Source organism: Halobaculum sp. EA56 (assembly GCF_051195075.1).
Lineage (GTDB): Archaea > Halobacteriota > Halobacteria > Halobacteriales > Haloferacaceae > Halobaculum.
Window position 1 is genome coordinate 271,753 of sequence record NZ_JBNTJX010000001.1, and the last position, 107,593, is coordinate 379,345.

The 107,593-nt window shown below is 72.2% G+C and carries 120 protein-coding genes, 1 tRNA gene and 1 pseudogene (2 of these 122 running past the window's edge); 73 read left to right on the forward strand and 49 right to left on the reverse strand.

Annotation, left to right across the window (positions count from 1 at the left end; genetic code table 11):
- The 6 genes from ACQUQ1_RS01415 to ACQUQ1_RS01440 all read left to right on the forward strand — a co-directional run.
- Positions 1–604, forward strand: partial view of a DUF7124 domain-containing protein gene (locus tag ACQUQ1_RS01415; protein WP_435062466.1) — the 3' portion only. Its footprint begins 389 nt before the window's first position; 604 of the gene's 993 nt are visible here — the last part of the coding sequence; its start codon lies beyond the left edge, outside the window; its stop codon occupies positions 602–604.
- 63 nt (positions 605–667) lie between these two features.
- Positions 668–934, forward strand: a complete 267-nt coding sequence (locus tag ACQUQ1_RS01420) for a hypothetical protein (RefSeq protein WP_435062467.1) — start codon at positions 668–670, stop codon at positions 932–934.
- A 162-nt stretch (positions 935–1,096) separates the two neighbouring features.
- Positions 1,097–1,234: a hypothetical protein gene (locus ACQUQ1_RS01425; protein WP_435062468.1), complete on the forward strand. Its 138-nt coding sequence runs from the start codon at positions 1,097–1,099 to the stop codon at positions 1,232–1,234.
- A complete protein-coding gene (locus ACQUQ1_RS01430; protein WP_435062469.1) occupies positions 1,234–1,581 on the forward strand; it encodes a hypothetical protein in 348 nt (115 codons plus the stop codon). The genes ACQUQ1_RS01425 and ACQUQ1_RS01430 overlap by 1 nt, the downstream gene beginning before the upstream one ends.
- 126 nt (positions 1,582–1,707) lie before the next feature.
- Positions 1,708–1,875, forward strand: coding sequence for a hypothetical protein (locus ACQUQ1_RS01435; protein ID WP_435062470.1), 168 nt, complete (start codon positions 1,708–1,710; stop codon positions 1,873–1,875).
- 118 nt (positions 1,876–1,993) lie between these two features.
- Complete coding sequence (locus tag ACQUQ1_RS01440) at positions 1,994–2,152, forward strand: hypothetical protein (RefSeq protein ID WP_435062471.1); 159 nt, start codon at positions 1,994–1,996, stop codon at positions 2,150–2,152.
- Positions 2,153–2,195: 43 nt separating this feature from the next.
- Here ACQUQ1_RS01440 and ACQUQ1_RS01445 read toward each other — a convergent pair whose 3' ends face one another.
- Positions 2,196–3,389: a DUF7405 family protein gene (locus ACQUQ1_RS01445; RefSeq protein ID WP_435062472.1), complete on the reverse strand. Its 1,194-nt coding sequence runs from the start codon at positions 3,387–3,389 to the stop codon at positions 2,196–2,198.
- Positions 3,390–3,500: 111 nt separating this feature from the next.
- Between ACQUQ1_RS01445 and ACQUQ1_RS01450 the strand changes: the two genes are divergently transcribed.
- Genes ACQUQ1_RS01450 through ACQUQ1_RS01460 form a run of 3 tightly spaced genes read left to right on the forward strand, consistent with a single transcriptional unit; the run spans position 3,501 to position 4,225 of the window.
- Entirely contained in the window at positions 3,501–3,641 is a 141-nt protein-coding gene (locus ACQUQ1_RS01450) for a hypothetical protein (protein WP_435062473.1), read from the forward strand.
- Complete coding sequence (locus tag ACQUQ1_RS01455; RefSeq protein ID WP_435062474.1) at positions 3,634–3,951, forward strand: hypothetical protein; 318 nt, start codon at positions 3,634–3,636, stop codon at positions 3,949–3,951. Before ACQUQ1_RS01450 ends, ACQUQ1_RS01455 begins: the two co-directional genes overlap by 8 nt.
- On the forward strand, positions 3,944–4,225 hold the full coding sequence (locus ACQUQ1_RS01460) for a hypothetical protein (RefSeq protein ID WP_435062475.1): 282 nt from the start codon (positions 3,944–3,946) through the stop codon (positions 4,223–4,225). The genes ACQUQ1_RS01455 and ACQUQ1_RS01460 overlap by 8 nt, the downstream gene beginning before the upstream one ends.
- A 49-nt stretch (positions 4,226–4,274) precedes the next feature.
- Here the strand turns inward: ACQUQ1_RS01460 and ACQUQ1_RS01465 are convergent, their stop codons facing one another.
- Both ACQUQ1_RS01465 and ACQUQ1_RS01470 read right to left on the reverse strand, forming a co-directional pair.
- Positions 4,275–4,907, reverse strand: a complete 633-nt coding sequence (locus ACQUQ1_RS01465) for a TorD/DmsD family molecular chaperone (protein WP_435062476.1) — start codon at positions 4,905–4,907, stop codon at positions 4,275–4,277.
- 27 nt (positions 4,908–4,934) lie between these two features.
- The gene (locus tag ACQUQ1_RS01470) at positions 4,935–7,085 is read right to left on the reverse strand and encodes a hydrogenase iron-sulfur subunit (protein WP_435062477.1); all 2,151 of its coding nucleotides are present in this window, start codon (positions 7,083–7,085) and stop codon (positions 4,935–4,937) included.
- Positions 7,086–7,282: 197 nt separating this feature from the next.
- Between ACQUQ1_RS01470 and ACQUQ1_RS01475 the strand changes: the two genes are divergently transcribed.
- The 4 genes from ACQUQ1_RS01475 to ACQUQ1_RS01490 are packed head-to-tail and all read left to right on the forward strand — an operon-like array spanning position 7,283 to position 12,689.
- Positions 7,283–10,549, forward strand: a complete 3,267-nt coding sequence (locus ACQUQ1_RS01475; protein ID WP_435062478.1) for a molybdopterin-dependent oxidoreductase — start codon at positions 7,283–7,285, stop codon at positions 10,547–10,549.
- Between the two features lie 6 nt (positions 10,550–10,555).
- A complete protein-coding gene (locus ACQUQ1_RS01480; protein WP_435062479.1) occupies positions 10,556–11,248 on the forward strand; it encodes a 4Fe-4S dicluster domain-containing protein in 693 nt (230 codons plus the stop codon).
- Positions 11,245–11,685 carry a hypothetical protein gene (locus ACQUQ1_RS01485; RefSeq protein WP_435062480.1) on the forward strand — a complete coding sequence of 147 codons (441 nt, stop codon included), beginning with the start codon at positions 11,245–11,247 and terminating at the stop codon, positions 11,683–11,685. The genes ACQUQ1_RS01480 and ACQUQ1_RS01485 overlap by 4 nt, the downstream gene beginning before the upstream one ends.
- Positions 11,682–12,689: a cytochrome b/b6 domain-containing protein gene (locus ACQUQ1_RS01490; protein ID WP_435062481.1), complete on the forward strand. Its 1,008-nt coding sequence runs from the start codon at positions 11,682–11,684 to the stop codon at positions 12,687–12,689. Before ACQUQ1_RS01485 ends, ACQUQ1_RS01490 begins: the two co-directional genes overlap by 4 nt.
- A gap of 430 nt (positions 12,690–13,119) precedes the next feature.
- On the opposite strand, the gene ACQUQ1_RS01495 is transcribed toward ACQUQ1_RS01490, so the two are convergent.
- Positions 13,120–13,524, reverse strand: coding sequence for a hypothetical protein (locus tag ACQUQ1_RS01495; protein WP_435062482.1), 405 nt, complete (start codon positions 13,522–13,524; stop codon positions 13,120–13,122).
- 95 nt (positions 13,525–13,619) lie between these two features.
- Between ACQUQ1_RS01495 and ACQUQ1_RS01500 the strand changes: the two genes are divergently transcribed.
- The 3 genes from ACQUQ1_RS01500 (at position 13,620) to ACQUQ1_RS01510 (ending at position 14,501) form a co-directional block, all read left to right on the forward strand.
- Positions 13,620–13,805: a hypothetical protein gene (locus tag ACQUQ1_RS01500; RefSeq protein ID WP_435062483.1), complete on the forward strand. Its 186-nt coding sequence runs from the start codon at positions 13,620–13,622 to the stop codon at positions 13,803–13,805.
- A gap of 37 nt (positions 13,806–13,842) precedes the next feature.
- Entirely contained in the window at positions 13,843–14,001 is a 159-nt protein-coding gene (locus ACQUQ1_RS01505) for a hypothetical protein (protein WP_435062484.1), read from the forward strand.
- 110 nt (positions 14,002–14,111) lie between these two features.
- On the forward strand, positions 14,112–14,501 hold the full coding sequence (locus ACQUQ1_RS01510) for a hypothetical protein (RefSeq protein ID WP_435062485.1): 390 nt from the start codon (positions 14,112–14,114) through the stop codon (positions 14,499–14,501).
- Positions 14,502–14,854: 353 nt separating this feature from the next.
- On the opposite strand, the gene cofH is transcribed toward ACQUQ1_RS01510, so the two are convergent.
- Positions 14,855–16,261, reverse strand: a complete 1,407-nt coding sequence (gene cofH / locus ACQUQ1_RS01515; protein ID WP_435062486.1) for a 7,8-didemethyl-8-hydroxy-5-deazariboflavin synthase subunit CofH — start codon at positions 16,259–16,261, stop codon at positions 14,855–14,857.
- Positions 16,262–16,495: 234 nt separating this feature from the next.
- On the opposite strand from cofH, the gene ACQUQ1_RS01520 reads away from it, so the two are divergent.
- Positions 16,496–17,926: an FAD-binding oxidoreductase gene (locus ACQUQ1_RS01520; protein WP_435062487.1), complete on the forward strand. Its 1,431-nt coding sequence runs from the start codon at positions 16,496–16,498 to the stop codon at positions 17,924–17,926.
- 53 nt (positions 17,927–17,979) lie between these two features.
- Positions 17,980–18,249: a hypothetical protein gene (locus ACQUQ1_RS01525; RefSeq protein ID WP_435062488.1), complete on the forward strand. Its 270-nt coding sequence runs from the start codon at positions 17,980–17,982 to the stop codon at positions 18,247–18,249.
- A 118-nt stretch (positions 18,250–18,367) separates the two neighbouring features.
- Here ACQUQ1_RS01525 and ACQUQ1_RS01530 read toward each other — a convergent pair whose 3' ends face one another.
- Entirely contained in the window at positions 18,368–20,071 is a 1,704-nt protein-coding gene (locus ACQUQ1_RS01530; protein WP_435062489.1) for a thiamine pyrophosphate-binding protein, read from the reverse strand.
- A gap of 216 nt (positions 20,072–20,287) precedes the next feature.
- Here ACQUQ1_RS01530 and ACQUQ1_RS01535 point away from each other — a divergent pair, with 216 nt between their 5' ends.
- Positions 20,288–21,307 carry a phosphoribosylaminoimidazolesuccinocarboxamide synthase gene (locus ACQUQ1_RS01535; protein WP_435062490.1) on the forward strand — a complete coding sequence of 340 codons (1,020 nt, stop codon included), beginning with the start codon at positions 20,288–20,290 and terminating at the stop codon, positions 21,305–21,307.
- Positions 21,308–21,315: 8 nt separating this feature from the next.
- Here the strand turns inward: ACQUQ1_RS01535 and ACQUQ1_RS01540 are convergent, their stop codons facing one another.
- The gene (locus ACQUQ1_RS01540) at positions 21,316–22,242 is read right to left on the reverse strand and encodes a formyltetrahydrofolate deformylase (protein WP_435062491.1); all 927 of its coding nucleotides are present in this window, start codon (positions 22,240–22,242) and stop codon (positions 21,316–21,318) included.
- 121 nt (positions 22,243–22,363) lie between these two features.
- Between ACQUQ1_RS01540 and purS the strand changes: the two genes are divergently transcribed.
- Both purS and purQ read left to right on the forward strand, forming a co-directional pair.
- Complete coding sequence (purS, locus tag ACQUQ1_RS01545) at positions 22,364–22,618, forward strand: phosphoribosylformylglycinamidine synthase subunit PurS (protein ID WP_435062492.1); 255 nt, start codon at positions 22,364–22,366, stop codon at positions 22,616–22,618.
- Positions 22,615–23,292, forward strand: coding sequence for a phosphoribosylformylglycinamidine synthase I (gene purQ / locus ACQUQ1_RS01550; protein ID WP_435062493.1), 678 nt, complete (start codon positions 22,615–22,617; stop codon positions 23,290–23,292). The genes purS and purQ overlap by 4 nt, the downstream gene beginning before the upstream one ends.
- Positions 23,293–23,355: 63 nt before the next feature.
- Here purQ and ACQUQ1_RS01555 read toward each other — a convergent pair whose 3' ends face one another.
- From ACQUQ1_RS01555 to ACQUQ1_RS01565, 3 genes are all read right to left on the reverse strand, one after another.
- Positions 23,356–23,739, reverse strand: a complete 384-nt coding sequence (locus tag ACQUQ1_RS01555; RefSeq protein WP_435062494.1) for a VOC family protein — start codon at positions 23,737–23,739, stop codon at positions 23,356–23,358.
- Between the two features lie 113 nt (positions 23,740–23,852).
- Positions 23,853–24,929 carry an archaeosine biosynthesis radical SAM protein RaSEA gene (locus tag ACQUQ1_RS01560; protein ID WP_435062495.1) on the reverse strand — a complete coding sequence of 359 codons (1,077 nt, stop codon included), beginning with the start codon at positions 24,927–24,929 and terminating at the stop codon, positions 23,853–23,855.
- A gap of 49 nt (positions 24,930–24,978) precedes the next feature.
- Positions 24,979–25,413, reverse strand: a complete 435-nt coding sequence (locus ACQUQ1_RS01565; protein ID WP_435062496.1) for a hypothetical protein — start codon at positions 25,411–25,413, stop codon at positions 24,979–24,981.
- A 139-nt stretch (positions 25,414–25,552) separates the two neighbouring features.
- Between ACQUQ1_RS01565 and ACQUQ1_RS01570 the strand changes: the two genes are divergently transcribed.
- Together ACQUQ1_RS01570 and ACQUQ1_RS01575 are read left to right on the forward strand one after the other, a co-directional pair.
- Entirely contained in the window at positions 25,553–27,481 is a 1,929-nt protein-coding gene (locus ACQUQ1_RS01570; RefSeq protein ID WP_435062497.1) for an aldehyde ferredoxin oxidoreductase family protein, read from the forward strand.
- Positions 27,482–27,721: 240 nt separating this feature from the next.
- A complete protein-coding gene (locus ACQUQ1_RS01575; RefSeq protein ID WP_435062498.1) occupies positions 27,722–28,057 on the forward strand; it encodes a hypothetical protein in 336 nt (111 codons plus the stop codon).
- Here ACQUQ1_RS01575 and ACQUQ1_RS01580 read toward each other — a convergent pair.
- The 6 genes and pseudogenes from ACQUQ1_RS01580 to ACQUQ1_RS01605 all read right to left on the reverse strand — a co-directional run.
- Entirely contained in the window at positions 28,004–29,302 is a 1,299-nt protein-coding gene (locus tag ACQUQ1_RS01580; protein ID WP_435062499.1) for an MFS transporter, read from the reverse strand. The two genes, ACQUQ1_RS01575 and ACQUQ1_RS01580, sit on opposite strands and share 54 nt — an antisense overlap.
- A gap of 121 nt (positions 29,303–29,423) precedes the next feature.
- A complete protein-coding gene (locus ACQUQ1_RS01585) occupies positions 29,424–29,759 on the reverse strand; it encodes an AzlD domain-containing protein (RefSeq protein ID WP_435062500.1) in 336 nt (111 codons plus the stop codon).
- Positions 29,756–30,493 (reverse strand): AzlC family ABC transporter permease, encoded by a 738-nt coding sequence (locus ACQUQ1_RS01590; protein WP_435062501.1) that lies wholly within the window; start codon positions 30,491–30,493, stop codon positions 29,756–29,758. Before ACQUQ1_RS01590 ends, ACQUQ1_RS01585 begins: the two co-directional genes overlap by 4 nt.
- Positions 30,494–30,550: 57 nt before the next feature.
- A complete protein-coding gene (locus ACQUQ1_RS01595; protein WP_435062502.1) occupies positions 30,551–30,946 on the reverse strand; it encodes a response regulator in 396 nt (131 codons plus the stop codon).
- Between the two features lie 73 nt (positions 30,947–31,019).
- Complete coding sequence (locus ACQUQ1_RS01600; protein ID WP_435062503.1) at positions 31,020–31,553, reverse strand: hypothetical protein; 534 nt, start codon at positions 31,551–31,553, stop codon at positions 31,020–31,022.
- A gap of 338 nt (positions 31,554–31,891) precedes the next feature.
- Positions 31,892–32,170, reverse strand: a pseudogene (locus ACQUQ1_RS01605) (ubiquitin-like small modifier protein 1); the annotation flags it as partial.
- 257 nt (positions 32,171–32,427) lie between these two features.
- Between ACQUQ1_RS01605 and ACQUQ1_RS01610 the strand changes: the two are divergent.
- The 8 genes from ACQUQ1_RS01610 (at position 32,428) to ACQUQ1_RS01645 (ending at position 38,953) form a co-directional block, all read left to right on the forward strand.
- Positions 32,428–32,826 (forward strand): DUF5778 family protein, encoded by a 399-nt coding sequence (locus tag ACQUQ1_RS01610; RefSeq protein ID WP_435062504.1) that lies wholly within the window; start codon positions 32,428–32,430, stop codon positions 32,824–32,826.
- A gap of 154 nt (positions 32,827–32,980) precedes the next feature.
- Positions 32,981–34,081 (forward strand): siroheme decarboxylase subunit beta, encoded by a 1,101-nt coding sequence (ahbB, locus tag ACQUQ1_RS01615; protein ID WP_435062505.1) that lies wholly within the window; start codon positions 32,981–32,983, stop codon positions 34,079–34,081.
- A gap of 127 nt (positions 34,082–34,208) precedes the next feature.
- Positions 34,209–34,847, forward strand: a complete 639-nt coding sequence (locus ACQUQ1_RS01620; protein ID WP_435062506.1) for a precorrin-2 dehydrogenase/sirohydrochlorin ferrochelatase family protein — start codon at positions 34,209–34,211, stop codon at positions 34,845–34,847.
- Complete coding sequence (gene hemA / locus ACQUQ1_RS01625; RefSeq protein ID WP_435062507.1) at positions 34,840–36,171, forward strand: glutamyl-tRNA reductase; 1,332 nt, start codon at positions 34,840–34,842, stop codon at positions 36,169–36,171. Before ACQUQ1_RS01620 ends, hemA begins: the two co-directional genes overlap by 8 nt.
- A gap of 96 nt (positions 36,172–36,267) precedes the next feature.
- Positions 36,268–37,188: a DUF7260 family protein gene (locus ACQUQ1_RS01630; protein WP_435062508.1), complete on the forward strand. Its 921-nt coding sequence runs from the start codon at positions 36,268–36,270 to the stop codon at positions 37,186–37,188.
- Positions 37,189–37,239: 51 nt separating this feature from the next.
- The gene (locus ACQUQ1_RS01635; RefSeq protein WP_435062509.1) at positions 37,240–37,524 is read left to right on the forward strand and encodes a 4a-hydroxytetrahydrobiopterin dehydratase; all 285 of its coding nucleotides are present in this window, start codon (positions 37,240–37,242) and stop codon (positions 37,522–37,524) included.
- A gap of 4 nt (positions 37,525–37,528) precedes the next feature.
- Positions 37,529–37,909 carry an LWR-salt protein gene (lwrS, locus tag ACQUQ1_RS01640; RefSeq protein ID WP_435062510.1) on the forward strand — a complete coding sequence of 127 codons (381 nt, stop codon included), beginning with the start codon at positions 37,529–37,531 and terminating at the stop codon, positions 37,907–37,909.
- A gap of 324 nt (positions 37,910–38,233) precedes the next feature.
- On the forward strand, positions 38,234–38,953 hold the full coding sequence (locus tag ACQUQ1_RS01645) for an HAD family hydrolase (RefSeq protein ID WP_435062511.1): 720 nt from the start codon (positions 38,234–38,236) through the stop codon (positions 38,951–38,953).
- Between the two features lie 80 nt (positions 38,954–39,033).
- Here ACQUQ1_RS01645 and ACQUQ1_RS01650 read toward each other — a convergent pair whose 3' ends face one another.
- On the reverse strand, positions 39,034–40,827 hold the full coding sequence (locus ACQUQ1_RS01650; RefSeq protein ID WP_435062512.1) for a Rieske (2Fe-2S) protein: 1,794 nt from the start codon (positions 40,825–40,827) through the stop codon (positions 39,034–39,036).
- Positions 40,828–40,966: 139 nt separating this feature from the next.
- Complete coding sequence (gene carA, locus ACQUQ1_RS01655) at positions 40,967–42,034, reverse strand: glutamine-hydrolyzing carbamoyl-phosphate synthase small subunit (RefSeq protein WP_435062513.1); 1,068 nt, start codon at positions 42,032–42,034, stop codon at positions 40,967–40,969.
- A 97-nt stretch (positions 42,035–42,131) separates the two neighbouring features.
- Here carA and ACQUQ1_RS01660 point away from each other — a divergent pair, with 97 nt between their 5' ends.
- From ACQUQ1_RS01660 to ACQUQ1_RS01680, 5 genes are all read left to right on the forward strand, one after another.
- On the forward strand, positions 42,132–42,545 hold the full coding sequence (locus ACQUQ1_RS01660; protein WP_222608684.1) for an Lrp/AsnC family transcriptional regulator: 414 nt from the start codon (positions 42,132–42,134) through the stop codon (positions 42,543–42,545).
- A 71-nt stretch (positions 42,546–42,616) separates the two neighbouring features.
- On the forward strand, positions 42,617–43,204 hold the full coding sequence (locus tag ACQUQ1_RS01665) for an NUDIX hydrolase (RefSeq protein ID WP_435062514.1): 588 nt from the start codon (positions 42,617–42,619) through the stop codon (positions 43,202–43,204).
- 60 nt (positions 43,205–43,264) lie between these two features.
- Complete coding sequence (locus tag ACQUQ1_RS01670; protein ID WP_435062515.1) at positions 43,265–43,987, forward strand: SDR family NAD(P)-dependent oxidoreductase; 723 nt, start codon at positions 43,265–43,267, stop codon at positions 43,985–43,987.
- Between the two features lie 104 nt (positions 43,988–44,091).
- Positions 44,092–44,511, forward strand: a complete 420-nt coding sequence (locus ACQUQ1_RS01675; RefSeq protein ID WP_435062516.1) for a hypothetical protein — start codon at positions 44,092–44,094, stop codon at positions 44,509–44,511.
- Between the two features lie 60 nt (positions 44,512–44,571).
- Complete coding sequence (locus ACQUQ1_RS01680) at positions 44,572–45,276, forward strand: bacterio-opsin activator domain-containing protein (protein WP_435062517.1); 705 nt, start codon at positions 44,572–44,574, stop codon at positions 45,274–45,276.
- An 18-nt stretch (positions 45,277–45,294) separates the two neighbouring features.
- Here ACQUQ1_RS01680 and ACQUQ1_RS01685 read toward each other — a convergent pair whose 3' ends face one another.
- Positions 45,295–45,717 carry a hypothetical protein gene (locus ACQUQ1_RS01685; RefSeq protein ID WP_435062518.1) on the reverse strand — a complete coding sequence of 141 codons (423 nt, stop codon included), beginning with the start codon at positions 45,715–45,717 and terminating at the stop codon, positions 45,295–45,297.
- 205 nt (positions 45,718–45,922) lie between these two features.
- Between ACQUQ1_RS01685 and ACQUQ1_RS01690 the strand changes: the two genes are divergently transcribed.
- The 7 genes from ACQUQ1_RS01690 to ACQUQ1_RS01720 all read left to right on the forward strand — a co-directional run bounded on the left by ACQUQ1_RS01690 (position 45,923) and on the right by ACQUQ1_RS01720 (position 52,726).
- Positions 45,923–46,300: a translation initiation factor IF-5A gene (locus ACQUQ1_RS01690; RefSeq protein ID WP_435062519.1), complete on the forward strand. Its 378-nt coding sequence runs from the start codon at positions 45,923–45,925 to the stop codon at positions 46,298–46,300.
- Between the two features lie 4 nt (positions 46,301–46,304).
- Complete coding sequence (locus ACQUQ1_RS01695; RefSeq protein WP_435062520.1) at positions 46,305–47,192, forward strand: arginase family protein; 888 nt, start codon at positions 46,305–46,307, stop codon at positions 47,190–47,192.
- Positions 47,193–47,279: 87 nt separating this feature from the next.
- Positions 47,280–48,047 carry a Nif3-like dinuclear metal center hexameric protein gene (locus tag ACQUQ1_RS01700; RefSeq protein ID WP_435062521.1) on the forward strand — a complete coding sequence of 256 codons (768 nt, stop codon included), beginning with the start codon at positions 47,280–47,282 and terminating at the stop codon, positions 48,045–48,047.
- 82 nt (positions 48,048–48,129) lie between these two features.
- The gene (locus ACQUQ1_RS01705) at positions 48,130–49,254 is read left to right on the forward strand and encodes a deoxyhypusine synthase (RefSeq protein ID WP_435062522.1); all 1,125 of its coding nucleotides are present in this window, start codon (positions 48,130–48,132) and stop codon (positions 49,252–49,254) included.
- Positions 49,255–49,765: 511 nt separating this feature from the next.
- Entirely contained in the window at positions 49,766–51,109 is a 1,344-nt protein-coding gene (locus tag ACQUQ1_RS01710) for an FAD-dependent oxidoreductase (protein WP_435062523.1), read from the forward strand.
- Between the two features lie 255 nt (positions 51,110–51,364).
- Positions 51,365–51,559 carry a cold-shock protein gene (locus ACQUQ1_RS01715; protein WP_224449686.1) on the forward strand — a complete coding sequence of 65 codons (195 nt, stop codon included), beginning with the start codon at positions 51,365–51,367 and terminating at the stop codon, positions 51,557–51,559.
- A 210-nt stretch (positions 51,560–51,769) separates the two neighbouring features.
- A complete protein-coding gene (locus ACQUQ1_RS01720; RefSeq protein ID WP_435062524.1) occupies positions 51,770–52,726 on the forward strand; it encodes a hypothetical protein in 957 nt (318 codons plus the stop codon).
- A 9-nt stretch (positions 52,727–52,735) separates the two neighbouring features.
- Here ACQUQ1_RS01720 and ACQUQ1_RS01725 read toward each other — a convergent pair whose 3' ends face one another.
- From ACQUQ1_RS01725 to ACQUQ1_RS01740, 4 genes are all read right to left on the reverse strand, one after another.
- On the reverse strand, positions 52,736–53,935 hold the full coding sequence (locus ACQUQ1_RS01725; protein ID WP_435062525.1) for a redox-regulated ATPase YchF: 1,200 nt from the start codon (positions 53,933–53,935) through the stop codon (positions 52,736–52,738).
- Between the two features lie 157 nt (positions 53,936–54,092).
- Positions 54,093–54,377, reverse strand: coding sequence for a HalOD1 output domain-containing protein (locus ACQUQ1_RS01730; protein WP_435062526.1), 285 nt, complete (start codon positions 54,375–54,377; stop codon positions 54,093–54,095).
- Positions 54,378–54,446: 69 nt separating this feature from the next.
- On the reverse strand, positions 54,447–57,005 hold the full coding sequence (locus tag ACQUQ1_RS01735; protein ID WP_435062527.1) for a bacterio-opsin activator domain-containing protein: 2,559 nt from the start codon (positions 57,003–57,005) through the stop codon (positions 54,447–54,449).
- A gap of 239 nt (positions 57,006–57,244) precedes the next feature.
- Positions 57,245–58,258, reverse strand: a complete 1,014-nt coding sequence (locus ACQUQ1_RS01740; RefSeq protein WP_435062528.1) for a hypothetical protein — start codon at positions 58,256–58,258, stop codon at positions 57,245–57,247.
- A gap of 489 nt (positions 58,259–58,747) precedes the next feature.
- Here ACQUQ1_RS01740 and ACQUQ1_RS01745 point away from each other — a divergent pair, with 489 nt between their 5' ends.
- The gene (locus tag ACQUQ1_RS01745) at positions 58,748–59,362 is read left to right on the forward strand and encodes a translation initiation factor IF-2 subunit beta (protein WP_435062529.1); all 615 of its coding nucleotides are present in this window, start codon (positions 58,748–58,750) and stop codon (positions 59,360–59,362) included.
- Positions 59,363–59,533: 171 nt separating this feature from the next.
- Complete coding sequence (locus ACQUQ1_RS01750) at positions 59,534–59,779, forward strand: DUF7385 family protein (RefSeq protein WP_435062530.1); 246 nt, start codon at positions 59,534–59,536, stop codon at positions 59,777–59,779.
- Between the two features lie 49 nt (positions 59,780–59,828).
- On the opposite strand, the gene ACQUQ1_RS01755 is transcribed toward ACQUQ1_RS01750, so the two are convergent.
- From ACQUQ1_RS01755 to ACQUQ1_RS01775, 5 genes are all read right to left on the reverse strand, one after another.
- On the reverse strand, positions 59,829–60,788 hold the full coding sequence (locus tag ACQUQ1_RS01755) for a D-2-hydroxyacid dehydrogenase (RefSeq protein WP_435062531.1): 960 nt from the start codon (positions 60,786–60,788) through the stop codon (positions 59,829–59,831).
- A 158-nt stretch (positions 60,789–60,946) separates the two neighbouring features.
- A complete protein-coding gene (locus ACQUQ1_RS01760) occupies positions 60,947–61,309 on the reverse strand; it encodes a hypothetical protein (RefSeq protein WP_435062532.1) in 363 nt (120 codons plus the stop codon).
- 89 nt (positions 61,310–61,398) lie between these two features.
- Positions 61,399–61,821, reverse strand: a complete 423-nt coding sequence (gene msrB / locus ACQUQ1_RS01765; RefSeq protein ID WP_435062533.1) for a peptide-methionine (R)-S-oxide reductase MsrB — start codon at positions 61,819–61,821, stop codon at positions 61,399–61,401.
- A gap of 86 nt (positions 61,822–61,907) precedes the next feature.
- Positions 61,908–62,726, reverse strand: coding sequence for an aldo/keto reductase (locus tag ACQUQ1_RS01770; RefSeq protein WP_435062534.1), 819 nt, complete (start codon positions 62,724–62,726; stop codon positions 61,908–61,910).
- Complete coding sequence (locus ACQUQ1_RS01775; protein WP_435062535.1) at positions 62,726–63,379, reverse strand: HAD family hydrolase; 654 nt, start codon at positions 63,377–63,379, stop codon at positions 62,726–62,728. Before ACQUQ1_RS01775 ends, ACQUQ1_RS01770 begins: the two co-directional genes overlap by 1 nt.
- Before the next feature lie 139 nt (positions 63,380–63,518).
- Here ACQUQ1_RS01775 and ACQUQ1_RS01780 point away from each other — a divergent pair, with 139 nt between their 5' ends.
- From ACQUQ1_RS01780 to ACQUQ1_RS01810, 7 genes are all read left to right on the forward strand, one after another.
- Positions 63,519–64,565 carry an NAD(P)/FAD-dependent oxidoreductase gene (locus ACQUQ1_RS01780; RefSeq protein WP_435062536.1) on the forward strand — a complete coding sequence of 349 codons (1,047 nt, stop codon included), beginning with the start codon at positions 63,519–63,521 and terminating at the stop codon, positions 64,563–64,565.
- A 139-nt stretch (positions 64,566–64,704) separates the two neighbouring features.
- Positions 64,705–65,718 (forward strand): beta-ribofuranosylaminobenzene 5'-phosphate synthase family protein, encoded by a 1,014-nt coding sequence (locus tag ACQUQ1_RS01785; RefSeq protein WP_435062537.1) that lies wholly within the window; start codon positions 64,705–64,707, stop codon positions 65,716–65,718.
- A gap of 325 nt (positions 65,719–66,043) precedes the next feature.
- Positions 66,044–66,880 carry an RAD55 family ATPase gene (locus ACQUQ1_RS01790; protein ID WP_435062538.1) on the forward strand — a complete coding sequence of 279 codons (837 nt, stop codon included), beginning with the start codon at positions 66,044–66,046 and terminating at the stop codon, positions 66,878–66,880.
- Between the two features lie 114 nt (positions 66,881–66,994).
- Positions 66,995–67,834, forward strand: coding sequence for a CopG family transcriptional regulator (locus ACQUQ1_RS01795; protein WP_435062539.1), 840 nt, complete (start codon positions 66,995–66,997; stop codon positions 67,832–67,834).
- Complete coding sequence (locus ACQUQ1_RS01800; protein WP_435062540.1) at positions 67,827–68,519, forward strand: hypothetical protein; 693 nt, start codon at positions 67,827–67,829, stop codon at positions 68,517–68,519. The genes ACQUQ1_RS01795 and ACQUQ1_RS01800 overlap by 8 nt, the downstream gene beginning before the upstream one ends.
- Before the next feature lie 33 nt (positions 68,520–68,552).
- Positions 68,553–68,876 (forward strand): transcription factor S, encoded by a 324-nt coding sequence (locus ACQUQ1_RS01805; RefSeq protein ID WP_435062541.1) that lies wholly within the window; start codon positions 68,553–68,555, stop codon positions 68,874–68,876.
- Between the two features lie 173 nt (positions 68,877–69,049).
- Positions 69,050–70,003, forward strand: coding sequence for a DUF7282 domain-containing protein (locus ACQUQ1_RS01810; RefSeq protein WP_435062542.1), 954 nt, complete (start codon positions 69,050–69,052; stop codon positions 70,001–70,003).
- A gap of 12 nt (positions 70,004–70,015) precedes the next feature.
- On the opposite strand, the gene ACQUQ1_RS01815 is transcribed toward ACQUQ1_RS01810, so the two are convergent.
- Complete coding sequence (locus ACQUQ1_RS01815) at positions 70,016–70,645, reverse strand: dienelactone hydrolase family protein (protein WP_435062543.1); 630 nt, start codon at positions 70,643–70,645, stop codon at positions 70,016–70,018.
- A gap of 91 nt (positions 70,646–70,736) precedes the next feature.
- On the opposite strand from ACQUQ1_RS01815, the gene ACQUQ1_RS01820 reads away from it, so the two are divergent.
- A complete protein-coding gene (locus ACQUQ1_RS01820; RefSeq protein WP_435062544.1) occupies positions 70,737–71,561 on the forward strand; it encodes a PspA/IM30 family protein in 825 nt (274 codons plus the stop codon).
- A 1-nt stretch (position 71,562) separates the two neighbouring features.
- Here the strand turns inward: ACQUQ1_RS01820 and ACQUQ1_RS01825 are convergent, their stop codons facing one another.
- Positions 71,563–71,697, reverse strand: coding sequence for a hypothetical protein (locus ACQUQ1_RS01825; RefSeq protein WP_435062545.1), 135 nt, complete (start codon positions 71,695–71,697; stop codon positions 71,563–71,565).
- A gap of 41 nt (positions 71,698–71,738) precedes the next feature.
- Between ACQUQ1_RS01825 and ACQUQ1_RS01830 the strand changes: the two genes are divergently transcribed.
- The 4 genes from ACQUQ1_RS01830 to ACQUQ1_RS01845 all read left to right on the forward strand — a co-directional run bounded on the left by ACQUQ1_RS01830 (position 71,739) and on the right by ACQUQ1_RS01845 (position 75,100).
- Entirely contained in the window at positions 71,739–72,791 is a 1,053-nt protein-coding gene (locus tag ACQUQ1_RS01830) for a hypothetical protein (protein ID WP_435062546.1), read from the forward strand.
- Between the two features lie 102 nt (positions 72,792–72,893).
- Positions 72,894–74,510, forward strand: a complete 1,617-nt coding sequence (locus ACQUQ1_RS01835) for a hypothetical protein (RefSeq protein ID WP_435062547.1) — start codon at positions 72,894–72,896, stop codon at positions 74,508–74,510.
- A gap of 122 nt (positions 74,511–74,632) precedes the next feature.
- Positions 74,633–74,974: a ferredoxin gene (locus ACQUQ1_RS01840; RefSeq protein ID WP_435062548.1), complete on the forward strand. Its 342-nt coding sequence runs from the start codon at positions 74,633–74,635 to the stop codon at positions 74,972–74,974.
- A 41-nt stretch (positions 74,975–75,015) separates the two neighbouring features.
- Positions 75,016–75,100: transfer RNA gene (locus tag ACQUQ1_RS01845), tRNA-Leu, on the forward strand.
- A 60-nt stretch (positions 75,101–75,160) separates the two neighbouring features.
- Here the strand turns inward: ACQUQ1_RS01845 and ACQUQ1_RS01850 are convergent.
- On the reverse strand, positions 75,161–75,661 hold the full coding sequence (locus tag ACQUQ1_RS01850) for a cytochrome b N-terminal domain-containing protein (RefSeq protein ID WP_435062549.1): 501 nt from the start codon (positions 75,659–75,661) through the stop codon (positions 75,161–75,163).
- Between the two features lie 216 nt (positions 75,662–75,877).
- On the opposite strand from ACQUQ1_RS01850, the gene ACQUQ1_RS01855 reads away from it, so the two are divergent.
- Positions 75,878–76,066 carry a hypothetical protein gene (locus ACQUQ1_RS01855; RefSeq protein WP_435062550.1) on the forward strand — a complete coding sequence of 63 codons (189 nt, stop codon included), beginning with the start codon at positions 75,878–75,880 and terminating at the stop codon, positions 76,064–76,066.
- A 335-nt stretch (positions 76,067–76,401) separates the two neighbouring features.
- On the opposite strand, the gene ACQUQ1_RS01860 is transcribed toward ACQUQ1_RS01855, so the two are convergent.
- Positions 76,402–77,754, reverse strand: a complete 1,353-nt coding sequence (locus ACQUQ1_RS01860; RefSeq protein WP_435062551.1) for an LLM class flavin-dependent oxidoreductase — start codon at positions 77,752–77,754, stop codon at positions 76,402–76,404.
- Between the two features lie 140 nt (positions 77,755–77,894).
- Here ACQUQ1_RS01860 and ACQUQ1_RS01865 point away from each other — a divergent pair, with 140 nt between their 5' ends.
- The 4 genes from ACQUQ1_RS01865 to ACQUQ1_RS01880 all read left to right on the forward strand — a co-directional run bounded on the left by ACQUQ1_RS01865 (position 77,895) and on the right by ACQUQ1_RS01880 (position 80,948).
- Positions 77,895–78,113, forward strand: coding sequence for a hypothetical protein (locus ACQUQ1_RS01865; RefSeq protein ID WP_435062552.1), 219 nt, complete (start codon positions 77,895–77,897; stop codon positions 78,111–78,113).
- On the forward strand, positions 78,110–78,313 hold the full coding sequence (locus tag ACQUQ1_RS01870) for a hypothetical protein (RefSeq protein ID WP_435062553.1): 204 nt from the start codon (positions 78,110–78,112) through the stop codon (positions 78,311–78,313). The genes ACQUQ1_RS01865 and ACQUQ1_RS01870 overlap by 4 nt, the downstream gene beginning before the upstream one ends.
- Before the next feature lie 539 nt (positions 78,314–78,852).
- Positions 78,853–79,875: a DUF1611 domain-containing protein gene (locus tag ACQUQ1_RS01875; RefSeq protein ID WP_435062554.1), complete on the forward strand. Its 1,023-nt coding sequence runs from the start codon at positions 78,853–78,855 to the stop codon at positions 79,873–79,875.
- On the forward strand, positions 79,875–80,948 hold the full coding sequence (locus tag ACQUQ1_RS01880; RefSeq protein WP_435062555.1) for a dipeptide epimerase: 1,074 nt from the start codon (positions 79,875–79,877) through the stop codon (positions 80,946–80,948). Before ACQUQ1_RS01875 ends, ACQUQ1_RS01880 begins: the two co-directional genes overlap by 1 nt.
- 213 nt (positions 80,949–81,161) lie before the next feature.
- On the opposite strand, the gene ahbB (ACQUQ1_RS01885) is transcribed toward ACQUQ1_RS01880, so the two are convergent.
- The gene (gene ahbB / locus ACQUQ1_RS01885; protein ID WP_435062556.1) at positions 81,162–82,244 is read right to left on the reverse strand and encodes a siroheme decarboxylase subunit beta; all 1,083 of its coding nucleotides are present in this window, start codon (positions 82,242–82,244) and stop codon (positions 81,162–81,164) included.
- A gap of 86 nt (positions 82,245–82,330) precedes the next feature.
- Between ahbB (ACQUQ1_RS01885) and ACQUQ1_RS01890 the strand changes: the two genes are divergently transcribed.
- The 4 genes from ACQUQ1_RS01890 (at position 82,331) to ACQUQ1_RS01905 (ending at position 86,718) form a co-directional block, all read left to right on the forward strand.
- Positions 82,331–83,314 (forward strand): S49 family peptidase, encoded by a 984-nt coding sequence (locus ACQUQ1_RS01890; protein ID WP_435062557.1) that lies wholly within the window; start codon positions 82,331–82,333, stop codon positions 83,312–83,314.
- The gene (locus ACQUQ1_RS01895) at positions 83,301–84,422 is read left to right on the forward strand and encodes a DUF4350 domain-containing protein (protein WP_435062558.1); all 1,122 of its coding nucleotides are present in this window, start codon (positions 83,301–83,303) and stop codon (positions 84,420–84,422) included. The genes ACQUQ1_RS01890 and ACQUQ1_RS01895 overlap by 14 nt, the downstream gene beginning before the upstream one ends.
- 210 nt (positions 84,423–84,632) lie before the next feature.
- The gene (locus ACQUQ1_RS01900; RefSeq protein ID WP_435062559.1) at positions 84,633–85,727 is read left to right on the forward strand and encodes an anthranilate phosphoribosyltransferase; all 1,095 of its coding nucleotides are present in this window, start codon (positions 84,633–84,635) and stop codon (positions 85,725–85,727) included.
- A 466-nt stretch (positions 85,728–86,193) separates the two neighbouring features.
- Positions 86,194–86,718 carry a hypothetical protein gene (locus tag ACQUQ1_RS01905; RefSeq protein WP_435062560.1) on the forward strand — a complete coding sequence of 175 codons (525 nt, stop codon included), beginning with the start codon at positions 86,194–86,196 and terminating at the stop codon, positions 86,716–86,718.
- A gap of 15 nt (positions 86,719–86,733) precedes the next feature.
- Here ACQUQ1_RS01905 and ACQUQ1_RS01910 read toward each other — a convergent pair whose 3' ends face one another.
- On the reverse strand, positions 86,734–87,852 hold the full coding sequence (locus ACQUQ1_RS01910; protein WP_435062561.1) for a succinylglutamate desuccinylase/aspartoacylase family protein: 1,119 nt from the start codon (positions 87,850–87,852) through the stop codon (positions 86,734–86,736).
- Between the two features lie 90 nt (positions 87,853–87,942).
- Between ACQUQ1_RS01910 and ACQUQ1_RS01915 the strand changes: the two genes are divergently transcribed.
- Positions 87,943–88,494: a peptidylprolyl isomerase gene (locus ACQUQ1_RS01915; protein ID WP_435062562.1), complete on the forward strand. Its 552-nt coding sequence runs from the start codon at positions 87,943–87,945 to the stop codon at positions 88,492–88,494.
- A 175-nt stretch (positions 88,495–88,669) separates the two neighbouring features.
- Here ACQUQ1_RS01915 and trpG read toward each other — a convergent pair whose 3' ends face one another.
- The 6 genes from trpG to ACQUQ1_RS01945 form a co-directional block, all read right to left on the reverse strand.
- A complete protein-coding gene (gene trpG / locus ACQUQ1_RS01920; protein ID WP_435062563.1) occupies positions 88,670–89,263 on the reverse strand; it encodes an anthranilate synthase component II in 594 nt (197 codons plus the stop codon).
- The gene (gene trpE / locus ACQUQ1_RS01925; RefSeq protein WP_435062564.1) at positions 89,260–90,933 is read right to left on the reverse strand and encodes an anthranilate synthase component I; all 1,674 of its coding nucleotides are present in this window, start codon (positions 90,931–90,933) and stop codon (positions 89,260–89,262) included. Before trpE ends, trpG begins: the two co-directional genes overlap by 4 nt.
- Complete coding sequence (locus ACQUQ1_RS01930; RefSeq protein WP_435062565.1) at positions 90,930–91,589, reverse strand: phosphoribosylanthranilate isomerase; 660 nt, start codon at positions 91,587–91,589, stop codon at positions 90,930–90,932. Before ACQUQ1_RS01930 ends, trpE begins: the two co-directional genes overlap by 4 nt.
- Complete coding sequence (gene trpD, locus ACQUQ1_RS01935; protein WP_435062805.1) at positions 91,589–92,581, reverse strand: anthranilate phosphoribosyltransferase; 993 nt, start codon at positions 92,579–92,581, stop codon at positions 91,589–91,591. Before trpD ends, ACQUQ1_RS01930 begins: the two co-directional genes overlap by 1 nt.
- Before the next feature lie 206 nt (positions 92,582–92,787).
- Positions 92,788–93,162 (reverse strand): hypothetical protein, encoded by a 375-nt coding sequence (locus ACQUQ1_RS01940; RefSeq protein ID WP_435062566.1) that lies wholly within the window; start codon positions 93,160–93,162, stop codon positions 92,788–92,790.
- A gap of 73 nt (positions 93,163–93,235) precedes the next feature.
- Positions 93,236–94,126 carry a ubiquinol-cytochrome c reductase iron-sulfur subunit gene (locus ACQUQ1_RS01945; protein WP_435062567.1) on the reverse strand — a complete coding sequence of 297 codons (891 nt, stop codon included), beginning with the start codon at positions 94,124–94,126 and terminating at the stop codon, positions 93,236–93,238.
- A 482-nt stretch (positions 94,127–94,608) separates the two neighbouring features.
- Here ACQUQ1_RS01945 and ppc point away from each other — a divergent pair, with 482 nt between their 5' ends.
- Positions 94,609–97,305, forward strand: coding sequence for a phosphoenolpyruvate carboxylase (gene ppc / locus ACQUQ1_RS01950; RefSeq protein WP_435062568.1), 2,697 nt, complete (start codon positions 94,609–94,611; stop codon positions 97,303–97,305).
- Positions 97,306–97,353: 48 nt separating this feature from the next.
- Here the strand turns inward: ppc and ACQUQ1_RS01955 are convergent, their stop codons facing one another.
- Positions 97,354–97,593: a hypothetical protein gene (locus tag ACQUQ1_RS01955; RefSeq protein ID WP_435062569.1), complete on the reverse strand. Its 240-nt coding sequence runs from the start codon at positions 97,591–97,593 to the stop codon at positions 97,354–97,356.
- A gap of 76 nt (positions 97,594–97,669) precedes the next feature.
- On the reverse strand, positions 97,670–98,476 hold the full coding sequence (locus tag ACQUQ1_RS01960; protein ID WP_435062570.1) for an aldo/keto reductase: 807 nt from the start codon (positions 98,474–98,476) through the stop codon (positions 97,670–97,672).
- 207 nt (positions 98,477–98,683) lie between these two features.
- Between ACQUQ1_RS01960 and ACQUQ1_RS01965 the strand changes: the two genes are divergently transcribed.
- The gene (locus tag ACQUQ1_RS01965; protein WP_435062571.1) at positions 98,684–99,055 is read left to right on the forward strand and encodes a DUF5802 family protein; all 372 of its coding nucleotides are present in this window, start codon (positions 98,684–98,686) and stop codon (positions 99,053–99,055) included.
- Positions 99,056–99,133: 78 nt separating this feature from the next.
- Complete coding sequence (locus ACQUQ1_RS01970; protein ID WP_435062572.1) at positions 99,134–100,036, forward strand: Vms1/Ankzf1 family peptidyl-tRNA hydrolase; 903 nt, start codon at positions 99,134–99,136, stop codon at positions 100,034–100,036.
- Positions 100,037–100,497: 461 nt separating this feature from the next.
- Here ACQUQ1_RS01970 and ACQUQ1_RS01975 read toward each other — a convergent pair whose 3' ends face one another.
- Positions 100,498–101,751, reverse strand: coding sequence for a carboxylate--amine ligase (locus ACQUQ1_RS01975; RefSeq protein WP_435062573.1), 1,254 nt, complete (start codon positions 101,749–101,751; stop codon positions 100,498–100,500).
- Positions 101,752–101,950: 199 nt separating this feature from the next.
- Between ACQUQ1_RS01975 and ACQUQ1_RS01980 the strand changes: the two genes are divergently transcribed.
- A complete protein-coding gene (locus ACQUQ1_RS01980; protein WP_435062574.1) occupies positions 101,951–102,559 on the forward strand; it encodes a DUF5813 family protein in 609 nt (202 codons plus the stop codon).
- Positions 102,560–102,705: 146 nt separating this feature from the next.
- Here the strand turns inward: ACQUQ1_RS01980 and ACQUQ1_RS01985 are convergent, their stop codons facing one another.
- Together ACQUQ1_RS01985 and ACQUQ1_RS01990 are read right to left on the reverse strand one after the other, a co-directional pair.
- The gene (locus tag ACQUQ1_RS01985) at positions 102,706–102,936 is read right to left on the reverse strand and encodes an Lrp/AsnC family transcriptional regulator (protein WP_435062575.1); all 231 of its coding nucleotides are present in this window, start codon (positions 102,934–102,936) and stop codon (positions 102,706–102,708) included.
- On the reverse strand, positions 102,937–103,641 hold the full coding sequence (locus ACQUQ1_RS01990) for a potassium channel family protein (protein ID WP_435062576.1): 705 nt from the start codon (positions 103,639–103,641) through the stop codon (positions 102,937–102,939).
- An 82-nt stretch (positions 103,642–103,723) separates the two neighbouring features.
- Here ACQUQ1_RS01990 and ACQUQ1_RS01995 point away from each other — a divergent pair, with 82 nt between their 5' ends.
- Positions 103,724–103,960, forward strand: a complete 237-nt coding sequence (locus ACQUQ1_RS01995) for an Lrp/AsnC family transcriptional regulator (protein ID WP_435062577.1) — start codon at positions 103,724–103,726, stop codon at positions 103,958–103,960.
- Between the two features lie 60 nt (positions 103,961–104,020).
- Here the strand turns inward: ACQUQ1_RS01995 and ACQUQ1_RS02000 are convergent, their stop codons facing one another.
- Positions 104,021–105,073 (reverse strand): thiamine pyrophosphate-dependent enzyme, encoded by a 1,053-nt coding sequence (locus ACQUQ1_RS02000; protein WP_435062806.1) that lies wholly within the window; start codon positions 105,071–105,073, stop codon positions 104,021–104,023.
- 149 nt (positions 105,074–105,222) lie between these two features.
- On the opposite strand from ACQUQ1_RS02000, the gene ACQUQ1_RS02005 reads away from it, so the two are divergent.
- The gene (locus ACQUQ1_RS02005; protein WP_435062578.1) at positions 105,223–105,540 is read left to right on the forward strand and encodes a hypothetical protein; all 318 of its coding nucleotides are present in this window, start codon (positions 105,223–105,225) and stop codon (positions 105,538–105,540) included.
- A gap of 14 nt (positions 105,541–105,554) precedes the next feature.
- Here ACQUQ1_RS02005 and ACQUQ1_RS02010 read toward each other — a convergent pair whose 3' ends face one another.
- The 3 genes from ACQUQ1_RS02010 to tmk form a co-directional block, all read right to left on the reverse strand.
- Complete coding sequence (locus ACQUQ1_RS02010) at positions 105,555–106,433, reverse strand: DUF7537 family lipoprotein (RefSeq protein ID WP_435062579.1); 879 nt, start codon at positions 106,431–106,433, stop codon at positions 105,555–105,557.
- Positions 106,430–107,437, reverse strand: coding sequence for a hypothetical protein (locus ACQUQ1_RS02015; RefSeq protein WP_435062580.1), 1,008 nt, complete (start codon positions 107,435–107,437; stop codon positions 106,430–106,432). The genes ACQUQ1_RS02010 and ACQUQ1_RS02015 overlap by 4 nt, the downstream gene beginning before the upstream one ends.
- Before the next feature lie 84 nt (positions 107,438–107,521).
- Positions 107,522–107,593, reverse strand: partial view of a dTMP kinase gene (tmk, locus tag ACQUQ1_RS02020; RefSeq protein WP_435062581.1) — the end only. Its footprint extends 528 nt past the window's final position; 72 of the gene's 600 nt are visible here — the last part of the coding sequence; its start codon lies beyond the right edge, outside the window; it ends in the stop codon at positions 107,522–107,524.

Sequence of the window (107,593 nt, forward strand, 5' to 3'; positions counted from 1 at the left end):
GGACGACGACAAGCCCGTCGGGATCCCGCGCGAGGGAGGGGGCGGCGGGGGTGTTCCCGCGGACGCCCGCGAGGAGGAGACGCGGCAGCAGCCCGAGGCGTCCGGCCCTCACGGCGAGGGGGCCAGCGACATGACGATGGCGCTGTCGTACCGGGCGGTCCGGTCGCTTTCGAACCTCCACGCCGCGCTCGCGGACGCCGAGACCTGGACCGACTACGTCGGCATCGTCGGCGACGTGGACGCGCACGTGATCAACAAGTTCCAGCGCGACAACCGGCTCGACCTGGACTTCTTCAACGGGACCGGAACCGGCCCGGGCGAGCGGCTGGAGGAGGTCGGCCCCACCTCGATGTTCTACGCCGACCGGATGGTCCTCGTCGGCGTCGAGGCCGCCGGCGAGCGCGCGTGGGCCGAGGCCGCCGACTGGGAGTTCGTCCCCCTGCGGGAGGCGGCGGAGGCGTCCGGCTGGAGCCTCGACGACGACGCGCTCGACTCGGTCGAGTCGGTCGCGGAGGGGGACGACGCCGACGCGGCCGCGGGGGACCGCGGGGAAGACGGGGCCGACGGCGCCGACGACGAGACGCCCCACGACGCCGACGCGTGAGCGCGGCCGGGCGCGGGGGCGACGGAGGTAGGTTTTTGAGACTGCCCGTGTGAACGTGTGTCCATGGGACTCCGAAACGCCGTCTCGCAAAGCTGGGTGCTGACCGCGATGGCGACCGCCATCGGCCTGTGGTGCGCGTACGTCGCGGTACAGACGTTCGCCGCCAGCGAGAACATCTGGGCCTTCGACGGATCGTACGTCGGGACGAACGCCGTCGGCGGCCTCGCGGGCGTCGCGGTGCTCGCCGGCATCGTCGCGCTGCTGCTCGTCTACCTCGGCGAACTCGGCGAGTCCGACCCCGCGCCGGAGGCGTGGCCGCCCGAGGAGTAGCGGAGGAGTACCGGGCCCGGAGCGACCGCCGCGGTCCGATCGGCACCCTTCTCGCCGCGTCCGTCCGCTCCGGAGCCGCGGGGCCGCGGGGTCGCGACCCCGGCGACGGCACGGACCGCCGGCGGGGACAACGCTAACACGCCGGATCCCGTGGACCCGCCCATGCAGTACGAGTGCGTCGAGTGCGGGACCATGACCCGCGTCGGATCCCCGGAGGGCGAGGTGCGCCGGGAGTGTCCGGTGTGCGAGACCGTGACGAGCTGGGAACCGGCGTTCGAGGGCGAGGGGGTGTCGTTCTGATGGCGATCACCTTCGAGCCGAGCGACCGCCTCCGCGAGGCGGCCGACGAGTGGGCCGACCAGCGCATGATGGAGGAGGAGCGGGCGCTGGAGGTGAAGGTCGAACAGGCGCTCCTGGAGATCGAGCACCTCGTCTCCGGCGGGACGCAGGTCACCTTCGAGGTGGAGGACGGGGGCGAGCGCGTCCGCTTCTCCCCCAGCGACGACCTCGCGACGTTCCTCGACCGGCAGGCCGAGGAGTCGGGCCTGTCGGCCGAGCGCCTGCTCCGCCTCCACGTCGACCTCTTCGCGAACGTCTTCCTCGAGGGCGACGACGAGCGGCCGCCGAACGCGCCGCCGACCGAGTAGCGCGGCGTCGGGTCCCGGGCCGAGGGTTTCGCCGCTTCCCGCCGCCCGGGAACGACTCCGCGCGGCCGGGAACCGCCCCGCCCGAATAGGGGTGTCCGGGCCCTCCCTCCGGGTGGGTACCATCCCATGCCCGCCACCGCAACCGAACACGCGACAGTCGCACGGGAGGACCGCACCGAACCGCTCGCCGAGGCGCTCGCGGCGGTCGTCGCGCTGACGGGCGCCGCCGGCCACGTCGCGCTCGGGGTCGCCGCCCTCACGTTCCTCGCCGGGGTACTCGCGCCGCTGCTGTGAGCGGCGGTCGGGTCGTGTCCGCGGGTCCGGGCGAGGCGCGACGGCGGCTCCGAACCCGTCCCGCCCGCGGCCTCCGATCGGGACAACAGCTAAGTTCACGGATCCGGAACCAGGGGGTATGGCAACCGAGGACACGGGCTGGCGGCCCGAGGGCGGACTGGAGCAGTACAAGGGCTACGAGGTCTGGGAGTACGAGAGCGGCCCCCACGAGGAGAACCGCCGCGAGAGCGAGGGCGAGGTCGACCTCGGCGGCGTCACGGCCGACGACGGGGAGTAACCCGACCCGACCGGCCGCGACCGCGGTCGCGGCCGGTCGGCGATCAGGTGATCGTCAGCGGGAACGCCCGTTTCTCCCGCGGCGGCACGACGAAGTTGGCCCGGGACCGCGTGCTGATGAAGTTGAGGATGCCGTTGTTCTCGCGGTCGGTGATGTCCGGGTGGTCGTCGCGGAGGTACCAGCCGTTCATCGACTTGCGCGTCCGCCGGAAGTGCGCGAGCTTGCGCTGGTAGCTGAGGAAGTGGACGCCGGTGCGGCCGTGGTCGACGGTGTTGAAGTCACGTCTGAGTATCAGCGGCTCGCCGTCCCGGCGGACGCGCGCGACCTTCTCGTGGTGGCCGACGCTCCCGTGCTCGCGGGCGTGCTCGCGCACCGCGTCGGCGAACGGCACGTCCGTCCCGAGGTCCGCCACGTCCTCGGGTGTGAACTCCGGGGAGAACATCTTCCCGATCCGGCTCGCCTCGTCGAAGGAGAACCACTCGGGGAGGTCGAAGGCGATGTGCGAGAGGTGGGCGGTAGTCCCCCCCGCCAGCGGGCCGTCGTCGATGGCGACGCGGTCCTCGCTCGCCTGCGATCCCTCGCGGCCGGAGAAGAACCCCGAGAACATCGGCGCGTCGTCCTCCAGTCCCTCCACGTCGACGTGCGCGGCGGGAAGCCCCTCGCCGAGGAAGCCCGTCCGGCGGTCGCGGCGGCGGAACACGCCGTCGAGGTGGTGGCCGACGGGCTCGCCGTTCAGCTCGTCGCGCGCGCCGAACAGGGCGCTCTCGGCGGCCGGGAGGTGCGACTGCACGTCCGACTCCAGCACGAGCATCGCGTCGAAGCGCTGGAGCTCCTCGTCGTCGGTGCGCGTGAGCACCTGCGGGTGCTCGATCGGGACGCGCCCGAGCGCGCCGTTGTCGTCGAAGTACGCCGAGCCCCACGCGAGCGCGTGGAACAGCCCGTCGGGCGCCCAGTCGTAGGCGGCCTCGACCGCGCGGAGCGCCCGCTCGACGGTCTCGGCGGCCTCCCGCGACGGCTCGCGCTTCAGGTCCAACAGGAGGATCCGCCGGTGGCGCGTCTGGAGCACGTTGCCGTCGGCGTCCCGCCGGAGCACGTCGTTCTGGGCGAACTGTCTGCTCGGGACCGGGTGCGGGTTCGCGTCGAGCTGGAGGCCGGGCGGCGCGCCGGTCGAACAGCCGGCGACGCCGACCCCGGCGGCGGCGGCGAGCCTCCCCAGCATGCTCCGTCGGGACGGCATTCTAACACGTGTCACGGCTCACGCGGGCAAAAGGGTTCGGTCGCGTTCCACGGGCGGTTCGACGGCCCCGTCACAAACGCTTTGAGTCCTCGGACCGAGCTATCCCGTATCATGGGCGGAACACACGCGAACCTCCCGCTCGCGCTCGGTCCCGCGCTCGCGGTGCTCGGCCTCGGCGTCGTCGTCCTCGCGCTGGCGACGTACGACGCCTACCGCTCGTACGACGCGGCCGGGGGAGGGATCGATGAGTAGCCCGACCGCGCCCGCCGGGGGGACGGCCGAGTCGGACGCGACGGAGCCGGCCGACGACGACGGCCCCCGGTTCGCCGAGGCGCTGTACTGGGTACGCGTGGGGACGTACCTCCTGTCGTCGCTGCTGGCGCTCTCGCTGCTCGTCGTCGGTACCGTGGCCGTCATCGCGGAGGTCAAGGGCACCTGGCACTGGGCGATCCACCTCGAATCGACGATCAGCTACATGGGGATCCTCATGGGCGGCCTGCTCGTCCTGCTGGTGCCGCTGTTGCTCGTCTCGCTGACCGCCCGGGTGGTGTACGATGTCTGACCGGCTCTCGGCGCCGTGGCTCGCGCGGGCGTTCGCGGGGCTGTCGGTGCTCGGGCTCCTGCTCACGGTCGCGGGGGTCGCGACGATGGCCATCGCGGCCGAGTCGATCGGTCGGAAGGCGTGGGGTGCGTACTTCGCGATGGAGCAGGCGATGGCGGTCGGGACGCCCGTCGCCGTCACGTTCGCGGGGCTGTCCGTGCTGGGCGGCTTCGCGGTGGTGTTCACGACGGGCGGGACGGACGCCGCGCGTCGGACGCGGCCGTCGGACGACTGAGCGCCGACGCGCGGGAGGCGGCCGCGGTCGCCGCACCGTCGATCGGACCTCAGACCATCTGTGCGACGAGTTCGTCCTCGAACTCGACGAGGCCCGCGAGGATCTCCGCCCCCGCGAGGAACAGGTCGTTGTCCGTCTCCTCGCGGACGTCCTCGGCGGCCTCGTCGGCCCACGTCATGAGGTGGTTGTCGAGGAAGACGCGCTCGTAGCCGAACGCCTCCTCCATCCCCTCGCGCTGTTTCGTGACGAGCCACCGCAGGAACGCCAGCTCGACGGCGACGAAGTCGTTCTCCTCGGGGTACTCCTCGGGCGGGGTCCAGCCGGCGGCGCCGTAGCTCGCCTCCACCTCCGCGAGCCCCTCGCCGATGAACTCGGTGTCCTCCCGGTAGTTCGTCTCGTGGAGCAGGACGGGCGGGCGCGGGCCGACGAACACCTCGGTGTACTCGCGGCGCAGTTCGGTGTGTAGCTCCTCCACGTCGTCGCCCTCGTGGGCGTCGACGAACGCCCGGACGTGCTCGAAGCCGGCGTCGAGGCGCTCGTTCACCTCGTCCTCGGGGGTGCGCATCTCGCCCGCGAGCAGGTGCGAGAGGAACTCCTCGGTCGGGGCGTCGTGGAACACCTCGATGCAGAAGTCGATCAGTTCGATCCGGGCGTCGTAGACGGCGAGTTCGTCCGTGCTCATTGGTCTCTGTGTGGGTGGGGAGGGCGCTTATCGGTTGTCGAACAGCAGTTGCGCGCGGCAGTCGCCGCAGTACTCGAAGACGCTGTGTTCGGAGTTCGGCGCGATCCCCTCGACGAGGTCGCCGACCTCCGACTGGATGTGCTCGGCGGAGGCGGCGGAGGTGAACGGGTCGCCGCAGCGGACGCACTCCAGCATCTCGCCGTCGTGGACGGTCTCCCAGCGCGGGTCGTCGGCGGCGACGGGCCCCTCGCCGGCCGTCCGGTTCTCGGGCAGGCGCGCGAGGTCGAGCCCCCGCTCCATCGTGATGGCCGTCTCGGGACAGCCCTCCTCGCAGAGGCCGCAGTTGACGCAGTCCTCGTGGTTGAACTGAAGGTTCCCGTCCTCGGTCCGGCGGATCGCGTCCGTCGGGCACAGCGTCGAACACGTCGGCGTGAGGTTGCAGGCGTCCGAGACCGACATCACGCCGAAGTCCTTCAGCCCGCGGATCGTCTCGCGCTCGGGGTCGGCGAACTCGAGGATCCGACGCACCGATTCCAGCGTCCAGTCGTGACTGTTGTACTCGGGGTTGGGCTTGCCCGCGCGGACGACGCCCGTCGAGCGGTGCTCGCCCTCGGGGACGGGCGTCGGCTCCAGCGTCAGCTCCGTGAAGCGGGACAGCTCCTCGGCGAACGCGCCGGGCTCGTTCGGGTCGGGCGCGAAGAAGCCGACGCGCTCGCCCAGCCCGAGGTCACTCGTCGCCCGGTTGAGTCGGTCGACGAGGTCGGCCTTCGGGTCCGGGCCGGAGTGGAGACACGAGCCACCGCAGCCGACGACGGCGACCCCGGCGGCCCCGCACGCGAGCGCGTGCATGACGTGTCCCTCGCCGACGGTGTCCGTGCAGTTCACCTCGACCGGGAGCACCGGCGGGTAGGTCACGTCCTCGCCGGCGGCGGCGCGGCGGCCGTACTCGTCGAGCGCCTCGGCGGCGCGCTCGTCGCAGGTGAACGCGATCACGGGCGTCTCGATGCCGCCGTCGCCGCCGGTGAACGGCCAGATGCCGTCCTCGTCGACCTCGCGGCTGAGCAGCGCCTCCACCTCGCGGGCGATCCGCTCGTTCGAGGGCTCCCGGAGCGACACCGCGCCCGTGGGACACGAGGAGGTACACGCGCCGCAGTTCTGGCAGGCGGTCAGGTCGAACTCCACCTCGTCGACGGCCGGCCGGTCGACGGCCTCGTGGGGGCAGGCGTCGACGCAGGCGGTACACCCCCGCTTTCCGGAGTCGCCCGCGGCGCACACGTCCATGTCGAGGTCCAGATATTTCGGCTTCGAGACACCTCCGAGGAGGGACTCGACCGAGGCGATGGTGCCGGCGTCGACCGGGCCGGTGTAGTAGCCGATCCGGCCGCCGCGGGCGGTCGAGGTGCCCGCGGGGTAGACGACCTGGTCGGCCTCGACGGTGCGCGTGACCCCCGAGAGGTCGATGGCGTCCGTGGGACAGCACTCCGTCCATTCGCCCTCGGGGGCGTCCGGGTGGATGTCGACCGGTCGGCGGGTGACCATCCCGTCGGGCCCCTCCTTCACGCACTTCATGCAGGAGACGCAGTCCTCGGTGACGCGCGCCTCCACCTCCGCCTCGAACTCGCCGAAGCGCCCCTCGACGGCGACGAGGCGCCCGCGCTCGACGTCGACGTCCGAGAGGTCGACGTCCGCGTCGGCGTACTCCGCCCCGTCCGCCAGCAGCGTCACCTCGGCGGAGTCGGCCAGCGCGGCCGCGGTCTCGGCGTCGCCGACGACGAGGACGTGCTCGCCCGCCTCCCTGGAGACGGTGCGCGTGGCGGCCTCGTACTCCAGGCCGGTGCGGCGGGCGTTGATCAGGCGTGCGGTCTTGTCGGTGGCGTCGTCGCGTTCGTGGACCCACCCCGCCCGCTCGCGGTGGTCGACGTAGGCGGCGGCGTCCGGGTGGAGCCCCTTGCGCTCGACGAGGTCGTCGAACGTCGACTTACACCCGTCGTCGCAGGCGCCCACGATCAGCTGGTCGAGGTCGTACTCGTCGATCAGTCCGTCGACGGCGGGGAGCGCGTCCCGGCACAGCAGCTCCGAGGACGCGACCACGTCCACGTCCCGGACCCCGTCGCGGACCGACTCCAGGTCCACGTCGCAGGTCCCGCCGCACGAACAGACGAATGCCCCGACGTTCATCGTCGGAGCCAACGCGGTCACGGGTATATACCTTGCGTCGGGGGAAACCGCCGGAAGGCGCCTTCCAGGATTATCTTTCCGGTAGGTTTAGGCCGCCCCAAAAATTCCAGACACGTTCGTACCGAAGATTAAAGGAACTTGATTACATTCGGGTGTACGATAGTCCACGAACCAGTGGTGAATGTCAACATGAAACAATGAGCACGGAACCGGTCTCACTGGACCTAGACAGACGGTCGTTCCTGAAGGCGAGCGCGTTGGCCGGCGCGGTCGCCCTCGGGGGCGGCGGCGCGGGGCAAGCCCTCGCCCAGAGCGAGGGCGAGGAGGACGGCACGGACACAGATCACACGGAGCTGACGAAGACGATCTGCAACTACTGCTCGGTCGGGTGCGGCTTCCACGGCGAGCGGAAGGGCAACGCGTTCGTCGGCCAGGAGCCCTGGGAGGACCACCCGGTCAACAACGGGTCGCTCTGCTCGAAGGGCGCCGGCATCTACGAGACGGAGCACTCCGAGAAGCGACTGAAGTCGCCGATGCGGAAGGTGGAGGGCGGCTGGGAGAAGCTCTCGTGGGACGAGGCGTACTCCACGGTCGCCGACGAGCTGACCCGGATCAAGGAGGAGTACGGCGCCGACAGCACGATGTGGCTCGGGAGCGCCCACCACTCCAACGAGGAGTCGTACGCGTTCCGGAAGCTCGCGTCGCTGTGGGGGACGAACAACGTCGACCACCAGGCGCGCATCTGCCACTCGACGACGGTCGCCGGCCTCGCGAACACGTGGGGCTACGGGGCGATGACGAACTCGATCAACGATTATCGGAACTTCGATATGAACCTGATAATCGGGCAGAACCCCGCCGAGGCCCACCCGATCGCGATGCAGCACATCCTGGAGGGCCAGAAGCGCGGCGGGAAGATCGTCGTCGTCGAGCCGCGGTTCACGAAGACCGCGGCCCACGCCGACCACTTCTTCCGCCTGCGTCCGGGGACGGACGTGGCGCTGATGATGGGCGTCATCAAACAGCTCCGCGACCGCGGGGAGCTGGACGACGAGATGCTCGAGGAGCGCGTGCAGGCGTGGCCCGACGTCGAGGACGACCTCGACGACTACGACATCGAGACGGTGTCGGACATCACGTGGCTCTCGACCGACGAGATCGAGGAGCTGACCGATCTGATCGTCGAGAACAAGCCGAAGATGCAGATCGAGTGGGCGATGGGCGGGACCCAGCACAACAACGGGACCCAGAACATCCGCTCGTACGCGATGCTCTCGCTGGGCGCCGGCGCGGCGGCCCAGTCGGGCGGCGGCCTGCAGGTCATGCGCGGGCACGCGAACGTCCAGGGCGCGACGGACCTGGCGGTCGCGAGCCACATCCTGCCGGGCTACTACTCGGTCGGCTCGCCCGGTTCGTGGCAGTGGTGGTGTGACGTCTGGTCGCGCACACCCCAGACCTCCGGCACCATCGAGTTCGAGGAGCTGTACCAGGAGTACGACACGATGCCGCCGGAGAAGTACGTCCGGCAGTCGCCGAACACCGAGAACGCCGACGACATCGACGAGTCGTTCCCGGCGGAGAACTCGATGATGTTCCAGAAGGGCCTGACGGTGGCCCGCTGGTTCGAGGCGGCGCTCCCCCAGGAGGAGCGGCTCAACGAGACGCCGATCTACCAGCCCAACGAGCTGAAGGCGGCGATCGTGTGGGGCCACTCGCTGAACTCCATCTCCGAGATGGAGAAACAGCGGAAGGCCATCGAGAACCTCGACCTGCTGGTCGTGGTGGACGTGTTCCCGTCGGTGGCGTCGGTGCTCGCCGACGTGGACCAGTCCGACACGGAGGTCGTCCTGCTGGCGGCCTCCAGCCAGTACGAGCACTACCGCTCGCTGACGAACTCCCACCGCGCGACCCAGTGGTCCGAGCCGGTCCGGTCGCCGGGGCACAACTCCCGCCCCGACCTGCAGATCATGCAGGAGCTGGCGGGCTACCTCGGCATGGGCGAGCACTTCGACTGGGGGTCGGGTCCCGACCTGTACAACGGGAAGTCGACCTACGAGGCCGTCATCCGGGAGTTCAACCTCGGGATGCGTACCATCGGCTACTGCCAGGACCCGGCACGGCTCCAGCAGCACCTGGAGTACGACTACGCCTTCTCCACCGAGGACACGAAGGCGGACGCGCCCGGCACGCCCGTCGACGGCGAGTACTGGATGCTCCCGTGGCCGTGCTGGGGCGAGGGCCACCCGGGGACGCCGATCCTCTGGAACGACGACATGGACCCCCGCGACGGGGGCCAGGACTTCCGCACCCGGTGGGGCGTGCAGGCGCCCACGCCCGAGGAGTGGGAGGAGATGGCGACCGACGAGCCGTACCCGATGCAGACGACCTACGAGCAGCAGGGCGAGGAGGGGCTCAGCCTGCTGCGCGACTCCTACCAGCCCGAGTGGTGGGACGGCACGATCGAGGGCGTCCCGCAGTACCCCGGCTTCGCGACGACGATGCCGGACGACCCCTCGAACGCGGACGCGCTGACGATCCCGTACGAGTACGCGCTCCGGGAGGACACCTCGGTCGCCGACGCCGCGGAGGCGATGAACCGGAAGTACGACTGGGCCGACTACGACATGGACTTCTACGGCCAGTTCGACAACCCGCAGCCGGACGCGCCGACGGGGCGCGGTCGCGCACGCGGGGTCGTCTGGAGCTTCCTTGACACGACGCCCGTCCACCGCGAGCCCATCGAGAGCCCGCGGCCGGACTTGGTCGAGCAGTGGCCGGCGAACGGCCAGCAGCGGAACTTCTACCGCCTCGACCAGAACAACAGCGTCACCCAGGAGGACGCCATGCAGCGGCTCACCGACAGCGGCGCCTTCGAGGAGCAGTCGGGCGACGCCGAGTGGACCATCCTCACGAGCGGCCGCCAGGTCGAACACCAGGGCGGCGGCTCCGAGACGCGCTCGAACAAGCACACCGCCGACCTCCAGCCGCACATGTACGTGGAGATCAACCCGGACATGGCCGAGCGGCTGAACATCGACGGCGGCGACCTCGTGGTCGCGTCGACGACCGACCGCGGGTCGATCCTGCTGAAGGCGCGCGTCACCAACCGCCCGAACGACAGCGAGACGTTCTTCCCGTTCCACTGGGGCGGGATGTTCAAGGGCGAGTCGCTGGAGGAGCGCTACCCCGAGGGGACGGTCCCGTACGCGATCGGTGAGCCCGTGAACGCGATCACCTCGCGCGGGTACGACGTGGAGACCCAGATGCAGGAGACGAAGGCGTCGATGGTCCGCATCCAGAAGGCCACGCCCCAGGTGGTCGAGGAGCTCTCGATGCGGCCCGTCACCGAGGACGGCCTCTCGGAGAACGTGGTCGACATCGAGTCCTACGAGTTCCCGCAGGACCGCGACGGCTTCGGCCGGCAGAAGGACTTCGACGTCCGCGACAACAGCACGGTTCAGTGATTCCCCATGGCAACTAACGAAACCAGCAAGCAGGTGATGGGTCAGGGGGTGATGAGCACCGGCGACGGTACTCGGATCTTCCCGGACGTCGAAGCCTGCATCGACTGCGGCGGGTGCGTCGTCGCGTGCAAGCGCACGTGGGACGTGCCCAGGGACGAACAGCGCATCAGCATCGCGACGATGCTGGAGGGACAGCCGGCCGAGCCGATGGAACGGTACAACACCAACAGCGGCGGCGCGCTCGGCCAGCAGGGCGCCTCGCCCGGCGAGACGGCGATCCCGATGCAGTGTTACCACTGCGAGGAGGCGCCGTGCGTGTCGGTGTGCCCGACGGACTCGCTGATCAAGAAGGACAACGGGTTCGTCGACGTGCGCGACAACCTCTGTGTCGGCTGTCAGTACTGCCTGTCCGCGTGTCCGTTCGGCGCGCCGCAGTTCCCCGGCTCCGACGAGGGCGCCGCGCGGCTGTTCGGCAACGGCGGCACGATGGACAAGTGTACGATGTGCGAGGAGCGCCAGGACGTCGGCAAGGGGCCCGCCTGCGCCGAGGAGTGCGCGACGGACGCGCTGCTGGTCGGCGACGCCTCCGAGATCTCCGCGGAACTGGAGAAGCGCGGCTCCGACTCGTTCTTCAACGACGTCGCGATGAACATCATCTTCGGCGAGGACGCCGAGGAGTTCGAGGGGAGTAACGCATGAGCTACCGCGACCACCTGCCGGAGACGGAGGGCTACCCGCGAACGTGGATCGCGGTCAACGCCGTGATCGCCGTCGCGGTGACGGCGCTGATCCTGTGGTGGGCTGCGGACTTCGCGGTCTTCTACGAGGAGCTGTTCAGGATCCAGCCCGTCGCCGAGGGCGCCAACGCCGGCGTCGGCTCCGACTGGACGTCGGGCAACCAGATCGCCTGGCTCGACTTCCTCATCGCGGTCACGCACGCGGCCGACGTGATCATGGGCGTGTTCATCCTGTTCATGGTGTTCCTCCACTGGGGGGCGTTCCGCCGGCTCGCCGGCCGGATGCGCCAGCCCGGCGAGTCCGGATCGAGCACGGTCGCCGCCGACGGCGGCCGCGTGAGCGGGGCGGGGGACGCGCCCGACGACGACGCCGCGACCGACGGGGGTGAGAACGCGTGACGCAGCTCGATCACGGGAAGTTCAGCAGGATGACGACCACGTTCCACACGCTGCTGGCGCTGGACGTGTTCGTGCTGTTCTTCTCGGGCTACAGCCTCATGTTCAACGACGAGCTGTGGTGGATGGTGAGCCTCATGGGCGGCGCCCAGGGCGTCTCGGCCGTCCACCGCATCGCGGGCGCCGGGCTGCTCGCGCTCATCGTCTTCTGGATGCTGATGATGGTGACGACCGACACCGGCCGCGGGAACTTCCGGGAGATCCTCCCGTCGAAGGACGACTTCGACGCGTTCGTCCAGGACGTGAAGTTCCTGCTCGGGAGCGCCGAGGAGCGCCACCCGAACGCCCGCCAGTTCGCCGGCGGCACGGCCGACGAGATCCCGCTGCTCACCTACATCGGGAAGGGCGTCGTGTTCATCTTCGCCGCCGAGCTGACGCTGCTGTCGATCTCGGGGGTCCTCATCTGGTCGAAGACCGGCGTGATGGAGCTGTTCGCGACGAAGACCGCGGCCGCGGCGTTCGTCACGTTCCACGGCCTGCTGGGCGTCATCATGCTGATGGGGGTCATGTTCCACATCTTCGAGCACGGCTTCCACCCGGCGCTGTACCCGGTGGAGGTGAAGGCGTTCATTCCGCGCTCGATGATCCCCGAGCAGCACGACGACGACACGGAGGGGACGGGCATCGAGCGGCTCGACCTCTCCCCGTCCTGGAACATGGCGTCGACGGTCGTCGGCGCGATGACGGTGATCGGCATCGTGTCGGTCCTGCTCGGCAGCCTGTTCGACGAGGGTTACCCCGTCCCGCGCGAGCTCGCGATCGGCGGGGGCCCGACGGACGTCCTGCTGACCGTCGGCATCAACATGGGCGTGTTCGTGCTGCTGCTCGGGCTCGTCCTGCAGATGTACGGGAACCTCCTGCGCGTCCGCTGGCAGAAGCAGCTGGAGCAGGAGGAGTCGGAGCCGACGGCCGCCGCCGACGGCGGGCACGTCGAGTCCGACGACTGAGGCGAGGAACGCGAGGTCGACCGCGGGGAGACCTCGGGTTCGAGTGACGGCGGCGGACTCCTCGGGGTCCGCCGCCCGTTCTTTTCACGAGACGCGAGCGACGCGAGCGTCTCGGAGTAACGGCGGCGCGCTTGCGGGCGCGCCGCCCACGAACATAGCGAGCCGACGCGGTCGGATCGGCCTGACGGCGGGGCGGTCTTGTGCCGTGCCGCCCGCTCTTCTCGCGAGACGCGGGCACGCGAGCGTTCCGGACCGATGGCGTTCACAAATCGCTGCGCGATCTGTGCGCTCACGGGACCGCAGGTCTCGTGAACGGCGCGCTCGCGGGCGCGACACCGGCGTTAGAGATCGCGAGCGACCCGGAGCGTCGGCGGCGGCGACACAGTCCGGGCCCCGCGGTTCGGGAGGTCCGGTCCGCGAACGCCCGCGCTCAGGCGCCGACGCCGAGGTTCAGGCTCTCCTCGCTGAGGTCGACGGTCACGTCGTTGTTCGTGTGGGTGTTGATCTGCTCGACGTTGCGCGTGAGCACCTCGAGGATGTCCTTCGGCTCGGGGTACACGAGCATGTTGCCGTCGTCGTCCTCCATCACGAGCTGGGTGTCCGACAGCTGGATCTGGTTGTTGTCGATCGTGGCGACGACCGCCGGCAGCGCCTGGGCGGCGCCGCTGTCGCCCTCCGTCACCTTCGTGATGTAGATGGCGTCGAGGCCGATGAGGTCCTTGTACTCCCGGACGGTCTCGGCGCACTCGACCATGTCCTTCGACACCTCCGTCTTCGAGGGGTTGCCGTGCTCGCCCGCGAGACAGTGCTTGCAGACGCGGAGCTCCATTCGCATACCCCGCCGTCGGCGGCCCGGTCGGATATATATTCCTTCCGCGGCACCCCGACTCGGCACCGAGGTTTAATAGGCGTCGGAGTCACCGAGGGGACATGGCTTCGACGCTCCTGAACACGGTGTACAGCGTCGTGGTGCTGATCGTCGCGCTCGGCGGCCTGGCGATCGTTCTCAGGGCCAGCGGGGCGGGTCCGGAGGACACCACGCGAATGGAGTTGACGGTGGTCGCGGTGGCGTTGTTCGTCATCGGACTCGTCGCCAGCGTGTTGGGGTACCTCTGATCCCGTCGGCGGCGGCGACGCGACCGGGGGGATAGCGGTGCTCAGGAACCCGCACGACTGCGACCGTTGCGGGGCGACGATCCGCCCGGGCGACGAGTACGCCGCCCTCGACGGCATCACCCCCGACGGCGACCTCCGCACGCTGCTGTGTGCGTCGTGTTCGCGAGCGCTGTCGCGGTTCCTCGACGGCGAGTGACCGTCGACGGTCACGGCGGCGTTCCCGCCGGGCGTCGGCCGCTACGTCGTCGTCCGGGCCGGCGGGTGGCCCGACGGAAGCCTTTACTCGCGCCCGCCGAACCCGGAGGCATGGACGTGGATCTGGACCTCGGTATCCCGCGCGGCGTGCTCGAATCGCTCCCGGACGACGACGGCAACGCCGAACAGGACCTCCGCCGCGCCGTCGCCGGCTACCGGCAGGCGCTGGAGGACGGCTTCGCGGACGCCGACGACGAGGCGGAGGCCGCCGCCGTCGCCGTCGACTTCCTGGAGTACGCCGAGGGCCGCGTCGAGACGTACGACGAGTTCGTCCCGGAGCTACGCGCGTGGGGACAGTCGCCCATCTACGCCATCGCGTGGCGCAACCTCTACGCGGAGCTGGCGGCCCAGATCTACGAGGTCGACTGGCTGGCCGAACGCATCGACCGCGAGCGCAACTACCGGCTCGTGGACGACGGGATCCGGTTCGGGAAGGACTAGCGGCTGGGTTCGGTGTCGTCGTTCGTTCGAGTTCCTCCGTCGCGACAGCGACGGTGACTGCCACCGCGACAGCGACGGCCGCGACGACCGCGAAAGCCCCCGCGTTCCTCGGCTCCCGCGACCCGCGCTGCGCGCGCTCCGTCGCTCACTCCGTTCGCTCCCTCGCGTGCTTGCGGGGCCGGGGTTCGCCGAGGAACGCGGCCCCTTTCAGTCCCACCCGTGGCCAGGACGGGCGTTCGTCACGAACGGACTGACCCGTGGGCGACTCACGGCTCACTGCGTTCGCCGTCCGTATCGAGGCCTCGGTACGCTCGGCCTCGCGCGCCGCGGTCAGTCGGGAAACGCACGCCGGGTCAATCGTCAGCCATCGCCGCGTCGCCCTCCCGTTCCGCACGCTCGCGCTCGCTCAGGAGCGGCGTCCCGTCGGCCTTCGGGCCGAGCGTCGGGCCGAACGGCGGGCCGTCGTCGGGGTCGATCCGCCGGCGCTCGCGGTAGTCGGTCGAGCGTTCGACGGGGACTCGACCGACCGACGCGATCAGGTCGACGTAGTCGTCGAAGCTGCGGAACTCGCCGAACGAGCCCCCGGCGCGCTTGGTGATCTCCTCGGAGAGGATGGTGCCCATGAAGTCGTTGGCACCGCACGAGAGCGTCTTCAGCGCCTTCGCGTCGCCGTACTTCACCCACGAGGTCTGAACGTTCTCGACGTTGTCGAGGAAGAGCCGGGAGACGGCGATCATGAGCTCGTCCTCGGCGTCGCTGGCGCCGCCGGAGACGACGCCGTGCTCGTACAGCGGCGTGCGCTCGTGGACGAACGAGAGGGGGACGAACTCCGTGATCCCGCCGGTGCGGTCCTGGAGGTCGCGCACCCGCTTCAGGTGCAGCGCGCGGTGCATCTCGTTTTCCACGTGGCCGTACATGATCGTCGCCGTGGCGTCGAGGCCGGCGGCCATCGCCCCCTCCATCGCCTCGATCCAGCCGTCGGTGTCGATCTTCCCGGGGCAGATCACGTCCCTGACCTCGTCGACGAGGATCTCCGCGGCGGTTCCGGGCGCCGAGTCGAGGCCGGCGTCGGCGAGTTCGCGGTACACCTCCTCGTAGCTCCAGTCGGTGCCCCGGCGCGCGTGGTACGCCTCCTCGGGCGTCATCGAGTGGAGGTGGACGCCGTCGACGCTCATCGCCCGCAGCTGCTCGACGTAGGTGCCCGGATCGGTCGCGTACCGCTCGGGCGGCTTGTAGTTCACCTCGCTGCCGGGGCTGTCGTACCCCCGGAGGACCTCGTGGTGCTCCTCGTTCAGCGCGAACGCCGGGTGCAGGCCCGACACCGAGCAGACCTCGTAGACCCCGCGCTCGACGGCCGCGCGGACCGTCTCCCGCGACTCCGCGGGCATCTTCGTGAAGCCGCCGTGGTCGCCGTCGTGGCCCGCCTCGAACCGGTGGGCGGCGTCCTTGAAGTTGCAGAACAGACAGCCCGTGTTGCAGGCGGTCGTGACGTTGTTGTTGAGGTTGGCGACGAACGTCACCTCGTCGCCGACGACCTCGGCGCGCCGGCGGTCGGCCGCCTCCAGCACCCGCTCCTTGCGCTCGCGGTCGATGCCGGGGGTGTCGCTGCCGGTCGTCAGCAGCTCGACCGCGTCGTCGACCGTCAGTCGCGTTCCGTCGCGCGCCTTCGCCAGCGCGTTCTCGAACGACTGGTCGGTCTCGGGGGCGTGCTCGAACCCCAGGTCGTCGGGGTCGAGGTCGGCCGCGGCCGGTCGCGTCATCGTCGTACCGGTGGCGACACGGGGTGAAAAACGGGGCGGTCGCGGCCACCACGGGACGCCGACGTCGGGGGTCGACGGCCGCCGGTCGGTCCCGACTCCGCCCCGATCCGCCGTCGACGCCTCGCCCCCGCCCTCGCCGCTTCGCCGTCGGCGCCCCGCCCTCGTCGCCGCTCCCGCCGGCATATCCCCCGCCGACCGGTGCGTTGATTGTGGATCCGCCGACACTGTATGTCAATGACAACCACGGAAGACGCGACCGCGGGGGCGTCCCGCCACGACGTGGGCTTCCTGGCGGACCTCGCGCTCGACGGCGAGGTGAGCCTCGGCACGTCCGACCGCGCGGAGCACGCGACCGACTACACCACCGACGAGGCCGACGGCGTCGCCCCGGACGCGGTCGTGTACCCGGAGTCGACCGCGGACGTGTCGGCCGTCGTCGGCGCCGCCGACGAGCGCGGCGTCCCGGTCACGGCCTACGCCGCCGGCACCGGACTGGAGGACGGCGCGGTTCCGGTGGACGGGGGGATCAGCATGGACATGACCCGGATGGACGCGATCCACGAGATCCGGCCGGACGACCTCCAGGTCGACGTGGGTCCGGGCGCCATCGGCGCCGACGTGGACGAGGCGGTCGCGAAGCACGGCCTGTTCTTCCCGCCGCTGCCCTCCTCGGGCGACATCTCCACGATCGGCGGGATGATCGCCACCGACGCCTCCGGGATGAAGACGGTCAAGTACGGCGAGGTGGCCGACTGGGTGCTCGAACTGGAGGTCGTCCTCGCGGACGGGTCCGTGACGACCGTCGGGTCGAAGGCGGCCAAGACCTCCAGCGGCTACAACCTCAAGGAGCTGATCGTCGGCAGCGAGGGGACCCTCGGGATCGTCACGCGCGCCACCCTCGAACTCGCGGGCCGGCCCCAGCAGATCCGGGGCGGCCGGGCCACCTTCCCGACGCTGGACGACGCCACCGCCGCCATCTCCGATGCCGTCACCTCCGGCGTCGACGTGGCGAAGATCGAGCTGTTCGACGCGGAGACGGCGATGCTCGCGAACGACTACAGCGACGCCGACCTCCCCGAGCGCCCGATGGTGTTCGTGGAGTTCCACGCCGACCACGGGATCGACGAGGAGATCGACTTCTGCCGGGCGGTGTTCGAGGCCCACGACGTCGAGCAGTTCGAGATGGCGGGCGGCGAGCGGATGGAGGAGCTGTGGCGCGCCCGCAAGGACATCACCTACGCGGCCGAGTCGTACGACCCCGACCGCGAGATGGGCCAGCCGGGCGACGTGACCGTCCCCATCGGCTCGTACCCGGAGATGATCGCGGCGGTGAAAGAGGTCGCCGACGAGTACGACCTGTTCGTCCCGTGCTTCGGCCACGCCGGAGACGGCAACCTCCACTACTTCGTCCTGCAGAACCCCGACGATCCGGACGAGGTCGAGCGCGCGGAGGCGGCCTACGGCGAACTCGTCGAGCGCGCGCTCGACCTGGGCGGCACCGCCACCGGCGAGCACGGCATCGGCGCGGGCAAGCGGACGTACCTCGAACGGGAGCACGGCGCCGCCGCGGTGGGGGCGATGCGGGCGATCAAGGAGGCGCTCGACCCGAACGGAACCCTGAACCCGGGGAAGGTCGTCCCGGACGCCGGGGAGACCCCGGAATAGCACGCGGGGGCGCCCGGAGCGGCCTTTTTGCTCCCCCGCGTCCTACCCGGGGTATGGAACTCGCCACGACGCCGGAATCGCTGTCCTGCTCGGAGTGCGGCGACGGGATCGCGGACACGGGCTACCTGCCGGCGGCCGCCGGCGACGGCGGGTACGAGCCGTTCGTCGACGGGGCGATCTGCGACGCGTGCGGGTACAACGCCGTCGGCATGGCCGGCTGCGCGCCCGAGCTCGACGAGGTGACGGACCCCGGCCCGGCCGACGTCCTGCTGTTCGTTCGCCGGACGGACGACGGGTTCGACGTCGTCCACGCGAAGGAGTAGCGCCGCCGTGGGGAACGGCCGGCGCGCGGGACCCGCGCCGGCCGCCCCGCCGCGGTGTGTCACCCCTCGTGCGGCCGGTCTCGGTCGCGCGGTGCGGGGTCCCGTCGTCCGGCCCGCCTCAGTCGTGGACCGGCACGTCCAGCACGTCCGGCCCGTCCCGGTCCATCGCTTCCCGGACGGCCTCCTCGATCCCGCTCTCGACGAGTTCCCCCCGCGCCCCGTGGCTCTCCGCGTTCGCGGGGATGTCGACCGGCGGCTCGAAGTCCATGCCGACGAACTCGTAGTCGTCCTCGTCGCCGCCGAACAGCCCCAGCATGTTGTCCTTGAGGATGCGGTAGTTCCGGTTGTCCGGGACGACGACGGTCAGGTCGACGCCGTAGCGCGCGGCGGTGTACAGCGTCTGCGGGTAGTAGAGGTACGAGCCGTCGCCGACGAACCCCAGCACGTCGCGGCCGCCGTCGGCGCCGTCGGTCTCGCGCTCCCGCTCGGCCTCCGCCATCGCGGCGCCGACGGCCGCCGGCAGGCCGTAGCCGAGCCCGCCGCCCTTGTTGGAGACGAACCCCTCGGGCTCCAGCGGCCAGCGGGTCAGGAGCTCGTACTTCGCGGTGACGCTCTCGTCGACGACGAGCGCGTCGGAGGCCGCCCGCGCCATCGCCTCGATCAGGTCGCCCTTCGAGGGTCGGGGGTCCCCGGGGTCGCCCCCGTCGCGCCCCCCGAAGCGCTCGCGGACCCGCTCCCTCGTCGCCGCGACCCGCTCCAGTCGCCGCTCGCGCTCCGCGTCGTCGACGCGGTCCCCCACGAGCGTCGCGAGTTCAGCGAGGAGGGCGCCCGGGTCGCCGACGACGGCGGCGTCCGCGGGCGTGTTCTTCCCGAGTTCCCGCGCGTCGGCCCCGAGGTGGACGAGCGAGGCGTCCTCCGGGACCAGGTCCCGCCCCTCCTCGCGTCGGGTCAGCGTCGTGTGGGTCGAGCAGCCGACGAACGCGAGCGCGTCGACGGCCTGGAGCGCGGCGGCGGCGTCCGGGTCCGTCGGGACGAACGACACCCACTGGTCGTGGTCGACGGGGAAGTTCGTCTCGCAGGCGAGGATCTCCCCGTGGACGCGGGCGCCGGCCGCCTCCGCGAGGTCGACGGCGGCGTCGACTGCGTCCCGCCCCGAGCGCGCGACGCCGTCGCCGACGACCAGCACCGGCTCCTCGGCCGCCGCGAGGAGGTCGGCGGCCCGCTCCAGGGCGGCGGGGTCGCCCCGGCCCGCCGTCGGGATCGGCCCGAGCCGTTCGGCCCCGGCGTCGGCGGGGTCGGTCATCACGTCCAGCGGGAGCGCGAGGAAGACGGGACCGGTCGGCGGCGTCAGCGCCGTGCGGACGGCCCGCCGCACCAGCGTCGGGACCGCCGAGGCGTCGAGCGCCTCGCCGGACCACTTGCAGTACTGGTCGACCATCGCCGCCAGGTCGCCCGAGAGGATGGGCTCCTCGTGGCGGAAGTCGGTGGAGTGGTTGCCGGCGGTGACGAGGAGCGGGGCGCCGGTGACGCTCGCGTCGTAGAGGTTGCCGAGCCCGTGGGCCACCCCCGGCGCGACGTGGAGGTTCACGACGCCGAGCGGCAGCACCGAGGGGTCGCGGTGCGCGTGGTACCGGCGCGTCTGCGCGTAGCCCGCCGCGGCCCCGACCGCGACGTCCTCGTGGAGCCCCAGCACGTACTCCAGATCCGAGTCCCCGAGCGCGCGCATCACCGGGAGCTCGGTCGTCCCGGGGTTGCCGAACACCCGGGTCACCCCGTACTCGGCGAGTGCGTCGACGAAGCGGTCCGCGGCCGTCCGTTCCATGTCGGACGCGCGGCGCGAACCCCCTTAGTTCCGTGCCACGCGGTGACACGGACGGCGGTCGCCGCGAACCGGTCGGTCCGTCCCCGGCGGCGGCCCGTCGACGGCGGACGCGCCGCCGATCGGTACCCACGGACGTGCATCATCGTCCCGATCCGTCCGGCCGGTGTGGGCACGGGAGTGGAAGGATTCTTGCCCCCCGCGCTCCCTCTCCCGGCCATGACGAGCGTGAAGGAGTTCGTCGTCGAGCGCGAGCCGACCGCCGACGGCCTCGGGGCCGGCCGGTTCGCCTTCACCGACGACTACTCCGTCTTCGACTGGGGGAAGATGCCCGACCCGATCCCCGGGAAGGGGGCGTCCCTGTGCACGATGGGCGCGTTCAACTTCGAGCTGCTGGAGGACGCCGGCGTCCCGACCCACTACCGCGGGGTCGGGCCCGACGCCGAGCGGCTGTCGGCCGTCTCGGAGCCCCCGCGCGAGCTCGCGATCGACCTCGCGACGGTGCCGGACCTCCCGTTCGCCGACGGCGAGTACGACTACGACGCCTTCCACGCCGAGGCGGCCGAGGCGGCGGGCTACGTCGTCCCCCTGGAGATCGTCTTCCGCAACACCGTCCCGGTCGGCTCCAGCCTCCGCTCGCGCGCGGACCCGCACGACGTGGGGCTCGACCGCGACGGGTGGCCCGCCGAGCCCGTGGAGCTCCCGGAGCCGGTCGTCGAGTTCTCCACGAAGTACGAGGAGCAGGACCGCTACCTCGACGACGACGAGGCCGACCGGATCGCCGGCGCGGCGCCGCTGTCGGAGCTGGAGTCGGTCGCCCGCGAGGTGAACGAGCTGATCACCGAGCGCGCCGGCGAGGCGGGCTTCGTCCACGAGGACGGCAAGATCGAGTGCGTGTACGCCGACGGCGAGGTGCGCGTCGCCGACGTGGTGGGCACGTTCGACGAGAACCGCTTCGCCTACGACGGCCAGGAGGTGTCGAAGGAAGTCGTCCGACAGCACTACAAGCGGGTCGCCCCCGAGTGGGTCGAGGCCGTGAGCGAGGCGAAGGCGCGCGCCGACGAGGAGGGCGTCGCCGACTGGCGGCCCCTCTGTGCGGTCGAGCCGCCCGCGCTGGACCCCGACGTGGTGGAGCGCGTCGCCGACCTGTACGCGGCGGGCGCGAACGCCTACACCGGCGACGAGTGGTTCGACGCCCCGCCGGTCGCCGACGCCGTCGACGCCGTCCGCGACCTGTAGCCGCCGGGCTACTCCGGCGCCGGGGCGACGCCGCCCAGGTCGTAGGCGTCGGGGTCGACGCCCTCGCGGAAGTGGGTCCGGCCCCGGCGGACGACGATGGCGTCGTCGAGGTGCGCCCGCAGGCCGGCGACCAGCGCCTCCGCCTCCAGCGGCCGCCCGCGTTCCTTCAGGTCCTCGGGGTCGTCGTCGGGGTCGACCCGGAACGCCCGCTGGGCGATGATCGGCCCCTGGTCGAGGTCGGTCGTCACGTAGTGGGCGGTTGCGCCGTGGACGCGCGCGCCGCCCTCGACGGCCTGCCGGTACGCCTCCGCGCCGGGGTACGCCGGCAGCAGCGACGGGTGGACGTTGATGATCCGCCCCTCGTAGCGGAAGACGACCTCCGGGGAGAGGATGCGCATGAACCGCGCGAGCACGAGGCAGTCCACGTCGTACTCGTCGAGCACGCGCAGGAGCTCGCGCTCGTCGTGCGACCCGGAGGCGTCGCCGACGTCGACGAACGGCACCTCGTACTCCTCGGCCAGCGACGCGAGCGTGGAGTGGTTGCCGATCATCACCGGCACGGTCGCGTCGAGCGTGCCGTCCTCGCAGGCCTCCAGCACGGCGCGGGGGGCGTGCTCCTCCTTCGTCACGAGCAGCGCCGCCTTCCGGGCCGCACCGTCGTCGGCGCGCCGGACGCGGATGTCGACGCCGAGGTCGTCGCCGAGGTCCGAGAGGTCCTCCTCCAGCGTGGCCGGCTTGCACACCATCCCGTCGGTGTCGGCGTGCAGGCGCATCCGGAAGACGCCGTCGCGCACGTCCTGGTCGAGGTCCTCGATGTTGCAGCCCCGCTCGAACAGCAGGGAGGTGACGCGGGCGACCAGTCCGGTGGCGTCGTCCCCGACGACGACGATCTCGGTGTCCCAGCGCCTCGGTGTCGGACGGTCGGCCGCTTGCATACCCGCGTTTCCTCGCCGGCGAGTAAACACGTGTCGCTCCGCGCGACGACTGCCGTACACGAACGTGGATATCGACCGCGTCCCGAAACCGATTTTGCGCACGACCGCGCACGGTCGAACGATGACCGGCTACACCGCCACGGTGACCGTGCGGCTGAAGCGGGGGGTGCTCGACCCGGAGGCCGAGACGACACAGCGCGCCCTGGAGCGGCTCGGGTTCGACCTGGAGGACCTGCGTTCGGCCGACCGCTTCGAGATCGACCTGGACGCGGCCGACGCCGACGCCGCCCGCGAGCGCGCCGGCGAGATGGCCGACCGCCTGCTCGCGAACCCGACCATCCACGACTACGACGTGGCGGTCGAGGCGCGCGAATGACGGTTTCAGTGATCCAGTTCGGCGGTTCCAACTGCGACCGCGACGCCGTCCGCGCGCTCTCGCACCTCGGCGTGGACGCCGAGCGCGTCTGGCACGAGGACGGCCTCCCCGCGGACACGGACGGGATCGTCGTCCCCGGCGGCTTCAGCTACGGCGACTACCTCCGCGCCGGCGCGATGGCCGCCCGCCAGCCGATCACGGCCGAGGTGCGCGAGGCCGCCGAGGAGGGCGTCCCCGTGCTCGGCGTGTGCAACGGCGCCCAGATCGGCTGCGAGGCCGGCCTCACCGAGGGCGCGTTCACGACGAACCGCTCGGCGCGCTTCCAGTGCGAGCACGTCCACCTCCGGGTCGAGCGCGCGGACACGCCGTGGACCGCCGCCTACGACGAGGGCGACGTGATCGAGGTCCCCATCGCCCACGGCGAGGGGCGCTTCGAGATCCGCGCGGACCGCCTGGAGGCGCTGGAGGCGGAGGACCGCGTGCTGTTCCGCTACTGCGACGCCGACGGCGAGGTCACCGAGGGGGCGAACCCCAACGGGTCGACGGCGAACGTCGCGGGCGTCCTGGGGGCGCGCGAGACGGTCGCCGTGATGATGCCCCACCCCGAGCGGGCGACGCTGCCCGACGTCGGCGGCACCGACGGGCAGGGCGTGCTCCGGGCGTTCGCGGAGTAGCGTCGGGGCCGGCCCCGACGCCGGCGTCGCCGCCGCGGAACGATCGGTGTCGCCGCCGTCCCCTCACTCCTCGCGGGGCGTCGCGATCTCGACGAGGTTGCCGTCGGGGTCGCGGACGTACACCGAGGTGATCGGCCCGGTCGTTCCGGTACGTGCTATCGGTCCCAGTATGACATCGACGCCGCGTTCTCCGAGGGCGCGCTCGATCGCCTCGATCGGCTCGTCGGCGAGCACGCAGAAGTCGCCGCTCCCGGGCGTCGGCGCCGAGGCGACCGGCTCGACGTCCGGGTCGGGCGGGTGGAGGTTGATCTTCTGGTCGCCGAAGCGGACGGCCCGGCGCCCGTCGCCGAACGTCACGGTCTCGGCGCCGATCGACTCGTAGAACGCGACGCTCTCCTCGACGTCCCCGACGCGGAGGACGAAGTGGTCGATCCCGGCGAGGTTCACGATATCCTCCGCGTGTGTGGTCGGTGTGTCACGCCCTCACGGTCGCGCCGGACCCGGATAAAGTCAGTCGCCTCCCGTTCGCTCGCCGTCCGAAGCGCCGCACGAACCGCCGCCTACCTCGCCAGCGGCTGGTTGAACGCCGTCTCCTCCTCCAGTACCAGTTCCCACGTCCGCTCGCACTCGCAGGACACCTGCTCGAACACCGCGGGGTCCTGCCGGAGGTCGAAGTCCTTGATCGCCGTCTGGACGCGGTCGTCGCACTCGCCGCAGTTGTGCGGGCCGCGGTCGCTGCCGTGGCCGACCGGGTCCGAGACGACGATGGCGTCGGCGTCGGCGGTGCGCTCCAGCACGGCCGCGACCGTCCACAGCCACGGTGGGCGGTAGCCCCCGCGGAAGTGGAGCTCGTCGACCATCGTGTACCGCTGGACGTTGCAAGGGTTCATCGAGACGGTGTGGCAGTTGTCGACCCCGGCGCACCGCTCGACCGAGGAGACCATGTCCTCCAGGGCCTCCGACTCCGAGAGGAACGGCGGCTTCATGAGGAGGTACGCCTTCACGCCCGCGCCGGCCTCGCCGGCCTCGGCGCAGGCGTCCTCGAAGTCCGAGAAGGCGAAGTACTTGTTCACGCAGTCGTGGCGGACGCGGTCGGTCGCGGTCTCCAGACCGACGGCCACGTCGGTTTCGAGCCCCTGCTCGGTGAACGCCGAGAGCTTTCCCTCGGAGACGAAGTCCGGGAGCGACTCGACGACGATGCGCTCGCGGTCGCCGAACGTCTCCGCGATGGCTCGGCGAGTCTCGGCGGCCACCTCGCGCTCGTCGAGGAAGGAGCCGGAGGTGTAGATCTTGATCAGCTCCGCGGGCTCGTCGGCCTCGTCGGCCTCGTGTTCCAGGCAGACGTCGATCTGGTCCATGAGCGCCCCGTGGGGGACGCTGCCGCCCTCGACGGACTCGGCGACGTAGCCGCACATCGTGCACCCGCCGGCGCGGGCCCAGCGACACCCGCCGGTGTTGAGGATGATCGTGAGGCTGGTCTTGACGCCGTCGGGCGTGTTGTCCTCGTCGAGCCACACGCGGGTGGGCTCGTGCGGGTCGTACGTCTCGTCGCGCTCCGAGCGGATGTCGCGCATCACCGCGTTGTGGGCGTCCATCCCCCGGTCGCGCTCGTAGACCTCGGGGCTCGGCTGGCTCATGTCGGCTCTGGGCGAGGCCCGCGGAAAACCGCTTCGCTCGCTCTCCCCCTCACTCGGTCGCTCGCTCCCCGCCGCGACGGCGCCACCACGCCGCGCCGACGGCGGCGCCGACGGCGTTCGCCGCGCCGTCGAGGACGGACGGCTCCCGGCCGGGGACGGGCCCCTGCGCGAGTTCGACCCCGGCGCCCAGCGCCGTCGCGACGAGGACGACCCCGGCGAGGCCCGCGACCGGAGCGGCGCCGGGGTGGCCGCCCCCGTCGTCGCCGTCGACGCCGCCGTCCGACCGCCCTCCGAAGGCGGCGCCGGCGAGGGTGTACGCCACCGCGGCGTAGCCGACGACGTGCAGGAGGAGGTCCGTCCCCGGCGGCGCGACGTCCGGCCGGGGCTCGCCGTCGGCCGCGACGGGCGCCGGCACCAGCGACGACGCAACGACTACCGTCGTGACCGCGGCAAATATCGCTAGCCGTCGGGGATCGGCGGTCATCGGATCGATCACCGGACCGCGTCAGGATAACGGCGGCGGCGCGCCGCGGCGCGTCCCGGAAACGCGAAACCGATATCGGTTACGACATCGAGGTAACGGCTAACACGCTACAGTCCCTCATAACTAGTGTAGATTAACCATGACAGACCTCGGCGGATTCAGGGACCACGTGGCGCACGTGGACCTCTCGGAGGAGGACGTATCGTACGCCGGCATCGACGACGAGGACGCGAAGAAGTACATCGGGGCGCGCGGCCTCGGCGTGAAGTACGTGTTCGAGGCGGGCCCGGACGTGGACCCGATGGGACCGGACAACCGGCTGTGCTTCATGAACGGTCCGCTGACGGGCACGCAGACCGTCATGAGCGGCCGGATCGCGGTGACGACGAAGTCCCCGCTCACGGGGACCGTCACGGACAGCCACCACGGCGGCTGGTCCGGCGCCCGGCTCAAGTGGGCCGGGTTCGACGGCCTCGTCTTCGACGGCGCCGCCGACCACCCGGTGTACGCCGTCGTCGAGGACGGCGAGGTGGAGCTGCGTGACGCCTCCCACGTGTCCGGCGAGGGCGTCCACGACACCATCGAGACGCTCGGCGAGGAGGTCGACGGCAGCGTCGGCAAGAACGTCTCGGTGATGGCGATCGGGCCCGCCGGCGAGAACGGCGTCCGGTACGCCTGCATCGTCAACGAGGACGACCGCGCGTCCGGCCGCGGCGGCACGGGCGCGGTGATGGGCTCGAAGAACCTCAAGGCGGTCGTCGTGAAGTCGGGCACGAGGATGCCCAAGCCCGCCGAGCCCGAGACGTTCCAGGAGGGGTACCAGCAGGCGATGCAGGTCATCCAGGAGTCCGACGTGACCGCGCCCAACGAGGGCGGCCTCTCGATGTACGGGACGAACGTCCTGATGAACGCCACCGAGGAGATGGACGGGCTCCCGACGAAGAACGCGAAGTACACCTCCACGAACGCGTTCTCCGAGTCCGAGGGCGTCGACGTCGACGCCGAGCGCGTCTCCGGCGAGAACGTCCGCGAGAACATCCTCGTCGACGAGCCGACGTGTCACTCCTGCCCGGTCGCCTGCAAGAAGGAGGTCGAGGTCGACGTGCTCCACAAGGGCGAGGAGATGAACGTGCGCACGGAGTCGTACGAGTACGAGTCGGCGTTCGCGCTGGGCCCGAACTCCGGGCACACCGAGCGCGACGAGATCGCCGTCATGATCCAGCGGTGCAACGACATGGGCGTCGACACCATCGAGATGGGGAACATGATGGCGATGGCGATGGAGATGTCCGAGGAGGGCAAGCTCGACGGCCTCGCCGAGCAGCTCGACTGGGGCGACACCGAGCGCATGATCGACCTCATCGAGGACGTCGCCCACCGCGACGGCGAGCTGGCCGACGCGCTCGCGGAGGGCGCCGACCGCGTGGCCGAGCGCTTCGACGCCCACGACAACTCCCTGGCGGTCAAGGGCCAGACGATCCCGGCGTACGACCCGCGCTGCATGAAGGGCATGGGCATCGCGTACGCGACCTCCAACCGCGGCGCGTGCCACCTGCGGGCGTACACGCCGTCGGCGGAGATCCTCGGCCTCCCGCAGAAGGTCGACCCCTACGAGTACGAGGGCAAGGGCGAGCTGACCGCGACGTTCCAGGACATGCACGCCATCTCGGACTCGTTCGACATCTGCAAGTTCAACGCGTTCGCGGAGGGCATCGAGGAGTACGTCATGCAGTACAACGGCATGACGGGCCGCGACGTCTCCGAGGACGAGCTGCTGGAGGCGGGCGAGCGCATCTACACGCTGGAGCGCTACTACAACAACCTCGCCGGCTTCGACGGGAGCGACGACTCGCTGCCGGACCGCTTCCTCGCGGACGGCATCCCCGGCCAGGGCGCCTCCGAGGGCGAGTACTGCGAGCTCCCCGAGATGAAGGAGGAGTACTACGAGGTCCGCGGCTGGGTCGACGGCGTCGTCCCCGACGAGAAGCTCGACGAGCTCGAGATCGACATCGGGCCCGGCACCGGCGTCTCCTCGGGCGACTCCGGCGTCGCGCCCGCTGACGACTAGGAACCGGAACCTCTTTTCCCCTCGGGTTTCCTCGCTCGCTCACTTCGTTCGCTCACTGCGGGAACCGCTCGGCGAAAACCCGTTCATGCCAAAGGGCCGCTCGCTCGCCAGCCTCGCGGCTGGCTCGCTCGCGGTACATTTGCTGGTGCTCAGTGGATTCTCGGGGCCATCGTCCCTTTGTTTGCCTTCCGTTCGCACCTACCGCCCCGATTTATCATCCCTCCGGGAGGATCGCGGTCCGTGTCCAGCGAGTCCCCGCCAACCCTCCGAGAATCGCTCAGTTCTCGAACCGGCATCGCGGTCGTCGTCCTGTTCGTCCTGTTCGGCCTCTACGCCGTCCTGATACGGGCGCAGATCCTCGCGATCGTCTACCTCGCGTCGGTCGCGCTCCTCCTGTGGCTGCTCTACCGGTTCGTGCGCGCACACGAGCGTATCGCGGTCGCCCAGGAGCGGCGCGCCGCGGTCGTCGCCGGCGACGGGGCCGAGGGGCGACCGAGTCGAACCGGCGTCGACCGCCCCGCCTCAGGCGTCCCCGAAGCGAGCGATCAGCCAGACCGTGAGGACGACCGCGAGTAGGGAGACGCCGGCGACGCCGAGGAACGCCGCCCGCCGCCCCGCCGCCTCGATGAGGTAGCCGAACACCGGCGGCGCGACGGCGTTGCCGAGCATCACCCCGACGGTGGTGACCGCGAAGCTCGTGCCCGTCGACCCCGACGGCGCGAACGCGTCGGTGAGCTTCGAGCGCGCCGGCCCGGCGACCGAGCGCGCGCCGCCCACGAGGAGCACGAGCCCGACGGCCGCCAGCGGGCCGACCGTCCCGAGCGCGAACACGCCCACGAGGACGGTCACGGCCGCGAAGCTGGCGACCATCACCGGCCCGGCGCTGACCCGGTCGGAGAGGTCGCCGCCGACGAAGACGGCGACGGCGCCGACGAGGTACGAGCCCGTCAGCGCGAGGTTCGCCCGCGACAGCGACAGCCCGTAGCCGTCCTGCAGGAACACGACGACGTAGCTGGTGAACCCCCACCCCGCCGTCGAGGTGACCAGCGCCAGCAGCGCCAGCGCGAGCACGCCCGGCGCGGCCGCCAGCCCCCGGAGATACGCCCGGGCCCGCGCGAGCCACGACCCCGGGGCGCCGCCGTCGCCGCGGGGGTCGGCGGTCGCGCCGTCGTCCGCGCCGTCGGTCCCGTCGCCCGCCCCGCGGTTCGGCGCGGTGACGGTCTCGTCGACGCGGGCGGCGAACAGCCACGTGACCGCGACGGCGAACAGGAGGCCGACGGCGCCGATGAGGCCGACGCCGAGCCGCCAGGAGTAGCCCGCCGAGACGACCCACGCGAGCAGCACCGGCGGGGTGGCGAAGCCGAGCGAGCCGCCGAAGCCGTAGAGGCTGTACGCCCGCCCCATCAGGTCCTCCGGCGTCGCGTCGGAGATGAGCGGGTAGTGGGCCGGGTGGTGGCCGGCGACGCCGACGCCGATGACCGCCTGCGCGACGAGCAGCCACTCGTAGGTGGGCGCGGCGGCGGCCGCGAGCACCCCCACGGCGCCCAGCACCGACGAGAGCCCGAGCGCGAGCGTCCGGTCGTAGCGGTCCGCGAGACGCCCGAACGGGAGCTGGAACGCCGTGTTCGTCGCGCCCTGCACGCCGAGGGCGACGCCAAGCGCCGCCAGCCCGACCGCGAACTCGCCGGAGAGCACCGCCAGGATCGGCGGGAACAGCACGAGGTACGCGTGGTTGAGGTACTGCGAGGCGGCGACGGCGCCGACGACCACCCACGTCTCGCGGGGCGCCCGGCGCGCGGCCGCCAGCGGCGACTCCGTCATCGGCGGGCGTTCCGCGCGCCGACGGGTGTACGCGCGCACTCCGGCAATCGCCGCCGTCTCCGCGGGACGGCGGCGGGACTCCCCGCGGGCCGACCGGGCGGTCGCCCCGGCCCGCACGCGCTCACAGCAGGAAGCGCGCGAGGTGGAGCCCCGCCATCCCCGCCGCGACCGTCCACAGCACGTCCCGGGTCCGCCAGGCGGCAAGCACCGCGGCGGCGCCGCCGAGGATCTCGGGCGTGAGCACGGCCGCGGGGGTCGGCGCGGCGGGGGCGAAGTCGGGGGCGACGAGCGCCGCCAGCACCGCCGGCGGGACGTACGTCAGCGCCCGCTTCAGCCACGGCGGCACCTCGTCGACCCGGCCGAACAGGTGGATGAACGACAGCCGGATGGCGAAGGTGGCGAGCCCGCCGGCGACGACGACCGCCCACACCGACAGCGGGCCGTAGCTCGTCGTCACCGGTGGCCCTCCGTGGGGTCCGCGTCGTCCGGGTCGCCGAGGCCGACCTCCTCGGCGGCGATGCCGACGAGCACGCCGACGACGGCGCCGACGACCAGCCCGGCGTTGAAGGGGAGCCCCGCGCCGGCGACCGCGACCGCGGCGGCGACGACGGCCGCCGCGAGGCTCGGCGCGTCCGAGACGGCCGGCACGAGCAGCGCCAGGAACACCAGCGGCACGGCGAAGCCGAGCCGCCACCCGTCGGGGACGGCGGCGCCGAAGACGACGCCGGCGACGGTGCCCGCCTGCCAGACGACCCAGAGGGTGACCGCGACGCCGAGGTAGTAGTACGGGCGGCGGGTGTCCGCGCCGCGGTCGCGGTCGCTCGTGTACCGCGCCAGCGCCAGCGCGTACGCCTGGTCCGTGAGCAGGTACGCGCAGCCGGCGCGGACGCGCGCCGGGAGGACGCGGAAGTACGGCGCGATCGACGCCGAGTACATGAGCATCCGGAGGTTGATCACGACGACCGTGAGCACGACGACGCCCAGCGCGGCGTCGGCTCCGAGCAGCTCGATGGCGGCCAGCTGGGAGGCGCCGGCGAAGACCACGACCGACAGCCCGACCGTCTGCAGCGGCGTGAGCCCTGCCTCGACGCCGGCGACGCCGGCGACGAGCGCGAACGGGACCACCCCGAGCAACAGCGGGAGGGTGTCGCGGACGCCGTCGCGGAGGTCGGGCGGGATGCGACTGTCCATGCCGGAGGGGCGGCGCGCGTCCTCAAGGGGTCGTCGGTCCCGGTACCCGACGACCGCTCACTCGGCCGGCGGGTCGCCCGTCTGGTCGGCCTCCTCGGCCAGCGCCGACCGCAGCGCCGCGGCGAGTTCGCCCTCCTCCAGCGGCTTGTGAACGTAGCCGTCGGCGCCCGCCCGGACCGCCCGCTTGAGCTGTTCCTGCTGGTCGACGCAGGAACAGAACACCACGACAGCCTCGGGATCGCCTTCCTTGATCGCCGCCGTCGCCGTCGGCCCGTCGAGCGCGGGGAGCGCGAAGTCCATCGTCACCGCGTCCGGGTCGACCTCGCGGTACGTCGCGACCGCCTCCTCGCCGTCCGCCGCCTCCGCCACCACGTCGAACGTCGGCTCCAGTCGCTCGCGGATCCGCGACCGCTGGAACGCGGAGTCGTCGACGACGAGCACGCGTTCGTTCACGTTCGCAAACACGTACGACAGCTAATAATTCTTCCCGGTTTCGTTCGACGGACACGGGGAGAACCGAACCGGGTCACCGCGTGACGACGGCCGCCTCGCGGAGGTCGAGCGCGGACTCGAACTCCCGCCTGCGTCGCCGTCGCGATCCGACGCGGAGGAGGTGCTGCTCGTGGGCGCGCCGCAGCGCGTCGGCCTCGCGGTCGGCGAGGCCCAGCGCCTCGCCGACCTCGGCCCAGTGGCCCTCCGGCACGAGGTACGTCGCGACCCCGTCGGCCTCGTCGACGCGCTCGTAGGAGCGTTCGTACTCGTCGACCCGTTCGCGGAGGTAGTCGTCGGCGGCGCGCAGCAGGGTCGGGAGCCGGCCGGCGCGGACGCTCGCCTTCGCCGCCGCGATCATGAGCGCGTTGCCGTCGATGGGGTGGCCGGTCTCGCGCGCCTCCGGGTCGTAGTTCGGGTCCGGGCCGGGGCGGTCCGGCGCCGGGTCGCCGTCCGCGGCGTCCTCGCCGCCCGGGCCGTCCCCGTCGTTCCGTGGGTTCTCGCCGTCGCCGTCGGCGGCGATCCGGCCTTCCGGGGTGCCCTCGTCGGCGGGGTCCTCCGGTCCGGTCATCAGCCGCCCGCGCGCATCGCCTTCTGGCCGAACCGTTCCAGCAGGTCGTCGACCGTCGCCTCGTCGCCCTCGACGGTGACGGTCACCTCGGTGAGGCTGATGGCGCCGGCGGCGGTGACGGGCTCGGCGGACACCTCCGCGCGCCAGCCGTCGGCGACCACCTCGGTCGCCTCCTCGTCGGGGGCGTCCGTCTCCCCGCCGAGGCCCCGGAGGTAGTGGACCGCCAGCCGGCGGGAGATGCCCCGGTAGGACTCGGTCCGGGTGACCGTCCCCGCGCCCGCGCTCGAACCCGCGTCCGCGTCCGCGTCGGGGTCGGGATCCGGGTCGGCGGCGCTGTCGGCGCCGCCGGCGACGGGCGGGAACACCGCGAGGGTGTCGCCGTCGGAGACGGCCGTGTCGATGCCGTCCATGTGCAGCACCTCCCGGCCGTTGAGCAGGACGTTGATCTGCGGCTTGAGGTCGCCGTCCTCCAGCAGGCCGCCGTCGAGGCCGTCGTACTCCTCCTCTAAGGCCGCGAGCACCTCGCCGACGGTCGAGGCGTTCGGGAACTCCCGTTCGACGGTCTTCGAGCCGACCGCCTCCCGGAAGGTGGCGAAGAACTTCAGGGTGAGTTCCATCGTCCCAACGTGGGGGAGGACGCGTAAAAAGATGCGCGGGGAGTGCGAGGCGCGAGCAACGCGGGGCCGACCGAAGGGAGGCCTCGGAAGACCGGCGTTCACAAACCGCTGCGCGATCTGTGAGCTCACGAGACCGCAGGTCTCGTGACCGGCGATGTCCCCGTGCCGAGCCGCCCATCGAGGGGGGTCGTGAGCACCGCGGGCCCGCCGAACCGGAAACCGCCACCCGTATAGCCCCCACGCACGGAGCGGGACGCATGAGCGACACCCTCGACCGCGACCTCTACGAGCGGACCAAGGCGCTGCTGGAGCCCGGCGACATCGACCTGCTCGGGATGGTCGTCCACACCGCGCTGGACGGCCAGCAGGACCTCGAGATGCACGAGCTCACCGTCGACCTCAACGAGGTGATCGCCGACCACGCCGGCGCGGGCGAGACGTTCATCTACGCCGGCAACGACGACCCCGACTTCTCCTCGAACCAGTTCCAGGGGCTGACCCTCGACGGGGAGGAGTTCGTCTGGGAGTGCCAGCAGCTGCTGCGCGAGGGGAGCTTCGACCTCGTGTTCTACTACGAGGCGGGCGTCGACCAGGAGGCGCTGGCGGCGGACGTGACCGCGCTCGACAACGTCGACGACGTGACGGTCGTTCCCTGACTCCGGGCCGGACCGGACCGGATCGGTCGGGTCGGGCCGAGGCGGGGCACGCCGGTCCGGGACGCCGCCCCGGCGACGACGGCGACGTCGACGCGACCGGCGGGACGGGTACCACGAACGCGACGCTTATCCTCGCGGCGTCCCGAGCGCGACCATGGACACAGTCGGGACGGACGCCGACCTCTCGACGCTCGAACGCGCCGTCGTCAACGCCTTCCAGGGCGGCTTCCCGGTCGTGGAGCGCCCGTGGGAGCCGGCCGCGGCGGCGCTGTCCGAGCGCGGCGTCGACGTCGACGCCGACGGACTGCTCGCGACCGTCCGCGACCTCGACGAGCGCGGCGTGCTCTCGCGGTTCGGCGCGCTCGTGAACGCCGAGGAGATCGGCGGCACCGCGACGCTCGTGGCGATGCACGCCCCCGAGGAGGAGTTCGAGGAGATCGCGGAGACGGTCAACGGCTTCCGGGAGGTCGCGCACAACTACGAGCGCGAGCACCCGCACCTGAACATGTGGTTCGTCGTGAGCGTGGCCGACGAGGCGGAGGTGGAACGCGTCCTCGCGGACATCGAGGACGCGACGGGACAGGAGACGTACAACCTCCCGAAGCGGGAGGAGTTCCACGTCGGCGCGAAGTTCCTGCTCGAGGGTCCCGTCGCCGACGGCGACCTGGACCTGTCGCACCTCGGCCCCGACGTGACGCCGACCGACGAGCGCGGCATCACCGCCCGCGAGCGCGACCTCGTCGTCGAGATCCAGGGCGGCCTGCCGGTCACCGAGACGCCGTACGCCGACGTGGCCGAGGCGGTCGGCCAGCCCGTCGAGTGGGTCGTCGGGACGATCAAGCGCTTCGAGGCGGAGGGGAAGGTCCGCCGCGTGGGCGTCATCCCGAACCACTACGCGCTGGGGTACACCGAGAACGGGATGACCGTCTGGGACGTGCCCGACGACCTGCTCGGCGAGGTCGGGCCCGCGGTCGCCTCGCTCGGGTTCGTCACCCACTGCTACCACCGGCCGCGTCACGAGGGCGTGTGGCCGTACAACTTCTTCGCGATGACCCACGGCCGCGACGAGGCGGAGTCGGCCGAGCGGATCGCGCAGGTGCGCGGGGTGATGGCGGAGTACTGGGACGTCGGCGACGACGACTGGGACACGCTGTTCTCCTCGCGCATCCTGAAGAAGACGGGCATCCGGCTGGACGAGCGCGCCGACGCGCAGGTGCGCGAGGACGGCGCGGAGTCAGGCCCCGCCGACGCGTGACCCGCGTCCGACGCGCGCGCCCGACGGCGCGCCCCGAACCCGTTCGCCCGCGTTCCGTGGCCCGCGATCCCGGGGAGGGGGTTTATGTATCGCGGGCGGGAGCACCGCACGATGGCGAGGGCGAGCCGTGATCCCGCTGCTGCACGACTTCGAGGGCGAGACCGTCCTCGTGGTCGGGGGCGGCCCGGTCGGCGCGCGCAAGGCGCGGACGTTCGCCCGGGAGGCCCGGACGGTCGTCGTGAGCCCGGCGTTCGCCGACCGCGACTTCGGCGACGCGGCGCTGGTGCGCGCGGCGCCGGCCCCCGAGGACCTGTCCGACTGGGTGGCGCGGCTCGACCCCGCGCTCGTGGTCGCCGCGACCGACGACGAGGCGGTCAACGGGGCCGCCGAGCGGGCGGCCCGGGAGGCCGGCGCGCTGGTCAACCGCGCGGACCGCTCCGGCGGGCGCGACGCCGGCAGCGTCGTCGTCCCGGCGACGGTCCGCGACGACCCCGTCGTCGCGGCGGTGGCGACCGGCGGGGCGGCGCCGGCGCTGTCGAAGGAGCTGCGCCGGCGGATCGAGTCGGAGATCGAGGGCGCCGGCGCGATGGCCGAGCTGGTCGCCGAGATCCGGGCCGACCTGCGGGCGTCGGACGCGTCGCCGACCGACCGACGGGAGGCGGTTCGGGCGGTCGTGGAGGCGTCGTCGGTTTGGAAGGCTTTACAAGAGGGAGTCTCCAATGCCCGCCAAGAAGCCGAGCGAGTCATGGAGGAGATCGATGATTGACACCGGCGTCGTCGCGGGCGTGAGCGTGAGCCACGCGCTCGCGTCGGTCGACGAGATCGAGTCCGCGCAGGGCGCGGACGAGGCGACGCTCGTGTCGGAGCTGCTCGGGCGCGAGGGCGTCGAGGAGGCGTTCGCGATCGGGACGTGCAACCGCGCGGAGGCGTACGTCGCCGCCGGCGACGCCGCCGAGGCGCGCGCGGCCCTGGAGCCGTTCGCCCCGGAGGTGCGCGAGGGGGCGGTCGTGCACCTCGACCACGAGGGGAGCCTGCGACACCTCATGCGGGTGGCGGCCGGCCTGGAGTCGCTCGTGCTCGGGGAGGACCAGATCCTCGGGCAGCTGGGCGACGCCGCCGAGCGCGCCCGCGAGGTCGGCGGACTCCGCGGCGGCGTGCTCGACGACGCGCTCTCGAAGGCGCTGCAGGTGGGCAAGCGCGCCCGCGCCGAGACGGCGATCAACGAGGGCTCCGTCTCGCTGGGGTCGGCGGCGGTCGAGCTCGCCGCCCGCGAGACGACGCTCTCGGGCGCGACCGCGCTGGTCGTCGGCGCCGGCGAGATGGGGACGCTCGCGGCCCGGGCGCTCGACGACTCCCCGGTCTCGCGCGTCGTCGTCGCGAACCGCTCGCTCCCGACGGCCGAACACGTCGCCGCCGAACTCGACACGGCGTCGACGGCGCTCCCGCTTTCGGCGGTCCCGCGGGCGGCCGCCGAGGCGGACGTGGTCATCACCGCGACCGGCGCGAACGAGCCGCTGTTCGACGGGGAGACGTTCGTGGACGCCGGCGAGACGCTGTGTATCGACCTCGGCCAGCCCCGCGACGTCGTCCCCGGCGCCGGCGACGAGACCGTCGCGGTCCGCGACATCGACGACCTCGAGGCGGTCACCGGCGAGACGCGCGAGCGGCGCGAGGAGGCCGCCGCGGCCGTCGAGGAGATGATCGACGCCGAGTTCGACCGCCTCCTCGATGAGTTCAAGCGCAAGCGCGCCGACGACGCCGTCTCGGCGATGTACGAGTCGGCCGAGCGCACGAAACGGCGCGAGCTCCGGGAGGCGATGGCGAAGCTCGAATCCCAGGGGGACCTCACCGACGAGCAGCGCGAGACGGTCGCGGCCCTCGCGGACGCGCTCGTCGGGCAACTGCTCGCGGCGCCGACGAAGAGCCTGCGCGAGGCGGCTGTCGAGGACGACTGGGAGACCATCCACACGGCGATGCAGCTGTTCGATCCCGAGTTCGACGGCGCGCCCCCCGTGCCGGACGCGGCGGACGCGCCAGACGGCGACGCCGAGGTGCCGGCGCACGTGCTCGAACGGATGACGGACGACTGATCCCCGGCCGTAGTTTTCTCGCCGATCCGGTCGAAGATATCGGCGACTGTCCCCGCGGGGGAAAGGGTGATGTGTGATGCTCTCGCACAGTGACGCATGGGAGGCACGAGTCACGGCGTCGGTCGGCTCTCGACCGAGCCGGTCGAACAGGGGGTGGAGGCGATGTGCCGGTCGGCGGCCTGCGATCACCCGGACATCGCCGTCGGGCTCGCCGTTCTGGGGCTGACTGCGGCGTTCCTGCTGGCGGTCGGCGCGGTGCTGTCGCGGCTCGACGGCGCGCGCGAGGCGCTGGCTCGCGAGCGGACGCGCACCCGCGCCGAGCGGGACGCCTTCGAGCGCTTCCGTCGCCGCGTCGTCAAACTGGAGCCGCGCGAGGTGACGCGACCGACGCCGACGGGCGGCGGGACGAACGTGCTCGCGACGGCGGCGGGGCGCCCCGACCCCGACGGCGGGGGGGTGGCCGCGGCGCGCAGGGCGTACAGGGAGACGGTGATGGCGACCCCCCACTACGAGGAGGAGTACGACGAGACGCTCGCGGAGAACGTCGCCGAGGAGTTCTCCGGCGCGGTCGCGAGGGCGCTCGTGGACGACGACGGGACCCTGACGCCGGCGCTGCGGGCGACGCTCGCGAGCGGCGCCGAGCGCGCGCGCGACGAGCGCGCGGAGCTGTTGTCGAGGCTCGAGACGGAGGAGTCCGCCGTGTCGGAGGCCGCCTCGACGCTCGAACCGGCCGTCGAGGCCGCCGAGCGGACGGTCGAGCGCGACCTCGCGTACGACGGCTACCCGGACATCGTCGGCGAGTACGAGCGCCTGGAGTGGCACGAGGACCGCGTCGAGGCGCTGCTGTCCGACCGGCAGGGCCGCATCCACGACGAGGAGGGACGGCGGCAGCACTGGTTCGATTACCTCTACCGGTCGCTCGACAGTCCCTACCCCGTGTTGTCGGCGGGGACGCGGACGCTCTCGCTGATCGACGAAGCGAAGGCCGCGCTCGCGTCCGCCGCGAGCGAGCGGTGAGCGTCGGCCCGCCGGGGTACGCTTTTGCCGACGGCGGCCGACCGGGTACCCATGGCAGACGTACTCGACGCCGAGGAGATCGCGGCGGAGCTCCCCGACGGCTGGCACCACGACGACGCGGCCGACGAGATCGTCCGGACGTTCGAGTTCGACTCCTACCTCGAGGGGGTCGGCTTCGCGGCCGGCGCGGGGGGGCTCGCCGAGGAGGCGTTCCACCACCCGACGATGACCGTCGAGTGGCGCGAGGTGGAGGTCCGGCTCACCACCCACGACGCCGGGGGCGTCACCGCGAAGGACATCGACCTCGCGGGGCGCCTGAACGAGCTCGCGGACTGAGCCGATGGAGGCGGCGTACGTCTTCCGGGTCCGGTTCACCCTCTCCCCGCGGCGCGCGCGGATCGACCCGGAGACGTTCGAGACGGTGCTGCGGGTCCCGGCGCCGACGCCCGGCGAGGAGGGGTGGCTGCTGTTCCGCGACGCGCTGTGGCGCGGGGAGGCCAACGACGACGAGCACGCCCGCCGCCTCTGTGCCGACCGCCTCCCGGTCGGCGTCGAGGTGCTGTCGGCGGAGTTCCGGGAGTTCGAGACCGACGAGGCGTACCTCGCCGCGCTCCGTGACGCCGTGGGCGACGATCTCGCGACGTTCCGCGCGGACTCGGTCCGCGAGGCGCTGCACAAGTACTTCGGCTCGTCGATCAGGGTGGACGGCGAGGCCGAGTGAGCGGTGCGAGGTCGAGCGGAGTCGTTCGAAAGACGGCGGAGCCGTCTTTCGTGATGACGGGAGAGCTCCGCTCTCCCGAACCACGAGACCTCGAAGCGAACGGGGAGCGAAGCGACCCGTGAGCGCGAAGCGCGACCGAGGCCTCGGAGTCCGGCGGCGAGGTCCGTAGGACTCCTCCGCCGACGAGCACGGCGAATCGAGTGAGCCAGCGCGGCCGGGGCGAGGTGGTCCCGGAATCCCGTCGGCGGCGCGTTAGTCACCCTCCTAACGGCCGGTAGGGGCCGAACATATATGCCGGGGAACGGCCTACTGGTGACTCCGCGCATGGTCCCCGACGCCTACGACTTCTGGCTGTTCGACCTCGACGGCACGCTCGTTGACGCCGAGTGGTCGTACACCAGGGAGGTGTTCGACCGCGTCGGCGCCCGGATCGGCTACGAGTTCACCGACCGGCAGGCGGAGCTACTGTGGCACGGGCTCGCCGGCGCCCGTGACCCGCTCCTGCGGGAGTGGGGGCTCGACCCGGCCGAGTTCTGGCCGGCGTTCCACGCCGTCGAGGACCCCGAGTCGCGCGCGGCGGCGACGTACCTCCACGACGACGCCGAGCGCCTGCTGGCCGACCTCGCGCGCCTCGACGTCCCGGTCGGGGTCGTGACGCACTGTGCCGAGTTCCTCGCCCGCCCGGTCGTGGACCGGCTCGACCTGGGCGCGCACTTCGACACGTTCCTCTCGTGCTCCGACGAAACCGGGTGGAAGCCCGACCCCGGCCCGCTGGAGCTGGCGATGGCCGACCTCGGGGTGGACCCGACGCGCGGCCGCGGCGTCTACCTCGGCGACGGCGACAGCGACGTGGGCGCGGCGTGGAACGCGGGGCTGGACGCCGTCCACGTCGAGCGCCACGGCCACGAGGAGCGGGGCCGGTGCGTCCGCGCCGACCACCGGGTGTGGAGCTTCGACGAGCTCCCGCGCGCCAACGACCTGGCGTGGGCCGTCGGCGCCGCCCGCGCCGACGGGTGGGGCGACGGGCGCTCGCTCACCGACTGAGCCGCGTCAGCCGTCGGCGGGCACCTCGCTCCTTTCAGCGTTGCCGTCCCTCCGAGGTCTCGGTCGCTCGCTCCGCTCGCTCACTCGACCTCGCCCGCCCCGTCGACGCGCTCTCCCCGCATCAGCCGCGCCGCGATGGAGAACGTCTGCTCGCGCGAGCGACGCGTCGGGTAGTGGGCGGCCATGTAGCGGCCGGCGGCGACGAGGCAGTCGCGCTGCTCGTCGGTGACGCCGTCGACGTCACCGGCGCCGTCGGCGCGCAGGTCGAACTGCCGACACGCCGCCTCGTACGCCTGGAACGTGTGGAAGCCCGTGTCCTCGACCAGCAGCGCGTTCCCGAGTTCGGCCTTCAGCCGCCCGGGGTCGCCGCCGCCGGCGAGGAAGTCGGCGACGGCGTCGCCGGCCTGCTGGACCCGCCCCTGCTGCTCGAACGCCATGCGGAGGTCTTCCAGCGCCGCCTCGGGGTCGGCGTCGGAGTCGCCCGTCGCCTCGGGCGCGGGCGGGGTGTTGAGGAAGCGGTCGAGGTAGACGTTCACGGCGGCGTCGAACACGCCGCGGTACAGCGCCGTCGTCTCGGTCCGCTCGGCGGCCCGGTGGACCGCGTTCGCGAACGTGAACGTGTGGTGGACCGTGTTCCAGTCGTTGAACTCGTTGCTCGTGGCGAACAGCGCCACCCGCTTGGCCGCCGCGAACGACACCGCGCTCGCGAGTTCTTCGACTGTCGCGCCCGCACGGATGGCCCCCTCCAGGGCGTCGAACACCTCCTCGGGGTCCGCCGAGTGGAGGCGGTCGGTGAAGTCGTCGGGCTCGGTCCACGTCTCCCCCTCGCCCGCGGCGACCATCCCGTCGAGCCGGTCGAAGTGGTCGGCGCACATCGACGCCAGGTCGACCGGCTGGCGCCACGAGGAGGTCTCCTCGGCCCGCTGTGCGGTGGCGAGCCCGCGCACGAGCGAGGCGAGCACGTCGGCCGTCCGCTCCTCGTCGTCCCAGCCGACCAGGTCGAGCGCCTCCGTCGCCTTGTTCACGTAGTCGAAGGTGTGGCCCGTGTCGAGGTAGCGGTGGTCCGTCGCCGCCGTCACGAGCAGTTCGGTCAGCCGCTCGGGGCCGTACCCGGAGGCGACGGCGGTGCGGAGCACGCGCTCGGCGCCGTCGGCGTCGCGCACCTCGACGTTCTCGCGGAACCAGGACCGGAGGCGCTCGAACGGCACGTCCGTCGCCGAGAACGACTCCTGGTCGAACTTCGGCGGCTCGCCGTCGCAGTCGCCGGCGACCTCCGTGAGCCCCTGGTACAGCGCGCGCTTGCGGTCCTGCTCGTCCAGGTCCGGCAGGCGGTTCGCCAGCGCCGTGAGGATGGTGAGCCCGGAGGCCCACCCGTCGGCGCGGTTGCGCACGCCGAACCGGACGCCGCGCTCGACCACCTCCTCGGGGTCGACGCCGGCGTCCAGCAGCGCGACCGCGGACTTCGCCAGCACGAGCCGGATGTTCTGCTCCAGGCCGTCCTCCAGCCGGTCGCGCCAGTGGACCTCGGGCGGTTCCGCGCGTCGGGGCTCGGGGGAGACGTAGACGGTTCCCTCCCGTACCTCGGTCGGGTAGGTGTCCACGTCGTCGGCCCAGGGGTCGAACGTGTCGCCGCAGGAGAGCTCGAACCGGGCGTGGTGCCAGTGGCAGGTGAGCACGCCCTCCTCGACGCTCCCCTCCGTCAGCGGGAACCCCATGTGGGGACAGCGGTTGTTCACCGCCCGGACCTCGCCCTCGTGGTAGAACAGCGCGATCGGGGTCCCGTCGACGGCCGTCAGCGCGCGCCCCTCCTCGCGAAGCTCATCCAGGCCGACAGCCTCGCTGTACTCGTCGCGTCCCGTGTCATCGACTGCCATGTGCGAGGAGACGACACGGAGGGGAAAGAGCGTTCCCGGAACGGCGTTTTTGTAATTCCTCCGAGATGTCCGCGGGAGCCACCCGCGGGGGCGGTTCCCGTCAGGTCACGCCGCCCCCGCGTGTTCGCTCGCGCTCCCCTCAGTCGGCCTTCACGGTCGTCCGCGTCCCGTTCTCAGCCATCGCGAGCACGTCGTCGAAGAAGCCCAGCGAGTCGTGCGGCCCGGGGTTCGCCTCGGGGTGGTACTGCCGGGTGACGACGTCGTACTCCTCGCTCTCGAGCCCCTCCGCGGTGTCGTCGTTGACGTTCACCTGCGTCACCGTCAGGTCGCCGGGGTCGGCGACCGAGTAGCCGTGGTTCTGGGTCGTCATGACGACCTGTCCGGTCCGGAGGTCGCGCACGGGCTGGTTGACGCCGCGGTGGCCGAACGCCATCTTCTCGGTGTCGCCGTCGAACGCGCGGGCGACGATCTGCTGGCCGAGGCAGATCCCCGCCAGCGGGAGGTCGCCGGCGAACTCCTCGACCAGCGCCTGCGTCGACTCGAAGTTCGCGGGGTCGCCGGGGCCGTTCGAGACGAACAGGACGTCCGGGTCCAGTTCGGCGACCGTCTCGGCGTCCACGTCGTACGGGAGCACGTGCACGTCGGCGCCGCGCTCGGTCAGCGAGGAGACGATGGAGCCCTTCATCCCGCAGTCGACGAGCGCCACGTCGTGTTCGCCGTCGCCCTCGACGGTGTAAGGATCGTCCGTCGACACCTGCTTGCCGATGTCGAGGTGCTCTGACATCCCCTTGCACTCGGCGAGTTCCTCCTTCGCGACCTCGGGGGTCGCCTCCGGCCCGGCCGCGATGCCGCAGTTCATCGCCCCCTCCTCGCGCACGGTCGTCACGAGCTCGCGCGTGTCGAGGTGGTCGACCGCGGGCACGCCCTCCCCGGCGAGCCACTCGGCCACGTCGTCGGTCATCTCGCGGGCGATCGCGGCGTTGGGGTGGACGCGATCCGACTCGAACCGCTCGTCTCGGACGCCGTAGTTGCCGATCAACGGGTAGGAGAAGGTGAGGACCTGCTCCTCGTAGGAGGGGTCCGTCAGCGACTCCTCGTACCCGGTGTACGCGGTCGTAAAGACCAGTTCACCACGTGTCCGGCCCGGCGCGCGGGCGCGTGCCTCGAAGACACGGCCGTCGGCCAGGGCGACGTAGGCGTCCGCCATTACGAGATGCACAGGACTGGGCGGCACATAAGTGCGTCGTTCGAAGCCACGTTACGAAATTCGTAATCTCTTTGCCGGCGCTCCGGCAAGGGCGTACATGGACGACCTCGACCGCCGCATCCTGAACCTCCTGCGACGGGACGCGCGGACGCCGTACACGGAGATCGCCGAGGAGGTGGGCACCAGCGAGGGGACCGTTCGGAACCGGGTGGACCGGATGACCAGCGAGGGCGTGATCGAGCGGTTCACCGTCACCACGCGCACGGGCAACGTGAAGGCGATGGTCGAGATCTCCGTCGACATGAACGTCAACACCAGCGCCGTCTCCGAGCGCCTGGCCGACTGGGAGGAGGTCGACTTCGTCTGGCAGGTGTCCGGGCAGGAGGACATCGTGCTCATCGTGGACTGCGTCGACACGCGCGCGGTGAACGAGCTCATCACCCGCGCCCGCGAGCTCGACGAGATCGAGGGCACGAAGACGCGGCTCATCCTCGACGAGCGCCTCGGCTGACGAGCGTCCCGTCGACGCGCCGCTCGCGGTCGACCGAAGCCGTCATGGTCCGCCCTCACGCACGACGGCGTATGAGCACGCAGGACGCCGACGCGAGCGGCGCGGACGCGGTCGGCGAACCGGAACACGAGAACGCGATGCAGGACGTGATCGCCGTCGACGCCGACGACAACCCGCAGGGGACGGTGAACCGCCTGGAGGCCCACACCGGCGACGGCATCCGCCACCGGGCGTTCACCTGCCTGGTCTTCGACTCGAACGGCCGGCTCCTGCTCGGCCAGCGTGCGCCCGGCAAGCGCCTGTGGGGCACCTTCTGGGACGGCACGGTCGCCTCCCACCCGGTCGAGGGCCAGACGCAGGAGGAGGCGACCCGCCAGCGTCTGGAGGAGGAACTGGGCGTCACCCCGGACCAGTACGGCGACCTGCGCGTCACCGACCGCTTCGAGTACAAGCGCTACTTCGAGAACGCCGGCCTGGAGTGGGAGGTGTGTGCCGTCCTGAAGGTCACCCTCGACGACGACGCGATCGACCCCGACGAGGAGGAGATCGCCGGCCTCCTGTGGGTCGACTACGAGCACCTCCACGACCACCCCGAGTGGTACCGCCAACTGCGGCTGTGCCCGTGGTTCGAGATCGCGATGCGCCGCGACTTCGAGTAGGCCACGTCGCCGCCGGCCACGGGTCGAAACGCCGTAATGTCCCGGCCGCCAACGACGGGTATGACCGACAGCGACGCCGACCTCCCCGCCGAGCCGGACCTGTACGACGACCTGACCGGTCAGGCCGCGCTCGTGACGGGCGCGAACCGCGGGATCGGCAAGGAGATCGCGGCCAACCTCGCGGACCTGGGCGCCACCGTCTACGCCGGGGTCCGCAGCGTCACCTACGACCTCCCCGACGAGTTCGAGCGGGTCGTCCTCGACGTGAGCCAGGAGGGCGACATCCAGGACGCGCTCAACCGGATCGGCGAGCGCGAGGACGGCCTCGATATCCTCGTCAACAACGCGGGGGTCGGCCACTTCGGCGCGCCGCTGCACGAGGAGCGGACGCACCACATCGACCACGCCATCTCGGTGAACCTCCGCGGGCCGATGCTGCTGTGCAAGTACGCGATCCCCCCGCTGCTCAACACGGAGACGCCCCGGATCGTCAACCTCTCGTCGGGCATGGGCGCGCTCGGGGAGGAGCAGTCGGGCGGGTCGCCGGCGTACCGCGTGAGCAAGACCGGTATCAACGGCCTCACGAAGTACCTCCACGGCGAGTACGCGGAGGAGGGGCTGATCGCCAACGCGGTCTGTCCGGGGTGGGTCCACACCGAGATGGGCGGCGAGGAGGCGCCGCGCACCCCCGCCGAGGGCGCCGAGACCCCGACGTGGCTCGCGCGCTTCCGCGACGGGCCCGGCGGGCGGTTCTGGCGCGACCGGGCGGTCATCGACTGGTGAGGCGGGGGCGACGGGTCCCCGCGCGACCTATCGACGGTCCGATGGGATGTTAGCTTGAAGTAACAAGGCGAAATTACTGGTCGTGTGAGCGACACGTGTGAGATATGCGACCCGACACCGACCCCGACTGGTCGGCGGTGTTCGACGCGCTCGCGGACGGGGAACGTCGTGCGGTTCTCCGGCGGCTCCGTCGTGCCGCGGGGGACCCGATCCCGATGGAGGAGGTCGAGGCGGCGCTCGCTGCCGCCGGCCCGCCCGACTACGGCGGGCTCACCCTCCATCACGCCCACCTCCCGAAGCTGGCGGACGCCGGGCTCGTCGCGGTCGAGGGGGACCGCTCGGCGGCCTCGGCGACCCCCCTCGCGCTCGCGCTCCCGGGGTGGGTGTGCGACCCCGAGCGCCGGTGGGAGCCGGACCGCCTCCCGACCGCCACACCCGAGCCGACGGCCGACGCCCCCGGCGACGCGTCGACCGACCCGTCCGTCGGCGCCGCCGAGGAGTCCGGCCTCGACGGCGGAGAGTAGCCCCGCGCGCGGACCCGTCGCGGCCGGCCCGCCGGTCCCCGACGCGCGACCGATCGAGCCATGACGGTGATCGCGGAGTTCTCCGTCGGGTCCGACCAGTTCCCGTTGGGACGGGTGCTCGCCGGCGCCTCCGACGTGCGCGTCGAGGTGGAACGGGTGGTCCCCAGTTCCGGGCAGGTGATGCCGTACCTGTGGGTTCGCGGCGGCGACCTCGACGCGTTCGAGCGCGCGGTCCGGGCCGACGACCGCGTCGAGCGCCTGGTCCGCCTCGACGACGTCGACGGTCGGCGGCTCTACCGCGTCGAGTGGGGCGAGGAGGTGCGGGGGCTGGCGTACGCGCTCGCCGAGTTCGACGCCACGGTCCTGGAGGCGACCGGGAACGGCGGGTGGTTCTTCCGCGTCCGGTTCGACGACCGCGCGCGCGTCGCCGAGGTCACCGAGTTCCTCCGGGACCGCGGGATCGAGGTCGTCACGACGCGACTGTACGCGCTGGCGGACGCCGACGAGGTCGACGGCGACGGCGCGTCCTTCGGACTCACCGACACGCAGCGCCGCGTCGTCACCCTCGCCGTCGAGGAGGGGTACTTCGAGGTGCCGCGCCGAACCACCCTCGGCGACGTCGCGGGGACGCTCGGCGTCACCGAGCAGGCGGTCTCGGAGACGCTCCGCCGGGGCGTGGACGCGGTGCTGCGGCGGACGCTGGCGCAGCTTGAGTCCGCCGCGGGCGACGACGAGGCCGCCGACGGCGACGACGACGGCGGGTAGCTCGGACCCGGCCCCCGCCTACAGCGGGAGCAGGTCGCGGAACTCGCGGACCTCCTCGTCCATGACGCCGTAGGCGGTCACCCGCCGGCCGTTGTGCGAGAAGGAGGTGTATCGCGGGCTCATCACGCCGACGACCCGCTCGGCCGGGATCGAGACGTAGTCGTAGCCGTCGGTGCCGACCTGGTCGAAGCCGACGACCCACGGCCAGTCCTCGATGACGAACGCCGCCGCGAGCACGACCGGGTCGCCCTCCTCGTAGTACACCTTCGCGACCGGTCCCTCGCCGTCCGTGTCGCCGACGGTGCCCGGGTCGTCCGTCCCGGCGGACCCCTCGGAGGCCGGGTCCGTCGGTCGGTCCGTCGCGTCGGCGGCGGCCGTGTTCGTCGCGTCGTCGTCGCCGTCCGGGTCCGTACTCGCGTCCGTGTTCGTCGGGTCGTCCATACCGGCCGTTCGCGCCGACGGGAAATAACAGGGTAGTGAGACGTGCTCGCTCGACGCACCGACACGGCCGGCCGGGGGTCGCGGCCCGGACCGCCGTCGGTCGGCCCCGATCTCGACCCCGGGCCCGCGCTCGGGCGCCGCCGACGCGACGGCCGCCTCCGGCGCTATCAAACCGTTTATACCGCGGCGACGGGAATCCCGACGTATGCCGAGAGAGCAGAAGCAGGTCCGCGAACTGCAAGAGGGGAGCTACGTGATGATGGAGGACTCCCCCTGCAAGATCAACGCCTACAGCACCGCCAAGCCCGGCAAGCACGGGAGCGCGAAGGCCCGCATCGAGGGCAAGGGCGTCTTCGACGAGAAGAAGCGGTCGCTCTCGCAGCCGGTCGACGCGAAGGTCTGGGTCCCGATCATCCAGCGCAAGCAGGGCCAGGTCGTCTCCGTCTCCGGCGAGGACGCCCAGGTGATGGACCTGGACACCTACGAGACGTTCACGATGCGCGTCCCCGAGGACGAGGACTTCCAGCCCGACCAGAACATCGAGTACCTCGAGTACGAGGGCCAGCGGAAGGTCGTCGGGTAGTTCCATGCCGTTCCCCGGCGCGGCCGCCCCGCGCGAGGCGGCCGCCTACGTCGTCGTCGGCGCGCCGCTGGACGCGACGACGACGTTCCTGCCGGGGGCCCGGTTCGGCCCCGAACGCGTCCGCAAGTTCGCGGCCACCTACGACGACTACGACCGACACACCGACCAGTTCTTCTCCGATCTGGGCGTCCACGACGCGGGCGACGTGCCCGCGTGGGACGCCGTCGACGACTACCTCGACCACCTGACCGCCGAGCTACGCGCGGCGGTCATCGACGACGCCGTCCCCCTCCTGGTGGGGGGCGAACACACCGTCACCTGGGCCGGGGTGCGCGCCACCGACCCCGACGTGCTCGTCACGCTCGACGCCCACCTCGACCTGCGCGACGCCTACGACGGCAACCCGCTGAACCACGCCTGCGTGGTCCGACGGTGTCTCGACGGGTACGACCGGGACCCGGACGGCGACGCGGACGGCGACGACGACGCCGACCGGGACGGCGACGCGAGCGACGACTTCCCCACCGTCGACGAGGTCGTGGTCCTCGGCGCGCGCACCGGCTCCCCGGAGGAGTGGGAGCGCGCGGACGCCCCCGACGTGACCGTCGTTGCGCCCGAGGACGTGGCCAACTGGACCCCGGACTTCGGCGACCGCGACGTCTACCTCTCGGTCGACGTCGACGGCGCCGACCCCGGCTACGCGCCCGGGACCGGGACGATGGAGCCGTTCGGCCTGTCGCCGCGGGAGATGCGCGACGCCGTCCGCGCCGTCGCCCCCCGTTGCGTCGGGGTCGACGCGGTGGAGGTGAACGACCGCGACGACGGGCAGGCGGCCGCGCTGGCGGGCAAACTGCTGCGCGAGGCGGTGTACGCCCACGCCGACGCGAACTGAACTCGTTCCCCCGTTCGGGACCGACCAACGCCCGGGCAGCGCCGGCGACGCGGTGGCTACAAGCGGCCCCCGCCCGTCCCCCCGCGCATGCAGCGATCGGAGTTCGTCGACCGACTCGACGAGGAACTGGACACCGGCGCGTACGCCGACATCGACGCCTCCGCGAACGGCCTGCAGGTGGGATCGCGCGAGGGCGAGGTGGAGACCGTCGCGTTCGCCGTTGACGCCGTCGAGGCGACCGCCGAGGCCGCCGTCGACATGGGCGCCGACGCGCTCGTGACCCACCACGGGGTGATCTGGGGCGGCCTCGACCGCGTGACCGGCCGCGAGTACGACCGCATCGCGCCGCTCGTCGCCGACGACGTGGCCCTGTACGTCTCGCACCTCCCGCTGGACGGCCACCCGGAACTGGGCAACGCCGCCGGCGTCGCGGACGTGCTCGGCCTCGTCGACCGCGAGCCCTTCGGCGAGATGGGGCCGGAGTACGTCGGACAGGCCGGCGTCGCCCCCGACGGCTACACGGCCGACGACCTCGCGGCCGCGCTGGAGGCGGACCTCGACCACGGCGGCGAGGGGGTCCGGGTACTGGACTTCGGACCCGACGTGATCGAGGAGGTCGCCGTCGTCACCGGCAGCGGGAGCGACTGGCTCCGCGAGGCCGAGGCGGAGGGGTACGACGCGCTGGTGACGGGCGAGGGCAAGGGGAAGGCGTACCACGAGGCCCGCGAGGCCGGCCTCTCGGTGTTCCTGGCGGGCCACTACGCGACGGAGACGTTCGGCGTTCGTTCGCTGCAGTCGCTCGCGGACGAGTGGGGGCTGGAGACGCGCTACATCGACCACCCGACGGGGCTGTAGCACCCGGCGCTCCCGCCAGCCCTCCCGCCGGCGTCCGCCGCGAACCACGCGGTTCAAGCGTCCCGCGGCCGCACGGCCGACAATGAGCGACGACGGCCAGGGCGGTCACGACGGCCACGGCGCACCCGGCGACGACCGCGGGAGCGACGGGACGGGGGAACGCGACGCAGACGACCACGACGCCGACGACGGCGGCTACGAGTCCCCGCACCGCGAGGCGTTCGACCACGACCCGCTCGGGCACGCGCGCGTCCGGGGCGGCATGACCGTCGGCGAGCTGGTGGAGCAGTACGGCCACGCGGGCATCGGCGCGGAGTCGGTCCGCGGGGCCGCGGACGTGCTCTCGGCGATGTGGGCCGACGACGACTGCACGGTGTTCCTCTCGCTGGCGGGCGCGATGGTGCCCACGGGGATGCGCCGGGTCGTCGCCGACCTGATCCGCGACGGCTACGTGGACGCGCTCGTGACGACGGGCGCGAACCTCACCCACGACGCCATCGAGGCCATCGGCGGCAAGCACCACCACGGGGAGGAGCGCCAGGAGGGGAAGACCCTCCGCGAGCACGACGAACAGCTCAGGGACGAGGAGGTCGACCGCATCTACAACGTCTACCTCCCGCAGGAGCACTTCGCCGAGTTCGAGGCGCACCTCCGCGAGGAGGTGTTCCCGCCGCTGGCGGAGCGCGACGGGGCGGTCTCCATCGCCGAACTGTGCGCGGAACTGGGCCGGGCGAACGCCGAGGTGAACGAGCGCGAGGGGATCGCCGAGGGGCCGGGCGTCGCCGCCGCGGCCTACGAGCACGACGTGCCGGTGTACTGCCCCGCGGTGCAGGACTCCGTGCTCGGCCTGCAGGCGTGGATGTACGGCCAGACCTCCGACCTGACCCTCGACGCGCTGGCGGACATGACGCCGCTGACGGACCAGGCGTTCGAGGCCGACACGGCGGGCTGTCTGCTGATCGGCGGCGGCGTCCCGAAGAACTTCACCCTCCAGACGATGCTCGTGACGCCGCGGGCGTACGACTACGCGGTGCAGGTGACGATGGACCCCGAGGCGACCGGCGGGCTCTCGGGGGCGACGCTGGAGGAGGCGCGTTCGTGGGGAAAACTCGAGAAGGACGCCGAGAACGCGTCCGTCTACGGCGACGCGACGGTGTTCCTGCCGCTGCTCGTGGCGGCAGCGCGCGAACGGGTCGAGGCCGAGTAGGCGACTGGTAGCCGCCTACTCGACGGGACGCTCGTCCCGTACGTGCCGTCGAAGCTCTTCCTCGGAGTCGAATCCCCTGCCACAGTCGTGGCAGAAGACGCGGCCGGAACCGGTGAGGCTCATGGGTAGCGATACCATAGGTCAGGACGTCCCTTTAATCCGGTGGCTCGCGCCAACGTTTACCGAGTCGCGAGTAACGACTCGACCGACGGGCCTCGCGCGAGGACCGACGCGCCTCACGTCGCCCGACCCGGCCGCGCGGGAGGAGAAACGCACTTGCGTCGCCGCGGGGTAGGTGACGACGGCCGATGACGAGGCGACCGCTCCGAGCCGGGGTGGCACCCGCGCGATGCGGAGCCCTATGAGTGCCGAGGCCGCCGAGCTCCGTTCCGCCGGAGCTCTCGGAACACGACTATCGTCGAAGTAGCGTACGTCGAACGCACGATCCCGCGCCGAGAACTCACGACTTAAATCGCTGGACCGCTCCCTCGGAGACGAACCCGAATCTCACATGTCCGGAACGTACGACCTCGTCATCGTCGGCGGCGGCATCAGCGGCGCCTCGTTGCTGTACACGACCGCGAAGTTCACCGACATCGAGTCGATCGCGCTCGTCGAGAAGGAGCCGGAGATCGCGGCGATCAACACCCACCACACGAACAACTCCCAGACGCTCCACTTCGGCGACATCGAGACGAACTACACCCTCGAGAAGGCCGAGGACGTCAAGACCGGGGCGGAGCTGCTCGCGGGCTACCTGGAGGCGCACGACCCCGACCGCGAGATGCACGCCAGGCGCAGCAAGATGGTGCTGGGCGTCGGCGACGAGGAGGTGGCGACGCTGGAGGAGCGCTATCACGAGAACGGCTTCGGCGACCTCTTCCCGAAGCTCCGGCCGATCGGACGCGAGGAGATCGCCGAGATCGAGCCGAAGGTCGTGGAGGGACGCGACCCCGACACTGACCTGCTCGCGCTGCAGACCCCGGACGGCTACGTCGTCGACTACGGCGCCGTCGCGGAGTCGTTCGTCGAGGACGCGCGCGAGGAGGCGACCGTCGACGTGTACACGGGGACGGAGGTCGAGGACGTCACCGAGACGACCCGGGGGTACACCCTCACCACCGACGAGGGCCCGTTCGACTGCTCGGTCGCCGTCGTCGCCGCGGGGTCACACAGCCTCCAGATCGCTCAGGACCTCGGGTACGGCGAGGACCTGGCGCTGTTGCCCGTCGCCGGGAGCTTCTTCCTCGCGGACGACCTGCTGAACGGGAAGGTGTACACCCTGCAGATGAAGAAGCTCCCGTTCGCCGCGGTCCACGGCGACGCCGACGTCCACGACGGGAGCGTCACGCGGTTCGGTCCGACCGCGAAGGTCGTCCCGACGCTGGAGCGCGGCCGGGTCTCGACCGTCGGCGACTTCCTCGACGTGTTCGGGCTGGACCCCGCGTCGTTCCTGAGCTACGGCAACATCCTCGCCGACCGGGTCCTCCTCCCGTACGTCGTCGAGAACCTCGTGTACGACGTGCCGTCCGTCGGCGCGCGGGCGTTCCTCCCGGACGTCCGGAAGGTCGTCCCGAGCGTCGAGGTCGACGACATCGAGCGCGCGGAGGGGTACGGCGGCGTCCGCCCTCAGATCGTCGACACGAGCGAGAAGTCCCTCGACATGGGCGAGGCGAAGATCGTCGGCGACGACGTGATCTTCAACATCACGCCCTCGCCGGGCGCCTCGACGAGCCTCAAGAACGCGATGCGCGACACCCGGACGCTGATGGACTTCTTCGACGGCGAGTACGAGTTCGACGAGGAGGCGTTCCGCGCCGACACGATCGACAACTTCCCCCGCCCGGAAGCGTAGGCGTCCCGCCCCGAGCCGGGCGTCCGACCGGAGCGGACCGAACCCCCGCCGGTACGCTTCCCGCTCCGATCTGTGGATACCGGCACTTCGACGCGTATCCGACCCGGATCCGGAACCGAACCGCCACCGGAACCGACTGTCCGTGGTCGCTCGACCACTACGGAAGGTGTTCTCAGGATATTCGTTCGGAAATAATTCGGATCCCGGAACGAATACGGAACCCTTATCCGGGCGACCGGCCTTCGTTGAATCGCAATGGCAAACGGTACGGTCGACTTCTTCAACGACACTGGCGGCTACGGTTTCATTACGACTGAGGACTCCGACGACGACGTGTTCTTCCACATGGAGGATGTCGGCGGCGAGGACCTGACCGAGGGAACCGAGATCGAATTCGACATCGAACAGGCCCCCAAGGGCCCGCGCGCGACGAACGTCGTCCGCGCGTAACTCCGGTTCACACCGTCGCCTGACGGCGACACGATGTGACACCGTTTTCTTCCGACGCGCTCACGCCCGCGAGCGACGGCGTCGCCCGGGACGGAATCCGAGCCCGTGCCGACCGACGGGACCGGACGGACCGGCCGCGGGCTCGCTCTCGTGCGCGCTCTGCACCGAACCGCGGGACGCTGATTGCCCGACTTCGAGTACAGATCACACATGGCACACGCGTCCGCCGGCGACGACGGGCCGCTGACGCCCGAGGAGCGCGCGCACCTCTCGGCGCTCCGGTCGGCGACGTCGCTCGCGGATCTGGTCGACGCGACCGGGCTCGACGACCCACACGAGGCGTACTTCGCGGCCAAGCGACGCCACCGCGATCTCCGGGGCCGCCGGCTCGCCGCCGACCCGCCGCCGTCGGACGCGCCGGGCGCCCCGACGACCGTCGACGGCGTCGCCTACCGCGTCCACGGCGTCACGCACGCCGATACCGACGCCGAGCGGGCCCACGTCCGCGGGATCGCGTCGACGGCCGCCGACGAGGGGGCGGCCGTCTACTGCGAGCAGGGGATCCGCTCGCTGTACCTCGGCGACGTCCCGGTCGCGTGCGCGATGGACGACTACCGCCGGGCGCTCCGGGAGTGCGCCCGTCTCGACGCCGAGTCGCACCTCTCGGCGCTGGAGCACGACGGAGTCGACGGCCTGGTCGCCGACCTGACCCGGGTGAGCGACCGCTTTCGCGAGGCGACGTTCGCGCTCGTCGAGGCCGGCGGCGAGGTGTACGGCGACCGCTTCCGGCGCGCGCTCGGCGACCTCGCGACCGCGTTCACCCGCGGCCACGAGGGCGCGGCGCTCGCGGACGACTACGAGTCGTTCCGGCTCACGCGGGCCGCGGCCGAGGACCCCGACCGCCTCCCGGCGCTCGTGGCGTACTACGACCGGGCGTTCCTGCCGCAGCCGGTCGAACGCGAGTGGCTCCGCGCGCACGACCCCGAGCTGGAGCTGGTGACGCACGCCCGCAACGAGCGGATGGCCGACTACGCCGTCTTCCACGCCGACGCCGACGTCGACGCCGTCCACCTCGTCGTCGGCGCCGCGCACGTGCCGGGCGTCGAGTACTACCTCCGCCGCCACCGCGACGGCGACCGCCCGCTCGACGGGTTCGCGCCGCTGTGATCCCCATCCTCAGCCGGTCGTGACGACCTCGACCACGTCGCGGTGATCCAGCACCGCGTCGGCGCCGACCTGTCTGCCGCTCCGGCAGTCGATCCCGTGGAGGAAGCCGTCGCCGATGTCCGAGTGGAGCGTGTACGCGAAGTCCTCGGCGGTCGCGCGGTCCGGGAGGACGAAGCAGTCACGGAACGGGCCCTCGCTCCAGGAGCCGCTCGCGCTGCCGGGGAACACCGCCTTCGCGTCGAGTTCGCCGAACAGCGCCGCCTCGATCGTCGCTTGGACGCCGGTGCCGCCGTACTCGGCCACGAACTCGCGGATCGCCTCCAGCCCCCGCGCCTGCTCGTCGCTCACGTCGCCGACGATCTCGAAACCGTCGTCGCCGGGGACGTAGTCGACGACGCCGGCCTCGTCGGCCTTCTTCAGCGATCCCTCGGCGTGGGCGCTCGCGGGGATCACCGTGAGGTGCTCGTACTCGGGGTCGCCCGTGATCTCCTCGTAGTTCTCGCGGGCTGCCGGCGTGTCCATCTTGTTCGCCGCGATCACCATCGGCTTCGTGCGTTTGCGGACCTCGCGGGCCAGCGCGAAGCGGTCGTCGCCGTCCCACGTCTCGGGATCCAGCTCCAGGTCCAGCGACAGGACGACCTGCTTGATCTCGTCCTTGTTCGTCCGGAACGCGCTCATCTGTTCGGCGAGTACCTCCTCGATCCCGACCTCGTCGCCGGGGTTCGGCCCCCGATACATCGACTCGAACTTCTCGATCCCCTTCTCGAGGATGTCGAGGTACCACTGGTCGAGTTCGTTCTCCAGGAAGTCGATGTCCTCGCGCGGGTCGTGGCCCTCGGTCGGCTCGCCCTCGATGTCCGTCTCCCCGGAGAAGTCGACGACGTGGACGAGCACGTCCGCCTCGTTGAGGTCCGAGAGGAACTGGTTGCCCAGCCCCTTCCCCTCGTGGGCGCCGGGGATGAGGCCGGCCACGTCGACGAGTTTCACCGGGACGAACCGGGTGCCCTCGCGGCAGAAGCCGTGGTTGGGCTCGCACGTCTCCTCGAACTCCGGGGCGGGGCAGTCGACGCCGACGTACGCCTCGCCGACGCTCGGGTCGATGGTCGTGAACGGGTACGCCCCCTCGGGCACGTCGTTCATCGTCGCCGCGTTGAAGAGGCTCGACTTCCCGACGGAGGGCTTCCCGACGAGCCCGATCGTGTAGCTCATTGGGAGCGCTCGGCCGCGCCGACTGAAACGGCTTTCTACTGCTCGGCTCCCCTGTCGTCCGTTCACACGGGATCCGGACGGGATCGCTTCGGGTGGAACGCGGTCGCGGGCGCCGTCGCCGGCGGGTCGACTCCGGCGTCGAGACGTCGGCGTCCGGCTATCGGTCCCCGTTCCTCGTGACGACGACGCGCCCCGGGCCCCGGACGGTCACGGTACAGCCGGCCCAGGAGAACTCCAGGCTGGTGTCGGCGGCGGACGACCGGCCGTCGCACGGGAAGATCCGCTGGAGCGCCTCGGGGTCGATGGCCTCGAACAGCGGCGTGTCGAGCTCCATCGGGCGCACGTCCCAGGCGTCCGCCACGGCGGCGATGACGGCCTGACAGATGTCGTCGTCGGCGGTTCGAACTACGGTGGTGCGTTCGCGCACTTGCTTCGCAGGCATGGATCTCCGTACCGGGGCCACCACAAAAGAGCGACTAGCTACGCGTATACCGTTCCCCTGGAGCGGGGGCTATGTGTATAGCCCGTCGGGTCGGTCCCCGTCGAGAACCATGTCGAGCAGCTTCCGCTCGCACGCGCGCAGGTGGCGGTTGACGGTCGGCTGGGAGACGTCGAGGGCGTCGGCGACCTCCTGGCCGGTGCTCTCGCGGGGCCACTCGTAGAACCCCCGCAGGTACGCGACCCGCAACACCTCCAGTTGGCGCTCGGTCAGGCGCTCCTCGAACTCGTTGCGGAACTCGGCGGGCGTCCGCGAGGGCCGCTCGCGGGTGGTCTTCGAGACGAGTTCGGCGTCGGGGTACCGCGACCGGACCGCCGACGCGAACCGGCGGACGTCCGCCCCGTCGGGGACCGCCACGTCGAACCGGATCTCCTCGGCGGTCGCCGTGACCGACCGGACCGCGGCGCCGCGGTCGACGACCGCCGTCAGGACCGTCGACCCGGCGACGACCGCCTCGAACAGACAGCTGTCGTCGCGTTCGGCGACGACGTCCAGCGACTCGACGACGACCGACTCCGCCGCGACGGCGCGGACGTCCTCCGGGGCGGCGTCGCCCCCGTCGAAGAACACCCGGACGGCGTCGTCCGTCTGCGGGACGACGCCCTCGACCTCGACGGGACCGTCGGTCGCCCGTGCGAACCGACCGAGGACGTCGTCGCCGGCCGCGACTCGGAAGCCAAGCTCCGTGCGGCTGTCGGTCAGCAGGGCGCGTCTGGTCTCGGCCGCGTTCATCGCGTTGGCGATGGTCTCGCCCAGCTCCGAGAACACCGCCTCCATCTCCCCGAACGCCTCGGGGCCGGTCGCGTACACCGCGAGCACGCCGTGTGCCACGTCGTCGTGTGCGATCGGGACGGCGATCGCCGACCGGAACCCCCGTGCGAGCGCCGCCTTCCGCCACCGCTCGCCCCCGAGGTCCGCCCCGACGTCCGCGACGACCGCCGGCTCCCCCGTCGCCGCCGCGGCCGCCGCGGGCTCGCGCGGATCCGCCAGCGAGGGGTCGACGTCGTCGAGGTATCCGGGGTCGTCGCCCGACCACGAGCGCGGCTCGACCGTCCCGTCGGCGGGGTTCGCCTCGCCGAACCAGGCGAACGCGAACCGGTCGGAGGCGACGATCCGGTCGCAGACGGCCTCGCCGATCTCGTCGATCGACCGCGCCTCGACGAGCGTCCCGTCGATCTGCCTGATCATCGTGTTGACCTCGTCGAGCCGACGCAGCCGCCGGTTCTGCCGTTCGAGCCGCTCGTCGCGTCTGCGGACCTCGCGCTCGCGGTCGAGCCGCGAGAGCGCCTCCTCCGCGCTCGCGGCCAGGAGCCCGACGAGCGTCTCGGTGTCGTCGTCGATCGCGTCCGGGTCGTCGACGGCCGCGACGAACACGCCGTGGTCGCCGAGCGGGACGCACAGCCCGCCGTCGATCGGGAGCCCGGTGTCCCGGTCGCCCGGGTCGGCGTCGTCGCCGTCGTCGCCGACGGTCGCGCGCTCGCCCTCGACGAACACGCGCCACGGGAGGTTCCCGTCGGGCGAAAGCGGGGGAAGGGGATCGGAGAGCCCGCCGCGCTCGTTGGCGGCGGCGGTCGGCCGCAGGACGTTCTCCTCGGGGTCGACGAGGTAGATGGCGGCCCCGGCCAGGTCGAGGACGTCGATCGCGGTGTCGACGATGAGCCCCGTCACGTCCGACCGGGACTCGGCCGCCAGGAGGTCCCTGGTGGAGTCGTGGAGCGACCTGAGCGTCTGCTCGAACTGTTTGCGGTCGGAGATGTCGCGCACCACGCCGAGCTGGCCGTAGCTGTCGTCCGCGAACGGGTACAGCGAGAACCGCGTCTCGATCGGGACGTGATCGCCGTCCTTCCCGACGATCTCGGAGACGATCGTCGCCGTCTCGCGGTCGCTGTGGAGCATCTCGATGCTCGCGGCCGCCGCCTGCGAGAGGAGGTCATCGCCCGCCAGCAGCGACGCGTGCGACCCGACCAGTTCCTCGCGGCTGTAGCCGGTCATCGAGACGACCGCCTCGTTGACGTCCGTGATCGTGAAGTTCTCGTCGAGGACGTAGATCCCGTCGTCGATCGTCTCGATGATGCGCTCGTAGTGCGCCGGTTCCCCCCGCCGGTCGGCGGCCCCGCTGACGGGTTCGGGGTCCGCTGTCTCGCCGGCGGGCTCGGGATCTGTGGCCTCGCGGACGGTCCCGACGGCCAGTTCGCTCCCGGCGTGCTCGACCGCCGAGAACGACACCGACAGCCACCGGCGGCCGTCGCCGTCCCGGACCGCGGGGACGTCGAACGTGGCGCCGTCGAGTGCGGCCGGCCCGCCCTCGGCGAGCCGTTCCGCGGGGCCGCCGTCGGCGACCACCCCCTCGGGGACGACCGTCGACAGCCCGCTCCCGACGATCGCCTCGACCGGCCGGTCGAGCACGTCCGCGAGCGCCGGGTTCGCGAACACGACCGTCCCCGAGGCGTCGACCGCGAGGACTCCCTCCGGGATCGAGCCGATCGCCGTCCGGAGGAACTCTCCGTCCAGCTCCGCGCCCGTGCAGTCCGCGTCGACCGCCCGGCAGGTAGCCGGGTCGTTCCCTGACATCGACGGTCCTACTTCCAGCGGCCGGAAAAGGCTACGTTCGGGTTTGTTTCCGGGTACGTTCCGGCTACCCCCGTCGCGTCGCGGTCACGCCTCCACGGCGGCCGGACTCGCCCGCCCCGGCCGGTCCGCGTAACACGATCCGTACCGGTCGATCCGCCGGATCAGCGGAATCGAAAACACCGTCCTACTGCGGTCAGGATACCCCTACCGCGCGTCGTCGGCCGCCAGGCCGCCCCGCCTCACTTGTACCCCTCGCTCGCCAGGTGGTGGTCCATGACGGTCTCCATCCCGTCGACGAAGGCGTCGAGGTCGACGCTGTCGGCCTCCAGCCCGCGGTCGTCGACCTTCCGGCGGAGGTGGTTCCACTCGGCGAGGAACACGTCCTCAACCTTGCTGGCCTTGATCCGGTCGATCGCGGTCGTCTCGCCGTCGGTCCCCGCCGCCTCCAGCTCCTCGCGCGTGACGATGCCGTTCCGGAGGGCGTACACGACGATCCCGGCGGTGTAGTCCCCCTCGTCGACCTCGCGCTCCCACGTCGTGAGCCAGTTCCCGATGCGCGCCATCTGCTGGAGGTCCCAGACGAGCTCCCGGACGACGCCGAGCTCCCCCGCGTCGAACCCCGGCGAGTACATCACGTCGACGTCCGCGTACGGGAACATCACCATGTTGTGGGAGTCGTAGTGGGTCGCGCCGGCGAGGTTCGCCATCGCCAGGTGGTCGTTGAGCACCCGGGAGTACTCCATCGCGTTGAGCGCCTGTCGGAGGTCGTACCGGAACACGTCCCGGAACTCGTCGTGCCGCGGCGCCGCCGCGAGCCGCTCCTCGACGTCCGCCCACAGGCGGGTGGCGAACCGGACGACCTCGCGGTCCGCGCCCGCGTCGCCGTCGACGTCGCCTCCTTCGGCGGCACCCGCGCCGTCGCCGGTGTCGGACCGACGCACGGCCCGGCGGATCCGCTCGAACGTCCGGGCGTCGCCGTCCCGTTCGGCGACGTCGTCGAGCAGCGTGATGAACACCGTGAACAGGGTCTTGGTCGTCCGGGCCGCCTCCATGCGGCGCTCGGGAACCGACGACAGGGTGAACTCGGGCAACAGGCCGTGAATCCACTTCCAGACGAAGCGGTCGCGCTGGCCCCCGACCGCCTCGTATCTCTCGACCGCGTCGAGCACGGGATCCGGCAGGGCGACCCCGTCGACCGTCTCGGCGTAGGACGGCTCCTCGGTTCGCGCGACGGGTTTCGTCTCGGTCGACATCAGCGCACACCCCCCGGTCGGTCCCCGCCGACCGCCGCGCCCCCCGGACGCGCCGGCGGAGCCGGTCCCCCGAGCTCCCCGGACGGTTCGGTCGTGCCGTCTCCCCCGTTCCCTGGCGCCCTCGAACGCGGTCCGCGGACTGTCGCCGGCTCGGCCCGCTCGGGCCCCCGCGGTAGTTCGGACATACCACGCGAAACCGGTTCGTACCTCAAGAGCCTTCTTTCGATCTCGGTTCAGCGTGGCGTCCGACAGCGGACGGTTGGACACCCGTTACTTGCACGTCGGCTCGCGCCGTCCGGACGGTGAACACTCCCTACCACACGTCAACAGGTTGGTATATGCCCCCTACCGGAACGGTATCGGAGCGTTACCAGCGGGTCGCGGCCCGGACGAGTCCGCCGGCGACGGCGTCCGCGTCGGTCGATCCCGGCCGGATCACGGCACGGACTCTCTCGGAAGCCCTATACGTCGAAGCGCCCTCCAACGCCCATGAACTACGCAGACGCGCTCGACAGAGCCTACGACGAGCTGCCCGAGACGCCCGCCGACGCCGGCGACCGACTGCAGGTCCCCGACCCCGAGGGGCAGACCGACGGGGCGTTCACCCGGCTGACGAACCTCGCGGCCATCGCCGACGCGCTCTCGCGGGACGCGGAGCACCTCCACAGCGTCATCCAGCGCCAGCTCGGGACGAACGGCCAGTTCGAGAACGGCGTCGCCCGCTACAACGGCTCCTTCTCCATCGCCGACTTCGAGGGCGCCATCGACGAGTACGTCGCCGAGTTCGTCACCTGCTCGGAGTGCGGCCTCCCAGACACCGTCCTCAAGACCGAGGACGGGGTCCGGATGCTCCGCTGTCAGGCCTGCGGGGCGTTCCGCCCGGTCCAGAAGAAGTCCTCGGCGGCCAGCCAGCACTCGCAGGGTCCCGAGATCGAGGAGGGCAAGACGTACGAGCTGGAGATCACCGGTACCGGCCGCAAGGGCGACGGCGTCGCCGAGAAGGGCAAGTTCACCGTGTTCGTCTCCGGCGCCCAGGAGGGTCAGACCGTCCGGGCGTACGTCCACAACGTCTCGGGCAACCTCGCGTTCGCCCGCCTGACCTAACCCGGCTCGCGCGCGTCCCGCGTCGTCGCCGCCGCGGCTCGCGGTCCCGATCCGCGCCGCGGCCCGTGGTTCTCGATCCCCGCCGCGGGTCCCGGTCCCGTCCGCCGCTCCGACTTTCATCCCTGACAGCCGGGGCCGAACCTACTTCAGGGAGAGCCGCCGCCACCCGACATGGCGCGGCTCGATCTCTCGGACGGCTTCGACGTGCACGACTACCGGAGCAAGCTCAAGCTCCAGCGACAGGACGCGGGGTCGATGACGCTCGCGAACCGCGAGGGGCTGGGCTGTCCCGCCTGCGGCGACCCCTTCGAGCGCCTGTTCGTCAGCGACGACGAGACGGTGACGTTCGGGGCCGCCCCGAGCGGGCCGATCTGTCTCGCGCGGACCGACGAGCGCCTGCTCGTGTTGACCCACTGAGCGCGGGCCGTCCCGCCCGAAGGCGGGATCCCGGCCCTCGGCGTACCGCTCAGCGGACGCGGTTGCGCAGGTCCGCGGCGTCGCCGTCGGCGAACCGGCGATAGTTCTCCGCGATCAGGTCCGTCCACCGGTCGAGCTTGTGCGGCGTGCTCCCGGCCATGTGGGGCGTGACGATCACGTTCGAGAGGTCCCACAGCCGCGAGTCCGCCGGGAGCGGCTCCTCCTCGAACACGTCGAGGGCGGCGCCGGCGATCAGGTGCGAGCGGAGCGCGCCCGTCAGCGCCTCCCGGTCGCACACCTCGCCGCGGGCGACGTTGACGAGGACGCCGTCGCCCCCGAGCAGGCGGAGTTCCTCGCCGCCGATCAGCCCCTCGGTCTCGTCGGTGAGCGGGCACGCGAGCACGAGGTAGTCCGCGGCCAGACACACCTCGTGGAGGTCCTCGGGCGACCGCGCCTCGTCGACGGCCGACGGCATCGAACCGAGGTCGCGCCGGATCCCCCACACCTCCATCCCGAACGCGCTCGCCAGCTCGGCGACGCGGGTGCCGATGGCGCCGACGCCGACGATCCCCACGGTCTTCCCGCGGAGTTCGCCGCCCTCGCGGCGCTCCCACCGGGACTCGGCCTGCTGGCGCGCGAGCGCGTGCAGGTCGCGCTCGAAGGTCAGCATGTACGCGAGCACCTGCTCGCCGATCGGCTCGGCGTGGACGCCCGCCGAGTTCGTGAGCGCGACCCCCGCGTCCGCGATGGCCTCGCGCGGGAGGTAGTCGGTGCCGGAGGAGAGCGTCTGGATCCAGCGCAGGGAGTCGGCTCGGTCGAGCAGGTCCTCGGGAAGCCGTCCGACGACGATGCCGTCGGCGGCGGCGAGGTGCTCGTCGGTCTCGGCGGGCGTCGCGGCGGCGACCGCCGCGTCGGCGGGGACGCCGGCGTCGACGAGACCGCGGCGGAGGTCCCCGCCGCGGTCGGGCCCGACGGTGTGTGCGATCAGGAGGGTCGGTCGCGCGGACATACGGCCCGCGTCGGCCGGTCCGGGGAAAAGGCCGCCGGTGAGGGGGTCACCGGACGGGTCCCGGCGGCCGTCCCGACTGTCGACGGTGGGGAGCACGGGCCACGCTCGTATCAGGGGACATCCCCGGGGGGTCCTGGTGAGCGGAGTGACGGATCGAGTCACCTCGAGGCCCGCTGTCCCCGACGATATTCGGATCTCCCTGTGACTCCGGCGAGCGCGACTACGCCGACCCAGAGTAGGATATACAGGGCGAACGGTGTCGGACCGGCGGACGGCGCACGAACGGGGCCCGCCTGCCACGAGCCGAGCGCCGAGAGGAGCAGGGGGACGCCGACGACGACGGCGGGCGAGACGACCCGCTCGCTCACGTAGAACACGGCCGGAACGAACCCGAGGAGGAACATCCCGAGGACGATGTACGCCCCGCTGAGCGGTTTGATCGCGAGCAGTTCCCCCAGATCGTCGAACCACCGGTTCCAGAGAGGGACCGCCACGCCAGCGTGCACGAGTCCGCCGACCACTCCGCCGACGAGCGACGTCCTCGTTACGAGCGGTCGCGTCGAACCCATAGATCCGTCTGGTGCTCTATTTTTACCGGTGCTCTCTCGCCCTACTCCGCGGGTTCGAAGTCGAGCGCGACCGAGTTGATGCAGAAGCGCTCGCCGGTCGGCTCGGGGCCGTCCTGGAACACGTGCCCGAGGTGGCCGTCACAGGTGGCGCACTTCACCTCGACGCGGGTCATCCCGTGGCGGTCGTCGTCCTCCAGCGTCACCTTCGACTCGTCGGCGGCGTAGAAACTGGGCCAGCCACACCCGGAGTCGTACTTCGTCTCGGAGTCGAAGATCACGGTCCCGCAGCCGGCGCACGTGTAGACGCCGTCGTCGTCGCGGTCGACGTGCTCGCCGGTGAAGCGCGCCTCCGTGCCGCGCTCGCGGAGGATCCGGTACTCCTCCTCGGTGAGGCGCTCGCGCCACTCCTCGTCGCTGTCGGGGAGCTCCTCGGGGTCGGGGGTCGCGTCCGCGGGTTCGCTCATACCGGAGGGAGGGCGTCGAGCGGCATGAACCCACGGTCGCCGGCGGCGCCGCACGGCCGCGGCGGCGGCCGCCCGGCCGGCGGCGACTACTCCGGGAACAGTTCCTCCTCGCGTTCGACGGCGTCGATCCGGGCCTCGTCCTCGGGGTCGAGCTCCAGGTCGGCGGCCGCGAGGTTCGCGCGCAGGTGGGCCTCGCTCGACGCCTTCGGGATCGTGACGACGCCCTCCTTCCCGACGAGCCACGCGACGGCGACCGCCTCGGGCGTGGCGTCGTGTCTCTCGGCGACCGCACGGACCGCCTCGACCTCCCGCACACGGCCGCCCGCGAGCGGCGAGTACGCCACGAGCGCGTAGCCGTGCTCGACGGCGTGCTCGCGGAGGGCGGGCCGCCGGAACAGCGGGTGGTACTCGGTCTGGTGGGCCGCGAGCGGGGCGTCGAGGCGGTCCATCGCCTCGTCGAGTTCCGGCGGCGCGAAGTTCGAGACGCCCACGTGCCGGACGAGGCCGTCGTCGACGAGGCGGTCGTAGGCGGCGAGGGTCCCCTCGGGGTCGTAGCGCCCCTTCGGCCGGTGGACGTACAGCAGGTCGACGGCGTCGAGGCCGAGGCGGTCGAGGCTCGCCTCGGTCGACGGACGCACGTCCTCGGGCGCGAGGCGGTCGATCCACGTCTTCGTCGCCACGGTCACGTCGCCGCGGGCGACGGTGCCGTCGTAGAGGGCGGCGGCGAGGCCGGCGCCGACGGACGCCTCGTTCCCGTACACCTGCGCGGTGTCGAGGTGGCGGTAGCCCAGGTCGAGCGCGGTCCCGACCGCGCGGGCGCCGTCGTCGCCGTCGAGGCCCATCGTGCCGAGGCCGACCGGCGGGAGGTCGAGGGTCGTCTCGGGCGGGTCCGTCGCGCCGGCCATCAGTGACAGATCGCCCGGAGGTCCGCCAGGCCGTCGATGTCGTAGGTGGGCGTGACCGACAGGTCCCAGTCCTCGCGGTGCGGGCGGCGGATGAACGCCGAGTCGATGCCGGCGTTGTCGGCGGCCTCGATGTCGGACTCGTTGTCGCCGACGAACAGCGCCGTCTCGGCGTCGAGGTCCGCGAGCGCGCGGTCGAGGTAGTGGCTGTTGGGCTTCTTCAGCCGGAGGCTCTCGACGGTCGGCTCGCGGCCGTACGCGGTGTCGAAGAGGTCCGCGACGCCGAAGTGGTCGAGCAGGAACTCCACGGTCTCGTGCTGGTTCGAGGAGACGATGCCGAGCGGCGCCGAGAGGTCGCGGAGCACGTCGATGTCGTCGTACAGGCGCTTGTTGCCCGCGCGGACCTCCCGTCGCTGCGCCTCGAAGGCCGTCCGGTCGCGCATCGCCCAGAACTCGCGCGGCGTGAGGTCGTACGTCGAGCACACCTCCTCCACCTGGTGCGGGGAGACGCCGACGACCATCGACTCGACGTGTTCGGGGTCGGGGTCGGTCACGGAGAGCGCCTCGAAGGCGTCCCACGCGGCCTCGTGGAGCACCTCGTAGTGGGTCCGCCCCACGAGGACCCCGTCGTTGTCGAACACGATCGCGTCGTACATAGCCCGTACTGGCGCGCCATCCGGGATAAGGCTTTCACACCCGGTCCCGCGGGTGAGGGCCGCCGGCGACGCGGCGGTTCGGAACGCGGGCCGCTCCCCGCCCGCAAGCGATACCCCGGTGGATCCCCTGAAGCGATCGATGGCACACATCGGCATCGTCGGCGCCGGGGTCGCGGGCGCCGGCGCGGCGTACGCGTTGCGCGAGACGGACCACGACGTGACGTTGCTGGAGAAGTCCCGCGGCGTCGGCGGCCGGGCGGCGACCCGTCGCCGGGACGGCTGCCGGTACGACCACGGCGCCAACTACGTGAAGACGCCCGACGACCGCACCGCGGACCTGCTCTACGACCTCGGCGAGGGGGGACTCGTCGACGTCGCGGAGCCGGTGTGGACGTTCGACCGGAACGGGGATATCGAGGCGAGCGACCGGCAGGAGGAGCACAAGTACACCTGGGAGGCGGGCATCACCCAACTCGCGAAGCGCCTGCTCGCGGAGACGGACGCGGCGGTGCGAAAGACCACCCGCGTCGAGTCGCTCGCGCGCGACCCCGACGCGGACACGTGGACCGCGACCGACACCGACGGCGACGAGCACGGCCCGTTCGATGCCCTCCTGCTCACGCCGCCGGCGCCCCAGACCGCCGATCTGCTGGCGGCGACCGACTGGCCCGGCGCCGACGGAACGCTCGCCGCCCTCCGAGACGCCGTCGACGCCGCCGAGTTCCGGACGATCCGGACGTTCGTGTTGCGGTACGACTTCGACCTCGACGTGCCGTGGTACGGCCTCGTCAACGTCGACAAGGAGCACGAGGTCGGCTGGCTCTCGCGCGAGGAGTGCAAGCGCGGGCACGTCCCCGACGGGGGGAGCCTGCTGATCGTGCAGATGAGCCCGGAGTGGTCGAGCGCCCGCTACGACGACCCGCTGTCCGAGGCGGCCGACGCCGCGGCGTCGTACGCGGCCGACCTCGTCGGCGACGAGCGCCTGACCGACCCCGAGTGGATCGACGACCAGGGGTGGCGGTACGCCCTCCCGGACGCGGGGCTCGACTCCGGTTCGGAGGCGGTCGAGGCCGCCCGCGAGGCGGGGCTGTTCGTCGCCGGCGACTGGGCGGCCGGCGAGGGCCGCGTCCACGAGGCCGTGTGGGACGGCGTGGCCGTCGGCGAGGCGATCGACGCGTCGCTGTAGGCCGGGCGCGGCCGGCGAGGGTCCGCGCCCGGCCGCCGGACCCGTCGCCGCCTCCGCCGCCGCGCCCGCAACCGCCGTCAGTATCGTCCGCTGTCGAAACCCACACCCCGCGGTCGCCCCTCCCCCGATCCGAGACACGATGTCGGCCGACGCCGACCCCCGCGACCGCCCGCCCCGCCCGGTCACGGTCGAGTCCGGCGCGCGGCTCCACTTCGGCTTCGGCAACCTCTCGCTGGCCCACGAGCGCCTCTACGGCGCCGTCGGCGCCGCCGTCGACGAGCCGCGCGTCCGCCTGACGGTCGCCCCGGCCGAGGGCGTCGAGAGCGCCCACGACGCCGTCCGCGGCTACGCCGAGCGCGCGTGCGACCTGCTCGGCGTCGACGGCGCGCGCGTCACGGTCCACGAGGAACTCCCCAGACACATGGGGCTCGGGAGCGGGACGCAACTCGCGCTTTCGACGCTCGCGGGCGTCGCCCGGGCCCACGGGCTCGACCCCGCGGTTCGCGAGCGCGCGCCGGCGCTCGGGCGCGGCGGCCGCTCGGGCGTCGGCGTCGCCGCCTTCGAGCGCGGGGGGTTCGTCCTCGACGCGGGCCACCCCACCGGCCGGTTCACGACGGACCGCCCCGCCGACGGCGACTGGCGCGTCCCGGCGGTCGCGGCGCGCCACCGGGTCCCCGACGGCTGGCGGTTCCTGCTCGTGGTGCCCGAGGCTGACCCCGGTCGCTCCGGCGACGACGAGGACGCCTCCATCCGGAGCGCCGTCGAGGACGCCGACCCCGCGGTCGCCGACCGGGTCGCCGGGGTGATCCAGCGGCGCCTGCTCCCCGCGGTCGCCGAGGGCTCGGCCGAGCGGTTCGGCGAGGCGGCCGCGGAGGTCGGCCGGCTCAACGGCGCGTGGTTCGCCGACGAGCAGGGCGGCGTGTACCGCCCGCCCGTGGGGGACGTCGTCGCGGAGCTCTCGGAGTCGCCGGCGGTGTTCGGCGCCGGGCAGTCGTCGTGGGGGCCGACCGTCTACGGCGTCACCGACGCCGACCGGGCCGGGGCGGCCCGCGAGGCCGGCCAGCGCGCCCTCGACGCCGCGGGCGTCGACGGCGACGTGCGGGTCGTCGGGCCCCGGAACCGCGGCGCCGAGGTCCGAACGGGCGAGGAGTGATCGTCGTCCGCGTGACGGGGACGGCCGCCCGACCCACACGACGACCCCCGTCCGGTCCCTCCGCGGTGGCGCGTGCCGGCGGGCCTCCGTGCCCGCCGGACGCGCGCGAGGGATGAGCGAGCCGGGCGCGGCGACGCCGCGCCCGAGTGAGCGAATCGGCTGGGGAGGGAGTGGCTGTCAGGTGACGGAGCCCGTGCCCGATCGGCCGGTTCGACCTGTTCTCGGCGGCTAGTCCGTTCAGTGAGATCCGAAACTCGATCGCGACAAATCCGACCCGACCCGAATCGGCACAACGACTAAGCACGCGCCCGGACCAACTCGCCCCATGGACCGGATCCCGTTCGGCGTCGGCCAGCTCGACACGGTGCTCGGGGGCGGCGCGCCCGCGGGGAGCGTGGTGCTCGTCGCCGGCGAGTCCGGCGCGGGCGCCCGCGAGTTCGTCTACACGAGCGCCGCGATGAACGCCCTCGCGCGCGAGGACGGCGAGACCTTCGACCTCTACTACGGCGACGTGGCCGACGACGCCGAGATCCCGCCGGAGGTCCACTACCTCTCGTTCACCGCCGACGAGGAGTACGTCGAGCGGGAGCTTCGATACACGATGGCCGACGAGGTCGTCGACGCCGCAGTCGAGGGGATCGAGTTCGTCGACCTCTCGCCGGAGTACTTCCAGCTCTCGTCGATCCCCCGCGACTGGTACATGGGGACGACAAGCTCCATCCACGACCTGGGCACCGCGGGCAACCGCGACGGGGTCCTCTCGGCGCTGGGGGAGTACCTCACCGCGCACGCGACGGACAACCTCGTCGTGATCGACTCGGTCACCGACCTCGTCGGCGCCGCCGGCGGCGAGATCGAGTGGGAGGACGTCGCCATGCTCGTGCGCGGGCTCGGGAAGGCCGTCCACTCGTGGGGCGGGCTGCTCCTCGCGCTCGTCAACACGGACACGCTCACCGACCGACAGCTCGGCCAGCTCGTCGACGGCAGCGGCGGCACGCTCCAGTTCTCCTGGGAGTCCGGGGGCTCCAAGCGCGCCCGGACGATGGTCGTCCGGGAGTTCCGGGGCGTGCTCTCGCAGCTGGAATCGGAGAACATCGTCCGCTTCGAGACGGAGATCCACGACGGCGGCCTCGACATCAGCGACGTGCGCAAGATCCGGTAGTAACCTCCCCGTATTCCGACGGACAGTTCCCCCTACCCGCGGGATAGGAACCGGCTACTCCGCCCGATAACCGGGGCGGTAGTATTTACACGTGGGGGAGCTACGTCCGCGTGAATGGCTGGTGAGCAGGTCGAGGGGCTGCCGGAGGTCCTCCGCGAGTGGGTGTTCGCCAGGGCCGAGGAGACCGGTCGATCGCCCGACGAGGTGATCGCCCGGGCGGTCACGCTGTGGCGCCTCCTCGACGAACACGAGGGCGCGCTCCCCGACCCCGAGTCGCTCGCCGACGGCGCGGCCGACGCGGGACCCGGCGGGGACGCACCCGCCGGGAGCGCTTCCGCCGGGAACGCCCCCGACGCCGCCGCCCGGCTGGACTTCCTCGAGGACCGCGTCGACGAGCTGGACGCCGAACTCGACGAGAAGATCGACGACGTGCGCTCGCGGGTGATCCAGGTCAAGCGCGAGGCCGACGCGAAGGCCGACGCCGACCTCGCCGACGAGGTGGCGGGACTGCGCGACGACCTCGACGACCTGGAGGGGACGGTCGAGGGCGGCTTCGACAACTACGAGGACGTGCTGGAGTACCTCACCGACGCCGCCGACGAGCACGACGCGAAGCTCTCGGCGCTGGCGCGGGCGGTCGCCGACCTGCGGACGCGGGTCTCCGCGATGGAGGCGGAGTCGGCGGCCCGCCGGGCCGCGGCGGAGCTCAAGGCGGAGGCGAACCGCCGCGGCGTCTCGACGGCCGCCTGCGACTCCTGCGGGTCGACGGTGCGGATCGGGCTGCTGTCGGCGCCGGAGTGTCCCCACTGCGCGGCGACCTTCCGGTCCGTCGAGCCCGCCTCCGGCTTCTTCGGGTCGGCGTCGCTCGCGGTCGGCGACCGCCCGGCCCTCGACGGCGAGACGGTCGAGGAAGCGGCGCCGGAGGACGTCTTCGAGGAGGGGGCGGATGGCTGAGGGGCCCCCCGACGACCGCGAGGGCGGGGACGACGCCGACGGCGACGCCCTCGACCCGTTCGGCGGCGACGCGGCCGAGCGCGACCCGGAGGCCGACCCCGCCGCCGCCGACCCGACGGGGGAGCAACCCGACGGCGACCTCGCGGCGGGAGGCGACGAGGGCGACGCGCCGCTCGGCGACCTCGCCCGGGAGGTGGCCCGGCGGCGACGGCGCGCGGACGACGAGCCCGACCCGGACGCGGACCTGTTCGAGGAGGTCGACGTGGGCGACCTCGACGAGGACGAACTCTGGGCGTCGCTCTCGGGCGAGGGGTCCGAGGCGGGCGCGGTCGCCGCCGGGGTCGCGGGGGCGGACGCGGCGACGGCGGCGGCCTCGACGGCCGCGGACGCCGTCGACGACGACGTCGGCGACACCCGGCCCGAGCACGTCCTCGACAAGCGCGAGTACTGCCAGCGGTGTCCGTACCTCTCGGCGCCCCCCGCCGTCGAGTGCGGCCACGAGGGCACCGACATCGTGGAGCTGGTCGACGCCGGCCACTTCCGGGTGCGCGGGTGCCCGATGGTGACCGGCGAGGGCCGGCCGGGGTTCGCCACCGGCGGCGACGTGACCGACGACGCCGACGCGGACCTCGGGGACGGCGCGGGCGACGCCGACGCGGACCTCGGGGACGACCCGGACGCGTAACGCATACCGGGTCGCGGACGCTACCCCCGAGCAATGCAGTTCTGTGACGAGTGCGGCTCGATGATGCGCACCGAGGACGGCGTGATGGTGTGCGCCTCCTGCGGCGCCACCGCCGAGCGCGACGAGGAGCGCGCCGCCGAGTTCGTCTCCACCGAGGCCCAGACCGACGACGACGTGATCGAGACGGAGGAGGGCGCGAACTTCGAGGGGAAGCCCACCTCCGAGGACGTGGTCTGCGACGAGTGCGGCCACGGCGTCGCGTGGTACACGATCAAACAGACCGGCGCCGCCGACGAGCCGCCGACGCGCTTCTTCAAGTGCAAGGAGTGCGGGTACCGCTGGCGGGAGTACAACTGAACGCCGCCGTCCCCGACGCCCGGCGGGAGTCCCTTCCGCCGAGCCGCCGGCCACTGCTGCGCGCACTCCCTCCGATTCTAGAGAGAATCCGGACTGTGGGAACCTAACTGACAGTCAACACTTTCCCCGTTCGGTCCGCAGTACGTTCCGCCGGGAGACCGGCTGACGCGACCATGACCGACGGATTCGACTTCGACATCGACGAGCCGACGGTATCGCGATCCGGACCACGGGCGACCGACGACGGCGGCGGGCCCACCCGGCGCTCGTTCCTCGGCGCCGCCGCCGCGACCGGCGGGGCGGTGACGCTCCCGCTCTCGCAACTGGGCATCGACCCCGCCGCCGCGAGCGTCACGCAGGCCGGGTCCGCGGAGGTGACGTTCACGAACCAGCCGACCGACGGCGACGACGTCGTCGTCGACGAGGTGTCGCTCTCGCACGACGGCTTCGTCGCCATCCACGACGCGCGGCTGTTCGAGGGGAAGGTGATCGAGAGCGTCATCGGCGTCACCGACTCCCTCGGGGCCGGCAGCTACGAGGACGTCCGCGCCCGGCTGTTCCACGTGAAGGGCGGGGACTTCGACCGGGAGGAACTGGAGCGGACCCAGCCGCTGGTGGCGATGCCGCACCGCGACACGAACGGCAACGAGGAGTACGACTTCGTCGCCACCGGGGGCGACCACGACGGCCCGTTCGTCCGCGCGGGCGGCGCGGTCGTCGACCTCGCGTTCGCGCGCGTGACGCCCGGCGTCGAGTTCCGCAACCAGGAGACCGACGGGACCGGCGTCCGCGTCGCCGCCGCGACGCTCCCGGAGGGCGGGTTCGTGGCCATCCACGACGCGAGCCTGTTCCAGGGGGAGGTGCTCGACAGCGTCATCGGCGTCTCCGACGCGCTGGACCCCGGACGCCACCACGACATCCACGTCGACCTCTTCGAGGGCGTGCCCGGCGGCGACTTCGACCGGGACGAACTGGAGGACGGCGAGCCGCTGGTGGCGATGCCCCACCTCGACACGAACGACAACGGCCACTACGACTTCGTCAGGAGCCAGGGGAACCAGGACGGCCCGTACACGACCGACGGGAGCGCGGTCGTCGACCTCGGCTTCGTCGCCGTGGAGGACTGACGGGAGCGACGCCTACAGCGTCCCGAGCAGCCACTCCCCGACCGCCTCGCCCACCTTCCCGGCCTGCCCGACGAAGAAGTGGTCGGCGGGGAACTCCCGGAGGGCGAACCCCAGTTCGCGCGCCCGCTCGACCACCGGCTCCCAGTCGGCCGTGTCGTCGCGGGTCGCGTACACCACCTGCGCCGGGCAGTCGACGTCCCCCATCGCCGCTACGGCGTCCAGATCCGGCGCGAGGCGGGCCGTCGGCGCGAGCGCGCTGACGGCGTCCGCCTCCCCCTCCGATCCCACCAGCAGCGCCAGACACCCGCCGAAGCTGAACCCGAACAGCCCCACGCGGCCGTAGCGCTCGCGCGCCCACGCGACGGCGTTGCGGGCGTCGGCGCGCTCGCCGTAGCCCCCGTCCCAGTCGCCGTAGTCGAAGCGCAGGCAGTCGACGCCGCCGGCGGTCAGCACGTCCGAGACCGCCCGGAGGCGCTCGTCGCCGCGGTGCCCCCGGTGTTGCGGGTGCGGGGGGCACGCGACCACGCAGGCGTCCGCGTCGCCGGCGGCGTCGCCCGCGTCGTCGCTCGCCGTAGAGGCCTCGCCCGCGCGGTCCAGCGTCGCCCGCACGTCCCGGCCGCCGGGCACGAGTACGTCGGTCACGTCGGCGTCTGCGGCCGCCGCGGACAAAACGGCGTCGGGGACACCTCTCGGCCGGGTGAGATTTATACGGCCGGTTATCCTAGCCCGGCCCATGGGAATCCTCTCGCGCGCCTCCTACGTCATCCGCTCCAAGCTCAACGCGATCCTCAACCGGGCGGAGGACCCGACCGAGTCGCTCGACTACAGCTACGAACAGATGCGCGACGAGCTCCAGCAGGTGAAACAGGGCATCGCGGACCTCACCACACAGAAGAAGCGCCTGGAGATCCAGAAGCGCCGGCTGGAGGAGAACGTCGAGAAGCACAACGAGCAGGCCCGCGAGGCCGTCCAGCAGGACCGCGACGACCTCGCGCGCAGGGCGCTGGAGAAGAAGAAGTCGAAGATGAACCAGATCGAGGACCTGGAGACGCAGATCGCCGAACTCCAGGAGACCCAGGACCGGCTGGTCGACAAGAAGGACGAGCTCCAGGGCCGCATCGAGGAGTTCAAGACGAAGAAGGAGACGATGAAGGCGCGCTACGAGGCCGCCGAGGCGTCGACCCGGGTGTCGGAGGCGATGTCCGGGGTCGGCGACGAGATGGCCGACGTGACCCGGTCGATCGAGCGCGCCGAGGAGCGCACCGAGGAGATGGAGGCGCGCTCGCAGGCGATGGACGAGTTGCAGGACACCGGCGCCTTCGACGACGCCCTCTCGGACGAGGACGAGATCGACCGGGAGCTGCAGTCCGGGCGCACCGACCGCGAGGTCGACGCGGAACTGGAGACGCTGCGGGCGGAGATGGGGAAGGCGCCGGCCGAGGACGACGGCGAGGCGGACGGCGACGCCGAGGTCGACGTCGAGGACGTGCCCGACGAGGAGGTCGAGGCGGAACTGGAGGAACTCCGAGAGGAGGAGGACGCCGACGCCTCGAACTAAACTAGCGCCGGGTCCCCGGTTCCCTGTCGCCGACCTCCGGCCCCGGTACCACGTCGACGCCGCTCTCCCTGTCCCCGTCCCCGTCCCCGCTTTCCCCCTCGTTCTCGCCGACCCCGCACCGCCGCCGCCGTCCCATCGGCCGTCCCGTTTTTCACCGACCGCGTCGACCGTCGGGCCATGACCGACGACTCCGACCAGCCGAGCGATCGGCTGCGCGAGCGGGCCGCCGAGAGCCGCTGGAAGCTGTGGCTCCTCCTGGAGGCGGACCGGCGGCTCGTCGTCGCCGGGTTCGTGGCCGCGGTGTTCGCCGTGCTGCTCGTCTCGGGGCTGCTGTACCCGACGGCCGAGGGCTCGATCCGTACGAGCGACTCCGTCGACACGGTGTTTCAGGGGTTCCTCACGGCGACGATCACCGGCGTCACGCTCGTGCTCACGCTGAACCAGCTCGTGCTCTCCCAGGAGCTGGGGGCCGTCGGCGACCAGCGCGAGCGGATGCGCGGGGCCATGGAGTTCCGGTCCGACGCCGCCGACCTGATCGACGCGTCGGTCAGCCCCGCGCGGCCCGCGCAGTTCCTCCGGGCGCTCGTGCAGGTGTCGGCCGACCGCGCCCGCGACGTGCGCGAGGCGGCCGACCGCGCCGGGGACGACGAGGCGGTCGAGGCGGTCGACGACCTCGTGTCGAGCCTCACGGGCAACGCCGAGGAGGTGTCGGCGGGGCTCGACGACGCGCGCTTCGGCGAGTTCGACGTGATCTCCTCGGCGCTGAACTTCAACTACTCCTGGAAGGTGTACGCGGCGAACCGGATCCGGGCCGAACACGGCGACGCGCTCGACGACGAGGGGCTGGAGGCGCTCGAACGGCTCACGGAGGTGCTGGAGCTGTTCGGGCCCGCGCGCGAGCACTTCAAGACGCTGTACTTCCAGTGGGAGCTGATCAACCTCTCGCGGACCATTCTCGCCTCGGCGCTCCCCGCGCTGCTGGTGTCGGTGTTCATGGTCGCGTTCTTCAACGACGCCACCTACTCGTACACGCTCTTCGGGGTGGAGACGCTCGTTCCCGCCTTCGCCGCCGCCGCGACCGTCGCGACGGTCCCGTTCCTCGTGCTGCTCGCGTACGTCCTCCGGATCGCGACCGTCACGAAGCACACGCTGTCGATCGGCCCGTTCATCCTCCGGGAGACGGACGAGGTGTCGGAGGTCGAGTGGAGCGACTCAGGTACCCACGACTGACGTCGTGGGCTTGCTCCGCCGGCGGGTGAGCTGCGACGGCCGTCCGCCCCGGAACCGCGCCCGCGCCGTGTGACATATGTGACCTCGCGACGAACGGCGCGCATGGACGACCTCGTCGCGGCGGCGCGCGAGTCGCTCTCGGCGGAAACGCGGGCGGCGTTCGTCCGCCGGGTCGAGCGACAGGCGGCGGCGCTCGCGGCCGATATCGAGGCCGGACGCCTCGACAACGCGGACTTCGCCCTGGGCATCGAGCTGGAGGCGTACGTCGTCGACCCCGAGGGGCGGCTCGCGCGGGTGCCGGAGGCGGTCTTCGAGCGGACCGACGCCGGGCGGGAGCTGGGCGTACACAACCTCGAACTCCACACCGAGCCGGACACGTTCGACCCGGCCGGGCTCGCCCGGCAGGCCGAGCGGCTGCGGGAGGCGGTCGCGGCCGTCCGGGCAGCGCTCCCGGAGGACCGACGGCTCGCGCTCGATGCGACCTGGACGGTCCCGCCGCCGGAGGGGAGCGCGGCGTACCTGTCCGCTCACGACGAGCGCGAGGGCGTCACCGTCGCGCGCAACATGACCGACGCCGCGCGCTACGTCGCGCTCGACAACGAGACGCTCCGCCGGGCTGACGGACGGGTCCCGCTGTCGGCGCCGGGCGTCGACCGCACGTTCCCGACGATCCTCCCCGAGTCGCTGACGGCGTCGCTGCAGCCGCACCTCCAGCTTCCCGAGGCGAGTTCGCTCCCGCGGTATCACGCGTACGCGCTCCGCACGACCGGGCCGGTGCTCGCGCTCGCGACCAACTCCCCGTTCCTCCCGGCGGACCTCTACGACGACGACGCAGACCCCGAGGCGGTGCTCTCGGGGCCGCACGAACACCGGATCCGCGTGTTCGAGGAAACGATCAACGCCGGCCTCCCGCCGGACCGGAGCAAGGTCCGGTTCCCGCGCGACCTGGACTCGGCGGCGGAGGCGCTCGACTGCGTCGCGGCCGACGAGCCGTACGCGCCCGTGCTGGAGGACGGCGGGACGGACACGCCGGAGGGTGGAGACGCGGCCGGCGGCGAGCGCGCGAACGCGGGCGACGACGACACGGAGTTCCTCGACGCGTACCCGGAGTTCGACCACGCGCGGGGGACCTACTGGCGGTGGGTGCGGCCGGTGTTCGGGGGCGCCGTCCCGACGGGGCCGAGGGGCGAGCGGACGGCCGCGAACGACGACGCGTCCGTCCGCCTGGAGTACCGGCCCCTCCCGACGCAGCCGTCCGTCGCGGACGCGGTCGCGTTCCAGGCGCTCGTCGCCGGCCTGCTCCGCGAACTGGTCGCGACGGACCACCCGCTCGCCGACCTCCCGTGGGAGGCGGCCCGAGACTCCTTCTACGCGGCGGCGGCTGACGGCCCGAACGCCGACCTCGCGTGGGTCACCCGCGAGGGCGAGCGGACGGCCGACCCGTCGGTCGTCGTGGAGGAGGTGCTCGACCTCGCAGGTTCCGGGCTCCGCCGGGCGGGCTGTTCGCGCGCGACGGCGACCGATCTGCTCGCCCCGGTCGCCGACCGCGTCGCCGAGGCGGGGGACTCGCCCCCGTGGCGGGCGCCCAGCGCGTGGAAGCGCGAGCGCGCCCGGGAGCTGCTCGCGGACGGCGCGACGCTTTCGGAGGCCGTCGTCGGCGCCCAGCGGGCGTATCTCGAACGCGCGGAGGGGGACGAACCGTTCGCGGCGTGGGCGTAGCCGGCGGCGACGCGACCGGGGGCGCGACGGGGCGGCGCCGGTCCGGCGCGCCCCGGGTCGGTCCGGGCGTCGGCCCGGCCGGCCACCGACAGACGAAAGGCCGCAGCCGCGTAGGTGGGGGTATGAGCGACCTCGACGCGGAGGTACAGACCGCGAGCGACTACGGGGGGGACGGGCCGCCCGTGGAGGAGAAGCCCTACAAGATCATCTTCGAGGCGAACGCCTGCTTCGGCGCGGGCAAGTGCGCGGAGGTGGCGGACAACTGGGAGATGGACATCGCGAGCGGGATGGCGAAGCCGAAGTCGTACTACATCGACGAGGACGAACTCGCGGAGAACGTCCGCGCGGCGGAGGTGTGTCCCGCCAAGAAGGACGAGGGCTGTATCCACGTCGTCGACCGCCGCACCGACGAGGAACTGGCGCCGGACCCCCACGGCGACGGGACGCTGAGCGTCGACTGGTAAACCGAAAGCGACAACCGGCCCTCCGGGGTAGGTGGTGACGCGCGAGGGTGGCCGAGCCTGGCCAAAGGCGGCGGACTTAAGATCCGCTCCCTCAGGGGTTCGAGGGTTCAAATCCCTTCCCTCGCAGTCCGGCTCGAACGAGCCCGAGCATCGCGTGCGGCGTTCCGAAGGCGCTCGAACCCGTTCTCACGCGGGAGTCGCGTCGACTTGCTCCCGCAGCACCGTCGCCGCTCGACCGAGGAGCGCGAGCGCGGCCACGGCGACGACGGCGTAGTGGACCCGGAAGGCGTGCTCCAGCGTCGCCTGCGAGAGCGTGAACCCGCCGAACAGCGCCCTCGCCAGCGATCCGCCGACGAGGGGGACCGACAGCGCCAGTTCGACGCCGGCCCGTCCGAGGGCGAACGAGAACTGCGTCCACGGGAGCAACAGCACGGTGTACGCGTACAGCGCGGCGAGCGGGACGGCGGCCGCGGCGGCGACGCCCGCGGCGGGGCCGCCGGACGCGACGGCACGCGCGAGGACGAACAGCGCGGCCAGGGCCGCGGCGAGCGCCAGCGCGGCCCGGGTCGCCCCGCCGAGCGCGGGCGGGATCAGGCGGGCGAGCGACGCGAGGTCGACGACGACGGCGACGGCGACGACGGCGAGGAGCGCCGGTTCGAGGTCCGCGACGGCGCCGTCGGAGGGCATCGCCGCCGGGTTCGGTCCCGTCCGAGGAAGCAATTTCGGTGAGCGGGGCGGCCGACGGGGCGGGGTCGACGGTCGACGCACGCGCTCCGATCGGGGGCGCTGGCGGGCGGTCATACGACGACGCTTCCCCCTCCCGGTCGCCGCCTCCGTCGTAGCCGTTCCGGCGGCGGGGCAACGTCCGGAACGCCTTTCCGTCTCTAATGAGATGTAATTACCGTGTTCCCGACCGATGCCCCGTCCCGGCCCGACGCGCTGCTCGCGCTCGTGGGGACGGCGCTGTTGACTGCCGTGGTCGCGACGGCGGCGTTCGGCCTCCCGTTCCGCGTGACGGGCGCCGCCGGGTCGCTCGTCGGCGCGGTCGCCATCGCCGACGGCGTGTTCCGCAACCCGCCCACGGACGGGTAACCGCTCGGGGTTCTCGCGGACCCGTCGGTCCCGGGGAGTTCTCTGGTCCGTCGGCGCTCGGGGTACGTTCGACCGAGAACGAGCAGCAGCTCACGAGTGTGAAACGTGGGAGGAACGCGCGCCGGTGAAAAGAGCGGCGCGCGTTCCGCCCTGAATTGGTCCCCGCTGACGCTTCGGCCCTCCAGACGAAGCGTCACCTGTCACAAACGGGTGCGACTACTTAACGATGTTGGCGGCGGCCGTACCGACCCCGACCGAAACCGGCGGTCGTGCGCCGCAGTCGTCCGAACGCGCCCGATCCTGATTCCGTGCGAACACGACCGGGGCGGATCGGGTCACTGTCGCGCCGGATGCGACGCGGACAGGCGGGGGCCGTCACCGAGCAGGCGCTCGCGGAGCGTCTCGCCCGGCGTCGGCTCGGCGAGCAGGTCGCGCGCGCGCAGTTCGGGCACAACGAGGTCGACGAAGTCGTCGAGGCTCCCCGTCCGCAGCACCTCCTTCACGTTGAAGCCGTCGACGCCGACCTCCTCGTGCCAGTACTGGAGCTCGTCGACGACCTGCTCGGGCGTGCCGACGACCACGGGCGAGGTGGTGCCGAGCCCGGAGAACTGCGCGACCTCGCGGACGGTCCACTCGCGGTCGGGGTCGGACTTCGTGAACGCGTTCATCGTCCCCTGGATCGCGTCGGTCTCGATGTGCTCGATCCGCTGATCGGGATCGAGCTCGGAGAGGTCCATGTCGAGGAACCCGGACAGCAGGGCGAGCGTCGCCTCCACGTCGACCGTCTCCAGCAGGCGCTCGTGTTTCGCCTCCGCGGCCGCCTCCGTCTCGGCGACGACGGGGACGACGCCGGGGAAGAACGCGAGGTCGTCGGGGTCCCTGCCGAGGTCGGCGGTCCGGTCGCGCAGGTCGTCCATGTACTCGCGGACGCCGTGTTCGGTGGGCTGCGAGCAGAACACCGCCTCGGCGTTGGCGGCGGCGAAGTCGCGCCCGCGGTCGGAGGAGCCCGCCTGGAAGATCACGGGACTGCGCTGGGGCGACGGCTCGCACCCGTGCGGCCCCGGCACGTCGAAGAACTCGCCCTCGTGGCCGATCTCGTGGACCTTCGCGGGGTCGGTGAACGTGCCCGACTCGCGGTCGCGGACGACGGCGCCCTCCTCCCAGGAGTCCTCCCACAGCGCGTAGCAGACGTCCATGAACTCGTCGGCGCGGTCGTACCTGGTCTCCTTGTCCATCCGCTCGTCGAGGCCGAGGTTCGCCGCCGCCGACTCCAGGTAGGAGGTGACGACGTTGAACGCGACGCGGCCGTCGGTGAGGTGATCGAGCGTGGAGAACTCGCGCGCGAGCTGGTACGGGTGCGTGTAGGTGGTCGACTTCGTGACCGCGAACCCGAGCGAGTCGGTCACCTCGGCCATCGCGGGCACGAGGTAGCCGGGGTCGTTCGAGGGGGTCTGCACCGCCCGCTCGATGGCGGCCTCGCGGTCGCCGCCGTACACGTCGTAGACGCCGCGCACGTCCGCGAAGAACACGGCCGCGAAGCCGCCGCGCTCGGCGGTCCGGGCCACGTCGGTCCAGTACTCCCTGTCGGTGTACTCGGCGGAGCGGTCCGCCGGGTGTCGCCAGGAGCCCGGCGAGACGTGCTCCACGGAGTTCATCGTGAAGAGGTTGAGGTGGATCCCGTCGCTCATTGATCTGCGTGTGTGTGTCGCGGGGCCGTAAACGGGGTGGAGTCGGCCGGGCGTGCCGGCTATCCAGACTAATTCTCATGAATATCGGATAAAACAGATCCAGCCAATTTATTATTGGACAATCACCGTTTATAATATCAATGTCAAGCGTAGAGGGATTCGCATCGGGGATTCAAGCTGTAGTAGTCCTCCTGATAATGGCATTCTTTTTGAACGAATTCATATCAGCCATGCCTGGAGACCTGTTGAGCGGCCCATTCTCAGACACTCTATTCTTTATCAGCAATCTTCCCTGGATTCTCGTCGTCATGGGTGTTCTCGTTCTACTCACAATGATCGCGGAGGTGGTCGGGGAATGAGCGATATCTCGATAGACTTGAACCGTCTTTTACACAATATCTCGTATCAACTCATCATCTCAGGAATTGGATTCGGTTTGGCTGGTGGTATCCTTCACTTCGAAGCTTCGGCTGTTGCTACTGCCCTTGAGACCACGTCTGGAACTTTCATTGTCCTCTCCGTCCTGTTTTATCGTCTCAGTCAACACGAACAAGACTGATTTGCATCGACGGTAGCTCCGAAAGCCCCCGGACGGCTCGTGGCCTGCGACTCGCTGCGCTCCTCGCTCGCGTCGCTCGCTGTGGTGCTTGCGTCGTCTCGGCTCACGACCCGTCCGGCCCCTTTCAGTCCCACCCGACGGCACCGCAGCCTCGTCCTCCCCAGCCGACTCGTTCGTCGCTTCGCTCCTCTCTCGTCCCTCGCGCGCCCTCGGCCGACACAGAGGTCGGCCGGCGCGCGCCACCGTGGTTCGTGCACACCGTGCGGACGGTCGCGCTGCTCGGTCCGTCCGACCGCCGGGCGGGACTGAAAGGGGCCGCGGCTGTCGGCGAACCCCGACGACGCAAGCACGCGAGCGGAGCGAGCGCGCGCAGCGAGTCGCGGGAGCCGACAGCCGCGGGGGCTTTCGCGGTCGTCGCGGTCGCGGTCGTCCCCATCGAACCGACGGGTCCCCCATCACGCGCGAACCTACCCCCCGAGCATCCGGCCGAACCGACCGCGTGGGTCCGATTTATCACCCGCGGTCGCCCACGACCCACCATGTCCGACCGCGTCGCCGTCCTCGCCCACGGGAAGTTCCCCGACCGCTCGAAGACCGCCAACGGCGTGCTCCGGTACGCCGACTACGAGGTCGCGGCCGTCCTCGACCGCGACCGCCCCGGCGAGCGCGTCGCCGACCACCTCCCGGACGTGCCCGACGCCCCGATCGTCGAGTCGTTCGCGGACGTGCCCGGCGACGTGGACGCGCTGATCGTCGGGATCGCGCCCATCGGCGGCGGCTTCGACGAGTCGTGGCGCCCCGACGTGCGCGCGGCCATCGAGGCCGGCTGCGACGTGATCTCCGGGCTCCACTACTTCCTGAACGACGACGGGGAGTTCGCCGAACTCGCGGCCGAACACGACGTGGAGCTCCGGGACGTGCGCCGGCCCCACGACGACCTCACCGTCGCGCAGGGGCGCTCGGACGAGGTGCGCGCCGACGTGGTCCTGACCGTCGGCACCGACTGCTCGGTCGGGAAGATGACCGCGACGATGGAGCTCGTCGAGGCGGCCCGCGAGGCCGGGATCGACGCGTGCGCGATCCCCACGGGCCAGACCGGGATCATGATCGAGGGGTGGGGCAACCCCGTCGACCGCGTCGTCTCCGACTTCACCGCCGGCGCCGTCGAGGAGATGGTGCTGGAGAAGGGCGACGAGCACGACCTGCTCGTCGTCGAGGGCCAGGGGAGCATCGTCCACCCGGCGTACTCGGCGGTCACCTGCGGCATCCTCCACGGCGCGATGGCCGACCGGCTCGTGCTGTGTCACGCCGCCGGCCGCGAGCGGATCCACGGCTACGAGGACACCGCGCTCCCGCCGATCGAGGAGTACGTCGACCTCTACGAGTCGCTGGCGGCGCCCGTCCACGAGGCCGAGGTCGTCGCCGGCGCGCTCAACACCTCGAACATCGCGGACGACGACGAGGCCCGCGCGGCCGTCGACGAGTTCGCGGACGCGCTCGGCGCGCCCGCGACGGACCTCATCCGCTTCGGCGCCGACGAGGTCGTGGAGGCGATCCGGTGATGTCGTCCGCCTCGCTGTCCACCTCCTTCGAGCGCGTCTCGCTCCCGCTGGAACACGACTTCACCATCTCGCGGGGCACCACCGTCGCCGCCGAGAACGTGATCGTGCGGGTCGAGGACGAGGGCGGCATGACCGGGGTCGGCGCGGCCGCCCCCTCAGCGCACTACGGCGAGACGGCCGACACCGTGGTGGCCGTGCTGCCGGACCTGCTCGCCGAGGTCGAGACCGTCGGCGACCCCCACGCCCTCGCGGCGATCGAGGAGCGGATGGAGGCGGTCGTCGCCGACAACCCCGCCGCGCGCTCCGCGGTGAGCATCGCGCTCCACGACCTCGCCGCCAAGCGCCTGGGCGTCCCGCTGTACCGCCTGTGGGGGCTCGACCCGGCGGACGCGCCGGACACCTCCTACACCATCGGCATCGACGAGACGGACGTGATGCGCGAGAAGACCCGCGAGGCCGTCGAGGCCGGCTACTCGACCCTCAAGCTGAAGCTGGGCACCGACCGCGACCGCGAGGTCGTGGAGGCCGTCCGCGAGGAGGCGCCGGAGGCGACCCTCCGCGTCGACGCCAACGAGGCGTGGACGGCCCGCGAGACCGCCCGCAAGAGCGAGTGGCTCGCGGACCTCGGGGTGGAGTTCATCGAACAGCCGCTCCCCGCGGAGAACCCTGCGGGGCTGAAGGACGCCTACGAACGGTCCGTCCTGCCCATCGCGGCCGACGAGTCGTGCGTCACGCTCGCCGACATCCCGCGGATCGCCGACCGCTGCGACGTCGCGAACCTGAAGCTGATGAAGTGCGGCGGCCTGCTGGAGGCCAAGCGGATGGTCCACGCGGCGCGGGCGCACGGGCTGGAGGTGATGCTCGGCTGTATGGTGGAGTCGAACGCCGCCATCGCCGCCGGCTGTCAGCTCGCCCCCCTGCTCGACTACGCCGACCTCGACGGGAGCCTCCTGCTCGCGGAGGACGCGGACCCGTTCGAGGGGGTACCGATGCCCGGAGGGGAGATCGACCTGGAGGGGATCGACCGGGCGGGGACAGGCGCGGTCGAACGAGCGAGCGAAGCGAGCGAGTGAGACCGCGGATGGCGGCGGTGAGGTCTCCGTGCCGAACCGCCCACGAATGGGCACGGTCGAGCGGGAGCGAGGGCGAGCGATAGCGAGCCCTCGATGCGAACGGCGAAGGGAGTGAGCCGTGAGCGGGGGCGAGGGTGAGCGATAGCGAGCCCTCGATGCGAACGGCGAAGGGAGTGAGCCGTGAGCGGGGGCGAGGGCGAGCGGTACCCGCGCCTACTCCCCGTCCCCGACCAGTTCCTCGTACTGCGCGCCCGTCTGCTTCAGCGTCGCCGTCGAGTACAGCCGCTCGTGGTCGAACGGGAGGTACTCGGCGGCGAGTTCGTCGATCTTGGCGTCGACGGCCTCGGCCTCGCGGCCGTGGACCATCGTGAAGAGGTTGTACGGCCAGTCCTGCTCGGGCCGGCGCGGCCGGTGGTAACACAGCGTGACGTACGGGAGTTCCCCGACGCGCTCGCCGAGTTCGTCCAGGCGGTCGTCGGGCACGTCCCACACGACCATGCAGTTGTTCCGGAAGCCGGTGACGATGTGGTTGACGACGCAGCCGATGCGCTTGATACAGCCGTCGGCGAGCAGGCGCTCGATCGCGGCGAGGACGTCGTCCACGTCGGCGCCGACCGCCGCGGCGACGTCCCGGTACGGGGTGGCCGTGAGCGGGAAGCCGTCCTGGATCTCGACGAGGAGGCGGCGGTCCAGGTCCGAGAGGTCGCCGGCGGCGTCCTCGGAGATGCGGGTCGCCGCGGCGTCGGTCGCGTCGAGCGACTCGCGTGCGAAGGCGTCGTCGTTCCACACCGGGAACTCCAGGTCGATGTAGTAGTCCGTCAGCATCGGGAGGTTCAGCACCGCACAGCCGGTCTCCGCCTCGATGTCCGCGAGGATCCGGTCGCGCGTCTCCCGGGTGGCGGCGGTGACGACGAACCACATGTTCCACTCGTGGTCGCGGCGGTAGTTGTGGTTCACCTGGCGGTGGCCGTTGACCGCCTCGGCGACCTCCTCGAAGCGGTCCTCGGGGGCGCTGACGGCCGCCAGCGTCGACGAGCCGATCACCGGGGGGTTGAGGACCGCGCCGAACCGGCGGAAGACGCCGCGCTCGCGCAGGCGTCGCACCCGGTCGAGCGCCTCCGCCTCGTCGATCCCGAGGTCGGCGGCGACGGCGCGGAACGGCCGCTCGGCGACCGGGAAGCCGCTCTGGTAGTCGTCGATCAGCCGCGCGTCCACGGCGTCGAGCCCGGCACGCCAGTCGTCCGCGCGGTCGCCGCCGTCGACGCCCTCGGCCCCGTCGCGCTCGGCGCTACCCATTGGCGGCCCTAGCGGCCCGGCGTACCTACCGGTTTCGCTCCGTGGCCCCGGGATTTTTGACGGGATGACACGTGGTAACGGTAGACGTGAGTGACTGGATCACACGGATCGCTCGACGGCTCGGTCGGTCGTACGTGGTACTCGTCGCGCTCGGGGTGGTGCTCGGGGCGGCGGCGGCGCCGGTGGCGTACGACGCCGCCACGGCGACCGAGGGCACGGTCGCGGTCGTCCCGCTGGAGGGCACCATCGACGGCGAGTCGGCGGCCGCGGTGTCGGCGATGCTGACGGAGGCGAGACAGGACCCCTCGGTGGACGCGGTCGTCATCGTCGCCAATAGCGGCGGGGGCGGCGCGGCCGCGAGCGAGACGCTGTACTTCCAGACGAAGCGCACGGCCGAACGGAAGCCCGTCGTCGCGAGCGTCGACGCCTCGGCGGCCTCGGGGGCGTACTACACCATCGCGCCCGCGGACGCCATCTACGCGAAGCCCGCGAGCGTCGTCGGCAGCGTGGGGGTGATCGCGACGCTCCCGCAGGACCTCGAGCCGAACGACATCGTCGGGACGACCGGCCCGAACAAGCTCACCGGCGGCGACAGGCGGGAGTTCCTCTACGTGATGGAGTCGCTCCAGCGGGCGTTCGTGAGCGCCGTCACCGAGCAGCGCGGCGAGGCCCTCGAGCTGTCGCGGGCGGAACTGGAGCAGGCCCGCGTCTACTCGGGCGCCCAGGCCGTCGAGGTCGGGCTCGCCGACCGGATCGGCGACCGCGAGGCGGCGATCCGCGAGGCCGCCCGGCGCGCCGGCCTCGACGACTACGAGGTGCGGGTGCTCCGTCCCGACAACGCGAGCGTCCGCTTCCTCTCGCGGTCGAACTACCTCGCCAGCGACGCGCCGAACCGGACCATCGTCTCGGCGGAGTACCTCGTCGGCGACGGGGGCGGCGGCCCGACGTTCCTGATGGTGTCCCCCCTGTACGTGGACGCCGACGAGCTCCGGGCGGTGGAGGCCCGCCGGGTGACCCCGACGAACGCGACGGCCGCGAACGGGACGGAGGTGGGCGATGCGCCCGGGTGAGGACGCCGGCGGGACCGGCGGCGCGCGCGGGCCGGACGGTCGGGACGAACCCGGCGGTCCCGACCCCGACGGCTCCGTCGGCTCCGACGACGCGCTCGGCCGCGAGGCGTGGGCGAAACGCGGGGTCGTCGTCGTCGCGGTCGCGGTCGCGGTGGCGTTCGTCCTCGGGGGCATCCCGGGGCTGATCGCGAGTTCGGGCCCCGAGCCGGCGCAGTTGAACAACAGCGAGTACCCGGTCTCGGAGCTCGGCGTCACACAGATCCCCGCCGAGGGCGACGTCGAGGCCGACGTCTCCGGCTCCGGCACGGTCGTGATCGACCGCTCGCACGCCAACCGGTTCTCCCGGGCGGACATCGAGCCGCTGTACCGGACGCTCACGCGCGCGGGCTACGAGGTCGAGTTCCACGACCGGGGCGCCCTCGGGCCGGCGCTCTCGGACGCCGACGCGTTCGTCGTGATCGACCCCGGCTCGCCGTACGACGAGACCGACGCCGACGCGCTGCGCTCGTTCACGGAGGACGGAGGCCGCCTGCTCGTGCTGGGCGAGCCCAACCGCGTCCGGGTCACCGCCGGGCTCGGCGGCGTCTCGACCACCCAGCAGGTGAGCGAGCTGTCGAACCTCGGCGCGGAGTTCGGGCTGTCGTTCTCGACGGGGTACGTGTACCACCAGTCGGCCAACGACGGCAACTACAAGCGGCCGCTCGCCTCGCCCGTCGGCGACGCCGAGGGCGTCGGCGACGAGGTGGCGCTGTACACCGCGGCGACGGTCCGCCCGCTCGACGACGGCGAGGTCGTCCTCCGGCTCGACCGCGGCGGCCGGCTGTCGAGCCAGGACCGGACGGCCCGGTACCCCGTCGCGGTGCGGACCGAGGGCGTGCTCGCGGTCGGCGACAAGACGTTCCTGCGGGCCGACCGCTACAACGTCGCCGACAACGAGGACTTCGTCGCCTACCTCGTCGAGTTCCTGACCGGCGGCGAGCGCGCCGGCGGCGACATCGACGGCGGAACCGGCGACGGCGGCGGCACCGAGACTGCGACCGCGACGCCGACGGGGACGCCGAACGGGACGGCGACGCCGACCGGGACGCCCGGCGGCGGAAGCGGGTAGCGCTCACGACGGGCCCCGAGGTCGCCGCCGTACTCCCGCGGTCTCGTTCGCACGCTCACTCCGTTCGCTCGCTCGACCGCGCTGTCTTCTATGGGCGGAGCGGCACGGAGACCGCTCCGCCGTGCTCCCGCGGTCTCACTCGCTCGCTCACTCCGTTCGCTCGCTCGCTCGACCGCGCTGTTTTTGCGGCGAGCGTCCGAACCCGATCACATGGCGAAGGCGACCGCGGACGAGACCGAGGAGTTCGGCGAGTGGCCGCTCAAGCGGCTCATGACCGAGGTGTGCGGCTCCGGTCCGAAGTCGGCCGACGACATGACCCGCGCGCAGGCGACGGAGGCGATGCGCCGCATCTTCGCGGGCGAGCCCGACGACACCACCCTCGGCGCCTTCTGGCTGGCGAACCGCTGGAAGCGCAACAACCCCGAGGAGCTGGCGGCGTACGTCGACGAGATGTGCGCCCGCGTCGAGTACGCCGAGCCCGACGCCGACCCCGTCGACTGCGGCGCCAACTACGACGGCAAGGGCGACACCGCGATCCTCGGCGCCGCCGCGGGCATCGTCGCCGCCGGCGCCGGCACGCCGGTGGTCGTCCACTCGGGCGACCGCGTGCCCACCCAGAAGCAGGACGCCTACAAGCACGTCCTCGACGAACTCGGGATCGCGACCGAGTTGACGCCGCGCGACTCCGCCGGGATGGTCGACGAGACCGGCTTCGGCTTCTACTACCAGCCCGCGTTCAACCCCGCCGTCGACGACCTGTTCGAGCGCCGCGACATGATGGGCGTGCGCACGTTCGTGAACACCGTCGAGACGCTCGCGAACCCTGCGGGCGCCTCCACACATCTCGGCTCGTTCTACCACCTCGCGTTCGCGAAGAAGGTGGTCGACACGTTCGTCGAGAGCGAGTTCCACGACCTCGACCGCGTCATCATGTTCCAGGGGATGGAGGGGTACGACGACATCCGTCCCGGGTACACCAAGGTGGCAGAATGGACCGCCGGCGACGGCGGCAGCGAGGGCGACTCCTTCACGGACTACGAGATCGAGACGCCCGAGTACGGCATGGACTTCGAGGAGGCGGACCTCGAGGTGGACGACGTGGCGGCCGACTCCGCCCGCATCACCGAGGAGGTCGTGACGGGCGAGCGCGAGGACCACTGGCGCGACGCGGTCGCGCTGAACGCCGCGTTCCGGATCTACGCCCGAGACGACGCCGACAGCCTCGACGAGGGACTGGAGGCGGCCCGCGCGGCCATCGACGACGGTTCCGCGGCGGCGGTGCTGGAGGACCTCCGCGCGTTCTGAGGAGCGCGGTCGAGTGAGTCCGCGAGCGACGCGAGCGCACGAACGAGACCGCGGAGGACGGCGTTCACGAATCGCTTCGCGATTTGTGAGCTCACGAGACCTCCGGTCTCGTGAACGGCGAGCTTGCGGGCGAGCCGCCCACAGAAAGCGCGGTCGAGCGAGCGAGCGAAGTGAGCGAGCGAGACCGCGACACACGGCGGTGAGGTCCCGGTGCCGAACCGCCCACGAACATCGCGCGGTCGAGCGAGGCGAGGGCGAGCGATAGCGAGCCCTCGATGCGAACGGCGAGCGAAGTGAGCGAGCGAGACCGCGACACACGGCGGAGCGGCACGGAGGCCGCTCCGCCCACAAACATAGCGCGGTCGCGCTCCCTCCCCCGACCTCCGCCGACACCCCCGCGTCCGCGGTTCTCACGCCTGAGACGCGGCGGGTGACGTTTATGCCCGCCGGGTGCGCGTCCCCACGCGTGCCCGTGGGACCGGCGAGCGTGTATCAGCTGTTCTTCCTCGCGGCCAGCGCCGTCGTCGTCCTGCTCGCGCTGTCGACCTACGTCCTCGGGCGGCTGATCGGCCACGAGCGCGCGCTCGGGGCGATGCTCGCGCTCGTCGCCGTCTTCACCGGCGTCGGCGCCGTGTTCGGCCTGCCGGCGGACGCCGCGACGCTCCCGCTGCTGCTCGGGTTCGCGTTCCTGTACGTCCCCGTCGGCGTCGGCGGCCTGCTCGCGAAGGGCGTCTCCGTGGCCCCCTGGCGGGACGTGTGCCGCCTGCTCATCGGCGGGTGGATGGCCGCGCTGGTCGTCGCGCTCGTCACGCAGGCGGCCGGCGCGTCGCTGCCGGCGCTCATCGGCTGGGCGCCCGGCCTGCTCGGCGTCGAGTGGTACCTCGGCTTCCTCGCGTACATGGCGCTGCTGGGCGTCGTCGCCGGCGGCTTCACGCTCGTCCTGATCGCGCGCGACGACGGCGCGGGCGCGCCGGCCGTCGCGGGCGGCTGACCGCCCGGGGCGCCGTCACTCGTCATCCTGCTCCTCCCCGTCCAGCCTGATCGCGACCCCCACGAGCGTCTGGCCCGCCGTCACCGTCGCCTCGCGGGCGACCGAGTAGACGACGCCCGAGCGGTCGGCGGTCGCCTCCTGGAGCACTTCGTAGGTCGTCGGGTCGTACACCTCGCCGACGTACCTCCCCTCGACGACCTCGTCGCCGACGGCGAGGTCGGCGGCGGCGCGGAACAGCCCGGACGCGTCGGCGGTCACCCGGCCGAGGTGGTTGCGCGCGCGGGTACCGCGCCACTCGGGCACGTCGCCGCCTACGCCGGACGAGTCCGACGAGCCTCGGCTCGCTTTGCTCGCCTCAGCGTCCGCCAGGACGCCCGCGTGCCGGAGCGCGCGCTTCGTCCCCGCGACGCCCGTCTCGATGGCGCCGTCGACGAGCTCCTTGTTGTGCGCGAGTTCGGGCGTGATCGAGGGGATCCCCTCCCGGGTGGCGGCGACGCGGAGCTTCCCCCCGAAGTTCCGGTTCTCCCACTCGTCGTCGGCGTCCTCGCCGGCCGACTCCGCGAGCAGGAGGTCCGTGCCGAACGCCTCCGCGAGCGCGCGGCACCCCTCGTCGCCCCGGAGGTACACCGTGTGGGTGAGCATGTCCCGGCTCCCGGTGTGGAGGTCGACGATGTAGTCGGCGTCGCCGGCGTACTCCCACAGCGTCGCCGCCATGCGCTCGTGGAGGCTCCCCTCCGCGTTCCCCGGCCAGCAGCGGTTCATGTTCGGGTTGACGGCGTCGTACGCCTCCGGGGTGGTGTACGACACCGTGTCGAAGGTGAGCGGGTCGGCGACGGGGACGACGTGGACCGTGCCCGCGAGGTCGGCGGCGACCAGGTCGTCGTGGAGCTGTCGACACACCGCCGCGCCGTTGATCTCGCGGCCGTGCTGGGCCGCCTGGACGTAGACTGTCGGCGAGTCGCCGGCTCCGTCCCCGCCCCCGGCCCCGTCCTCGCTCCCCCCGCCCCCGCCGTCCGCGTCGCCGTCGCCGGCGCCGCCGTCGGACGCGGGCGCGTACGTGTGGACCGTCGTCTCGATCGCGACGCCGGAGGGGAGGCGCGCGAGCGTCACGCGCTCGGCTTCGTGGTCGGCCATGGCGACCCTTCCCCCGCCGGCGGCTTGTAGCTGTGGCCCGCCGCGGGACGAGTCGAACGACTTTCCCCCCTGCGCGGACTCGGTGACGGTATGAGCGACGACCTGCCGCACGTCACGCTGCACACGACCCACGGCGACATCGAGATCGAACTGTACGCGGACCGCGCCCCGCGGACGGTCGAGAACTTCCTCAACCTCGCCGAGCACGACCCCGCCGCCGACGCGGAGCCCGCCCCCGACACGACGACGTGGGAGGACCCCGAGACCGGGGAGATCCGGGGCGACTCGCTGTACGAGGGCGTCGTCTTCCACCGGATCATCTCCGACTTCATGATCCAGGGCGGCGACCCCACCGGCACGGGCCGCGGCGGCCCCGGCTACGAGTTCGACGACGAGTTCCACGACGACCTGAACCACGACGACGCGGGGGTCCTCTCGATGGCGAACTCCGGCCCCGACACGAACGGCTCGCAGTTCTTCATCACGCTGGCGCCCCAGCCCCACCTCGACGGCCGCCACGCCGTCTTCGGCGAGGTCGTCGACGGGATGGACGTGGTCGAGGAGATCGGCTCGGTTCCGACCGACCGCAACGACCAGCCCCGCGAGGACGTGAAGATCGAGCGCGTGACGGTCGAACGGTAGAACCGCCTCCGGTCGTCGGTCTGAGTCGCCCTCGCTCACCGGTGGATGCCACCGGTGGTCGGTGGGTTCGGGGAGCCACTTGGAGGCCCGGTCCGTCACGGGGTCCGGGAGGGTGGTCGGGGCGACCGCGCCGACGCCGACGGTCGCGCCCGCGAGGGCGAGGCCGGCCCCGGGCTCAGACGTCCCGCAGGAAGTTCTCGATCACGTCGTGGCCGACCGCGGTGAGCACCGACTCGGGGTGGAACTGCACCGCCTCGATGGGATGGTCGCGATGGCGCACGCCCATCACCAGCTCCTCGCCCTCGTGGTCGGTCGTCGCCGTCACGGCGAAGCAGTCGGGCACCTCGGTCGCGATCAGCGAGTGGTACCGGCCGGCGCGGAAGCCCTGCGGGAGCCCCGCGAACACGCCCTCGCCGTCGTGGTCGACGGGGTACGCCTTGCCGTGGATCGGCTCGGGCGCGTGGCCGACGGACCCGCCGTACTCGTGGACGGCCGCCTCCAGTCCCAGGCAGACGCCGAGGGTCGGGACCTCGGGCGAGAGGTCCCGGAGAACGGGCATCGTCACGCCCACGTCGCGGTCGTTCTTCGGGTGCCCCGGACCGGGCGAGATGAGCAGCGCGTCGGGGTCGGTCCCGCGCACGTCGGCGAGGCTCGCGGCGTTCTTCAGCACCGTGACCTCCGGCGCCTCGCCGTCGATCCGCAGGTCCGAGACGTACTCGACGAGGTTGTACGTGAACGAGTCGTAGTTGTCGACGACCGTGACGTTCACCGCTCCACCTCCGGCGTGTCCGCCGAGGTCTCCGTCGCCCGCTCGCCCTCGTCGGCGTCGCCATCGCCCTCGTCGACCCGGATCCGGTCGACGGCGTCGAGCACGCCGGCCATCTTCTGTTCGGTCTCCTCGTACTCCGCGGCGGGGTCGGAGTCGGCGACGACGCCGGCGCCCGCGCGAACCGTGAGCGAATCCGTGTCGCCGTGCTCGACCGTCGCCGTGCGGATCACGATGGCGAAGTCGGCGTCGCCGGTCCAGGAGTAGTACCCGACGCCGCCGCCGTACACGCCGCGGGGCTCCAGTTCGAGGTCGTCGATCAGCTCCATCGCGCGCACCTTCGGCGCGCCCGTCAGGGTTCCCGCGGGGAACGTCGCCCGCGTCGCGTCGAAGGCGTCGGCGTCGGACGCGAGCGTGCCGGTGACCGTCGACTCGATGTGCTGGACGTGGCTGTACTTCAGGACGTTCATGAACTCCTCGACGCGGACGCTGCCGGCCTCGCTCACCCGCCGCACGTCGTTGCGTGCGAGGTCCACGAGCATCGTGTGCTCGGCGCGCTCCTTCCCGTCCGCGAGGAGTTCGCCCGCCAGCTTGCGGTCCTCGACGGGGGAGGTCCCCCGCCGGATCGTGCCCGCGATGGGGTTGGAGACGACGCGGTCGCCGTCCACCGAGACCAGCGTCTCGGGGGAGGCGCCGATCACCGAGCGGTCGCCGTGGCGCAGCAGGTACATGTACGGCGAGGGGTTCACCTCGCGCAGCGACGCGTACAGCCCGAGGTCGTCGACCGCGCCCGCCAGCGTCCGGGTGCGCGAGATCACGCCCTGGTAGATCTCGCCGTCGAGGACCGCCCGCTTCGTCTCGCGGACGGCCGCCTCGTACTCCTCGCGCGGGCCGGCGGTCTCGCGGTCGACGCGGACGCCCCCCGTCGCCGGCGGGCCGGCCGCCCGGAGGGTCGCCGCGACCTCGTCGGCCTCCGCGGCGAGGTCGTCGTACACCGCGCCGGGGTCGTCGTCCGGGCCGACGACCGGCGTGCACACCAGCGAGACGCTCCCCTCGCGGTCGTCGAACGCGAGCGTCCGCGTCGTCAGGACGAACTCCGCGTCCGGCACCACCGGGTCCGGCCGGTCGACGCCGACCTCCTCCAGCCAGAGGTCGTACACGGCGTCGTAGGCGAGGAAGCCCACGAGGCCGCCGTCGAGCGTCTGGCGGTCGTTGTCGGGGAAGCCGACCCGCTCCACGTCCGGGAGGGCGGCGCGCACGCGGTCGACCGTGTCGCCCGCGTCGGGGCCGCGCACGTCGACGTAGTCGGCGGCGGGTCCGAGGCGCTCCAGGTCGGTGCCGTCGGGGCCGACCGAGACGACCCCCTCGGGGTCGTAGCCGACGAACGAGAAGCGCGCGTGGCGCTCGGCGCTCCCGTCGGCGCCGCCGTCGCTCCGGGCGTCGCCGCCCCGGGCACGGGAACTCGGCGCGAACGCGCCGTCGGGGTCGCTGGAGGCGACCTTCTCGGCGCTCTCCAGCAGGAACGAGTGCTCCGAGCGGTCCGACAGCGCCGCGTACGCCGTCAGCGGCTCCACGTCGACGTCGAGGTCGGCGGTGGCGTGGACGACGCACGGGCCCTCGGCGCCCCCGACCAGGTCGACGAACTCGGCGCGCGAGCGCGCCAGCTCGCTCACTCGTACACCTCCTCGGCCTCGCCGAGCGCCCGGCCGGCGTTGCGGACGAACCGCGAGACTGCGGCGTGGTCCTTCGCGCCGGGGGAGCGCTCGACGCCGCTGGCCACGTCGACTGCGAACGGCTCGACCGCGGCCGCGGCGTCGGAGACGTTCTCGGGGGTGAGCCCGCCCGCGAGGATCACCGGCGAGACGAGGTCGCGGCGGAGCTCCGCAGCGGCCGTCCAGTCGCCGGTCTCGCCGGTGCCGCCGCCGCCGTCCTGGTCGGTGGAGTCGACCAGCAGCGCGTCGGCGGCCTCGTCGAGTTCGCGCGCGCGGTCGGGCTCGTCGTAGTCGACGACCGGAACGACCTTCGTCTCCGTCTCCGCGCGGATGTACCCGATCTCGTCGGGCGAGAACTCGCCGTGGAGTTGGACCACGTCGGGCGTCACCGTGCGCGCCGCGTCGACGGCGTCCTCGGGCGTCTCGGGCATCGTCACGAGCACGGTCGTCAGCAGCGGCGGCGCCGTCGAGGTCAGCTCCGCCGCCTGCGCGAGGTCCACCTCGCGGGGGGTGTCGACGGACACCGCCGAGATGACGCCGACGGCGTCGGCGCCGGCGTCGGCGACCGCCCGGAGGTCGGCGCCGTTGGTCACGCCGCAGATCTTCACGCGGACCATCAGTCCCGCAGCGCCGCGAACGTCTCGGCGGCGTCGCCGTCGTCGATGGCGGCGGCGGCCGCCTCGACGCCCTCTCCGATCGAGTCGGCGAGGCCGGCCACGTACACCGCGGCGCCGGCGTTCGCGAGGATCACGTCGCGCTTGGGGCCGGTCACCTCGCCCTCGACGATCCCGCGGAGGTCCGCCGCGTTCTCCTCGGGGCTGCCGCCGGCGATGGCCTCGACCGGCGCCGCATCCAGCCCCAGGTCGTCGGGGGTGAGGGTGTACTCGCTGACCTCGTCGCCGTCGACCTCGGCGACGGTCGTCGGGCCGTGGAGGGCGATCTCGTCCATGCCGTCGCCGTGGACGACGAGCGCGTGCTCGACGTCCATGTGGGTGAGCGACTCGCCGATGACGGGGACGAGGTCGTCGCTGTAGACGCCCAGCACCTGCGCGTCGGCGCCCGCGGGGTTCGTCAGCGGCCCGAGGACGTTGAAGATCGTCCGCATGCCCAGCTCCTTGCGCGGGCCGATGACGGCCTTCATCGCGGGGTGGAACACCGTCGCGAGCATGAAGCCGATGCCGTCGCGCTCGATCGCCTCCTCGACGGCCGGCGGCTCGGCGTCGACCTCGACGCCCGCGACCTCCAGCACGTCCGCCGACCCCGACGACGAGGAGACGGAGTAGTTGCCGTGTTTCGCGACGGTGACGCCCGCGCCGGCGGCGACGATCGCCGACGTGGTCGAGACGTTGATCGTGTCGTGGTCGTCGCCGCCGGTGCCGCAGGTGTCGACCAGCGGCCCCCGGTCGGGCTCGATCGTCCGGGCGGCCTCGCGCATCCCCTGCGCGAACCCGGCGATCTCGGCCTCGGTCTCCCCCTTCGCGCGCAGCCCCGCCAGCAGCGCGCCGATCTGTGCCTCGGTCGCCCCCTCGAACACGAGCGTCGACGCCTCGCGCGCCTCAGCGACGCTCAGGTCATCCCCCTCGGCGACCCGCTCGATGTAGTCCTGCATACTCATTGTGAAACACCTGTGTCGGTGTTGGTCGTACGATGTACGAATGTGTGCATCGGGATAAGGCTGTCGCGCCCCCGGGGCGTGGTCCCGTCGCGCACGCTCACGCGGCGTCGGATCCGCGGCACGGGGATGGCGTCGGATCCGGGGCTGGAGGGCTCGGACACGCGCCCGGGTGCGCGGGACGGGGGAGGGATCGCTCCCGGCTACTCCCCGGCGGCGTCGTCGTCGGCCCCGACGTCGTCGGGGGCGGTCGGGAGCTCCTCCACCTGCGACGCGAGCCGCGCGGCGTCGGCCGCGACCGTCTCGTAGTCGACGCCGGCCTCGTCCGCGACGGTGCGGAGGTGGGAGGCGAGCAGCGTCAGGGTCTCCAGGCCGGCCTGTTCGCCCTCGCTCCGGCGGGCGGCCGTCGAGTCGACGCGGTCGCCGCGGACCACGCCGACGTGGAGGGCGGTGAGGTCGTCGGCGTCGGCGAGGAGCGCCCGCGCCGCCGCCAGTTCCTCCTCGAAGGCCGGGTCGTCGGCCGCGCCGGAGTCCCCGTCCGTGCCGGACTCGTCGCTCGGGTGGGTGTCGTCGCTCACGGGCGGGACCACGGCGAGGACGTGCAAAAACGGTCGGATGTGGGCGGGCGGGGGTGCCCCGACCCGGGGGAGATCACTCCTCGGGGCGAGGACGGGCGGTGAACAGCGTCGGGACGATGCTGAACGGCTCGTACACCGACTGGTGGCACGGGCAGTACACCTCGTTGGCGGCGTTGAACTTCACGCCGCCCTCGGACTTCCACTTCGGGACGCAACAGAAGTGGGTGCACTTGTTGAGCCACGCGATGAACCCCTGGGCGGTGGACGCCTGTAGCCACGTCTGTACGTTCGAGGGAACCTCGTACGTCTCGCCGTCGGCGCCGCGGGCCTGGCCGTCCTCGGCGAGTTGCTCGATGACCGGCGAGCGGAGGATGGTGACCGGGATCGTGTCCTCGGTGTCCTGCGAGCGCCAGTTTCCGGTCGCCGGCTTGCCCAGCCCCTGGACGCCGACGCCGTTGCCCCAGCTCTCGTAGTCGGAGAACATGTCGACGGTGAAGCGGTCGCCGGCGCTCATCTCCTCGCTTTGCCACTGGTAGGCGGGGCTGGAGCCGACGTGGAAGTAGTTCTGCGACTCGAACGTCGGCTGGATACCCTGGTACGTCTCGACGCCGCAGTACTGGAACCACTCCGAGGAGTAGGTCTGCCCGCCCAGTTCCATCTCGGCGATCTTGACCTGAACCCCGCCCTGGCTCACCGTCTTGACGTCCGGCCAGACGCCCTTGATGTACCCGTCGGAGTCGATCTCGATGGGGATCTGCGGCATCCCCCGCGGCGCCGGGCCGTCGGTGTTCTCGATGGCCATCGCCTGCGTCGCCCCGCCGCCCTTCCCGGGCGAGGTGGTGACGCTGTTGATGGCGGCCGAGCCCGTGGCCCCCACGCCCGCGAGGGCCGCACCGCCAACGACCCCTTTGACGAACCGACGGCGGCCGGATTCGCCGGGGTACTTGTCCTCGTCTGCGCTCATAGCCCACGTTCGGGGGGCGCTACGCAAAAGCCTGACGAAAGGGCGAACCCAGCCGTCTTCCGTCGGTTCTCTCCGGTCCTGGGGCCCCCCGATCCGGGCGGCCCGGAGTTGGCCCCGCGGGCCGGTCGGGAGCCCTCAATAGCCGTACGAACCCGTCATAGCGAGCTACTTGTGGACGGAGGCACGTTCCCACACCGGCGGCCGCGTCCCCGTCGACGCCCGGCTGCCGGTTCCGTGTCCACGTCCCGCGCGGGTTCCAGCCCCCCGCGCGTGGTGCCGCGCGCCGCGCGGCTCACAGCCCCGCGCGGCGCGCTCCGTTCTGATGACCCCGCTGGTCGCCGCCCCGCCGACGCTCCACCCGGCCCCCCGAGAGCCGTCTCCGGGGTCGGTAGTGCCCGATCGATAACTCGGATCCGAAGGAATATCTCGCAAGTATTCCCCCTACCGGGACACATGTTGCCGGGGGACGAGCATGTGGGGTCATGTCATTCGACGCGCGGGACGTCGGTCGCGACGTCCGCGAGCTGGCGACGCTGCTCGGGGAGGTGTTGGAGCGACAGACCTCGACGGACGCCTTCGACGCCGTCGAGGAGGTCCGCCGCGCCTCCATCGACTACCGCCGGGGCGACGCCCCGGACCGGGAGCCGGTCCGGGAGCGCCTCGCCGGGCTGGACCCGGAGACGAAGCGGACGGTCGCGCGGGCGTACGCGGCCTACTTCGAGCTGGTGAACGTCGCCGAGGAGCGCGAGCGGGTCCGCGCGGTCCGGCGCGGCCGCGACGAGGGCGACCTCGGCGACGGCCTCGACCGCACCGCGGAGGCGCTGGCGGACGTGGACGCCGAGACGACCAGGCAGGTGCTCGAGGACGTCCGCGTCGTCCCGACGTTCACCGCGCACCCGACGGAGGCGCGCCGCAAGACGGTGAAGGCGAAGCTCCGCCGGGTCGCGGAGGTGCTGCGCGACCTGGACGAGCGCCGCCTCACCGACGCCGAACTCGACGGCCTGGAGCGCGACCTCGAGTCGGAGGTGGAGACGCTGTGGTCGACACGGCAGGTTCGCCCGCGCCGGCCCACGCCCACCGACGAGGCGCGCGACGTGCGCTGGTACCTGGAGAACACGCTGTTCGACGTGGCCGCCGAGGCGGAGGCCGCCCTCGCCGAGCGCGTCACCGAGGCGCACCCCGAACTCGACGCCGACGACGCGAGCAGCACCCTCGACTTCCGGTCGTGGGCCGGCTCCGACCGCGACGGCAACCCCTTCGTCACGCCCGAGGTGACGACCGAGACGCTCGACGCCCAGCGGGAGGCGGTGCTCGACCGCTACCTGGACGCGCTGGCGGACGTGAACGGCGCGCTCAGCCACGAGGGCGACCGGCTCACCCACACCGCCGCGTTCCGCGAGCGCGTCGCCGCCGACCGCGAGGCGGTCCCGGGCGTCGCCGAGGAGGCCGACGAGCGCTACCCGGCGGAGCCGTACCGCCGCGCAGTCACGGTGATCCGCGCCCGCGTCGAGCGCGTCGACGACCTCCGCCCCGGCGGCTACGACGACCCCGAGGCGCTCGCCGAGTCGCTGCGGGCGCTCGCGGACGACCTCCGGGCGAACGGCCACCACACCACCGCCGAGGAGCGGGTCGACCCGCTGGTGCGCCGGGTGGAGACGTTCGGCTTCTCGCTGGCGGCGCTGGACCTGCGCGACCACCGGGAGAACCACACCGAGACGGTCGGGGACGTGCTCGCCCGCGAGGGGCTCGACTACCGCGACATGGACGAGGCCGAGCGCGTCGAGACGCTCACCGAGTCCGTCGTCGGCGAGTCGGTCGGGAGCCTCGCGACCGACGGCGACGACCTCTCGGAGACGGGCGAGCGCGTCTGCGAGCGCTTCCGGGCGCTGGCGGAGTGGCACCGCGAGTACGGGGAGGAGGCCATCGACGCCTACTGCATCTCGATGACCGAGGAGCCCTCCCACGTGCTGGAGGTGCTGTACCTCGCGGACCTGGCGGGCGTCGTCGACCTGCCCGACCACTGCGGCCTCGACGTGGTGCCGCTTTTGGAGACGGCGTCGGCGCTGGCGAACGCCCGCGACATCCTGGGGACGCTCGTGAACAACGACGCCTACGGCGCGGCGCTGTCGGCGCGCGGCGACGTGCAGGAGGTGATGCTCGGCTACTCCGACTCCAACAAGGAGAACGGCCCGCTGGCGGCCGCGTGGGACCTCCACCGCAACGCCCGGCGGCTCGCGGAGGTCGCCGACGAGCTCGGCGTGGAGCTGCGGCTGTTCCACGGCCGCGGCGGCTCCATCTCCCGCGGCGGCGGCCCGATGAACGAGGCGATGCTGGCGCTGCCGCCGGAGACGGCCACCGGCGAGATCAAGTTCACCGAGCAGGGCGAGGCCATCGCCGAGAAGTTCGCGAACCCCCGCGTCGCCGAGCGCGAGCTCGAACAGATGCTCGACGCGCAGGTGCGCGCCCGCCTCCGGGCGCTCCAGGGCGACGTGCCCGACGTGAAACCCGAGTGGGAGGCCGCGATGGACGCCGCCGGCGAGGGCGCCCGCGCGGCCTATCAGGACCTGCTGGAGACGGAGGGCTTCGTCGAGTTCTTCGAGACGGCGACGCCGATCACCGTCATCGAGGACCTCAACATGGGCTCGCGGCCGGCCTCGCGCTCGGGCGAGCGCACCGTCGAGGACCTCCGCGCCATCCCGTGGGTGTTCTCGTGGACCCAGAGCCGCGCCATCCTCCCCGGCTGGTTCTCCACCGCCTCGGGGATCGACGCCTACCTCGACGACGGCGGCGACCTCGACACGCTCCGGGAGATGTACGACGAGTGGCCGTTCTTCCGGACGACGGTCGACCACGTCGCGCTGTCGCTGGCGCGCACGGAGCTGGAGATCGCCGCCGAGTACGCCGACCTCGCGCCCGACCACCTCCGCGAGGAGTTCTTCCCGCGGATCGAGGCCGAGTACGGGCGCGCGGTCGAGCTGGTCCGGGCGATCACCGGCCGCGAGGAGCTGGTGCGCCGCGAGTGGTTCGGCGAGAGCCTCGAGCGGCGCAACCCCTACGTCGACCCGCTGAACCTCCTGCAGGTGGACCTGCTCTCGCGCACCCACCTCACCGACGCCGAGGAGCGCGCGCTGCGGCTGACGGTGAAGGGCATCGCCGCGGGCATGAAGAACACCGGGTAGCGCTCCCGCCGCGGCCGGACGCGTCGCGGGAGCCGGACCCGGTCGCCGTCACTTCCCCGACCCGCCCAGGGCCGTCCGCACCGCGTCGCCGCCGAACACCACCGCGCCGGCGGCGACCGTCACGACCGCCAGCGCGGCCCACAGCGCCCCCGGGGGCGCCTCGACCGTCGCGACGCGCACGAGCGCGCCGCCCAGCACCGCGAACAGCACCGCGACCGCCAGTACCTGCCGGGGCGGGGCCCCGGCGGGATCGGTTCGTCCGTCGTCGTCGCCGGAGGACCGTGTCATCGTGTCCGGACGGACGGCCCGCGCCCGCTTAACTAACGGCCTTGTCCGCGGTGAAAGTAATACGTGTGAATCCGTCTCAGGCCTCGACCTGGTTCCAGGGCGCCTCCTCGAAGTCGACGATGCGGTGCTCCTCGTCGAGGCCATCGATGGTCGCGACCTCCTCGTCGGTCAGTTCCAGCCCGGTGGCGGCGAGGTTGTCGCGGATGTGCTCCTCGCTCGTCGCCTTCGGGATGGCCGCCAGCTCGTCGTGGGCGAGCAGCCACGCGATCGACACCTGCGCGGGCGTGGCGTCGTGGCGCTCGGCGATCTCGACGATCTCGTCCACGTCGGCGACCTGGTTGCGGGCGATCGGACAGTACGCGACGAGGTGGTGTCCGTCCTCGCGGGCGTACTCGCGCAGCTCGCGCTGCTGGAGCATCGGGTGGCACTCGACCTGGTGAGCGAAGATATCCACGTCGAGGTGCTCGCGCGCCTCGTCGAGCTGGTCGGGCCGGAAGTTCGAGAGGCCGACGCGGTCGACGGTGCCCTCGCTCACGAGGTCGTTCAGCGCGCGGCACGTCTCGGGGGCGTCGTAGCTGTTGATCGGCCAGTGGACGTACAGCAGGTCGATGGAGTCGACCCCGAGGCGGGCCGCGGACTCGTGGGCGGTGTCGTAGGCGTCCTCGTAGCTCAGGTTGTCCGTCTGGAGCTTCGTGGCGACGAACAGGTCCTCGGGGTCGCGGCCGGCGGCCTCGATCCCCTCGCGCACGAGCGCCTCGTTCTGGTAGCCCTGCGCGGTGTCGATGCAGTCGTAGCCGGCCTCGACGGCCGTGGCGACGCTGTCGACGCACTGCGGGCCGGTGAGCTGGTACGTGCCGAGGCCGAACCGCCGGAAGTCGGACATGCGTCGGCGTTCCCCCGGACGGACCCTCAAGCCGTCGGTGTCGGCACGGCGTTCCGGGTCGCGCCGGCGGTCCGGGTCCGCCGCCCGGCGCGCCGACGCCGGCGTGGTTCTCACGCGCCGAGAACCGGCGGCCGTCGAATTGCGGTGCGACATAAGCCTTCCCGGCAAGCCTTATCATGGTAAACCTACTCACACCGAGTGAACAGCATGTTCGAACGCTTCTCAAGCGGGTACTACCTGGGCGAGATGTACGTCCAGCCCAGGTCGGCGGAGGAGGCGGCGATCAAGCGGTCCGACCACGAGCGGGTCAACGAACAGCTCTACGCGGACGAGGAGGGCATCGCCCGGCTCGACAACCCCCTCGTGATGAAGGTCGGGACGCGACACTTCCCCGTGGTCGGTGACGACGACGTTCCCTCCGGGACGCTCACGCTCCCCGAGGAGGCGGTGCCGGAGGACCTCGAGTTCCGCCTCCCCGGACGCAGCGAGGTGTTCCTCGCGAACGCCGAGCGCGCCCGCGACCTGATCCGGTTCACCGGCTGGGAGGGCGACACCGGCGACCCGGCCGAGTACGCCTGACTCCCGTTTCGGGGTGGCCGGCGCCGCCGCCGGACGAACACGGCACCGTTTTAGTCGCCCGGGCTCGCGGCCTCGGGTATGCTCGACCGACTTCTCGGCAGGAAAGGGCTCAAGGAGCGCATCGAGGAGCTGGAGGCGGAGCGCGACGACGCGGTCGCCCGGATGGAGGCCGAGGAGGAGCGCCGCGGCGAGGCGGCCCGGAAGCGCCAGGAGGCGGAGAAGCGCGTCAACGAACTGGAGACGCGGGTCACCGAGCTGGAGGACCGGCTGGCGCGCGCGGAGGAGGCGGGGGAGTCGGCGGTCGAGTTCCGCGGCGTCGAGACGCTCCGGCCCGGCCGGCGCGACGAGGTGCTCGCGCGGCTGGAGAGCGTCGAGACCGCGCCGGAGGGGGCGCTCTCGGCGTTCGTCGCGGACGGCGGCGACGTGCCCGGCCCCGTGCGGGAGGCGCTGGGCGAGCGCGCCCCGCTGGTCCGCCGGGCGGCCCCGACGCTCGTGTACGCCGACGACGCGGGCCTGGTCTCGTGTGCGCTCGCGCCCCCGCTCGACCCCGAGCCGTTCCACGAGTGGGGGACGGGGTTCCGGGTCGAGGCGGGGTGGTTCCGGCCGACGGGCCGGTTCGCGTTCGCGCTCGCGCGCTCGGACACCTTCGCGGTCGGCGTGTACGAGGGCGACGAACGGGTCGACCTGGAGACGGTGCGGACCGACGTGATGGACGAGCACGACAAGGGCGGCTTCTCGCAGGCGCGCTACGAGCGGCTGCGCGAGGAACAGATCGACGAGCACCTGGGGGAGTGCGAGGCGGTGTTGGCTGAGTTGCCCGCGGATCTGGACCGCGTGGTGATCGTCGGCGAGTCGGGGGTCGTGAAGCGGCTGGACGAGTTCGCGGACCACACCGCGGGGAGCGACGCGACGGGGAAGCCGGAGGCGGCACTGGAGGAGGCGTTCGCGGAGTTCTGGACGGCGCGACTTCGGTTGATCTGAGTATACACTCGGATCTATCGGTTCCGCGATCGGTGTCGTCGCGGTGGATGTCGTTGCGGGCTATTTCGAGTCGAGCCCGGTGACGACCGCGGAAGCCCCCGGCGTCCTCGGCGGCTGCGACTCGCTGCGCGCCTCGCTCGTTCGCTCCGCTCACTCGCTCCGGTGCTTGCATCGTCTCGCTCGCCGAGGACGCCGGCCCCTTCCAGTCCCACCCGCCGCAACCGCACCGCAGCCACGCCCTCCCCAGCCGACTCACTCGTCGCTGGCGCTCACGGCTCACTGCGTTCGCCGTTCGCATCGAGACCTCGCTCCGCTCGGTCTCGCACTCCTCGTTCGTCCCTCGCGCGCGTCCGGCGGGCACTACCCGAGACCTTCGGTCTCGTGAGATCACACTCGTTTCACTCGCGTGATCGGAGGCCCGCCGGCGCGCGCCACCGCGGAATTCCCTGTAGTGTCGTCGTTCAGCAGGAACAGTAGTACTCGCGGTCGGTGAACTCCCCCTCCAGGTACTTCACCGCGGGGGCGGGGTCGCTCGGGCGGTACAGCCCGGTCGTCAGGTCGCCCTCGCGCTCGAAGTCGCCGGAGACGAGGCTCGCCCAGTCGTCCGAGGAGAGCACGTCCCAGAAGGCCGCGTCGGTGAGGCAGCGTTCGAGGTAGTCCGGGAGGTACACCCAGCGGGCGTCCCGCGGGCCGTCGGCCGCCGCCGCGGCCTCGTACGCCGCCCCGGGGACGGCGTCGGCGTAGGCGGCCATCGGGAGGTTCGCGCCGGCGGCGACGGGCATCGAGATCCACTTCCAGGGCCGCGTGTTCACGTCGAGCAGGACGTACTCCCCCCGGTCGGCGTCGTACACGAACTCCGCCTCGCTGATTCCGTGGTACCCCGTCGCCTCCAGCACCGCGAGGGCGTGCTCGCGCACCGCCGGCTCCTCGACGCGCTCGACGAGACAGGAAGTGCCGAACTCGGGGTAGCGCACCGCGGCGTTGCCGACGACGGCGAGGGGGTCCCGGTCGGCCGACGCCGGCGGCACGTAGCTCGCGAGCGAGGTGTCCCGGCCGACCTCGACGTTCACCTTCTCCTGGGCGAGCACCGTCGCGCCGTGCTCCTCGGCCTCCGCGACCACGTCCGCGAACTCCGCGCGGTCGGCCACCTCGATCACGTTCGTGCCGAACGCCTCCTCGAACTTCCGCTTGTGCGCGGGCTTGACGACGAACGGGAACGGGAGCGCCTCGCAGACCTCGTCGATCCCGTGCTCGCCCACCTCGTACGTCTCGGGGTACGGGACCCCGAGATCCGCACACAGCGCGTAGAGGTTCGACTTGTCGAGCACGCGCTCGACGCCCGCCAGATCCGAGAACGGGAGGCGGACGCCCGCGGGCTCGGTCTCGGCGAACCCGCGCACCCACTCGTCCATGCAGGCGAACGCGACCGGCTCGTGGTCCAGCGCGTCGGCGATCCGCTCCACGTCCGCGCGGAAACCGTCGGCGTCGTCGAGCGGGTAAGTGACCCGGCCGGCGTAGTCCACGGCCTCGGAGGGCGGGGCGAGGCCGTCGCCGGTGCGGTCGAGCGCGATCACGGGCACGCCGTGCGCCGAGAGCGCGCGGGCGACGCTCACGCCGGTGATGTGGGCGTTGGCGACGAGCGCGGGCGGCCGCTCGAACGTCTCGTCGGCGAGCGCGTCCGCCAGCGCGTCGGCGTCGTGGAAGGTGTCGGCCATGCCGCCGGCTTCGGCCGGGCGGGCTAAAGGCTCCCGTTCGGCGGCGCCGACTGCCGGCGACGGCGACGCGGAGCCGACGGAGCGGACCCTGCGACGACGACATCGCGTGGGTGCGGTCCGCCGGGCCGACGGTCGACGACCGTTCCGGGCGTCGGCCGTGAGCGCGCCGTTTATCCGGGGCGCTGCCCTCCGCACACGTATGAGCGATCCCGACGCGGACGCCGCGGACGCAGCCGGTTCCGCCGACGCCGCCGACGCCTCGGAGCCGGGGGACGCCGCCGACACCGACAACGCCGACGGGTCCGGCCTCCCCGGCCGGGTGCGCCGCGCGGTCGCCGACCACGACGCCGTCGCCGACGAGGGTCCCGAGGGCACGCTCGCGGTCACCTCGACGCCGTTCGACGCCGCCGTCGCCGTCGCGGAGGCCGCGGACGGCCGGATCGAGTTCGACGTGACCGTGACCGTGCCGACGCTGTCGGCGGTGGTCGAGGGCGAGGTGGCCGACGTGGTCGAGGACGGCTGGCTCGACACCTTCGAGCGCCGCATCGACGCCATCGGCGACGTGACCGCCGCCGGCCACGACCTCGCGCCGACCGTCGAGCGCCGCGGCGACGAGGTGACGGTCGCGGAGTCGGTCCGCGACCTGAACGAGCGCCGCGGGCTGAACGACGCCGTCGCGGTCGTCGACTTCGTCGAGGGGACCTACGTGCAGGGGGTCATCCCCGGCTACGAGTACGGCGAGCCGGTGACCGGGCTCGTCAGCCGCGCCCGCGCGACCGGCGGCGACGAGGGGTCGGGCCCGTTCTGAGGGTCACGGCGGGCCCGTAGAGCGGGCACCGGATCGACGGCCGGCGACCGGGAGGGACGGCCGGCTCACACTGTCGGACGTACGCACCTCGAGGACTTCGCCGCTCCGGGGTAGCGAAGATCTTCACGAGGGTACGTCCGACGGTATCAGCTCATCGCGATGTACGTGCGGGTGTCCTCGACGCCGGGGATGTCCTGGATCTCGTCGGCGGCGACGCGCTTGACGTCGCCCGGCTCGGGCACGTCCACCTTCACCACGAAGTCCATGTCGCCGGCGACGATGTGCGCCTCCGTGACGCCGTCGAGGTCGGCGATCGCCTCCCGGATCCGGTCGGCGTCGCCGGAGGCGGCCTTCACCATCACGTAGGCGACGACCATTCAGCGGTCACCCCCGGTCCCCGCGGCCGAGGCGAGCCGTCCGCCGTCCTCGTCGCCGACCAGCAGCTGTCGCACGTCGTCGAGGACCGAGAAGTCCGCGAGCACGGCGACCTTGTCGCCCTCCTCCAGCGAGTCGTCGGGGAACGGGATCCCCATCGGCTCCGACCGCTTGCCGAACGCGAGCAGCCGCGCCTGCGCGGGCAGCTCCACCTCGCTGAGCGTGTAGCCGCGCATCGGCGACCCCTCCGTGATGGTGAACAGCAGCACCTGGAGGTTCTCGGCGATGTCGGCGATCGCGCGGATGTTCCCGCCCAGCAGGGCGTTCTTCGCGCCGATCGCGCCGAGGCGCTCGGGGTAGACGATCTCGTCGACCTCGTCCGCGTACTTCTGGTAGATCTCCTCGCGGTAGTCCTCGTCGATGCGCATCACGGTCCGGCAGCCGTGGTGGTTGGCGATCATGCAGGCCGCGAAGTTCACGTTCAGGTCGCCAGTCAGCGCGCCGACGGCGTCCGCGCGCTCGACGGCCGCCTCCGCCAGCACCTCCTCCCGCGAGCCGTCGCCCTCGACGACGGAGAACCCGTCGTTGCGGGCGCGGGACGCCCGGTCAGGGTCGCGCTCGACCACGGTCACGTCGTGGCCCTCCTCGCGCAGCACCCGCGCGGTGCGGAGGCCGACCCGTCCTGCTCCGATGACGATGAAACGCATATGCTACCACATGCCACGGGGGAACATAACGATACCCCCGAGCCGGAGGAAGGTTTTTGAGTGTGGTATGTGTTGACACACTATGGTTCACGCGTTCGTGATGGTGAAGGTGAGCGGTGACGCGGACACGTCCGGCGTCGCGGACGCGGTCGCCGGCATCGAGGCCGTCCAGGAGGCGCACGTCGTCGCCGGCGACTTCGACGTCGTCGCGGAGGTGGACGCCCCCGACATGTACACCGTGCTCGACACCGTCGCCGACGCGGTCCGCGGCGTCGACGGCGTCGTCGACACCCGGACGTACGTCTCGATGACCGCCTGATCGGCGGCGAGGGCGCGGTTCCCCGACCCGACGCCGGCGCGGCTCGCCGCCTCCGCGTCCCTACCGATCCAGTTCGTACGCCTCCTCGCCGTGCTCGTCGACGAACGCCCGCGCCTCCTCGCGCTGGCGTCGGATCTCGGGCGGGAGCGTCTCGTACACCGGGTCGAACAGCTCCTCGGGCTCGGGTCGTGGCACGGACTCGGCCGTCTCGACGGCCTCGGCCAGTTCCTCGTTCGCCGCCGCCGTCGCCTCCTCGACGAAGTCGCCGTCGACGACGCCCCGCTCCTCGCACCACTCTGCGAAGCGGTCGAGCGGGTCGCGCACGCGGCACGCCGGGAGGTCGGGGTCGTCGTCGCGGTACTGGCTCGGGTCGTCGGCGGTGGTGTGGGCGCCGCGGCGGTAGGTGAGCGCCTCCACGAGCACCGGGTCCCCGTCGCGGGCGCTCGCCAGCGCGTCCTCGACGACCGCGCGGGTCGCCAGCGGGTCGTTCCCGTCGACGCGGACGCCCTCGATGCCGTACGCGTCCGCCTTGATCGCGATGGACTCGCTGGCGGTCTGGCGCTCGCGCGGCAGCGAGATGGCCCACCCGTTGTTCTCACAGAAGAACACGGTCGGCGCGTCGAACACGCCCGCGAAGTTCAGCCCCTCGTGGAAGTCGCCCTCGCTGGTGGCGCCGTCGCCGAAGCAGACCAGGCTCGCCCAGTCCTCGTCCCGGTAGGCCGCCGCCATCCCCGCGCCGACGGCGTGGGGGATCTGACTGGCGATGGGCACCGCCTGCGGGAACACCGGGACGTCGTGGCCGGAGCGGTACTCGGGGAACCCCCGCCGGAACAGGAGGAGGTCGCTCATCGGGACGCCGCGGGCGATCTGGAGGGCGTTCGAGCGGTAGGTGGGGAACAGGTGGTCGTCCCCGCGCATGGCGTGGGCGGCGCCGACCTGGGCGGCCTCCTGCCCCTCGAACGGCGGGTAGCCGCTCATCCACCCCCGCCGCTGGAGGGCGAGCGCGCGCTCGTCGAACCGCCGCGCGCGGACCATGTCGCGCAGGGCCGCCCGCGCGTCGTCGGCGTCGAAGCGGGTGTCGGCGAGGTCGCGCTCCCCGACGATCCGCGTCACGTCGTCGCTCATGCCCCCACCTGCCGCGGCGTCCGGCATAAATTGCGGCGGGTCGGCGCGGGCGGCGGCGACGCCGCCGCGACGGGCGTCGTCGCGCGGGGCGGGTCCGCCCCCGACAGGCCAAAGAGCGCCCGACCCGAAGGCGCGGTATGGTCTCTGCGCTCGCGCTCGCGCTCACCCTCGTCGCGCTCGCGGCGAACACGCTCGTCGTCGCGGTGCTCTCGCGCTTCTTCCGGATCCGCCTGAAGACGCAGTGGGGGTGGGTCGTCTACACCCTGCTCGTGTCCCCGTTCGTCCTGCTCGTGCTCGGGCTGATCGAGGGGTCGGTGATCCCGCCGCTGTTCGTGGACGCCGGGGGGCTGTTCCTCGCGGTGTTCGTCGGCCTCCCGCTCGCGCTCGGGTTTACCATCGACCTCCTGTACGTCCCGCCGCCCGAGGAGTACGACCTGCCCGAGGCGGCGGAGTGAGCGGGCGGCGGCGCTCACGTCCCGCCGGTCCCACCGTCCCCGTCACCGTCCTCGTCGCTCCCGTCGGACCCCGTCCGTATCGCCTCGTCGACCCAGTCGGGCGGCGCCGCCGCGGTGTCGCCGACGGTCGCCCGGAAGCGCTCGGTCGTCGTCGCGACGACCGCGTCGTCGCCCTCCCCGTACGTCGCCGTGTAGCGCAGTTCGAACGAGCGGACGACGCCCTCGTCGGTCACGTACGCGACGGCGGTGAGGTTCCGGACCGTGGGCCGGCCCGACCGGTTCAGCCGGTCGTGCTCGGCCCGGATCACCGTCATCTCCTCGCCGTCGACGGTCGCGGTCCCGGCGACGCGCGCGTCGGTGCCGGCGAACGCGGCGAACACGAGCCCCTCGCCGCTGTCGTCGACTCCGGTGAGCGTCGCCGGGCGGCCGGGGACGACCTGGTAGGAGACGGCGCCGGTGCCGTTGACCGACCGGATCGCGGTGACGCTGCCGTTCGTCCAGAAGGCGAACGACCGCAGGGCCGGGTCCGGCTCGCCCGGGAGGCTCCCGTTCGCGACGAGCCGGAAGCCGAGGCGGTCGCCCGCGTGCTCGGTGACGCTCTCGCGGGTCGCCAGCGTCGTCCCGTCGGCCGCGACGACGGTCCGGGAGAACCGCACCGTGGAGTTGCGGCGGACGAGCGCCCGGTCGTGTGCGGCCGTCAGCGCCCGGACGTCGACGCCGTCGGCGGTCACCCCCGGCGGGTAGTCCGGCGCGGGCGTCGGCGTCGGCGAGGCCGTCGGGGTGCCCGCCAGCGCGGGGTTCACCGTCCGCCCGCCGCCGCGGTCGCCGCCCGCGCCGCAGCCGGCGAGCAGCACCACGCAGACGACCGCGACGGCGAGGGAAGGACGGGTCATCCGGTGTCGACACGGGCGCCCGGGACATAAAGCGCGGCGTCCCCGTCGGACCCGGTCGCGTCGCCGGTGCGGTTCCCGGCGTCGCCGTTCCCGTTCGCTCCCCCGTCCGCGGCCGCCTCGCTCGCGTTCGCCAGCGCGCGATCCACCCATTCGGGCCGGGGGACGGTCGTGTCGTTCACCGCGGTCGTCTCGAAGACGACCGCCACCGTCCCGGGGGCGCTCCCGAGGAAGATCTCGTACCGCAGCGACAGCGAGCGCACGACGCCCGCGGTGTCGATGCGGGCGCGCAGGCTCACCCGCCTGCGGTCGGGGAGCCCGGCGCGCTCGATCCGCCCCTCCCGCGCGTGGAGGACGAACGCGGTGCCGTACGCGGTCGACTCGGTGCCGGCGTAGCTCGGGCGGACGTCGAGGAACGCCGCGCGCAGCCACGCGCCGCCGGCCGGGCCCGGCCCCGGGAGGCCGTCGGGGTCGCCCGTGCGGCCCTCGAGGCTGACGTTCCCCTCCCAGTCCACCCGGCGACTGGCGGCGGCGGTGCCGTTGCTCCAGTGGGCCGACGCGGTACGGTCGTCGCCGCGGACGCGCTCGAAGGTGTACAGCCGGCGTTCGCCGTCGACGCGGAGGCGGGCGCGGCTCCGCTCGACGGTCCCGTTCGGCCCCTCGACGGCCCGGGTCAGCGTCACCGTCCACGACCCGCCCGCGAGGGCCTCCCGGTGAGCGTCGATGAGCCGGTCGACGTCGACCCCGCCGGCGTCGACGCCCGGCGGGAAGCCGTCCGGGGGCGTCGCCGTCGCTGTCGGCGTCCCCCGGAGCGCCGGGTTCACGGTGCGCTCGTCGCCGCCGTCGCCCCCGGAGTCGACGATGCCCGCACACCCCGCGGCGACGACCAGGAGCGCGAGCGCGAGGGCGAGCGCGCCGCGGGTACCGGGGACGGCGCCGCGGCCGTCGGCGACCGGGTCCGACCGGTCCCGCTCCGGGCGGCCCCCGGCCGTGCTACTCGGTGCCACATGCAGAGCACGGGTCGGGACGTGAAAAGCGAGCGGGCGGTCGGACGCGCCGCGGGCGGAACCGGGCGGCGCTCGCGCCCGTGGCTACCCGTCGTCGTGGGCCGCGAGGAGCCGCTCGACGGAGTCCTCGACGGCGTCGAGCACCTCCTCGGGCGA

Bases quoted from the DNA above. Each gene is read 5' to 3' on its own strand.
- ACQUQ1_RS01420 (WP_435062467.1), top strand. From the start codon at position 668: ATGGGACTCCGAAACGCCGTCTCGCAAAGCTGGGTGCTGACCGCGATG.
- ACQUQ1_RS01425 (WP_435062468.1), top strand. From the start codon at position 1,097: ATGCAGTACGAGTGCGTCGAGTGCGGGACCATGACCCGCGTCGGATCC.
- ACQUQ1_RS01430 (WP_435062469.1), top strand. From the start codon at position 1,234: ATGGCGATCACCTTCGAGCCGAGCGACCGCCTCCGCGAGGCGGCCGAC.
- ACQUQ1_RS01435 (WP_435062470.1), top strand. From the start codon at position 1,708: ATGCCCGCCACCGCAACCGAACACGCGACAGTCGCACGGGAGGACCGC.
- ACQUQ1_RS01440 (WP_435062471.1), top strand. From the start codon at position 1,994: ATGGCAACCGAGGACACGGGCTGGCGGCCCGAGGGCGGACTGGAGCAG.
- ACQUQ1_RS01445 (WP_435062472.1), bottom strand. From the start codon at position 3,389: ATGCCGTCCCGACGGAGCATGCTGGGGAGGCTCGCCGCCGCCGCCGGG.
- ACQUQ1_RS01450 (WP_435062473.1), top strand. From the start codon at position 3,501: ATGGGCGGAACACACGCGAACCTCCCGCTCGCGCTCGGTCCCGCGCTC.
- ACQUQ1_RS01455 (WP_435062474.1), top strand. From the start codon at position 3,634: ATGAGTAGCCCGACCGCGCCCGCCGGGGGGACGGCCGAGTCGGACGCG.
- ACQUQ1_RS01460 (WP_435062475.1), top strand. From the start codon at position 3,944: ATGTCTGACCGGCTCTCGGCGCCGTGGCTCGCGCGGGCGTTCGCGGGG.
- ACQUQ1_RS01465 (WP_435062476.1), bottom strand. From the start codon at position 4,907: ATGAGCACGGACGAACTCGCCGTCTACGACGCCCGGATCGAACTGATC.
- ACQUQ1_RS01470 (WP_435062477.1), bottom strand. From the start codon at position 7,085: ATGAACGTCGGGGCATTCGTCTGTTCGTGCGGCGGGACCTGCGACGTG.
- ACQUQ1_RS01475 (WP_435062478.1), top strand. From the start codon at position 7,283: ATGAGCACGGAACCGGTCTCACTGGACCTAGACAGACGGTCGTTCCTG.
- ACQUQ1_RS01480 (WP_435062479.1), top strand. From the start codon at position 10,556: ATGGCAACTAACGAAACCAGCAAGCAGGTGATGGGTCAGGGGGTGATG.
- ACQUQ1_RS01485 (WP_435062480.1), top strand. From the start codon at position 11,245: ATGAGCTACCGCGACCACCTGCCGGAGACGGAGGGCTACCCGCGAACG.
- ACQUQ1_RS01495 (WP_435062482.1), bottom strand. From the start codon at position 13,524: ATGCGAATGGAGCTCCGCGTCTGCAAGCACTGTCTCGCGGGCGAGCAC.
- ACQUQ1_RS01500 (WP_435062483.1), top strand. From the start codon at position 13,620: ATGGCTTCGACGCTCCTGAACACGGTGTACAGCGTCGTGGTGCTGATC.
- ACQUQ1_RS01510 (WP_435062485.1), top strand. From the start codon at position 14,112: ATGGACGTGGATCTGGACCTCGGTATCCCGCGCGGCGTGCTCGAATCG.
- cofH (WP_435062486.1), bottom strand. From the start codon at position 16,261: ATGACGCGACCGGCCGCGGCCGACCTCGACCCCGACGACCTGGGGTTC.
- ACQUQ1_RS01520 (WP_435062487.1), top strand. From the start codon at position 16,496: ATGACAACCACGGAAGACGCGACCGCGGGGGCGTCCCGCCACGACGTG.
- ACQUQ1_RS01525 (WP_435062488.1), top strand. From the start codon at position 17,980: ATGGAACTCGCCACGACGCCGGAATCGCTGTCCTGCTCGGAGTGCGGC.
- ACQUQ1_RS01530 (WP_435062489.1), bottom strand. From the start codon at position 20,071: ATGGAACGGACGGCCGCGGACCGCTTCGTCGACGCACTCGCCGAGTAC.
- ACQUQ1_RS01535 (WP_435062490.1), top strand. From the start codon at position 20,288: ATGACGAGCGTGAAGGAGTTCGTCGTCGAGCGCGAGCCGACCGCCGAC.
- ACQUQ1_RS01540 (WP_435062491.1), bottom strand. From the start codon at position 22,242: ATGCAAGCGGCCGACCGTCCGACACCGAGGCGCTGGGACACCGAGATC.
- purS (WP_435062492.1), top strand. From the start codon at position 22,364: ATGACCGGCTACACCGCCACGGTGACCGTGCGGCTGAAGCGGGGGGTG.
- purQ (WP_435062493.1), top strand. From the start codon at position 22,615: ATGACGGTTTCAGTGATCCAGTTCGGCGGTTCCAACTGCGACCGCGAC.
- ACQUQ1_RS01560 (WP_435062495.1), bottom strand. From the start codon at position 24,929: ATGAGCCAGCCGAGCCCCGAGGTCTACGAGCGCGACCGGGGGATGGAC.
- ACQUQ1_RS01565 (WP_435062496.1), bottom strand. From the start codon at position 25,413: ATGACCGCCGATCCCCGACGGCTAGCGATATTTGCCGCGGTCACGACG.
- ACQUQ1_RS01570 (WP_435062497.1), top strand. From the start codon at position 25,553: ATGACAGACCTCGGCGGATTCAGGGACCACGTGGCGCACGTGGACCTC.
- ACQUQ1_RS01580 (WP_435062499.1), bottom strand. From the start codon at position 29,302: ATGACGGAGTCGCCGCTGGCGGCCGCGCGCCGGGCGCCCCGCGAGACG.
- ACQUQ1_RS01590 (WP_435062501.1), bottom strand. From the start codon at position 30,493: ATGGACAGTCGCATCCCGCCCGACCTCCGCGACGGCGTCCGCGACACC.
- ACQUQ1_RS01600 (WP_435062503.1), bottom strand. From the start codon at position 31,553: ATGACCGGACCGGAGGACCCCGCCGACGAGGGCACCCCGGAAGGCCGG.
- ACQUQ1_RS01610 (WP_435062504.1), top strand. From the start codon at position 32,428: ATGAGCGACACCCTCGACCGCGACCTCTACGAGCGGACCAAGGCGCTG.
- ahbB (WP_435062505.1), top strand. From the start codon at position 32,981: ATGGACACAGTCGGGACGGACGCCGACCTCTCGACGCTCGAACGCGCC.
- hemA (WP_435062507.1), top strand. From the start codon at position 34,840: ATGATTGACACCGGCGTCGTCGCGGGCGTGAGCGTGAGCCACGCGCTC.
- ACQUQ1_RS01630 (WP_435062508.1), top strand. From the start codon at position 36,268: ATGGGAGGCACGAGTCACGGCGTCGGTCGGCTCTCGACCGAGCCGGTC.
- ACQUQ1_RS01635 (WP_435062509.1), top strand. From the start codon at position 37,240: ATGGCAGACGTACTCGACGCCGAGGAGATCGCGGCGGAGCTCCCCGAC.
- lwrS (WP_435062510.1), top strand. From the start codon at position 37,529: ATGGAGGCGGCGTACGTCTTCCGGGTCCGGTTCACCCTCTCCCCGCGG.
- ACQUQ1_RS01645 (WP_435062511.1), top strand. From the start codon at position 38,234: ATGGTCCCCGACGCCTACGACTTCTGGCTGTTCGACCTCGACGGCACG.
- ACQUQ1_RS01650 (WP_435062512.1), bottom strand. From the start codon at position 40,827: ATGGCAGTCGATGACACGGGACGCGACGAGTACAGCGAGGCTGTCGGC.
- carA (WP_435062513.1), bottom strand. From the start codon at position 42,034: ATGGCGGACGCCTACGTCGCCCTGGCCGACGGCCGTGTCTTCGAGGCA.
- ACQUQ1_RS01660 (WP_222608684.1), top strand. From the start codon at position 42,132: ATGGACGACCTCGACCGCCGCATCCTGAACCTCCTGCGACGGGACGCG.
- ACQUQ1_RS01665 (WP_435062514.1), top strand. From the start codon at position 42,617: ATGAGCACGCAGGACGCCGACGCGAGCGGCGCGGACGCGGTCGGCGAA.
- ACQUQ1_RS01670 (WP_435062515.1), top strand. From the start codon at position 43,265: ATGACCGACAGCGACGCCGACCTCCCCGCCGAGCCGGACCTGTACGAC.
- ACQUQ1_RS01675 (WP_435062516.1), top strand. From the start codon at position 44,092: ATGCGACCCGACACCGACCCCGACTGGTCGGCGGTGTTCGACGCGCTC.
- ACQUQ1_RS01680 (WP_435062517.1), top strand. From the start codon at position 44,572: ATGACGGTGATCGCGGAGTTCTCCGTCGGGTCCGACCAGTTCCCGTTG.
- ACQUQ1_RS01685 (WP_435062518.1), bottom strand. From the start codon at position 45,717: ATGGACGACCCGACGAACACGGACGCGAGTACGGACCCGGACGGCGAC.
- ACQUQ1_RS01690 (WP_435062519.1), top strand. From the start codon at position 45,923: ATGCCGAGAGAGCAGAAGCAGGTCCGCGAACTGCAAGAGGGGAGCTAC.
- ACQUQ1_RS01695 (WP_435062520.1), top strand. From the start codon at position 46,305: ATGCCGTTCCCCGGCGCGGCCGCCCCGCGCGAGGCGGCCGCCTACGTC.
- ACQUQ1_RS01700 (WP_435062521.1), top strand. From the start codon at position 47,280: ATGCAGCGATCGGAGTTCGTCGACCGACTCGACGAGGAACTGGACACC.
- ACQUQ1_RS01705 (WP_435062522.1), top strand. From the start codon at position 48,130: ATGAGCGACGACGGCCAGGGCGGTCACGACGGCCACGGCGCACCCGGC.
- ACQUQ1_RS01710 (WP_435062523.1), top strand. From the start codon at position 49,766: ATGTCCGGAACGTACGACCTCGTCATCGTCGGCGGCGGCATCAGCGGC.
- ACQUQ1_RS01715 (WP_224449686.1), top strand. From the start codon at position 51,365: ATGGCAAACGGTACGGTCGACTTCTTCAACGACACTGGCGGCTACGGT.
- ACQUQ1_RS01720 (WP_435062524.1), top strand. From the start codon at position 51,770: ATGGCACACGCGTCCGCCGGCGACGACGGGCCGCTGACGCCCGAGGAG.
- ACQUQ1_RS01725 (WP_435062525.1), bottom strand. From the start codon at position 53,935: ATGAGCTACACGATCGGGCTCGTCGGGAAGCCCTCCGTCGGGAAGTCG.
- ACQUQ1_RS01730 (WP_435062526.1), bottom strand. From the start codon at position 54,377: ATGCCTGCGAAGCAAGTGCGCGAACGCACCACCGTAGTTCGAACCGCC.
- ACQUQ1_RS01735 (WP_435062527.1), bottom strand. From the start codon at position 57,005: ATGTCAGGGAACGACCCGGCTACCTGCCGGGCGGTCGACGCGGACTGC.
- ACQUQ1_RS01740 (WP_435062528.1), bottom strand. From the start codon at position 58,258: ATGTCGACCGAGACGAAACCCGTCGCGCGAACCGAGGAGCCGTCCTAC.
- ACQUQ1_RS01745 (WP_435062529.1), top strand. From the start codon at position 58,748: ATGAACTACGCAGACGCGCTCGACAGAGCCTACGACGAGCTGCCCGAG.
- ACQUQ1_RS01750 (WP_435062530.1), top strand. From the start codon at position 59,534: ATGGCGCGGCTCGATCTCTCGGACGGCTTCGACGTGCACGACTACCGG.
- ACQUQ1_RS01755 (WP_435062531.1), bottom strand. From the start codon at position 60,788: ATGTCCGCGCGACCGACCCTCCTGATCGCACACACCGTCGGGCCCGAC.
- msrB (WP_435062533.1), bottom strand. From the start codon at position 61,821: ATGAGCGAACCCGCGGACGCGACCCCCGACCCCGAGGAGCTCCCCGAC.
- ACQUQ1_RS01770 (WP_435062534.1), bottom strand. From the start codon at position 62,726: ATGGCCGGCGCGACGGACCCGCCCGAGACGACCCTCGACCTCCCGCCG.
- ACQUQ1_RS01775 (WP_435062535.1), bottom strand. From the start codon at position 63,379: ATGTACGACGCGATCGTGTTCGACAACGACGGGGTCCTCGTGGGGCGG.
- ACQUQ1_RS01780 (WP_435062536.1), top strand. From the start codon at position 63,519: ATGGCACACATCGGCATCGTCGGCGCCGGGGTCGCGGGCGCCGGCGCG.
- ACQUQ1_RS01785 (WP_435062537.1), top strand. From the start codon at position 64,705: ATGTCGGCCGACGCCGACCCCCGCGACCGCCCGCCCCGCCCGGTCACG.
- ACQUQ1_RS01790 (WP_435062538.1), top strand. From the start codon at position 66,044: ATGGACCGGATCCCGTTCGGCGTCGGCCAGCTCGACACGGTGCTCGGG.
- ACQUQ1_RS01795 (WP_435062539.1), top strand. From the start codon at position 66,995: ATGGCTGGTGAGCAGGTCGAGGGGCTGCCGGAGGTCCTCCGCGAGTGG.
- ACQUQ1_RS01800 (WP_435062540.1), top strand. From the start codon at position 67,827: ATGGCTGAGGGGCCCCCCGACGACCGCGAGGGCGGGGACGACGCCGAC.
- ACQUQ1_RS01805 (WP_435062541.1), top strand. From the start codon at position 68,553: ATGCAGTTCTGTGACGAGTGCGGCTCGATGATGCGCACCGAGGACGGC.
- ACQUQ1_RS01810 (WP_435062542.1), top strand. From the start codon at position 69,050: ATGACCGACGGATTCGACTTCGACATCGACGAGCCGACGGTATCGCGA.
- ACQUQ1_RS01820 (WP_435062544.1), top strand. From the start codon at position 70,737: ATGGGAATCCTCTCGCGCGCCTCCTACGTCATCCGCTCCAAGCTCAAC.
- ACQUQ1_RS01825 (WP_435062545.1), bottom strand. From the start codon at position 71,697: ATGGGACGGCGGCGGCGGTGCGGGGTCGGCGAGAACGAGGGGGAAAGC.
- ACQUQ1_RS01830 (WP_435062546.1), top strand. From the start codon at position 71,739: ATGACCGACGACTCCGACCAGCCGAGCGATCGGCTGCGCGAGCGGGCC.
- ACQUQ1_RS01835 (WP_435062547.1), top strand. From the start codon at position 72,894: ATGGACGACCTCGTCGCGGCGGCGCGCGAGTCGCTCTCGGCGGAAACG.
- ACQUQ1_RS01840 (WP_435062548.1), top strand. From the start codon at position 74,633: ATGAGCGACCTCGACGCGGAGGTACAGACCGCGAGCGACTACGGGGGG.
- ACQUQ1_RS01850 (WP_435062549.1), bottom strand. From the start codon at position 75,661: ATGCCCTCCGACGGCGCCGTCGCGGACCTCGAACCGGCGCTCCTCGCC.
- ACQUQ1_RS01860 (WP_435062551.1), bottom strand. From the start codon at position 77,754: ATGAGCGACGGGATCCACCTCAACCTCTTCACGATGAACTCCGTGGAG.
- ACQUQ1_RS01865 (WP_435062552.1), top strand. From the start codon at position 77,895: ATGTCAAGCGTAGAGGGATTCGCATCGGGGATTCAAGCTGTAGTAGTC.
- ACQUQ1_RS01870 (WP_435062553.1), top strand. From the start codon at position 78,110: ATGAGCGATATCTCGATAGACTTGAACCGTCTTTTACACAATATCTCG.
- ACQUQ1_RS01875 (WP_435062554.1), top strand. From the start codon at position 78,853: ATGTCCGACCGCGTCGCCGTCCTCGCCCACGGGAAGTTCCCCGACCGC.
- ACQUQ1_RS01880 (WP_435062555.1), top strand. From the start codon at position 79,875: ATGTCGTCCGCCTCGCTGTCCACCTCCTTCGAGCGCGTCTCGCTCCCG.
- ahbB (WP_435062556.1), bottom strand. From the start codon at position 82,244: ATGGGTAGCGCCGAGCGCGACGGGGCCGAGGGCGTCGACGGCGGCGAC.
- ACQUQ1_RS01895 (WP_435062558.1), top strand. From the start codon at position 83,301: ATGCGCCCGGGTGAGGACGCCGGCGGGACCGGCGGCGCGCGCGGGCCG.
- ACQUQ1_RS01900 (WP_435062559.1), top strand. From the start codon at position 84,633: ATGGCGAAGGCGACCGCGGACGAGACCGAGGAGTTCGGCGAGTGGCCG.
- ACQUQ1_RS01910 (WP_435062561.1), bottom strand. From the start codon at position 87,852: ATGGCCGACCACGAAGCCGAGCGCGTGACGCTCGCGCGCCTCCCCTCC.
- ACQUQ1_RS01915 (WP_435062562.1), top strand. From the start codon at position 87,943: ATGAGCGACGACCTGCCGCACGTCACGCTGCACACGACCCACGGCGAC.
- ACQUQ1_RS01930 (WP_435062565.1), bottom strand. From the start codon at position 91,589: ATGGTCCGCGTGAAGATCTGCGGCGTGACCAACGGCGCCGACCTCCGG.
- trpD (WP_435062805.1), bottom strand. From the start codon at position 92,581: ATGCAGGACTACATCGAGCGGGTCGCCGAGGGGGATGACCTGAGCGTC.
- ACQUQ1_RS01945 (WP_435062567.1), bottom strand. From the start codon at position 94,126: ATGAGCGCAGACGAGGACAAGTACCCCGGCGAATCCGGCCGCCGTCGG.
- ppc (WP_435062568.1), top strand. From the start codon at position 94,609: ATGTCATTCGACGCGCGGGACGTCGGTCGCGACGTCCGCGAGCTGGCG.
- ACQUQ1_RS01955 (WP_435062569.1), bottom strand. From the start codon at position 97,593: ATGACACGGTCCTCCGGCGACGACGACGGACGAACCGATCCCGCCGGG.
- ACQUQ1_RS01960 (WP_435062570.1), bottom strand. From the start codon at position 98,476: ATGTCCGACTTCCGGCGGTTCGGCCTCGGCACGTACCAGCTCACCGGC.
- ACQUQ1_RS01965 (WP_435062571.1), top strand. From the start codon at position 98,684: ATGTTCGAACGCTTCTCAAGCGGGTACTACCTGGGCGAGATGTACGTC.
- ACQUQ1_RS01970 (WP_435062572.1), top strand. From the start codon at position 99,134: ATGCTCGACCGACTTCTCGGCAGGAAAGGGCTCAAGGAGCGCATCGAG.
- ACQUQ1_RS01975 (WP_435062573.1), bottom strand. From the start codon at position 101,751: ATGGCCGACACCTTCCACGACGCCGACGCGCTGGCGGACGCGCTCGCC.
- ACQUQ1_RS01980 (WP_435062574.1), top strand. From the start codon at position 101,951: ATGAGCGATCCCGACGCGGACGCCGCGGACGCAGCCGGTTCCGCCGAC.
- ACQUQ1_RS01985 (WP_435062575.1), bottom strand. From the start codon at position 102,936: ATGGTCGTCGCCTACGTGATGGTGAAGGCCGCCTCCGGCGACGCCGAC.
- ACQUQ1_RS01990 (WP_435062576.1), bottom strand. From the start codon at position 103,641: ATGCGTTTCATCGTCATCGGAGCAGGACGGGTCGGCCTCCGCACCGCG.
- ACQUQ1_RS01995 (WP_435062577.1), top strand. From the start codon at position 103,724: ATGGTTCACGCGTTCGTGATGGTGAAGGTGAGCGGTGACGCGGACACG.
- ACQUQ1_RS02005 (WP_435062578.1), top strand. From the start codon at position 105,223: ATGGTCTCTGCGCTCGCGCTCGCGCTCACCCTCGTCGCGCTCGCGGCG.
- ACQUQ1_RS02010 (WP_435062579.1), bottom strand. From the start codon at position 106,433: ATGACCCGTCCTTCCCTCGCCGTCGCGGTCGTCTGCGTGGTGCTGCTC.